Origin of the sequence: Sphaerisporangium aureirubrum (assembly GCF_042658925.1) — a bacterium.
Lineage (GTDB): Bacteria > Actinomycetota > Actinomycetes > Streptosporangiales > Streptosporangiaceae > Sphaerisporangium > Sphaerisporangium aureirubrum.
In genome coordinates this window covers 57,672-172,518 of sequence record NZ_JBHSRF010000008.1, presented here as the reverse complement: position 1 = coordinate 172,518, position 114,847 = coordinate 57,672, and the positions used below count along the sequence as shown (strand labels likewise).

The 114,847-nt window shown below is 71.8% G+C and carries 95 protein-coding genes and 1 pseudogene (2 of these 96 only partly in view); 30 read left to right on the top strand and 66 right to left on the bottom strand.

All coding sequences use genetic code 11. The features are described from left to right. Together ACFP1K_RS09070 and ACFP1K_RS09065 are read left to right on the top strand one after the other, a co-directional pair. Positions 1-41, top strand: partial view of a hypothetical protein gene (locus ACFP1K_RS09070; protein WP_380748996.1) — the 3' end only. The gene continues 1,312 nt to the left of window position 1, outside the view; the window shows 41 of its 1,353 coding nt (coding positions 1,313-1,353); its start codon lies off the left edge, out of view; it ends in the stop codon at positions 39-41. 34 nt (positions 42-75) lie between these two features. After that, complete coding sequence (locus ACFP1K_RS09065; RefSeq protein WP_380748994.1) at positions 76-1,083, top strand: LacI family DNA-binding transcriptional regulator; 1,008 nt, start codon at positions 76-78, stop codon at positions 1,081-1,083. 35 nt (positions 1,084-1,118) lie between these two features. Here the strand turns inward: ACFP1K_RS09065 and ACFP1K_RS09060 are convergent, their stop codons facing one another. Then, complete coding sequence (locus ACFP1K_RS09060; protein WP_380748992.1) at positions 1,119-2,975, bottom strand: P-loop ATPase, Sll1717 family; 1,857 nt, start codon at positions 2,973-2,975, stop codon at positions 1,119-1,121. Between the two features lie 478 nt (positions 2,976-3,453). Between ACFP1K_RS09060 and ACFP1K_RS09055 the strand changes: the two genes are divergently transcribed. Continuing rightward, positions 3,454-4,947, top strand: coding sequence for an SMP-30/gluconolactonase/LRE family protein (locus tag ACFP1K_RS09055; RefSeq protein WP_380748990.1), 1,494 nt, complete (start codon positions 3,454-3,456; stop codon positions 4,945-4,947). A gap of 67 nt (positions 4,948-5,014) precedes the next feature. Here ACFP1K_RS09055 and ACFP1K_RS09050 read toward each other — a convergent pair whose 3' ends face one another. The 6 genes from ACFP1K_RS09050 to ACFP1K_RS09025 all read right to left on the bottom strand — a co-directional run bounded on the left by ACFP1K_RS09050 (position 5,015) and on the right by ACFP1K_RS09025 (position 14,586). Further along, positions 5,015-6,085 carry a VWA domain-containing protein gene (locus tag ACFP1K_RS09050; protein ID WP_380748988.1) on the bottom strand — a complete coding sequence of 357 codons (1,071 nt, stop codon included), beginning with the start codon at positions 6,083-6,085 and terminating at the stop codon, positions 5,015-5,017. Next, a complete protein-coding gene (locus tag ACFP1K_RS09045) occupies positions 6,086-7,039 on the bottom strand; it encodes a VWA domain-containing protein (RefSeq protein ID WP_380748986.1) in 954 nt (317 codons plus the stop codon). 112 nt (positions 7,040-7,151) lie between these two features. Beyond that, positions 7,152-8,036, bottom strand: coding sequence for a DUF58 domain-containing protein (locus ACFP1K_RS09040; RefSeq protein ID WP_380748984.1), 885 nt, complete (start codon positions 8,034-8,036; stop codon positions 7,152-7,154). A 4-nt stretch (positions 8,037-8,040) separates the two neighbouring features. Then, entirely contained in the window at positions 8,041-9,030 is a 990-nt protein-coding gene (locus ACFP1K_RS09035; protein ID WP_380748982.1) for an AAA family ATPase, read from the bottom strand. A gap of 26 nt (positions 9,031-9,056) precedes the next feature. Continuing rightward, a complete protein-coding gene (locus ACFP1K_RS09030) occupies positions 9,057-9,839 on the bottom strand; it encodes a S1C family serine protease (RefSeq protein WP_380748980.1) in 783 nt (260 codons plus the stop codon). A 205-nt stretch (positions 9,840-10,044) separates the two neighbouring features. Continuing rightward, positions 10,045-14,586: a carboxypeptidase regulatory-like domain-containing protein gene (locus ACFP1K_RS09025; protein ID WP_380748978.1), complete on the bottom strand. Its 4,542-nt coding sequence runs from the start codon at positions 14,584-14,586 to the stop codon at positions 10,045-10,047. 346 nt (positions 14,587-14,932) lie between these two features. Here ACFP1K_RS09025 and ACFP1K_RS09020 point away from each other — a divergent pair, with 346 nt between their 5' ends. Next, positions 14,933-15,478: a winged helix-turn-helix domain-containing protein gene (locus ACFP1K_RS09020; protein ID WP_380748975.1), complete on the top strand. Its 546-nt coding sequence runs from the start codon at positions 14,933-14,935 to the stop codon at positions 15,476-15,478. A gap of 143 nt (positions 15,479-15,621) precedes the next feature. Here ACFP1K_RS09020 and ACFP1K_RS09015 read toward each other — a convergent pair whose 3' ends face one another. The 4 genes from ACFP1K_RS09015 to ACFP1K_RS09000 are packed head-to-tail and all read right to left on the bottom strand — an operon-like array spanning position 15,622 to position 19,091. Beyond that, positions 15,622-16,467: an ABC transporter permease gene (locus tag ACFP1K_RS09015; RefSeq protein ID WP_380748973.1), complete on the bottom strand. Its 846-nt coding sequence runs from the start codon at positions 16,465-16,467 to the stop codon at positions 15,622-15,624. Next, entirely contained in the window at positions 16,464-17,465 is a 1,002-nt protein-coding gene (locus ACFP1K_RS09010; protein WP_380748971.1) for an ABC transporter ATP-binding protein, read from the bottom strand. The genes ACFP1K_RS09015 and ACFP1K_RS09010 overlap by 4 nt, the downstream gene beginning before the upstream one ends. Continuing rightward, positions 17,462-18,550, bottom strand: coding sequence for a hypothetical protein (locus tag ACFP1K_RS09005; protein ID WP_380748969.1), 1,089 nt, complete (start codon positions 18,548-18,550; stop codon positions 17,462-17,464). The genes ACFP1K_RS09010 and ACFP1K_RS09005 overlap by 4 nt, the downstream gene beginning before the upstream one ends. After that, a complete protein-coding gene (locus tag ACFP1K_RS09000) occupies positions 18,534-19,091 on the bottom strand; it encodes a sigma-70 family RNA polymerase sigma factor (RefSeq protein WP_380748967.1) in 558 nt (185 codons plus the stop codon). Before ACFP1K_RS09000 ends, ACFP1K_RS09005 begins: the two co-directional genes overlap by 17 nt. Before the next feature lie 224 nt (positions 19,092-19,315). On the opposite strand from ACFP1K_RS09000, the gene ACFP1K_RS08995 reads away from it, so the two are divergent. Next, positions 19,316-19,888 (top strand): hypothetical protein, encoded by a 573-nt coding sequence (locus tag ACFP1K_RS08995; RefSeq protein WP_380748965.1) that lies wholly within the window; start codon positions 19,316-19,318, stop codon positions 19,886-19,888. 64 nt (positions 19,889-19,952) lie between these two features. Here the strand turns inward: ACFP1K_RS08995 and ACFP1K_RS08990 are convergent. From ACFP1K_RS08990 to ACFP1K_RS08925, 14 genes and pseudogenes are all read right to left on the bottom strand, one after another. Beyond that, a pseudogene (locus ACFP1K_RS08990) lies at positions 19,953-20,633 on the bottom strand (glycoside hydrolase family 11 protein); the annotation flags it as partial. A 326-nt stretch (positions 20,634-20,959) separates the two neighbouring features. Beyond that, a complete protein-coding gene (locus ACFP1K_RS08985; RefSeq protein WP_380748963.1) occupies positions 20,960-22,339 on the bottom strand; it encodes an alkaline phosphatase family protein in 1,380 nt (459 codons plus the stop codon). Further along, complete coding sequence (gene eboE, locus ACFP1K_RS08980) at positions 22,336-23,439, bottom strand: metabolite traffic protein EboE (RefSeq protein WP_380748961.1); 1,104 nt, start codon at positions 23,437-23,439, stop codon at positions 22,336-22,338. Before eboE ends, ACFP1K_RS08985 begins: the two co-directional genes overlap by 4 nt. Next, positions 23,436-24,287 (bottom strand): TatD family hydrolase, encoded by an 852-nt coding sequence (locus tag ACFP1K_RS08975; protein ID WP_380748959.1) that lies wholly within the window; start codon positions 24,285-24,287, stop codon positions 23,436-23,438. Before ACFP1K_RS08975 ends, eboE begins: the two co-directional genes overlap by 4 nt. Beyond that, entirely contained in the window at positions 24,287-24,895 is a 609-nt protein-coding gene (locus ACFP1K_RS08970; protein ID WP_380748957.1) for an EboA domain-containing protein, read from the bottom strand. The genes ACFP1K_RS08975 and ACFP1K_RS08970 overlap by 1 nt, the downstream gene beginning before the upstream one ends. Continuing rightward, positions 24,889-25,761 (bottom strand): sugar phosphate isomerase/epimerase family protein, encoded by an 873-nt coding sequence (locus tag ACFP1K_RS08965; protein WP_380748955.1) that lies wholly within the window; start codon positions 25,759-25,761, stop codon positions 24,889-24,891. Before ACFP1K_RS08965 ends, ACFP1K_RS08970 begins: the two co-directional genes overlap by 7 nt. Next, a complete protein-coding gene (locus ACFP1K_RS08960) occupies positions 25,758-26,621 on the bottom strand; it encodes an SCO3242 family prenyltransferase (RefSeq protein ID WP_380748953.1) in 864 nt (287 codons plus the stop codon). The genes ACFP1K_RS08965 and ACFP1K_RS08960 overlap by 4 nt, the downstream gene beginning before the upstream one ends. Continuing rightward, a complete protein-coding gene (locus ACFP1K_RS08955) occupies positions 26,614-27,753 on the bottom strand; it encodes an inositol-3-phosphate synthase (protein ID WP_380748951.1) in 1,140 nt (379 codons plus the stop codon). Before ACFP1K_RS08955 ends, ACFP1K_RS08960 begins: the two co-directional genes overlap by 8 nt. Before the next feature lie 90 nt (positions 27,754-27,843). Further along, on the bottom strand, positions 27,844-29,949 hold the full coding sequence (locus ACFP1K_RS08950; protein ID WP_380748949.1) for a ThuA domain-containing protein: 2,106 nt from the start codon (positions 29,947-29,949) through the stop codon (positions 27,844-27,846). A 65-nt stretch (positions 29,950-30,014) separates the two neighbouring features. Further along, positions 30,015-32,837 carry a PQQ-dependent sugar dehydrogenase gene (locus ACFP1K_RS08945; RefSeq protein WP_380748947.1) on the bottom strand — a complete coding sequence of 941 codons (2,823 nt, stop codon included), beginning with the start codon at positions 32,835-32,837 and terminating at the stop codon, positions 30,015-30,017. 511 nt (positions 32,838-33,348) lie between these two features. Then, a complete protein-coding gene (locus ACFP1K_RS08940) occupies positions 33,349-34,518 on the bottom strand; it encodes an ROK family transcriptional regulator (protein WP_380748945.1) in 1,170 nt (389 codons plus the stop codon). Positions 34,519-34,672: 154 nt separating this feature from the next. Next, positions 34,673-35,986, bottom strand: coding sequence for a hypothetical protein (locus ACFP1K_RS08935; protein WP_380748943.1), 1,314 nt, complete (start codon positions 35,984-35,986; stop codon positions 34,673-34,675). Between the two features lie 5 nt (positions 35,987-35,991). Beyond that, positions 35,992-36,366 (bottom strand): hypothetical protein, encoded by a 375-nt coding sequence (locus ACFP1K_RS08930; protein WP_380748941.1) that lies wholly within the window; start codon positions 36,364-36,366, stop codon positions 35,992-35,994. Between the two features lie 19 nt (positions 36,367-36,385). After that, on the bottom strand, positions 36,386-37,099 hold the full coding sequence (locus tag ACFP1K_RS08925; protein WP_380748939.1) for a copper resistance CopC family protein: 714 nt from the start codon (positions 37,097-37,099) through the stop codon (positions 36,386-36,388). 333 nt (positions 37,100-37,432) lie between these two features. Here ACFP1K_RS08925 and ACFP1K_RS08920 point away from each other — a divergent pair, with 333 nt between their 5' ends. Then, positions 37,433-38,692 (top strand): ROK family protein, encoded by a 1,260-nt coding sequence (locus ACFP1K_RS08920; protein WP_380748937.1) that lies wholly within the window; start codon positions 37,433-37,435, stop codon positions 38,690-38,692. A gap of 223 nt (positions 38,693-38,915) precedes the next feature. Next, positions 38,916-39,386, top strand: coding sequence for a hypothetical protein (locus tag ACFP1K_RS08915; protein ID WP_380748935.1), 471 nt, complete (start codon positions 38,916-38,918; stop codon positions 39,384-39,386). A 73-nt stretch (positions 39,387-39,459) separates the two neighbouring features. Here ACFP1K_RS08915 and ACFP1K_RS08910 read toward each other — a convergent pair whose 3' ends face one another. Next, positions 39,460-40,296, bottom strand: a complete 837-nt coding sequence (locus ACFP1K_RS08910; protein WP_380748933.1) for a hypothetical protein — start codon at positions 40,294-40,296, stop codon at positions 39,460-39,462. Positions 40,297-40,744: 448 nt separating this feature from the next. Here ACFP1K_RS08910 and ACFP1K_RS08905 point away from each other — a divergent pair, with 448 nt between their 5' ends. After that, a complete protein-coding gene (locus tag ACFP1K_RS08905; protein ID WP_380748931.1) occupies positions 40,745-41,605 on the top strand; it encodes a cellulose binding domain-containing protein in 861 nt (286 codons plus the stop codon). Between the two features lie 290 nt (positions 41,606-41,895). Here ACFP1K_RS08905 and ACFP1K_RS08900 read toward each other — a convergent pair whose 3' ends face one another. Then, complete coding sequence (locus ACFP1K_RS08900) at positions 41,896-43,362, bottom strand: Ig-like domain-containing protein (protein WP_380748929.1); 1,467 nt, start codon at positions 43,360-43,362, stop codon at positions 41,896-41,898. A 259-nt stretch (positions 43,363-43,621) separates the two neighbouring features. Between ACFP1K_RS08900 and ACFP1K_RS08895 the strand changes: the two genes are divergently transcribed. After that, positions 43,622-44,905 carry a ThuA domain-containing protein gene (locus ACFP1K_RS08895; RefSeq protein WP_380748927.1) on the top strand — a complete coding sequence of 428 codons (1,284 nt, stop codon included), beginning with the start codon at positions 43,622-43,624 and terminating at the stop codon, positions 44,903-44,905. Between the two features lie 78 nt (positions 44,906-44,983). Here ACFP1K_RS08895 and ACFP1K_RS08890 read toward each other — a convergent pair whose 3' ends face one another. After that, entirely contained in the window at positions 44,984-45,463 is a 480-nt protein-coding gene (locus tag ACFP1K_RS08890) for a DUF6194 family protein (protein WP_380748925.1), read from the bottom strand. A gap of 354 nt (positions 45,464-45,817) precedes the next feature. On the opposite strand from ACFP1K_RS08890, the gene ACFP1K_RS08885 reads away from it, so the two are divergent. Beyond that, a complete protein-coding gene (locus tag ACFP1K_RS08885; RefSeq protein ID WP_380748923.1) occupies positions 45,818-46,516 on the top strand; it encodes a DUF4386 domain-containing protein in 699 nt (232 codons plus the stop codon). A 58-nt stretch (positions 46,517-46,574) separates the two neighbouring features. Here the strand turns inward: ACFP1K_RS08885 and ACFP1K_RS08880 are convergent, their stop codons facing one another. The 8 genes from ACFP1K_RS08880 to ACFP1K_RS08845 form a co-directional block, all read right to left on the bottom strand. Then, positions 46,575-48,215 carry a hypothetical protein gene (locus ACFP1K_RS08880; protein WP_380748921.1) on the bottom strand — a complete coding sequence of 547 codons (1,641 nt, stop codon included), beginning with the start codon at positions 48,213-48,215 and terminating at the stop codon, positions 46,575-46,577. A 21-nt stretch (positions 48,216-48,236) separates the two neighbouring features. Beyond that, entirely contained in the window at positions 48,237-49,709 is a 1,473-nt protein-coding gene (locus ACFP1K_RS08875) for an FGGY-family carbohydrate kinase (protein WP_380748919.1), read from the bottom strand. Then, entirely contained in the window at positions 49,706-50,710 is a 1,005-nt protein-coding gene (locus ACFP1K_RS08870) for a LacI family DNA-binding transcriptional regulator (RefSeq protein WP_380748917.1), read from the bottom strand. Before ACFP1K_RS08870 ends, ACFP1K_RS08875 begins: the two co-directional genes overlap by 4 nt. Next, positions 50,707-51,357: a hypothetical protein gene (locus ACFP1K_RS08865; RefSeq protein WP_380748915.1), complete on the bottom strand. Its 651-nt coding sequence runs from the start codon at positions 51,355-51,357 to the stop codon at positions 50,707-50,709. The genes ACFP1K_RS08870 and ACFP1K_RS08865 overlap by 4 nt, the downstream gene beginning before the upstream one ends. Further along, positions 51,354-52,205, bottom strand: a complete 852-nt coding sequence (locus ACFP1K_RS08860; protein WP_380748913.1) for a carbohydrate ABC transporter permease — start codon at positions 52,203-52,205, stop codon at positions 51,354-51,356. The genes ACFP1K_RS08865 and ACFP1K_RS08860 overlap by 4 nt, the downstream gene beginning before the upstream one ends. Beyond that, the gene (locus tag ACFP1K_RS08855) at positions 52,202-53,149 is read right to left on the bottom strand and encodes a carbohydrate ABC transporter permease (RefSeq protein WP_380748911.1); all 948 of its coding nucleotides are present in this window, start codon (positions 53,147-53,149) and stop codon (positions 52,202-52,204) included. The genes ACFP1K_RS08860 and ACFP1K_RS08855 overlap by 4 nt, the downstream gene beginning before the upstream one ends. A gap of 8 nt (positions 53,150-53,157) precedes the next feature. Next, positions 53,158-54,477: an ABC transporter substrate-binding protein gene (locus tag ACFP1K_RS08850; RefSeq protein ID WP_380748909.1), complete on the bottom strand. Its 1,320-nt coding sequence runs from the start codon at positions 54,475-54,477 to the stop codon at positions 53,158-53,160. A gap of 129 nt (positions 54,478-54,606) precedes the next feature. Beyond that, positions 54,607-55,593 carry a LacI family DNA-binding transcriptional regulator gene (locus ACFP1K_RS08845; protein ID WP_380748907.1) on the bottom strand — a complete coding sequence of 329 codons (987 nt, stop codon included), beginning with the start codon at positions 55,591-55,593 and terminating at the stop codon, positions 54,607-54,609. 167 nt (positions 55,594-55,760) lie between these two features. Here ACFP1K_RS08845 and ACFP1K_RS08840 point away from each other — a divergent pair, with 167 nt between their 5' ends. Then, positions 55,761-58,238, top strand: a complete 2,478-nt coding sequence (locus tag ACFP1K_RS08840) for a GH116 family glycosyl hydrolase (protein ID WP_380748904.1) — start codon at positions 55,761-55,763, stop codon at positions 58,236-58,238. Positions 58,239-58,254: 16 nt separating this feature from the next. Here the strand turns inward: ACFP1K_RS08840 and ACFP1K_RS08835 are convergent, their stop codons facing one another. Together ACFP1K_RS08835 and ACFP1K_RS08830 are read right to left on the bottom strand one after the other, a co-directional pair. Continuing rightward, positions 58,255-58,608, bottom strand: a complete 354-nt coding sequence (locus ACFP1K_RS08835; RefSeq protein WP_380748899.1) for a DUF488 domain-containing protein — start codon at positions 58,606-58,608, stop codon at positions 58,255-58,257. Between the two features lie 4 nt (positions 58,609-58,612). Then, a complete protein-coding gene (locus ACFP1K_RS08830) occupies positions 58,613-59,341 on the bottom strand; it encodes a haloacid dehalogenase type II (RefSeq protein WP_380748896.1) in 729 nt (242 codons plus the stop codon). A 127-nt stretch (positions 59,342-59,468) separates the two neighbouring features. Here ACFP1K_RS08830 and ACFP1K_RS08825 point away from each other — a divergent pair, with 127 nt between their 5' ends. Continuing rightward, entirely contained in the window at positions 59,469-60,218 is a 750-nt protein-coding gene (locus ACFP1K_RS08825; protein WP_380748894.1) for an ArsR/SmtB family transcription factor, read from the top strand. A gap of 10 nt (positions 60,219-60,228) precedes the next feature. Here ACFP1K_RS08825 and ACFP1K_RS08820 read toward each other — a convergent pair whose 3' ends face one another. From ACFP1K_RS08820 to ACFP1K_RS08810, 3 genes are read right to left on the bottom strand one after another with little or no spacing between them, the layout of a single operon-like run. Next, positions 60,229-61,236, bottom strand: a complete 1,008-nt coding sequence (locus tag ACFP1K_RS08820) for an alcohol dehydrogenase catalytic domain-containing protein (RefSeq protein WP_380748892.1) — start codon at positions 61,234-61,236, stop codon at positions 60,229-60,231. Then, on the bottom strand, positions 61,236-62,141 hold the full coding sequence (locus ACFP1K_RS08815) for an SMP-30/gluconolactonase/LRE family protein (RefSeq protein WP_380748890.1): 906 nt from the start codon (positions 62,139-62,141) through the stop codon (positions 61,236-61,238). The genes ACFP1K_RS08820 and ACFP1K_RS08815 overlap by 1 nt, the downstream gene beginning before the upstream one ends. Before the next feature lie 49 nt (positions 62,142-62,190). Next, entirely contained in the window at positions 62,191-63,357 is a 1,167-nt protein-coding gene (locus ACFP1K_RS08810) for a WD40/YVTN/BNR-like repeat-containing protein (RefSeq protein ID WP_380748888.1), read from the bottom strand. A 337-nt stretch (positions 63,358-63,694) separates the two neighbouring features. On the opposite strand from ACFP1K_RS08810, the gene ACFP1K_RS08805 reads away from it, so the two are divergent. Next, positions 63,695-64,045 carry a peptidase inhibitor family I36 protein gene (locus ACFP1K_RS08805; protein WP_380748886.1) on the top strand — a complete coding sequence of 117 codons (351 nt, stop codon included), beginning with the start codon at positions 63,695-63,697 and terminating at the stop codon, positions 64,043-64,045. 88 nt (positions 64,046-64,133) lie between these two features. On the opposite strand, the gene ACFP1K_RS08800 is transcribed toward ACFP1K_RS08805, so the two are convergent. The 7 genes from ACFP1K_RS08800 to ACFP1K_RS08770 form a co-directional block, all read right to left on the bottom strand. Next, entirely contained in the window at positions 64,134-65,042 is a 909-nt protein-coding gene (locus tag ACFP1K_RS08800; RefSeq protein WP_380748884.1) for an alpha/beta hydrolase, read from the bottom strand. Between the two features lie 44 nt (positions 65,043-65,086). Further along, on the bottom strand, positions 65,087-65,680 hold the full coding sequence (locus ACFP1K_RS08795) for a response regulator (protein ID WP_380748882.1): 594 nt from the start codon (positions 65,678-65,680) through the stop codon (positions 65,087-65,089). Further along, positions 65,677-66,849, bottom strand: coding sequence for a sensor histidine kinase (locus tag ACFP1K_RS08790; protein ID WP_380748880.1), 1,173 nt, complete (start codon positions 66,847-66,849; stop codon positions 65,677-65,679). Before ACFP1K_RS08790 ends, ACFP1K_RS08795 begins: the two co-directional genes overlap by 4 nt. A 13-nt stretch (positions 66,850-66,862) precedes the next feature. Further along, complete coding sequence (locus tag ACFP1K_RS08785) at positions 66,863-67,753, bottom strand: ABC transporter permease (protein ID WP_380748878.1); 891 nt, start codon at positions 67,751-67,753, stop codon at positions 66,863-66,865. Beyond that, complete coding sequence (locus ACFP1K_RS08780; RefSeq protein ID WP_380748876.1) at positions 67,750-68,700, bottom strand: ABC transporter ATP-binding protein; 951 nt, start codon at positions 68,698-68,700, stop codon at positions 67,750-67,752. The genes ACFP1K_RS08785 and ACFP1K_RS08780 overlap by 4 nt, the downstream gene beginning before the upstream one ends. Before the next feature lie 153 nt (positions 68,701-68,853). Continuing rightward, positions 68,854-69,444, bottom strand: coding sequence for a lytic polysaccharide monooxygenase auxiliary activity family 9 protein (locus ACFP1K_RS08775; RefSeq protein WP_380748874.1), 591 nt, complete (start codon positions 69,442-69,444; stop codon positions 68,854-68,856). A gap of 438 nt (positions 69,445-69,882) precedes the next feature. Next, positions 69,883-71,739 carry an APC family permease gene (locus tag ACFP1K_RS08770; RefSeq protein ID WP_380748872.1) on the bottom strand — a complete coding sequence of 619 codons (1,857 nt, stop codon included), beginning with the start codon at positions 71,737-71,739 and terminating at the stop codon, positions 69,883-69,885. Between the two features lie 258 nt (positions 71,740-71,997). Between ACFP1K_RS08770 and ACFP1K_RS08765 the strand changes: the two genes are divergently transcribed. Next, positions 71,998-72,258 carry an SAV_915 family protein gene (locus ACFP1K_RS08765; RefSeq protein ID WP_380748870.1) on the top strand — a complete coding sequence of 87 codons (261 nt, stop codon included), beginning with the start codon at positions 71,998-72,000 and terminating at the stop codon, positions 72,256-72,258. Further along, complete coding sequence (gene lysA, locus ACFP1K_RS08760) at positions 72,258-73,610, top strand: diaminopimelate decarboxylase (RefSeq protein WP_380749026.1); 1,353 nt, start codon at positions 72,258-72,260, stop codon at positions 73,608-73,610. The genes ACFP1K_RS08765 and lysA overlap by 1 nt, the downstream gene beginning before the upstream one ends. A gap of 46 nt (positions 73,611-73,656) precedes the next feature. On the opposite strand, the gene ACFP1K_RS08755 is transcribed toward lysA, so the two are convergent. From ACFP1K_RS08755 to ACFP1K_RS08720, 8 genes are all read right to left on the bottom strand, one after another. Further along, positions 73,657-74,325 (bottom strand): response regulator, encoded by a 669-nt coding sequence (locus ACFP1K_RS08755; RefSeq protein ID WP_380748868.1) that lies wholly within the window; start codon positions 74,323-74,325, stop codon positions 73,657-73,659. Further along, positions 74,322-76,886 carry a DUF4118 domain-containing protein gene (locus tag ACFP1K_RS08750; RefSeq protein ID WP_380748866.1) on the bottom strand — a complete coding sequence of 855 codons (2,565 nt, stop codon included), beginning with the start codon at positions 76,884-76,886 and terminating at the stop codon, positions 74,322-74,324. Before ACFP1K_RS08750 ends, ACFP1K_RS08755 begins: the two co-directional genes overlap by 4 nt. 37 nt (positions 76,887-76,923) lie before the next feature. Next, complete coding sequence (locus tag ACFP1K_RS08745; RefSeq protein ID WP_380748864.1) at positions 76,924-77,799, bottom strand: potassium-transporting ATPase subunit C; 876 nt, start codon at positions 77,797-77,799, stop codon at positions 76,924-76,926. After that, entirely contained in the window at positions 77,799-79,946 is a 2,148-nt protein-coding gene (kdpB, locus tag ACFP1K_RS08740; protein ID WP_380748862.1) for a potassium-transporting ATPase subunit KdpB, read from the bottom strand. The genes ACFP1K_RS08745 and kdpB overlap by 1 nt, the downstream gene beginning before the upstream one ends. Continuing rightward, positions 79,946-81,607 carry a potassium-transporting ATPase subunit KdpA gene (kdpA, locus tag ACFP1K_RS08735; RefSeq protein WP_380748860.1) on the bottom strand — a complete coding sequence of 554 codons (1,662 nt, stop codon included), beginning with the start codon at positions 81,605-81,607 and terminating at the stop codon, positions 79,946-79,948. Before kdpA ends, kdpB begins: the two co-directional genes overlap by 1 nt. Beyond that, complete coding sequence (locus ACFP1K_RS08730) at positions 81,608-81,697, bottom strand: potassium-transporting ATPase subunit F (RefSeq protein WP_380748858.1); 90 nt, start codon at positions 81,695-81,697, stop codon at positions 81,608-81,610. 269 nt (positions 81,698-81,966) lie between these two features. Further along, complete coding sequence (locus ACFP1K_RS08725) at positions 81,967-83,949, bottom strand: amino acid transporter (RefSeq protein ID WP_380748856.1); 1,983 nt, start codon at positions 83,947-83,949, stop codon at positions 81,967-81,969. Positions 83,950-84,044: 95 nt separating this feature from the next. Beyond that, positions 84,045-85,319 (bottom strand): hypothetical protein, encoded by a 1,275-nt coding sequence (locus ACFP1K_RS08720; RefSeq protein ID WP_380748854.1) that lies wholly within the window; start codon positions 85,317-85,319, stop codon positions 84,045-84,047. A 153-nt stretch (positions 85,320-85,472) separates the two neighbouring features. Here ACFP1K_RS08720 and ACFP1K_RS08715 point away from each other — a divergent pair, with 153 nt between their 5' ends. Next, positions 85,473-87,596 (top strand): tetratricopeptide repeat protein, encoded by a 2,124-nt coding sequence (locus ACFP1K_RS08715; RefSeq protein WP_380748852.1) that lies wholly within the window; start codon positions 85,473-85,475, stop codon positions 87,594-87,596. On the opposite strand, the gene ACFP1K_RS08710 is transcribed toward ACFP1K_RS08715, so the two are convergent. The 6 genes from ACFP1K_RS08710 to ACFP1K_RS08685 form a co-directional block, all read right to left on the bottom strand. Next, positions 87,593-89,518, bottom strand: a complete 1,926-nt coding sequence (locus tag ACFP1K_RS08710; RefSeq protein ID WP_380748850.1) for an SPFH domain-containing protein — start codon at positions 89,516-89,518, stop codon at positions 87,593-87,595. The genes ACFP1K_RS08715 and ACFP1K_RS08710 overlap by 4 nt on opposite strands. Continuing rightward, positions 89,515-91,218 (bottom strand): serine/threonine-protein kinase, encoded by a 1,704-nt coding sequence (locus ACFP1K_RS08705; RefSeq protein ID WP_380748846.1) that lies wholly within the window; start codon positions 91,216-91,218, stop codon positions 89,515-89,517. The genes ACFP1K_RS08710 and ACFP1K_RS08705 overlap by 4 nt, the downstream gene beginning before the upstream one ends. A 162-nt stretch (positions 91,219-91,380) precedes the next feature. Next, a complete protein-coding gene (locus tag ACFP1K_RS08700) occupies positions 91,381-92,202 on the bottom strand; it encodes a hypothetical protein (RefSeq protein ID WP_380748843.1) in 822 nt (273 codons plus the stop codon). Positions 92,203-92,218: 16 nt separating this feature from the next. After that, positions 92,219-92,620, bottom strand: a complete 402-nt coding sequence (locus ACFP1K_RS08695; RefSeq protein ID WP_380748841.1) for a hypothetical protein — start codon at positions 92,618-92,620, stop codon at positions 92,219-92,221. 59 nt (positions 92,621-92,679) lie between these two features. Continuing rightward, positions 92,680-97,134 carry a CHAT domain-containing protein gene (locus ACFP1K_RS08690; protein ID WP_380748839.1) on the bottom strand — a complete coding sequence of 1,485 codons (4,455 nt, stop codon included), beginning with the start codon at positions 97,132-97,134 and terminating at the stop codon, positions 92,680-92,682. Between the two features lie 134 nt (positions 97,135-97,268). After that, positions 97,269-97,868, bottom strand: a complete 600-nt coding sequence (locus ACFP1K_RS08685; RefSeq protein ID WP_380748837.1) for a hypothetical protein — start codon at positions 97,866-97,868, stop codon at positions 97,269-97,271. Between the two features lie 274 nt (positions 97,869-98,142). On the opposite strand from ACFP1K_RS08685, the gene ACFP1K_RS08680 reads away from it, so the two are divergent. Beyond that, positions 98,143-99,423, top strand: a complete 1,281-nt coding sequence (locus ACFP1K_RS08680; protein WP_380748835.1) for a sensor histidine kinase — start codon at positions 98,143-98,145, stop codon at positions 99,421-99,423. 37 nt (positions 99,424-99,460) lie between these two features. Beyond that, a complete protein-coding gene (locus ACFP1K_RS08675; protein WP_380748833.1) occupies positions 99,461-100,096 on the top strand; it encodes a response regulator in 636 nt (211 codons plus the stop codon). Here ACFP1K_RS08675 and trxA read toward each other — a convergent pair. From trxA to ACFP1K_RS08660, 3 genes are all read right to left on the bottom strand, one after another. After that, the gene (gene trxA, locus ACFP1K_RS08670; protein ID WP_380748829.1) at positions 100,093-100,407 is read right to left on the bottom strand and encodes a thioredoxin; all 315 of its coding nucleotides are present in this window, start codon (positions 100,405-100,407) and stop codon (positions 100,093-100,095) included. The genes ACFP1K_RS08675 and trxA overlap by 4 nt on opposite strands. Next, the gene (locus ACFP1K_RS08665; RefSeq protein WP_380748827.1) at positions 100,289-100,783 is read right to left on the bottom strand and encodes a MerR family transcriptional regulator; all 495 of its coding nucleotides are present in this window, start codon (positions 100,781-100,783) and stop codon (positions 100,289-100,291) included. The genes trxA and ACFP1K_RS08665 overlap by 119 nt, the downstream gene beginning before the upstream one ends. A 151-nt stretch (positions 100,784-100,934) precedes the next feature. Continuing rightward, on the bottom strand, positions 100,935-101,612 hold the full coding sequence (locus ACFP1K_RS08660) for a FadR/GntR family transcriptional regulator (protein WP_380748825.1): 678 nt from the start codon (positions 101,610-101,612) through the stop codon (positions 100,935-100,937). Positions 101,613-101,988: 376 nt separating this feature from the next. Between ACFP1K_RS08660 and ACFP1K_RS08655 the strand changes: the two genes are divergently transcribed. The 12 genes from ACFP1K_RS08655 to ACFP1K_RS08600 all read left to right on the top strand — a co-directional run bounded on the left by ACFP1K_RS08655 (position 101,989) and on the right by ACFP1K_RS08600 (position 114,153). Beyond that, positions 101,989-102,738 (top strand): SDR family NAD(P)-dependent oxidoreductase, encoded by a 750-nt coding sequence (locus ACFP1K_RS08655; protein WP_380748823.1) that lies wholly within the window; start codon positions 101,989-101,991, stop codon positions 102,736-102,738. A 13-nt stretch (positions 102,739-102,751) separates the two neighbouring features. Beyond that, complete coding sequence (locus tag ACFP1K_RS08650; protein WP_380748821.1) at positions 102,752-103,201, top strand: GlcG/HbpS family heme-binding protein; 450 nt, start codon at positions 102,752-102,754, stop codon at positions 103,199-103,201. A gap of 4 nt (positions 103,202-103,205) precedes the next feature. Continuing rightward, on the top strand, positions 103,206-104,144 hold the full coding sequence (locus ACFP1K_RS08645) for an amidohydrolase family protein (RefSeq protein ID WP_380748819.1): 939 nt from the start codon (positions 103,206-103,208) through the stop codon (positions 104,142-104,144). A gap of 7 nt (positions 104,145-104,151) precedes the next feature. Further along, complete coding sequence (locus ACFP1K_RS08640) at positions 104,152-105,120, top strand: acetylxylan esterase (RefSeq protein WP_380748817.1); 969 nt, start codon at positions 104,152-104,154, stop codon at positions 105,118-105,120. A 141-nt stretch (positions 105,121-105,261) separates the two neighbouring features. Beyond that, positions 105,262-106,275, top strand: coding sequence for a zinc-binding dehydrogenase (locus ACFP1K_RS08635; RefSeq protein WP_380748815.1), 1,014 nt, complete (start codon positions 105,262-105,264; stop codon positions 106,273-106,275). Between the two features lie 29 nt (positions 106,276-106,304). Further along, complete coding sequence (locus tag ACFP1K_RS08630) at positions 106,305-107,114, top strand: class I fructose-bisphosphate aldolase (RefSeq protein ID WP_380748813.1); 810 nt, start codon at positions 106,305-106,307, stop codon at positions 107,112-107,114. A 28-nt stretch (positions 107,115-107,142) separates the two neighbouring features. Continuing rightward, positions 107,143-108,222 (top strand): zinc-dependent alcohol dehydrogenase, encoded by a 1,080-nt coding sequence (locus tag ACFP1K_RS08625; protein ID WP_380748811.1) that lies wholly within the window; start codon positions 107,143-107,145, stop codon positions 108,220-108,222. Between the two features lie 37 nt (positions 108,223-108,259). Then, complete coding sequence (locus ACFP1K_RS08620; RefSeq protein ID WP_380748809.1) at positions 108,260-109,801, top strand: xylulokinase; 1,542 nt, start codon at positions 108,260-108,262, stop codon at positions 109,799-109,801. Between the two features lie 73 nt (positions 109,802-109,874). Beyond that, a complete protein-coding gene (locus ACFP1K_RS08615; RefSeq protein ID WP_380748806.1) occupies positions 109,875-111,182 on the top strand; it encodes an extracellular solute-binding protein in 1,308 nt (435 codons plus the stop codon). Next, positions 111,179-112,156, top strand: coding sequence for a carbohydrate ABC transporter permease (locus tag ACFP1K_RS08610; RefSeq protein WP_380748804.1), 978 nt, complete (start codon positions 111,179-111,181; stop codon positions 112,154-112,156). Before ACFP1K_RS08615 ends, ACFP1K_RS08610 begins: the two co-directional genes overlap by 4 nt. Next, positions 112,153-113,004, top strand: a complete 852-nt coding sequence (locus tag ACFP1K_RS08605; RefSeq protein WP_380748802.1) for a carbohydrate ABC transporter permease — start codon at positions 112,153-112,155, stop codon at positions 113,002-113,004. Before ACFP1K_RS08610 ends, ACFP1K_RS08605 begins: the two co-directional genes overlap by 4 nt. A 36-nt stretch (positions 113,005-113,040) precedes the next feature. Further along, a complete protein-coding gene (locus ACFP1K_RS08600) occupies positions 113,041-114,153 on the top strand; it encodes a Gfo/Idh/MocA family protein (RefSeq protein WP_380748800.1) in 1,113 nt (370 codons plus the stop codon). On the opposite strand, the gene ACFP1K_RS08595 is transcribed toward ACFP1K_RS08600, so the two are convergent. Then, a protein-coding gene (locus ACFP1K_RS08595; RefSeq protein ID WP_380748798.1) for a glycosyltransferase crosses the window boundary here: on the bottom strand, positions 114,154-114,847 show its 3' portion. 302 nt of this gene lie beyond the right edge of the window; only the last 694 of its 996 coding nucleotides appear in the window; its start codon lies beyond the right edge, outside the window; its stop codon occupies positions 114,154-114,156. It lies immediately after the preceding gene.

The window sequence follows — 114,847 nt, the reverse complement described above, 5'->3', positions numbered from 1 at the left end:
GCGAAATCGTCGCGAGAGCCGGTCGGCGCGTCGCCGCCTGACCGGCGCCGGAACCGGTGGGGGGTCGGGAGAATCATGGTGAAGCGAGCGACCATCGGCGACGTCGCCGCGGACGCCGGCGTGTCCACGGCCACGGTCTCCCGCGTCATCAACGGCGGCGCCGTCACCGAGGCGACCGCCACCCGGGTGCGGGAAGCGGTCGCTCGTCTCGAGTACACCCCCAACGCGCTCACCAAGGGCGTTTTCGCCGGACGTTCCAGCACGATCGGAGTCGTCATCCGCGATCTGAGCAGCCCGTTCTACCTCGACCTGATTCGCGGCATCGACGAGGTGGCGACCGCCAACGACAGCCTCGTCATGCTGGCCAACACGTTCCGTCGCGTCGACCGCGAGGTGGCCCAGGTGCGGACCATGGACGAACAACGGGTGCGCGGGCTGATCGTGACGACCGGCGAAGAGACCGACGGCCGGACACGCCGGATGGCCGAGAACGACACCCCCTGCGTGATCATCGCGCGCTCCGTGCCGGACGCGCCACCCGGCATGCACTCGATCAGCCTGGACAACGTCGAGGCCGGGCGGCTGATGGCCGTCCATCTGGCCGGGTGCGGGCGGTCGTCCATAGGCGTCGTCGCCTCGGGACGCCGCCCCTCTCAGATCCAGCGCACGGCAGGGCTGCGGCAGGCCCTCGCGGACCTGGGGCTGCCCTTCCCCAAGGACGCGGTGGCGGTCGCGGAAACCGAAGACGAGGTGAGCGGTGCCGTCGGCGCGCTGCTCGACCGCGGCCGTGTCCGCGGCGAGCCGTTGGACGCGATCGTCTGCACCACCGGCCGGCTCACCGTCGCGGCTCACGCGGCCCTCACCGCCCGCGGCATCGCCATCCCCGGCGACATCGCGTTCCTGACGATGGACGATTTCCCCTGGGCCGCCGCGCTCGGAATCACCGTGATCGCCCAGCCCGCCTACCAGATGGGCCTGAGGGCGGCCGAACTCGTCGTCGACCGCCCCCGCGGACCGGTCGAGCTCGTCTTCGCGCCCACGCTGCTCGCCCGCACCTCGTGCGGTGAGCACCAGAAGACCTGATTCCAACCGGGGATCCCGGCCCGGACACCGGGGCGTCAGCTGTCGGAGCCACCCGAGCCGCTGCGGCCGATGCCGTAGACGGTGTCGCGGGCCTCGCGGCCGATGGTCCGGAGGTCGGTGGCGAGGAATTCGGTGGTGCTGGCGCGGATAAGGCCGTCGGCGACCAGGCGGTCAGCCATCTCGTTGAGGTGGGTACTGATCACGCTGACCTCCTCGTAGTAGGAACCTCCGGAGGACAGGAAGCGGTGGACATGGTCGAGGACCCTGCGTAGGTCGGCGTCGACCGAGAGTTCGGCCTCGCGGGGAAGGCCGGCCCGGCCGAGCCTGGCCAGCAGGCGCCTGATCCGATGGTCGAGCTGGGCGAGGGCCCGCTGGTCAAGCGAGCCACGCTGGCCGAAGAAGCCGTGAATGCCAACGGCGATCGCCCTGCTGGGGTCGAAAACCGCCGCACTGGTCGGGGCGGTGGCGCGGAGGGCCTCTCGGAAGCAGGGATGGAGGTGGAACTCCTCGTCGGTGAGGAGGACACCGTCGCCGTGTTCGTGGGCGTAGATCAGGTGGCTGTTGCGCCGGACGCCCAGGAGCCCAATCGAGTAGAAGATCTCAAGGAGGGCGGGCGCCGAAAGGATCTGGGCATGGTCGCGGAATCGGTCGCGAAGAACGTCCAGGTGCGGCGCAAGTCGTTCGCCGAAGGCGGTGCGCATGACGATATAGCCGTGGTCGCGGAAGACCGGGTACACGGCGTCCAGGAAGGGGTAGTTGACCTCGTACTCGTTCGCGAGGTCCTGGAGCTTCCAGCCCGAGTATTCGCGGATCGCCCCGTCGATCGCTGCGCCGTCGACGTAGGGGGCACCACGGAAGCCAGCCGTGTCGCGACAGAGGTTGTAGAGGTGGATCACGTCGCGGGGACGGCCCAGCGTGTGACCGTAGAGGTACCGGGCGGTGGGGACGTCGCGATGACGCGCGGGGAAGAGCTCGCCCCACAGGGCGGTGGGCGCGAGTGCGTGACCGACCGAGGCGACCGCGCGGGCCAGGGCGAGGTCGGACAGGCTCTGGGCGGTCCAGTCGATGCGTATCTCCATGCCGTGGAACTTGTCCTTGTCGGCGAACTGGAGGAGATCGTAGATGTCGCTGCGCAGGAAGGTGACGCAGGAGACGCGCGGATAACGGACGGACGCCTCGCGAGCAGCGGTCAGCAGGCCCCTGACCAGGGCGTCGGATTCGCCGTCGTTGCTCCAGACGTCCTCGATCTGGTCGACCAGGAGGAGCAGCCTCGGGTGGTCGGCCGGGCAGGCGAGCTCCTCGATGGCTTTGATCACCCGCTGCTCGACCAGATCGAGCCCGGCCGTAGCCTTGATGCCCTCGGGCGCGCCGCCTACGGTCAGCTCGACGTTCACTCCGAAGGCGCCCAACTTCAGGCTGGTCCTCAGCTTCTCGACGATCTGCCAGAAGCGCGGGCGGGTCTCGGCCAGCTCGCCGTTGGCGGTGAGAAACTCGCGCAGTGCTTTCACCGAGGGACGCTTCCCTTTGGGATGATCCCGCTCGGCGTGGGCGACGATGAACCGGGCCGTCTCCGTGGCCAGCGCGTAGCGCCAGATCAGCTTCTTGGCCATCGTTGAGGCGATTCCGGTCAGCTCGAAGTCGCGCAGCGCCCCCGCCGAGAGGGTGTCGGGCGTGATCAGCTTGGTGCTGAGCCCCGGCTCGTCCTCGGCGTACAGGGCACGGCAGATGGCGCTTTTCCCCGACCCCTTGCGCCCGATGACCAGCGTCTTGGCCCCCCGCCGGACGGCCTCATAGACATAAGTCCGCTGAAACCCCGCCAGCAGCAGCCCTCCCTCGGCGACATCGCTCTCGGCGTCATCCCGCCCGAAGAAGAGCCTCTCCAGATCGGTCACCGTGGTCTCCGTTTTCACTGGGCTACGCGAATAAGACGCGAACCCACTGCGCCCGGTTCACGTTCCGCTCATGGACGGTGACGCCGAAGATGTCGGTCGTCCTGAGATGACGCCCGCTCCGGGAACTGTGGCGGGCCGCTCGTGTTCCGCCGTCGGGGCTTGGCGTGAGCTGAACGTTTCAGGGTGGTGGCCTGGGGTTCTTTGGGATGCCGATCGGGTCGGCGGATGGGTGCGGAGGCATGTTCACCCAGGCTGAGGTGGACGTTGGCCGGGGTGCGGGCGGGGGCTGTGAGGGGAGGGGGTTACGGCGGGTTTCGTAGTGTGCGCGTTGGGGCGGGCGGGTGGTCGCTTACGCGGTTAATTTGGGGACGCACGGTCGGCGGTGTGCCGCGTGGCGTGCCGGTGGATTTTGCGGGTCCGACCGGCACCGTGGCGCGGGTGGTGGTTGCCCGTTGTCGTTTCGCGAAAGGACTTCCTGATGAGACGAAGCATCGCCGCTGTCGCGGTCACGGGGCTGGCCGTGGGGCTGGTCGTCGCCGGTGGGGTCGCGGCGGTGACGGTGCCGGCGGCGGCGGCTGCCGGGTGCAAGGTGACGTACAAGATCGTCAATCAGTGGGGGGGCGGCTTTCAGGGGGACGTGGCCATCACCAATCTCGGGGACCCGGTCAGCAGCTGGAAGCTGGAGTTCGACTTTCCCAACTCCGGCCAGAGGATCACGTCCGGGTGGAACGCCACGTGGACGCAGTCCGGCGCGCGCGTGACCGCTAGCAGCATGTCCTACAACGGGTCCATCGCCACCAACGCCACGGTCAGTGGCATGGGGTTCAGCGCGAGCCTCACCGGCGCGAACCCTCTGCCGAACACCTTCTGGCTCAACGGCTACATGTGCAGTGGGCCCGTGACCCTCAGCCCCACCCCGACGGTCACCCCCACGCCGACGCCGACCCTGACGCCCACGCCGACCCCTACCCCGACACCCACGCCCACGCCGACCCCCACCCCGACACCCACGCCCACGCCGACCCCCACGCCGGGTACGCCGCGGCCCGGTGTCGGGCCGTGCACGCCGGGTACCACGTACCCCAATCCGCTGCCGTCGGCGTCGGTGACCGCGACGAAGATCCGGGACGGGTTCAACTTCCTGGAGGGCCCGGCCTGGGACGCCACCACCCAGACCCTGCTGTTGTCGCACATGCGCGACGGCACCGGGTCGGAGGGTGTCCAGCCCTCGGACGTGCTGCGGTTCACCGAGCCGAACACCTTCGAGACCTTCATCGCCGGCGCCGGGAGCAACGGCCTGGCGATCAGCCGGGACGGGGGGACGCTGCTGGGCGCGACGCACGACCAGCGCAGTGTCTCCTCCTTCCGCCTGCCCGACCGGACGCGGGGCGTGGTGGCCTCCTCGTACCAGGGCCGCGTCTTCAACTCGCCGAACGACCTCACGGTCGGCGCCGACGGGACCGTCTACTTCACCGACCCCGACTTCCAGCGCGCGAACCGGCCGGACCAGATGTCCGGCCGCACCGGCGTGTACCGGGTCAAGGGCGGCGTCGTCTCGCTGATCGACGACACCATCCGGCAGCCGAACGGCATCGTGCTCTCCCCTGACGGCAGGACGCTGTACGTCGGCGGCAACGGTACGGGGCGGGTCTACAAGTGGCCGGTCAACGCCGACGGCAGCGTCGGCACGCGTGCCGACTTCGCGTCCCTGACGGGTTCGGACGGCGCGACCATCGACTGTGCCGGCAACCTCTACCAGGCGTCCTACAACGACGGAAAGGTCCACGTGTACGCGCCGTCCGGCGTGAAACTCGGCACCATCTCCGCCGGGCTGAACACCACCAACGTCGCCTTCGGCGGCCCCGACGGCCAGACGCTGTACATCACCTCGGGCACGCCGTCCCGGGGCGGGAACACCGGCAACTTCGGCCTCTACCGCCTCCGGCTGAACGTCCCCGGCTGGCCGTACTGACCTTGGGCCACCGGCAGCCCTTCCTCCACCCCGCTCGTCGACGACCTGCTCCGCCGGCGTTGACGGCTCATGACCTTGGCGGTCGCGGGGTGGGGGGGCGGGGGCGGTTCCACCAGAGGGAGAGGGAGAGGGCCGTGGTGATGAGGAGGGCGGCGCCGCCTGCGAAGGCGAAGGATGTGTCCACGCGGGTGTGGATCACGGTGAAGGTGGCGGGGAGGGCTGCCAGGGCGGTTTGGAGTTCCTTGGCGTTTTCGGCGCGGTGGTAGGTGCCGCCGGTGGTCTTGGCTATTTGCTTGAGGGCCGGCTCGTCGATGGTGCGGGGGTTGCGGCCTCGGTCGAAGCCGCCGCGGCCACGGCCGTAGCCGCCGAAGCCGCCGTAGCCTTCGAACTGGGTGTTGTCGCAGACCATGGGCGACGGGTTCGTGGTGCCGAAGCCGATGGGGAAGACGCGGACGCGGCGGAGGGCCGCTTCCTGGGCGGCGGTCTGCGGTTCCACTCCCTGGGTGTTGGCGCCGTCGGTCAGGACGATGATGGCGGCGCTGGCGTAGCCTTCTCCGCTGCCGTTGCCGGGGATCGCGCCGGTGGGGGGGACCGTCGGGTCGACCTCGGCGATGGCGTCGATCGAGGTGAGCATCGCCTGACCGATCGCGGTGCCGCGGGAGACGGTGAGGTTCTCCAGTGCCTCGATCAGCGAGTCGGTGTCGTCGGTGGGAGGGACGAGCAGGCCCGCGGTGCCGGCGAAGGTCACCAGGCCGATGCGGGGGCCGCCTCGCTGGGACTCGATGAAGTCCGCGGCGGCCTTCTTCGCGGCGGTGATGCGGTTGGGGTCGACGTCCGTGGAGCACATGGAGCCGGAGGTGTCGAGGGCGAGGAGGATCGTGGCCGACGTGCGGGGCACCGGCACCGACGCCTGTGGCCGGGCGGCGCCGACGGCGAGCAGTGCCAGGCCGGCGACGAACAGCGCGGCGGGGATCTTCCGCGTCCAGCGGGTACCGCCGGGCACTGCGATCCGTACGAGCGCGATCGAGGTGACACGTACGGCGGCCCGCCGGCGGCGGCGTCGTGCCCACTCGCGGATGGCGAAGATCAGTGGGATGGCCAGGATCGACAGCAGCGCCCACGGCCATGAGAACGACATTCAGATCACCCGTCCAGACCGGAGCACGGTGAGCGCCGCTCCCGCGGTGAGCAGCGCGAGGGCGAGCCCGATCAGCCCGCCGGCGAGGGGCAGCGGCTCGTCGGAGACGGTGAGCCGTAGATCGATGGTGTCGGCGATCCCGTCGAGGCGCGCGGCGTCCGAGGCGGGATGGTAGGCGCCGCCGGTGGTCCGCGCGATCAAGGTGAGCATGTCCTTGTCGAGTGACGTCTGCAGGTTGTAGCCGTCGACCTTCACCGTCGCCCCGGCCTCGGTGCCGACCCCGACGGTGTGGATGTGGACGCCCGCCCGCTGGGCCACGGTGGCGGCCCGTTCGACGTCCGCGCCCTGGTTCTGGCCATCGGAGATCATCACGATCGTCGCCGACGGCCAGTAGCCGATGTCGGGCGCCTCGGCGTCGTCGCGGCCGAGGGCCACCGGCTTACCGGTGATCGCCGACAGCGAGGCCGTGATGGCCGTCCCCAGCGAGGTGCCGCCGGTGAGCTTCAGCCGGCCGATGGCCGCGAGCGCGATGGAGTGGTCGGCGTCGGGCCGTGCGGTGGTGAGCGCGCCTTGCTCGAACGCGACGACGCCGATGTCGACGCTGCCGGGCTGCGCCGCCACGAACGCGCGGGCCGCCCGCTGCGCTGCCGCCAGCCGGGTGGGCGCGACGTCGTCGGCACCCATGCTGTTGGAGACGTCCATGGCGAGGATGACGGTGCCCGCGGTGCGCGGGACCGGGACCATGGCCGCCGGTCCCGCGGTGGCGACCGCGAGTACCGCGACGCCGGAGATCGTCAGGCCGAGACCGAGGTACGCCCGCCGGCCGCCCGGCACGGCGACGCCGGCCGCGGTGAGCGCGGCCGTCCGGCGGCGTGCCGACACGACGGCCACCCAGGCGAGCGCCGCCGTGACGAGCAGTCCGACGACCAGCAGCAGCGGGGAGGAGAGAGTCACGAGGCCTCCTTCGCCGGCCTTGTGACCAGGGTGATGTGGCTGTCGACGAGCTCGGTCGTGCCCCGCGCCTGGGCCGGATCGCGGAAGGTGCCGTCTCCGTCGATGGGCTCGGTCATGCCGACCGGTCCTGTGTCCGGGCGACGACCTCGACGAGCGCCTCGGCCAGGTCGCGGTCGGTGTCGATGCGGTGGACGGGGACCCCGGCCCGGCGCATGCCCGCCGAGAGGCGGGCGTCGCGGGCGTCGACGGCGGCGCGGAAGCGGACCTGGAGCAGCGGGTCGGTGGAGTCGACGACGAGTTGCTCGCCGGTCTCGGCGTCCTCGACCACGATCAGGCCGGCCTCGGGCAGTACGTCGTCGGCGGTGTCCACGATCCGCAGGGCGACGACCTCGTGCCGCCGGGCCAGGCGCTGGAGCGAGCGTTCCCAGTCGCCGTCGCCGATGAAGTCCGACAGTACGACGACGAGCGCGCGGCGGCGCGCCAGCCGTCCGGCCGCGTCGAGCATCTCCGCCAGGTCGGTGGTGGCGCCGCCGCGGGCCGCGGCGGTGCGTTCCAGCTCGGCGGCGATCCGCAGGGCGTGCCGGCGGGTGGTGCCGGGCGGGACGACGCGCGGCGCCCCGGTGTCGTACAGCAGGGCGCCGACGCGGTTGCCGCCGCGGCCGAACATCCGGGCGAGGACGAGCGCGAGCTCGGCGAGCACCTCGTGCTTGCCGCGTCCCGGCCGGCCCGCCGTCATCGACGCCGACCGGTCGAGCACGAGCCACACCGTCAGCTCGCGGTCCTCGGTGAACAGCCGCAGGTGCGGCTCGTCCAGCCGTGCGGTGACGTTCCAGTCGATGTGCCGGGCGTCGTCGCCGTCGCTGTAGGTGCGCAACCCGGTGAAGTCGATGCCGGAGCCGCGGTGCGCGGTGCGGTGAGCGCCCTGGAGCCTGCCGTCGAGCCTGCGGACGACCTTCCACTCCAGGCGGAGCAGCAGCTTTTCCGAGGTGGTGGCCATGGGCTCAGCGGTTCTGCAGGACGACGTCGGGTGCCCGGACGGCCCGGAGCACCCGGGTGACGATCGTGTCGGCGTCGACGTCGTCCGCGAGGGCCTCGTAGGACAGGACGAGGCGGTGGCGCAGCACGTCGAGTGTGAGCTCGGCCAGGTCGTGCGGCAGGACGTAGTCGCGGCCGCGCAGGAACGCCAGCGCCCTGGCGCCCGTGACGAGCGCGATGGACGCCCGCGGGCTCGCCCCGTAGGTGACGTACCGTTCCAGCTCGCCGAGGCCGGCCATCGCCGGGGAGCGCGTCACGGCGACCAGCCGTACCGCGTAGTCGACGATCGACGGATCGACGTACACCTGTTGAGCGCGGGCCCGCATCGCCATCAGCTCGTCGGCCGTCACCATCGGCTGTGGCGACTCCGGTGGACGCAGCGCGCGGGCGACGATCGCCTGCTCCTCGATCGGCGTCGGGTAGTCGACGACCACCTTCATCATGAAACGGTCGACCTGCGCCTCCGGCAGCGGGTACGTGCCCTCGGACTCGATCGGGTTCTCCGTCGCCATGACCAGGAACGGCTCGGGCACCCGGAACGTCTCGCGGCCGATCGTCACCTGATGCTCCTGCATCACCTCCAGCAGGGCGCTCTGCACCTTGGCGGGGGCGCGGTTGATCTCGTCGGCCAGCAGCAGGTTCGCGAACACCGGGCCGAGCTCGGTGCGGAACTCCCCGGAGTGCTGGTGGTAGACCCTGGTGCCCACGAGGTCGGCGGGCACCAGGTCGGGGGTGAACTGGACGCGCTGGAAGCTCCCGTTGATCGCGGCGGCCAGGGACTTCACCGCGAGCGTCTTGGCCAGGCCGGGCACGCCCTCGACGAGAAGGTGGCCGTCGGCGATCAGCGCGACGGCCATGCGCTCCAGCAGGGTGTCCTGGCCGACGATCGTGCGTTTGACCTCGAACAGCACATGTTCGAGCGGGTGGGCCGACTCGGGGGAATTGGTCGAGGTCATAGGTGTTCCTTCTCGTGCCGCTTCGGTCAGATCCGGCCCGGTGGGCCGTCGCCATCGCCACCCAGGGCCTCGACGACCGGCACCGCGAAAGCGATGCCGGCGAACGCTTCGTCGCCTCCCGGGTCGGCCATCGAGACGACGATCCCGACAAGCAGGCCGCGAGCGTCCAGCAGAGGACCGCCGGAGCTGCCCGGGTTGACGGAGGCGTCGAACTGGATGAGCCCGCTCAGGTCGCCGTCTTCGTCCTCGGCGACCCGGTCCAGCCCCGACACCACGCCGGTGGAGACGCTGTAGGTCAGGCCCAGCGGATTGCCGATCGCCACGACGGGCGTGCCCACGGCCACGGCGCCGCCGATCGTCGCCGGGACGACGATCTCCGGCAGCTTCGCGGGCTTGAGCGCCGCGACGTCGCGGCCGGGGTCCGACGCCACGACGACGGCCTTCGCCTTGGTGCCGTCGGCGAACGTCACGGTGACGTCCTCGGCGTCTTTGACGACGTGGTTCGCCGTCACGATCGTCCCGTCGTCGGCCGTGATCACCCCGGTGCCGAGCGACCGCCCGGCCCGGATGACCACCACCGACGGCCCGACCCTCTGGAAGACCTGGGCCACGGTGAGCGCCGCGGTGGGCGTCGGTGTCGGGCTCGGCCGGGGCGCGGCCTTCTCTCCGTTTCCACCGCCGCCTCCCAGCCAGTACGCCAGCACCGCCACGACGACAAGCGCGGCGCCCGCGGCGACGAACCACCGAGCCCTCCCGGCCACGGCTGCCTGAGCCTCGGCCGGACCGGTCTCCTGCGGCACGCGCTCCATTACCCCAATCTATAAAAATTAGCGAAAAGTGCCATAAAAGTCCGCCTACGAACTCCATGAGAACCAGTCCCCGCAGCCGCCGGTGGGCAGCGGGACCGGAAACGTTGCCATGGTCGAGGATCTGTTCTTCCGCCGGCTGCTGGGCCACGCGACCGAGTGGGCCCGCGCCGCCGTGCGGCGCGGGCCCTGCGGGGCGGGTATCGGATCAGCAGGCCTCGGGGCGGAGGGCGAAGTTGGTGGTCACCGTCTTGCCGTCCCTGATCGTGACGCGCTTGGTCTGAGGTATCCAGCCGTCACGAGCCACGATGATCTGGACCGGATTGGCACGTTTCGGCCCCCAGATCGCGTACCGGCCAGTCGTGTCGGCCTTGAGGGTGTAGGTCCACCCCTTGGTGCCGTCGATCTGGACGGTCGCCCCCCGCAAGGGAGAGCTGACGTTCTGGCAGTCCACCCCGGTGACGATCCCGGTCAGTTTGCCCCAGTCACTGGGGGGTTTGACCGTCATCGTCACACCGATCGGCGGCACCGGGTACGGCGTGTTGGACTTGATGCCGAACTGGGCGGTGTAGGTACCCGGCTGGGCGACGCCGGCCGCCGAAGTGGCGGCGAGCGTGACGGTCACCGTGGCGCTCTGCCCGGGGTTAAGGCTCAGCGTGGCCGGCGAGGCCGACAGCCACGGTACGTCGATGGCGGTGGTGCACTGCTCGAAACCGGGCAGCAGTTCGCTCTCCGCCGTTGGGGTGAACCCGCCGCTCGATCCACCGACCTTCATGAATCCGCAGGCCGCCGCGGCGCGGTAGCGGGCGAAGTTGGCGTTCGGCAGCGCCGTCCAGGTGTTGGCCGCCGGGTCGTACGCCCAGCCCTGGTTGGTCACCGTGGTCGAGTTGTTGATGACGCCGGTGGAGAGCAGCAGCAGCCCGTTGGCGGTGTCGGCGCCGGTGCCCCAGAAGTCGACCGGGAGATCGGCCAGCTGGGTCCAGGAGTTGCTGCTCGGGGTGTAGGCGTAGGTGCTCTTCAGCGTCGTGGCCCCGTTGCCGCCGGCGCAGTACACCTTGCCGTTGATCCCGCCGCAGCCCTGCCAGGCCACGGGCACCGGGTACGGCGCGGTCGTGATGAACGTGTCGGTGCCCGGGTTGTACCGGACGACCAGGTCGGATCTGGTGCAGGTGCTGGTGGTGCAGCCACCGACCAGATAGATCTGGCCGCCGAGCACCGCCACGCCGGCCGCCGCGCGGGGCTGGGGGTTGACCGCGGTCCGCGTCTGCCAGACGTTGGTCGCCGGGTTGTAGGCGTAGACCTTGTTCGACGGGGTGCCGGCCGTGTCCCAGCCGCCGAACACGTACAGCGTGCCTTCGACGAAGGCCGCCTGCGGTTTCTCCAGGGCCGCGGGCACGTCGGCGATCCGCGTCCAGGTGTCCGTCGGCGGGTCGTACGCGTAGGCGTTGGCGAGGTTCGCGGTGGCGGAGGAACCACCGACGGAGTACACCTTCCCCTCGAACGCCGCCGCGGCGTTGTCCATCACCGCCACCGGATAGTTCGCCGTCGTCACCCACGGCGGCGCGTACGGCGACGGCTCGAACGGGACGCCCGGTTTGCTGTCACCGCGCCACGCGGGCGACACGCCGCCCCCTTTCACCATGTTGAGTTGCAGGGGCGCGCCTCGCGGTCCGAGGATCTCGAATCCGCCGCGCCGTTCCGACAGTTCGACGGTGGCAGGCGCGTTGCCGGTGTTGCGGATCGTCGTCTTCACCGTCTTGGTCTGGCCCATCGTCTGGGTGCCGGTGACCGACGACGGGGTGATGGTCAGCCGGCCCGCGTTGAGACGGAAGTCCGCCTTGGTCGCCGCGTCGGCCGCCACGTTGACCGTGGAGGTGACCGGGCCGTAGCCACCCTTCGCCGCGCTGAACGGATGGCCGCCGGTCAGGGTGGAGAACATCCAGTAGAAACCGTCGCCGAGCCCGCCGTCGTCGGGTGTCGCCGCGGTGGTCGCCTTCTCGTCCGGCTTGTCGACGCTGGTCACGGTCGAGCCGTTGAGACCGGTGCCGGTGTTGCCGTCGAGCACCTGGCCGACGACCAGGCCGCCCGGGATCGGGGCGCAGGACCGGTTGACCAGGGAGACGTTGTCCAGTTCCCACCACCACGCGAAAGCGCCCTTGTAGTGGAAGCGGATCCGCACGTCGGCCTTGCCGCCGGCCGCGGGAAGGGCCAGCTCCTCCACGACCGGCCCGCGGCGGCTCGCGGTCGTCCAGTTCGACACGATGCTCCACGTGGTGCCGCCGTCGACGCTCAGCTCGACGTTGGCGAACCCGTTGAGGGCGCGGTAGTCGCTGTTGAATCGCAACACGGGCGACGGCACGGCCGACAGGTCCAGGACCGGCGTCGCCAGATCGGTGTCCATGGTCGTGCCCGATCCGGGCGCGTCGCTGTCGGCGATCGCGTAATTGCCGCTGCCGCCGGTGAGGTTGCCCCGGTTCTTCGGGTCGGTGAACGCCCAGCCGCCGCTCGGGGTGCGGTTCACCACGCTCCAGCCCTCGGGCGCCGCGCCGGACTCGAACGCCTCGGTGAACAGCGGAGCGCCGTAGGCGTACTTGTATCCGGCGGCGGTACAGGCACTCTCCACGGCCAGGCCGATGTCCTTGACCTGGTCGACGGCACCTACCTCGACCCGCACGGTGGTCTGCTGGTAGGAGGGATACATCGCCTTCACGCTGAGGTCGTACTGGCCGGCTGGCAGCTCGACGCTGTAGGCGCCGGTGGCGGGTGCGGTGAACACCGAGCCGCCGGGCATGCCCGGCACGTCGATCCGGGCGTACAGCGGCCAGCCGTGCCCGGAGACGTCCTTCACCACACCGGAGACCTTGTGTCTGGCGACGGCGGCCAAGGTGAAGTCGGCCGTCACCGAGCCGCCGTCCGGCACGGTCACGGTCGCGCTGCTCGGCGCGTAGCCGAAGGCCGTGACGGCGATCTCCTGCTCACCTGCCGGCAGGGTCAGCTTGTAGGTGCCGTCGGTGCCCGTGGTTGTGCCGCTGCCGCCGGCTCGCACCGTCGCGCCCGCGATCGGCCCACCCGAGTTCGAGGTCACCTTGCCCTTCACGTCGCCGTGCGGGCCGGCCGCGCAGGTGGGGAACTTCAGCGCGCCCACCCGGGTCTGCCATCCGGCGGTGCTGGTCGTGGCCAGGTACTCGGAGGTGAACCAGAAAGTGCAGCCGTCGGACGGGTCCACCGACATGGAGCTGTAGTCGCCCCATCGGGACGCGGTGTGGGTCTGCGCCCCGGTGCCGGCGACCAGTGTGCGCTCGGCCTGCCCGAGCTGGCCGAGCGTGTCCCCGGAGAGCCGTCCGGCCAGGCGGATCGAGGGAAAGGTCGTGGTCCCCGAGACGGAGAACCCGAACGCGATGTTGCCGGAGACGTCCATCGCCCCGCTGCCCATCCAGCGATGGTCGGCGTCCGGGGCATAGGTGCCCTGCTGGTGAAGGCTCCAGTTCGCGGGGTCGGTGCTGCGCAACTCGTACCAGCGCATGCCGGCGTGGTCGGTGGCGCCCGCGTCCACCGTGTGGTTGAGGACGATCGATGCGTGATCGCCGAAGTTGCGGTACGCGGCCCGGTACATCAGCCGGTCGGCGATGGCGTCGAGCTTGGCTGCGGATCCCTGCTGCGGGATGCAGGAGCGGGCGTAGTTACACATGTTGGAGTCGAAGGGGGCCGTTTCGAGGAACCGGCTCGGCGCCAGATTGTCGCCGAACGTGGAATTCTCCGGGGTCGTCCAGTCGACCTTGAAGTCCCACATCAGCAACCGGTCGGTGGGCGAGATGCCCCACGCGTCGTCGTCGGCCATCACGAACGGGTTGGGCGCACCGGGCGGGGGCGCCATGCCCTCCGCGTCGGAGGGCAGGAGGCCGCCGAAGTCGGGTCCGAGGTGGAAGTACACCATGCGGGCAGGTAGGCCGGCGAGCATCTTCTCCCGTTCGAACGCCACCGCGCCGGCGCCCGCGAACGACGGTGAGAACTCGTTGGCCGTCATGTAGTAGGCGTCGGGCCAGATCCCGTATTTGGGATAGTCGTTCATCCGGCTCTGGTGGTAGAAGAAGTCGTACCGGTAGAAGGCACCGGTCGGGTCGGAGGTCTGGGAGATCGCCATGCACTGGTGGAAGCCGGCGGTCCCGCCGGGCACGGCGAACTGCGTGACCATCCAGCGGTCGGCCTCCTCGTCGTACAGCACCACCGGATCGCCGTCGTTGCTGGTCTCGCACGGCCCGCCGAGGCCGTCGAACAGCGCGTTGCCCGGCAGCGGGCCGAGCAGCAGGTGGCCGGTCTTGTCGTAGACCGCGTAGGAGAGGTTCACCATCTGCACGTAGTGGTTAGGGCCCACGTCGCCGTTGGTGTCCGGCGGCAGCACCGCGTCGACGTTGCCGACTCCTTCGAAGTCGGCGGTGAACTCGGGCACCTGCGTCGCGGTGACCGCCTGTTGCAGCACCTCGCCGCCGGTCTTGCCGGTCGGTTTCACCGCCTCGCGCGGCAACGGACGGGACGGTTGCTCGTCGGCCTTGGCCTTCAGGGCGCGGGTGCTCTTGGGAGTGACGTCGCGCAGCATGCCGGACAGGTCATGCCTGACGGCTTCGCGCACCTCGGGTCTCACGGCGGCGGCCCCGGGTTCCTGGCCGGTGGACCGCGCCGCCGATCGGGCGGTCGTCTGCGCGGCTGCCGGAAGGCCACCTAAGAGCATGAGCAGGGTGGCGAAGATGGCCACCAGGGGCGCTGCTCGTCGTTTTCGTCCTCGTGATGCAGTCAACGGGAGAGCCTCCTTGCTGACGGCCGGCATGGGTGCGCCAGGCCGCGGGATCATGCAGGGTGGGGACGCCTTGCCGGTGGGCGGTAAGGGTTTCTCGGCCAATGGGTGATCGGGACGTGGCGGGCCGCCGGGGTCGTGCGGCCCGCGATCATCGTCGGCTCCGGTCTATCTCCACTCAAGATCAGGGGATGGGCAATGGCGGGGCGAAATCGGCTCGACGCGTGTCGTGACGCCCTGACCGGCGTGACGTAACGGTTGAAAATTCCATATTGACTGCGGTGGAGGCCGTTGCTTTCCTTAGCGCATGAGCGATAGCCCGGTGGACGGTCTCGATGAGCAGCCGGTCATCTTGTGCGTGACATCCAGTCGCCACAAGCGGGCACAACTGGCTCAAATGATGAGCGGTTGCGGAACTCTGCTGATGTTTCCCGACATGAAGTCCGTCCGCAGCGTGTTGTTCGGCGAGGCGCAGGTGAGCGCGCCCGCACCGGTGCGCGAGATGGTCACCCTGGGCCCGCTGGTCATCGATCGCGACCGGCAACAGGTCAGCTGGGCGGGAAGAGTACTTCCACTGACCCGCATCGAACGGGAGGTGCTCGCCGCCCTCGCCAGCCCGGGACTCCGGGTCTGGACCTACCAGCAGCTCTACGAGCAGGTCTGGGGCGCGGAATATCTCGATGACGTGTCCGCGGTCCGGTCGACGGTCAAGCGGCTGCGCTTCAAACTCCGCGAGGCCGACGCGTCGATCATCCTGGAGTCGATGCGGGGCGTCGGATTCTTCCTGGTCGAGGCCGTGGACGATGAGAATTCCGCGAATACCGCCGAAGCCAACCAAGAATCACACCTATAGCACAGGGAGAAATACACCCCGGTCACGAGCTCGAAATCGCTCCGGCACGAGTGCGTCATCGCACGAGGGGTTTCCCGGGGGTTATTTCGCTCGACCGGGTTCCATTCGTGGCCGGTGGAAGCTCCCGCCTCCAGAGGCATGGCTCACAGGTCTCGGCGCCGGAAGATCACTGCGGCGAGGGCGAGCAGGAGGAGGACCCAGGTGGCGGTCCAGGCGAGGTAGGGGGTTGTGAGGGGGGTTTGACTGAGGAAGGGAAAGTCGGCGAAGGAGGGGAATTGGGTGAGGATGGTGGGGTCCTGGAAGCCGTGCATAGCGCCGCGCCATAGGCCGTCGGTGGGGAGGAGCATGCGGGAGACGGTGCCTACTCGGGCTACGCCTTCGTTGTCGAGGGCCAGGCCTACGCCGCCTACGACGCCGGCTATCCAGGCGGCGCCGAAGAGGCCGACCGACACGATGCCTGAGGCCATGGGGGAGATCACGGTGGACAGCATCAGGCCCAGGGTCAGCAGGACGGCTGTCTGGGCGGACAGTAGGGCCAGGCCGGTTACCGGTTGGGGGGGCCAGTAGCCCACGGTGGTCCAGACGATGAGTAGTTGGGCCAGGCCGACCAGGGCTATGAAGCCGCCGCCGAAGGCGACCAGGCCCAGCCACTTGCCGAGGAGGACGGACGAGCGGCGGATGGGGCGGGCCAGCATCGACAGTGCGGATCCGGACTCGATCTCGCCGGCCAGGGTGGGGCCGGCGAGGAACGCCGTGCCCAGGGCGGCGATGAGGCTCAGGCCGAACATCACCAGGTTCTGCACCTGGGCGGCCGCCAGGCGGGCCTCTCCGGTGGTGAGGGTGCCGAAGTTCGCGTTGAGCCGGGAGAATCCCCAGGCGCTGAGCGCGAGCAGGACGACCGTCATCACGGCGAGCGCGTGCAGCACGCGGCGGCGGCCTGCCTCCTGGAGGGTGAGGGCGGCGAAGGTGAGCACGATGCGGCCGTTCATGGGCGGTCCTCTCCGGGGTCGGCGCGGAGGATGCTCAGCAGGCGTTCCTCAAGGCTGATCCGCACGGGCTCGACGGCGTGCACGCGCACCCCGAGGCCGACCAGATCGGCCACGAGGTCCGGCACGACGGTGTTGGCCTGCTCGGCGGGCAGCGCGACGGTGAACGAGTCTTCGTCGCGGGTGAGCCGGCCGGCGGCGGCCAGCCGTGCCTCCGCGTCCGCGTTCACCCCGTCGAGGCGCAGCCGCAGCTCCCGGCGGCCGAGCAGCTCGGCCAGGGTGCCGGACGCGGCGACCTGGCCCTTGTCGAGGATGACGACCCGGTCGCACACCCGCTCCACCTCGCCGATGAGGTGCGAGTTGATCAGGACGGCGACCTGGCGGGCTTTCAGGGCCAGCAGCAGGTCGCGGACGTCGGCCCGGCCGAGCGGGTCGAGGGCGCTCGTCGGCTCGTCGAGGACGACGAGCTCCGGGCGGGCCACCAGCGCGACGGCCAGGCCGAGGCGCTGCTGCATGCCCTTGGAGAAGCCGCCCACCCGGTCGCCGGCGCGGTCGGCGAGGCCGACGGCGGCCAGGCATTCGCGCTGTTCCCCGTCCGGCACGGTGACGCCGGCGAGACGGACGTGCAGGCCCAGTACCTCGGTGGCGGTGAGCCACGGCTGGTACCGGAAGAGCTCCGGCAGGTAGCCGACGCGGGCGCGGGCCCGCGGGTCCCGTGCGGGCCGTCCGAGCAGCAGCACGTCGCCCGCGTCGGGGCGGACCAGGCCGAGCAGGATCTTGATGATGGTGGTCTTGCCCGCTCCGTTCGGCCCGAGCAGGCCCATCACCTCGCCGCGGCCGACGCTGAAGGAGACGTCGTCGACCGCGGTCTGCCGCCGGTACCGCTTGCGCAGGCCCGAGCACCACACCGCCTGCGCGGGAGGCAGGTCGGCGAGCAGCCGCGCCGCGGCCTCGGTGCCGGAGGCGGGGCCGGCCTCCCTGGCGGCGGGGCCGGGGGTCATCGGTCCCACCGCAGGCCCCGGGCCACCGACAGCGCCTCGTCGGCGCTCAGCGAGCCGGCCACACCGGTGATGACACCGCCGTCCACCCAGACGACGCCCGCCAGCGTGCCGTCCCGCGAGGCGAGAACCGAGGCCGGCACCCCGCCGACGTCGGCGGTGGAGGTCTTCATCCTCTCGGTCGCCACGATCAGGGGCAGCGTCGTCGCGGTGCCGGTGAAGCCGCGCAGCTGTGACGCGATGTTCTCCGGCAGGTTGGGCAGCGACAACAGGTAGTCGCGGGCCGTCTCGAACGGGACGCCCGAGGAGTCGACGGTGGGGGCGACCGCGCGGGCCACGATCATGGCCGGGGCGGGGCGGCCCGCCGACCAGACCGCGACGAGTCCCGGGCCGGCGCTCAGCCGGAACCGGCTGCCGTCCAGGCCGGGGGGCGGTGGCGGGAGCGTCCCGCCGGATGCCTCGACGCTCCGCGTGGTCTTCGCGACCGAGAAGGTGAACACCGCGCCCACCTTGCCGGCGACCCGGTACGTGGGCCGGCCCGTCACGCCGCGGGGCAGCCTGCCCACCCGCGGGACGGAGAGGCCCGTGGCCTCGCGCGCGGCGTCGGCGCCGGCGACCGGGCGTATGTCGACCTTCCCGGTCATCTCGATCTCGCCGAAGGCGGACAGGTCGGGCAGTTTCACCAGGTCGGCCCGGGGGACGGCGACCGGGGCGATCTGCTCGGCGTGGAAGATCCGCAGCCAGTCCGCGGCGGCGGCGACACCGGCGCCGCTCAGGATGACGACGACGCCGATCACGGCGACCACCGGGTTGCGCAGCCTCCTGTGCCACCGGCCGGGACGGGCGGCCGTGACCACGCGCGGCCGTTCCTCGGCGGCGACCGCGTTCGCGAGGCGCCGCCAGCCCGCGTCCACGTCCACGGGGAACTCGGCGCTCAGCGCCGCGCCGGTGAACGCCGCGTCCCGCTGGGCGGCGGCCAGCCCGGACAGGCACGCCGGGCAACCGGCGATGTGCGCGCGGTCGGGCTCGGCGACGCCGTCCGGCTCGTCAAGGAGCCGGCGCAGCGTGCCGTCAGTCGGATGACGCATGACGGTTCAACTCCTTGCGCAGGGCGGACTCGGCGCGTCGCACGGTGGTGCCCACGCTGCCGGGGGAAAGGTCGAGTGCGGCGGCGACCTCGGCGTAGCTGAGACCGCTGTGCCGGAGGACGAGGGCGACGGCCTGTCTGCGGGGCAGCCGCGCCAGCGCCGCCCGTACGCGGCGGCGCTCGTCGCGGGTCACGACGGCGTCGGCGACATCCGGGCAGACGGCGTCGCCGTCGTCGGCGGCCTCCTCACGGGAGGCGCGGCGGCGGCCGGAGCGCAGGTGGTTCAGCGCGGTGTGCGCCGCGGCGACGGACAACCACCGCGTCGCCTCGCCGGCCGGCACCGAGGAGCGCCCGAACGTCAGGAACACCTCCTGGGCCACGTCCTCGGCCTCGTCCCGGGAGCCGAGCACCCGGGCGGCGACCGCGGCGACCCGCGGATAGGCCGTGCGGAAGACCTGTTCGAGGTCGGGCCGGACAGCCTCTCGTCCCGGAGGATCCGACACCACCACGCCGTCCTTCCGCTCGGCTCGCCCGGCCGGCACGCCGCGTCCCTTCCCGGACGGGGCGACCGGCGGCGCGGCGGCCGATGGGCTCCAAGCACGTCCAGCAACGTCCACATGTATAGAGCACCGCCGGCGGCCCGCATGTGACACCGTCCGTCGAATGACGCCTGCCGGGAGCTCCCGGCGGGATGAGTAGGGGGATACTCTGTCGCCGCCCCACCCGCGCGTTAGATCTTCGTGGCCGAAGGGTGGTGGAAGGTGTCATGAACAAACCAAAGGTCGACGTCTATAAGGTTCTGGCCAAGTACGGGGACGCGCTCTCGGCGGAGAGCATCGCCGCGTCGGAGTATCCGGACGACGTCAAGCGAACGTTGTCGTGGGCCGCCGACAGCGGGGACGTCAGCACCCAGCTGTGGGCGATCGTGCTGCGCGCCGCCGTGCCCGCCGGGTTCCTGAACTCGGTGGCCGCCGACGACTCCCCGCTCGCGGCCCGGATGGCCGAGACGCTCGGGATCGAGCCGGCCGACCTGCTGGCCTCCGAGGAGGAGGCCCGGCTTCTCCGGGCGGGCGAGGACCCGCTCCCCGTGCTGATCTACAGGTCGCGCCTGCGGGACGACGAGTCCGGCCTGCTGCCCGCCATGCGGGCCGCTTTCGCCGCCGATGACGGGTTCCTGGGAGAGGGCGGCCTCACGACGGAACTGGTCCCGGGGATCGGCGCGACGCAGTGGCGGTGCTACTTCGCCTGCTCTCTGTGCGCGGTCCTCATCGTCGATCCCGTACCCGCCGACGAGATCCCCGCCTGCGCGGCGTGCCTGAAGTTCTGCACCTTGGGGTGAGGCCGGACGGCCAGGAGGGTGATCGAGAGACCTCGATCACCCTCGGAGGCTCAGGCGGTCAGCGGACGGTGATGTTGGAGTTGCCGCTGCTCTGGTAGCCCTCGGTGGCCATGATCTGGTAGTCGTGCCTGCCGAGGTTCATCCCGGCGCGGGCCCAGGCGTCGAAGTGGTTGCCGGCGGTGATGGTGCCGCCGGTCTTCTTCTGCTGGCGGACGCTCCAGTACTGGTTGAAGGTCCTGGTGCCCTCGATGGAGGGGGCGTTGTAGCGCGTGGTCATGTAGATGTCGTACGTGCCGCCGTCGCTGGTGACCGTGCCCTTGTACGACCCCGTGGGCCGGTAGGTGCCCCAGTTGTCGACGATGTAGTACTCGACCAGCGGGCCTCGCGTCCAGCCGTAGAGGGTCAGGTAGGAGTTGCCGGAGGGGTTGAAGCTGCCCGAGTAGGTCACGGTCCTGCGGGAGCCGGGGTTCCAGCCCTTGCCGGCGACGAAGTTGCCGGTGTTGCGCCACGACGTGCTGTACTGCCCGCTGTTCAGCAGCTCCATGGAGACCGTGCCCTGGGAGTCTGTCCAGAAGGAGTAGAAGTATCCGCCGTGGTTGCCGGTCTGGTTGGTGGTCACGGCCGCGTTGGCGACACCGGGCACCATCATGAGGACCGCGGCCAGTGCCACGGCGGCGGTACGGCCGATGAGCAGCCCGGCGCGGCCGGTTGTGCGGCTCTTCGGGCGGGCGGGGACGTGGTTCATGTGCGTGCTTCCTCCTCGTGATCGCTGGCGAGGCTGGTGGAGCGACATGCGACCCGGGCCCGGGGGATGGCGAAACTATCGGAGTGGTGTCGAAAGTATTGACCTCTTTGCTGGCTGTCAACCTCCGGTGTAAAGTTTCTCAAATCTCGGGTCTGGTGACTGTTAGATCCACTCGGCGCCTTTACCTGGCAATAGATATGCACAGCGAGCGTCAGGAGGCACCGGCCAGGTCGGTGAGGTGGGATCCGACGGGCTCGAAATATTTCGACGCACGCAAAAGGGCCTGATCACCGATCAGGCCCTTGGACGTCTTCCACGGGAAGGATCTACGCCGGCCCGGTGAGGGAGAGGAGGAAGTCTTTCACGTCGGTGGCGGCGAGACCGTCGCGGGCGGCGGACGGGTCCGAGCACAGCAGGACGGGGGCGTCGGCCGGGTCGGCGGGGAGGCGGCCGTGGGAGCCGCGGATCGCCCTCGCGCCGGCGTCCAGGCCGATCGCGTTCATCAGGTAGCGCATGCCGAGCTTCTTGCGGGCCAGGGCCGTGGCGGCCCGGCGTTTGGCCGCCAGGGGGGCGGCGGGGTCGAAGAAGAGCTCGGCGGGGTCGTAGCCGGGCTTCTTGTGGATGTCCACGGTGCGGGCGAAGTCCGGGGCCGCGGCGTCGTCCAGCCAGTAGTAATAGGTGAACCACGCGTCGGGGTCGGCGACCAGGACCAGCTCGCCGGAGCGGGGGTGGTCCAGGCCGTGCGCCGCCTTGCCCGCCTCGTCCAGCACCTCGGCCACGCCGGGGTGGGCGGCGCACAGTTTGGCCACCGCGGGGACGTCGCCGGGGTCGCGCACGTACACGTGGGCCACCTGGTGGTCGGCGACGGCGAAGGCGCGGGACGTCCAGGGGTCCAGGTACTCCATGCCGTCCTGGCGGTACACCTGGAGCAGGCCTTCCGCGCGCAGGGCGCGGTTGATGTCCACCGGGCGGCTGACGTCGGTGATGCCGTACTCCGACAGGGCCACCACCGTGGCGCCGCGGGCGGCGGCGGCGTCGAGGAGCGGGGCCAGGACCTCGTCCAGGGCGGACGCCGCGGCGGCGGCCTCCGGGCCGGAGGAGCCGAAGCGCTGGAGGTCGTAGTCGAGGTGGGGGACGTAGACCAGCGTCAGGTCCGGATTGTGAGTCTTCATCACGTGCGTCGCGGCCTGGCAGATCCACCGGGAGGACGGCATGGCGGCCGTGGGGCCCCAGTACGTGAACAGCGGGAAGGGGCCGAGCGCGCCGGTCAGCTCGTCGTGCAGGCCGGGCGGGTAGGTGTAGCAGTCCGGCTCCTTGCGGCCGTCGGCGTAGTAGATGGGCCTCGGCGTGACGGTCCAGTCGACGTCCGCGCCCATGGCGTACCACCAGCAGATGTTGGCCACGGTGTACCCGGGGTGGCGGCGGCGGGCGGCGTCCCACAGTTTCTCGCCGCCCACCAGCGCGTTGTGCTGGCGCCACAGCAGGACCTCGCCCAGTTCCCTGAAGTACCAGCCGTTGCCGACGACGCCGTGCCCGGCCGGGGTCTCCCCGGTGAGGAACGTCGACTGCACCGAGCAGGTGACCGCGGGCAGCACGGTGCCGAGGGGGGCCTGGAAGCCGCGTCCGGCCACCGCCCGCAGGCTGGGCATGTGGGCGAGCAGGCGCGGGGTCAGGCCCACGACGTCGATGACCACGAGGGGTGTCACAGGGGTACCTCCGCGGCGAGCAGGGAACGGGCGAAGGACAGCTCGGCGGCGATGCCGGCGGCCAGGCCGGCCTCGTCGCGGGGGCGCTGCTCCGGCGGGAGCACGCCCCAGGTGTACGTCTCCACGTCGAAGTGGTCGCAGTCCGACGTCGCGAGCAGCTCGCGTACGGCGGCCCGCAGGACCGGCGCGGTCGAGGTGAGCGGCGCGACCGGCTCGGCGTGCAGCGGGACGTGGTAGTGGATGCGCCAGGGGCCGGGCAGCCTGCGCGCCAGGGCCTCGTCGAGGTCGTCCGCGGCCACGTCCCACGCCGACCGGGTCTGGTGCAGGAAGCGCGGCTCGGCGTACGGCGCGAGCACGCCGGCGGCGGCGACCGGGTCGGCGGCCTCCAGGGCGGCGGACAGCTGCACCTTGACGACCGGCAGCCCGGCGTCCTGGAGCCTGCCCAGCGCGGCGGACGGATCCTCCCACGCGCAGGCCAGGTGGGCGAGGTCGAGGCAGATGCCGAGCCACCGGGTGTCGACGCCGGACAGCAGCTCCGCGGCCTGGGTGGTGTTCTCGATGACGCAGCCGGGCTCGGGCTCGAAGCCGACGCGGATCGTGCGGCCCGTGGCGGAGGCGATGCCCTCCAGCCCGCGCGCCAGCTCGTCCAGGTGCCGCGCGGCGGCGGCGGCGCGGGTGGTGTCCCACGGCACGCGCCAGGCGAGCGGCAACGTGGAGATCGATCCGCGGGCCGCGTCGTCGGGCATGAGGTCGGCGAGCACGCGGGCCAGGTCGAGCGTGTACGCCAGCCGCTGCCGGGTGGTCCAGTCGGGGTGGTAGACGGCGTGTTTGACCACGGGTGCCTGGAACGCGCTGTACGGGAACCCGTTGAGCGTCACCACCTCCAGGCCGCGCACGTCCAGCTCGCGCCGGAACCGGTTGCGCAGGTACGGGTCGGCGGCCAGTTGGCCGGCCACGGGGGCGGCCAGCCACAGCCCGAGGCCGAGCACGCCGGCGTCCAGCCGCTCCCGCACGGGGACGGCGTAGGTGTCGAGCTGCGCGACGATGCCGAGCAGGTCCTCGGCGGGGTGCACGTTGGTGCAGTAGCTCAGGTGCGTCAACTGCCACCCCGCAGGATCGAGTTGCCGGCGAACGTGGCGTCCGCGCTGCCGGTCTCCGACAGGTCGAGCCGCCCGGACTGGCCGTAGAACTCGACGGGGTTGCGCCACATGACGCGGTCCACGTCGTCGGCGGTGAAGCCGTCGGTGAGCATCGCCTCGGCCGTCCACCGGGTCAGCAACGGATCCGACCGGCCCCAGTCGGCGGCCGAGTTGACCAGGACCCGTTCCAGGCCGAACCGGCGCAGGATCGCCACCATGCGGTCCGGCGACATCTTGGTGTCGGGGTAGATGGAGAAGCCGAGCCAGACGCCCGCCTCCCGGGCGCCGGCCACGGTGACCTCGTTGAGGTGGTCGAGCGCCACGCGGCCCGGGTCGATTCCCGACTCGGCGACGACGGCGAGGCTGCGCTCGGCACCTCGTTCTTTGTCGCGGTGCGGGGTGTGCACCAGCGCGGGCAGCCCGTGCTCGATCGCGAGCGCGAGCTGTGCGGCGAAGACCTCGTCCTCCTCGGGCGTCATCGCGTCGTACCCGACCTCGCCGACCGCCACCACGCCGTCCTTCTCCAGGTAGCGCGGCAGGAGGTCGAGCACCGGGCGGCAGCGCGGGTCGTTGGCCTCCTTGGGGTTGAGCGCGATCGTGGCGTGGTGCCGGATGCCGAACTGGGCGGCGCGGAAGGGCTCCCAGCCGACCAGGGAGTCGAAGTAGTCGGTGAAGGAGCCGGGGCCGGTGCGCGGCTGCCCGAGCCAGAAGGCGGGCTCGACCACCGCCCGCACCCCGGCCGCGGCCATCCGCTCGTAGTCGTCGGTGGTGCGTGAGCTCATGTGGATGTGCGGATCGAAGATGCGCATCAGCCCTCCTTCACTTGTTCGAGAACGGCCAGCGCGTCGGCCGGCACCTCCCGGCCTGCGGCGCGCCGCTCCCGCGCGAAGGCGTCGAGCATCGCGGCCAGCCGGGCATCCGCCCGTTCGGGCACGCCGTGCACGTTCTTCAGCGGCACGCCCATGAACACGCACTTGAGCACGCCCTGCCGCCAGGCCGCGTCGTCCAGCCGGGTGGCGTACGGGCCTAGCGCGGCGGCCACGAGCCGGGTGTCGTTGGTGCGCAGGGCGTCGTGCAGCAGCACCACGGCCGCGTCGCCGAGGGGCAGCAGCGGCAGCGCCTTGAGCACGGCCAGCTTCTCCGCCGCGTCCCCGTACCGGTAGACGGCCTCCACCTCGTCGGCGAGCAGTTCGGACGGCAGCGCGGCGAGCAGCAGGGCCCGCGCCGCCTGGTCAACCGTCCAGCCGGGTAAGGCGGGCAGCGGTCCGCGGCCGCAGCGCCGGCCCGCGGCGGGGAACAGCCCCCCGATCGCGCCGGGGTCGGCCGCCACGAGGGCGACGGCCCCGGCGAGCCATCCGTGCTCGGTGAGGGAGCCGTTCTCGGCGAGTGCGGCGCGCAGGTCGTCCAGGGTCACCATCGGTCCTCGTCTCGGTCGCCGGGAGCGCCGGCCGCCGCCTTGGCCGCCCGGCGCAGGAAGTCGATCGATCGCGCCGCGGTCCCCGGCGCGTCGTGCGAGTGGCGGGGCAGTTCCACGGCCACCAGGCCGCGGTAGCCGGCGGCCGTGAGCGCGGCCAGCACCGGCGGGAACGAGATCTCGCCCGCGCCGAACTCCAGGTGCTCGTGCACGCCCCGCCGCATGTCGTCGATCTGCACGTTGACCAGGTGCTCCGCCACGTCGGCGACGCAGTCGGGCACCGGGATCGGTTCGAGGCAGCGGCAGTGCCCGATGTCGAGGGTGATGCCGAAGTGCGGCGGGCCGCCGAGGTCGTCGCGCAACCGGCGCCAGCCGGCGATGTCGGCGACCAGCATGCCGGGCTCGGGCTCGAACCCGAGGGGCACACCCGCCGCCGCGGCGGCCTCGACGACCTCGGCGCACCCGCGCACCAGGCGGTCCCAGGCGCCGGGCACCCCGGGCGGGGCCACGCCGGACCAGAACGAGACCGCCTCGGCGCCGAGGTCGGCGCCGACCCGCACCGCGAGGCGCAGGTATTCGAGGCGGCGCGCCGGGGCGTCGTCCAGCAGCGTCGGCGCGTGCTTGCGCCACGGGTCCATCAGGTACCGGGCGCCGGTCTCTATCACCACGGCCAGCCCGAGGCGGTCGAGCAGGGCGGCGATCTCGGCGGTGCGCCCGGCGAGGTCCGGCTCGAACGGGTCGAGGTGGCCGGTGTCCAGGGTCAGCGCGACGCCTTCGTAGCCGAGGTCCGCGAGGACGGCGAGCGCCTCGGGCAGCCGGTGGTTGGTGAATCCGTTGGTGCCGTACCCGAACCGCGGTCCCGCCGTCATGTGGGCGACACCACCCGGGCCAGGCGGCGGCCGAGCGGCGCCGCCGCGGCGACGGCCAGCCCGGCGGCGGGGGCGCCGGCGCGGGCGGCCAGCGCGCCCTGGAGCAGGGGCAACCCGGTGATGCCGGCGCCGACGGCCGCCCGGAGGCGCTCCGGTGAGGGTTCGGCGACGGCGTGCGCCTGGGCGGCGCCGTACCGGGCGGCGTACCCGGTGGCCAGCGCGCCGGCCAGGCCGGGACGGCGGCCGGAGGCCGCGGCGGCGATGGCGGCCGTGCCCGCGAGGGTGGCCGCGGGCAGCTCGGGGCCGGTGCCGGTGACCTCGTACCGGGACAGGGCCGTGACCGTGTAGGTGTGCGCGGCGACGGTCAGGGCCGCCGGCACCGCCTCGGCCGTCCGCGCGCCGCAGGCGCCGAGCAGCACGTCGAGTCCCCGGCAGGCCGCCATCACGGCGGGGCCGGCGCGGGTGTTCTTGGCCCGCAGGTCGTAGGCCCACACCGCGCCCGCCAGCGGCAGCGCGACGGCGAGGGCGCGGCGGCCGCCGGCCAGCGCGGCGAGCCCGATCCCGGCCGCGGTCAGGCCCGCCGCCACGCCGAGGGCCCGCCGCGGGCTGATCCTCCCGGACGGGATCGGCCGCTCCGGGCGCTCACGGGCGTCGAGTTCACGGTCGGCCCAGTCGTTCGCGGCCATCCCGCCCCAGTACAGGCACACCGAGGCCGCGGCCAGGCCAGCCGTGGCGCGGCCCAGCGTGCCGGACGCGGCGGCGCCCGCGACCGTGTCGCCGGGCACCGACAACGCGGCCGGGGCGCGGACCAGCTCGGCGAGGGCGCGCCAGTTCAGGCGGCCGGGCGCGCGGTCAGACATACGCCAGTCCCCGCACGAAACGGACCAGTACCGCCCATTGCTCGGGCAGCGCGTGGGACACCTCCCCCAAGGGGTCCTTGAAGAAGAAGGCCAGCTCGCCGAGGGGCCCGGAGCGGCCGGCGGCGTGCGCGGCGGCGGTGAGCCGGGCCAGGTCGAGCACGAGGGGGGCGGCCAGCGCCGAGTCGCATCCGTGCCAGGTGAAGTCCATCCGCATCGTGGTGCCGAGGAAGCCGCTGAAGGTGATGAGGTCCCACGCCGTCTTGAAGTCGCCGATGTCGTCCACGTACTCGATGTGGCTGCTGCCCTGGGGCTGGTAGCCGAGGGTCTCGGCCAGCACCCGCTGCTTGCTGCCGGCCTTCGCGGCGTTCGCGGCCGGGTCGGCGAGGTTGGCGCCGTCGCCGCCGCCCAGCAGGTTGGTGCCGGACCAGGTGCGCACCCGCAGGTGGCGCATGGCGAACATCGGCGCCAGCACCGACTTGACGAGAGTCTCGCCGGTCTTGCCGTCGTTGCCGGCGTACGGGACGTCCGCCCGCGCGGCCAGCTCGGCCAGCGCCGGCAGGCGGGCGCCGGTCGACGGCGTGAAGTCGACGAAGGGGCAGCCCGCGGTGAACGCGGCGTACGCGTTGAGCGAGCTCGCCGGCAGGACGGGGTCGGTGGAGGCGAGGGACTCCTCCAGCGCGGCCAGGTCGGCGTGGCCCGGGTGCGGTGGCGCGGCGGGCTCGGTGGACGAGACGTTGACCACCACCACCCGTTCGAGCCGGTGCCGCCGCTGGAAGTCCTCGATGTCGGCGGCGATCCGGCGGGCCGCGTCGATCTGACGCTCGGCGGACGGCACGGGGCGCAGTTCCCGCTCCGCGGCGGCGATCTCCGTCCCGAGCGCCGCGGTGATCCCGGCGGGCAGGACCCCGGCCGTGACGAGGGCCTCCGCCTTCTTGGCCAGCGGGATTCCCGCGATGTCGTGGCCGCCGAAGACGAGGTCGGCGAGGCCGGGCAGGGCCGGGCTGCGCAGTTCGGGCAGCTCGGTGACGCATCCGAGCGGCTCGGCCAGCCCCGCCTTCAGCGCCGCCGCCCCGACGACGGCGGTCGTCGCGACCGACCCTCGTGCCCCGATCAACCAGATGCCGGTCGCCATGAGCTCTCCCTTGCGATGTGCCGTGCCTTGCGTGGAACGGCTGAGTGGACGCGGCCGGCCGGGAGGGGGGCTCCCGGCCGGCCGCGGGATTCAGCTGCCGTACACCTCGAAGGTGAACAGCGAGTACCCGTACGGTGTGGCCCGGGTCGTGCCGTTGACGCGCACGTACCGGGTCGACGCGCTCAGGCCTGTGTTGTCGTCCTCACCGCCGTTGCCGCCGGTGACGGACCTGACCGTCGTCCACGTGGAGCCGTTGGGCGACGTCTGGATCTGGTAGGCCGAGCCGTACGCGGCCTCCCACACCAGGCGCACCCGGTTCACGGTGTACGTCGCGCCGAGGTCCACCTGGATCCATTGCGGGTCCGAGAACGCGCTCGACCAGCGGGTCGTCGTCGAGGCGTCCACCGCGTTGGAGGCGGGGTAGGACGCGTTCTCCGTGCTGGACGCCGTCGCCGGCTTGTTCAGCGCCAGGTTCGCCGACGGCTGCTGGCCCTTGACGAACTCGAACTCATCGACGTCGAACAAGCCGGTGCCCGTACCGGTGAAGGTGAGGAACACGGTGGCGTTGCCGGTCGGGACGTTGCTGAGCGTCCCGGTCACGTTGGCGAACGTCTCCCAGCCACCGGTGTTCAGCACGTTGACGGTGCCGAGGATCGGGCCGGTCTGCGAACCCGTGCGTACCTGGATCTGGCCGCCCGAGCCGCCGGAGACGACGCGCGCCCGCAGCGACGTGGCGCCGCCGACGTTGACGTTGGTGTAGCCGGCCCAGTCGCCCGGGTCGATGTAGCCGAGCGTCTGGCCGCCGTTGGCGCCGGCCTTGGTGAACACCTGCGCGCCGTTGACGGAGCTGAACGCCTCGGCCTGGACGAGCGCGCTGGCCGGCGGCTGGCCGTTGAGCTCCTTGATTCGGACGTTGCGGAACGAGGCCTGGTCGGCGGCGCCGTGGTTCTGCAGGCCGATGTACCCGTCCAGGTTGCGGTTCGGGTCGGTGTTGGTGAAGTCGTTGATCAGCGAGCCGTTGAGGTAGACGCGGATCCGCTGGCCCTCGACGAGGATCTCGTAGGTGTTCCACTCCCCCGGCGGGTTGAGCGCGGCGTCGCGCGCGGCGATGTCCGCGGACTTGAACGAGTAGATCGAGCCCGTGGTGCGGTCCGTCGTGTCGGTGGCGTCGATCTGGATCTCGTAGCCCTGGTTGACCGCGACGTTCGGGTCACCTCCGGGGTTGGGGAAGCCGACGAAGATGCCGGAGTTGCTGTCCCCGGTGAGCCGCCAGTCGGCCTTCAGCGAGTACCCGTTGGTGTACTGCTTGGCGTTGTACCAGAACAGGCCCATGCCGCCGCTGGAGCTCAGCGTGGCGTCGGAGTTGGTGAAGGAGCCAGGCCCGGACTGCGACCAGCCGGTCGTGGCGCCGTTGTAGAGCGCGGTGTACCCGGTCTCCGGCCGGCAGTCGGCGTGGGCGCGCTTGGCCGCGTACCTGATGCCGCCGAGGAGCTGGCTGCGGAAGGGGGTCTCGGCGTAGGACGCCTGGGTGTGGCCGAAGCCCGTGTAGAACGAGCGCCCGCTGTCGATGGTCTTGCACCAGGTGATCGGGTGGTCGGCGCCCATCGAGCCGCCGGAGTAGGTGGACTCGTCGAGCGTCGCGAGGACGCGGGCCGTGGAGCGCGGGTTGGACTGGTAGTTGTACAGCTCGTCGGTGCGGGTCCAGGCCTGCGGCAGGTGCGCCGTACCCGGGTGCGCGCGGTTCTCGGTCCTGGAGGTGACCTGCTGGATCGCCGGGTGGCTGACGAACCAGGCCCCGACGAGCTGACCGTAGAACGGCCAGGCGTACTCGGTGTCGGCGGCGGCGTGGACGCCCACGTAGCCGCCGCCCCCGCGGATGTAGGACTCGAACGCGGTCTGCTGGGCCGCGTTGAGCACGTCGCCCGTGGTGCTGAGGAAGACCACGGCCTCGTACTGCGCGAGGTTGCCCGTGGTGAAAGCGTTGGCGTCCTCGGTCGCGGTGACCGTGAAGCTGTTGGCCGCGCCGAGTTGCTGGATGGTCTGGATGCCCACCGGGATCGCGTCGTGCCGGAAACCCGCGGTCTTGGAGAACACGAGGACGTCGTAGGGCGCGTCGGCGGCCTGCGCGGGCGACGCGTGGAGCATCGGTACGGCGAGGACGATGGCGGCGCTCACGCCTGCCAGGAGTCTGCGCATGGGACCTCTTCGGTTGGGGGACGGTGGGCACCCGCGCTCGCACGGGTGCCCACGGCGCCTGACGGTCAGGAAACGGTCCACTTCTGGTTGGTGCCCGCGGTGCAGGTCAGCTGCTGCACGGGCGTACTGTCCGCGGTGTTCCCACCGGTCACGTCGAGACACTTTGCCGAGTTCACGCTGCGGATCGTGCCGTCGGCGTTGACCGTCCAGTTCTGCGCGGCCGTGCCGTTGCACGTGTAAAGCTGGATCTTGGCGCCGTCGGCGGTGCTGCCGCCGGAGACGTCGAGGCACTTGCCGAGGGCGCGGAAGGTCTGCCCGGTACGGGCCCACGTCTGCGCGGCCGTGCCGTTGCAGGTGTAGATCTGGATCTGGGTGCCGTCGGCGGCGGACGCGCCCCGCACGTCCAGGCACTTGCCGCCCAGGCCCTTGATCGTGCCGGGGGTCGGGTTCGTCGTGGTGCCGGTGGTGAACGTGAAGCTGTCCAGGTCGAACAGCGCGCCCGTCGCCGCGCCGGCGAAGGTCAGGTAGAGCGAGGTGCCGGTGGCCCCCGCGCCGTTGACCGTGCCGGTGACGTTGGCGAACGTCTCCCACGAGCCGGTCGGCGTCACCGTCGCGGACCCGAGGACGGTGCCCGTCGGCGAACCGGTGCGGATCTGCACCGTGCCGCCCGCGCCCGCCGAGGAGACCCGCGCGGTGAACGACGTCACGTTGTTGATGCGGTACGGGTCGAACTGGATCCAGTCGCCGTTGTTGATGTCGCCGACGGTCCTGCCGCCCTCGGCCGTGGTCTTGGTGAAGAGGCCGACGCCGGAGGAGGTCTTGTAGTGCTCGGCCTGACGCCTCTTCAGCTGCAGGATGCTCTGCGCCCGGCCGACCAGGCCGCCGTTGTCGGTGTAGGACGCGTCGAAGACCGGGAAGATGTTCGCCGCGTCGTCGTGCTCACCGTCGGGCGGGATCGTGATCGTGCCCGAGCAGCCGTTCTGCGACGTGATGTGGTGCGCGTGCTGGTCGTGGCCGATCACGTACGACATCGTGACGCGCGAGCAGGCGATCTGGCCGTCCTCGGGATCGGTGACGGTCACGCTCCACGGCACGCTGTCGCCGAACGCGGCGAGCTGACCCGCCAGGGGCGAGGTGATCGTCACGACCGGCACCGTGTTGCCGACCGTGATGGTGACGTTGGCGGTGCCGGCCCCGCCTCTGTTGTCGCGCACCGTCAGCGTGGCGGTGTAGGTGCCGTTGGCGGTGTACGTCTTCGTCGGGTTCGCCGCGGTGGACGTGGTCTGGTCGCCGAAGTCCCACGCGTAGGTGATCGGGTCGCCGTCGGGGTCGGTGGAGCCCGCGGAGGAGAAGGTCACCGCGAGCGGCGCCGCGCCCGACGTCCTGTTGGCGGCCGCGACGGCGGTCGGGGCGCGGTTGCCGCCGCCGCCGACGTAGTCGTACCGGTACAGCGCCGAGTTGGCGTCGCCGTTGAAGTAGCCGGTGCCGTAGTCGAGCACGTAGAGCGCGCCGTCGGGGCCGAAGGCCATGTCCATGACCTGCTTGCCGTTCCACGGGAACGTGTCGATGGTGCCCGGGGTGCCGTCCGAGTTGAGGTGGATGGGCTTGATCCATCCGCGGCCGAACTCACCGGCGAAGTACAGGCCGTCGAAAGACTGCGGCCACTTGGTGGTGGAGGGGTTCGCGGCGTCGTAGCGGTACACCGGGCCGCCCATGGGGGACTCGCTGCCGCCGCCGAACGCCGACGGGGTACCGGCGTCGCCGGCGTAGCGGATCCAGGCCGCGCGGGCCGCGGGCAGCGTGGACTGGCCGGTGTTGCGGAACGAGTTGTTGGTGGGGCCGCCACCGCAGTTGAACTTCGCGCCGGTGGCGTTGGTCGCGAAGTTCCACTCGTTGTAGGTCTCGCTGGTGCTGTTCGAACCCGTGCAGTACGGCCAGCCGTAGTTGCCGGGGCTGGTGATGCGGTTGAACTCCACCTGCCCGGAGGGGCCGCGGTTCGCGTCGGTCGTGCCCGCGTCGGGACCGTAGTCGCCGACGTAGACGATGCCGGTGGCCTTGTCGACGCTCAGCCGGAACGGGTTGCGGAAGCCCATCGCGTAGATCTCGGGCCGGGTGTTGGCGGTGCCCGGCGCGAAGAGGTTGCCCGTGGGGATCGAGTAGGTCCCGTTGGCGTTCACCTTGATCCGCAGGATCTTGCCGCGCAGGTCGTTGGTGTTGCCCGCGCTCCGTTGCGCGTCGTAGGCGGGGTTGCGCTCGGTGCGCTCGTCGAGCGGCGAGTACCCGGAGGACTCGAACGGGTTGGTGTCGTCGCCGGTCGACAGGTAGAGGTTGCCGGCCGCGTCGAAGTCGATGTCACCGCCGACGTGGCAGCACATGCCGCGGTTGGCGGGCACGTCCAGGACGTTGACCTGGCTGGCCATGTTCACCGAGTAGTCGGCGTTGAGGGTGAAGCGCGAGAGGCGGTTGACTCCGGTCCAGGTGGTCCAGTTGGCGGCGGTGCCACTCGCCGGCGCGTCCCCGGCGGGGGTGCTCAGCGGCGGCGCGTAGTACAGGTAGATGTACCGGTTGGTGGCGAAGGCGGGGTCCACCCCGACGCCCTGCAAACCTTCCTCGTCGTGGTTGTAGACGGTGAGCTTCGCGACCTGCGCGGTGTCACCGGCCGCGTTGGTGCGCCGCAGGGTGCCGTCGCGGGAGGTGTGCAGGACCGAGCGGTCCGGCAGGACCGCCATCGACATCGGCTCGCCCGTGTCGGCGACCCCCTTGGCGAGGGTCACCTGCTGGAACTCGTTGGCGTTGATGGGATGCGCCGACGCGGGCGCGGCCGTCACGATCGAGGTCGCGACACCGGTGATGCTCGCCGCGACGAGCAACAGGGCCGCACCGATCATCCGCCATGGACGTTTGGGGGGTGTGGGATACATCGTGTCCCTTCCTGACTGTTATGCCAGGCAGGGCGCGCGCCGCCGCGCCGGAGCCGTTCTTTGGGTGCTTCGTGTCGATCACCGCCGCCATCCCCGTATCCACGCCGATTGGAAACGTAGATGAAACACATTCTGCGATGAGCGACACAGTAGGAGCTTTAGATCGGACTGTCCATACTTTTGGTTTGATCGCCAATACTTCTGCATCTATAGATAGAAGCGGCCTGGATGGCCGCCACGGCTCGTCGTGAGTGACCATGGTGATGAGGGCACCAGGAGGCGCCCCGCTCACCGATCAACGGAGTCGGTACCCCTTTGGGCGCAGGTACCGTCAGCGCCCAACGGCCTCCGCCGACACGGTGAGCGGGGCCGGGTCGGCAGGGTGGTCGGCGCCCTCCCTGCCGCCCCCGCTTTCCCCCGGCCGCGGACCCGCTCGGGTCCGCACGCAGGGGTGGTCTGAGGGAATTCGCACCGGTCGTCATACCGCCGCCTCGGCGAAGGCCAGATCGCTGGCCAGGAAGCTCGCGCCGGCGACACCGGCCCGGGCGCCGAGCTCGGAGAGCACGACCGGCAGATTGCCGGTGGCCAGTGGCAGCGAGCGCCGGTAGACCGCGCTGCGGACCTCGCCCAGCAGCACGTGCCCGAGGCCGGCGAGGCCGCCGCCGATCACGATCATCGACGGGTTGATGAAGCTGACCAGGCCGGCCAGCACGCTGCCGAGACGGCCGCCGCCGTCCCGGATGAGACGGGTGGCGACGGTGTCGCCGTCGGCCGCGCACTCGGCCACGTCCTTGGCGGTCACCGAGCCCCGGGTGGCCAGCCGCTCGGCCAGGGCGGTGGACGTGCCGGAGCGGCCGGCCACGGTGGCGTCCCGCTCCAGGGCGATGCCGCTGAACAGCGCCTCCAGGCAGCCGGTGTGGCCGCAGGTGCACATCGGGTCGTCGAGCTCGACCTGGATGTGCCCGATGTCGCCGGCGCAGCCGTCCGGGCCCCGGTAGAGCTCCCCGCCGATGAAGATGCCGCAGCCGACACCGCTGCCGATCTTGACGAAGAGCACGTTCTCGGCCGAGCGCGCGATACCCGCACAGCGCTCCCCCATCGCCATGATGTTGACGTCGTTGTCGACGACCACCGGGCAGTTGTGCTCGCGGGCCAGCAGTTCGCGGACCGGATAGCGGTCCCAGCCCGGCATGATCGGGGGCGACACCGGCACGCCGTCGCGGAAGCTCACCGGGCCGGGCACGCCGATGCCGATGCCGTTCAGGCGCTCGTACGCCCCCTCGGCCCGGAGCTTGGCCATGATCGCGTTCACCCGGCTGAGCACGTTCTTCGGCCCCGACCTGACGTCGGCCGCCTCGCCGAAGGCCGCGATCGGCTTGAGCCGGCCGTCGGTGATCTCGATGTCGATCGAGGTGACCCCGAGGTCGATGCCGGCGAAGCGGATGTCCGGGTGCACTTCGACGAGAGTGGAGCGCCGCCCGCCGCGGGAGGCGGCGGAACCGGCCGCCTGGACGAGCCCGCCGGCGGTCAGCCGCTCCAGGTCGGCGACGACGCGCGTGCGGGGGAGTCCGAGACGGTCGCCTATCTCCGCCCTGGACAGAGGGCCTTCGTCACACAGGAGTCGGAGAATGCGGTGCTTGGGTCTCAAATCGCTGCACCTCTTGCACACTTTTGTTCGATGTGCGGCTTGTTACGATCGAACAGTAGAATGTTACGCCTGTGTCGTCTAGATGTTTCGGCGGAGAACTCTTAACTTTTGTCTTGTCCAGGCGAAAGTTGAAATTTGTCCGATTCCTCCCGAATTAGGCGGCAAAGAGCAGTAACAGTCCTCCGGCCGTGTACGCCAGCATCAGCGCCATCAGTGGCAGCTGGCCGATGACCGCCGTCCGGCGGTCGAAGAGCCGCAACGCCCGGTCGTGGGCGAGCACGGTCCCCACCACGTGGCCGATGACGATCACCGTCACCTGGAGCAGCGCCGTCCCCGCCGGGGAGGTGCCGAACGCCTGGACCGTCCACGCGCGGGTGCCCAGCCAGTTCGCCCCCGTCCCGAGCGGGTCGGAGAGCAGGGCGAGGGTGTTCTGCCCCTCCAGCACGAAGAGCGTGAAGTAGTGCGCGACCAGATAGCCGACGGCGATCGGCACGACCGAGTGGGCCAGCTCGCCGGCGAACTCCGCCGCGGACCGGCCGCCGAGCCGCGCCGCCATGCCGGTCGCGCCGAGGTAGGCGCCGAGCACCAGGACGGTCACCAGCACGAGCCCCGCCGTGCCGGCCACCGGGGCCGGCACCCACCCTCCCTGCAGCACGCGCACCCAGACCGGGGCGTTGGAGAGGCTGTCGTACATCGTGGACCCGAGCAGCACCACCACGAACGGGACCAGCCCGGGGGCCGGGCGCAGACCGGCGACGCCGTCGAGCGGATGACGCCAGACGAGCGTCCCGTCGGCGTCCCGGGCCACCACGGCCAGCCGCCCGGCGACGGCGCTGTAGACCTCGAACGCGTCCCCGCGGTCGAACCACCGGGCCCCGTAAACGGCCGCGCCCGCCAGCATGGCGACGGCGTACGCGCCGAGCCACGCGCCGAGCACGGGAAGGGTCGCCCGGTGCGGCGCCACCAGCTCCAGCCAGACGAAGGCGAACAGCCCGCCGGCCGCCGGCCAGTACCCGAGTCCCGGCGGGAGTTCCCGGAGCCCGCGCCGCGGGTCTCGCCGCAGCGCCAGGCAGGCCAGCAGGTGCACGGTCCGCAGCGGGTTGAGGCCGCGCCAGACCGGGCCGAACGCCAGCGACAGCGGCAGCAGGCCGACCCAGAACAGGACGTACACCACCCCGGCCGTGGGATTCTCCGCCGTGTCCGGACCGGCGAAACCCAGCACGAAGTAGACCGTGGCGGCCAGCCCTGCCAGCCGCCAGGCCCACGGCCAGGGCCGGGCGGCCACCAGCCGCCGCACCCACGACGGCAGCGGCCGCGTGCCGTAGAAGCCGCCGCCGAGGCGCGGCTCACGCCACAACGCCCCGAGCGCCGCGAACGACACCACGAGGGCCAGCAGGGCTCCGGCCAGCGCGAGCCCGAACGGGATGGGAAGGTCCTGACGGTCTCCGACGCCGTGCGCGAGCAGCACCCGGGTTACCTGACGAGGAGCTGGAACAGTTGCAGCTCCTGCTCGTGGGTCTCCACTTCGAAGATCCCGCTGGTGTCCGCCACGAACTCGACCGTGCCGGCGACGCCCGGCCGCAGGCTCACCGACTTGTCGTATCCGTGCACATGCAGCACGTCGGCGACGTCGCTGGTCACGGTGATCCGGACGGTCTGGCCGCGGGCGACGTCCACCCGGCCCGGGGCGGGGGACACGGTGCCGCCGGCGATGGAGGCGACGAGCGTCTTGACGGTGCCGGCCGCGGCCGGCGGCGGCGCGGCGCCGCCGCACGCGGTCGTCCCGGCCAGCAGCAGAGCGAGCAACAACAGGAGTAGCGCGGACACCGGGAGGCGGGGAGGCTGCATGGGGGGTCTCCAGGATCGGTCAGGGACGCTTCCGGCGTCTCGCGGGCCAGGCGATCAGGACGACGGCCCCGGCGGCCAGCAGGGCGGGCAGGAGCCAGACCGGCATGCCGCCGCCATCCGCGGGCGCCGCGCTCCCACCATCCGCGGGCGTCGCGCTTCCTCCGGCGGACGTGGGCGTCGGTCCCGGCGGCCCGGCGGCGGGCGGCGACTGCCGGGCCGCGTCGAGCAGTTCCTGGGCGGGCCCATCGGTGGGGGCCAGCCAGCCTGCCGGTGCGGGCATGACGGGACCGGTGTAGGTGAGCCGGACCTCCCCTTTCACCACCTCGCCGTCGGAGGCGACGGTCTGGTAGCGGGCCACGTACGCCCCCTTCTCCGGCCAGTGGGTCACCGGGACCTTCACCGGGAACCCGGTGTGGTACAGCTGCGGCTCCCACACCCCGTCCACGAGCTGGTACTCGCGCACCGGCTCGTCGAGGCGGAACGGCTCGGCGTGCCACCAGCGCCCGTCGACCCGGAGGCCGCTCGGCGTGGTCACGGTGAAGTACGCGAAGGAGGCGGGCTTCTCGGTGAAGGCCAGCGACAAGGATTCGACCGGCTCGGCCAGCACGCTCCCGTCCAGCGGGGTGGAGACGACGAGCCGCCCGTGGGCGGACGCCGGGACGGCGCCGCCCAAGGAGAGGGCGGCCAGACTCAAGGCGACGACGGCGAGCAGGCGGGGTACGACGCGCCTCATGAGTACCTCCGCTCCGGCGAACTTTTCCCGCGAGGGTAACGTCCCATCGTCGATCTGAACAGAACTTTTGACTGGTTCGACGAAACTTGAGTGGAACATGTCATGCGAGCCACTTGCCCGGCTTCTCGTAGAATGTCCGACACAATGGCCTTTCACCTGGTGTTATACGCCGATCCCGGCGAGGATCGCGGACGCGCCCGGCGCTTTCCCCTTTTAGTGATTCCAACGAAATCAGCGTGGGAAGAGAAAGAAGCCCTTCCCAGAGCGTCGAGGAGCACGGTACGTTCCCACGGAACGACTTAACCGATCAAGTGCTACGCCGAGGAGTGGTGGGTGAAGACGAACCGGCCGGAGACGCCGCATCAGGCGGCGCTGCTGCGCCTGTTGCGGGAAGGGACATGCTCACGAGCCGAGCTGGCGGGCATCACCGCCGAGCCCGCCACCCCCACGGACTCCCCGGTGCTCACGCCCGGCGCCACCTACCCGTATCCATGGCGGTCGTCTCCCTGGCGGATGTCGCGGTCGAAGCTCAACTCCGAACTCGACCGGCTGATGGACCTCGGGCTGGTCGAGGCCGACGGGCTCGCGGCCTCGCGCGGCGGGCGCCGCTCCGGACGGGTGCGCCTGTCGCGCGGCATCCGCTTCGCCGGGATCGACGTCGGGGCGACCTCGGTCGACGTCGCGGTGACGGACGGCGAGCTCGCGGTGCTCGGGCACATCAGCGAGCCGTGCGACATCAAACGCGGCCCGGCCCACGTGCTGGACCGCGTGCTCACCCTCACTGGGAAGCTGCGCGAGCAAGGGCTGTTCACCCAGCTCCACGGTGCCGGGATCGGTGTTCCCGGCCCGGTCAGCTTCACCGAAGGCGTCCCGGTCGTGCCGCCGATCATGCCGGGCTGGGACCGGTACCCGATGCGCGAGATGATCAGCCAGGAGCTGGGCTGTCCGGCGATGCTCGACAACGACGTCAACATCATGGCGCTCGGGGAGCTCCACGCCGGGCTCGCGCGGCAGGTCGACGACTTCCTGCTCGTCAAGATCGGCACCGGCATCGGGTGCGGCATCGTCGTCGACGGCAAGATCTACCGCGGGGTGTCGGGCAGCGCGGGCGACATCGGGCACATCCGGGTCGACGAACTCGGCCCGGTGTGCGCGTGCGGCAACACCGGCTGCCTGGAGGCCTACTTCGGCGGCGCCGCCCTGGCCGCGCAGGCGCACACGGCGGCGCGCTCGGGGGCCTCGCCCTATCTGGCCGAGCGGCTGATCGCCACCGGGACGCTGACCGCCGAGGACGTCGCCACCGCCGCCGCCCAGGGCGACGCGGCCGCGGTCCAGCTCATCCGGGACGGCGGCCGTCGCGTCGGACAGGTCCTGGCCGGCCTGGTCAGCTTCTTCAACCCGGGCCTCGTGATCATCGCGGGCGGGGTGGCCCGCCTGGGGCACGTGCTGCTAGCGGAGATCCGCAGCGTGGTCTACCGCCGCTCACTCCCTCTGGCGACCGGCAACCTCCCCATCGTCCTCTCCGAACTGGAGGACACCGCGGGGGTCGTGGGCGCGGCCCGCCTCATCAGCGACCACGTCTACGCCGCCTGACCCCGGCTCACGCCACGGATTCGTAGCGCTCCGGCAAGCAGCGCACACTGTCCTGCTTTGTGCCGTATTGCACGCTCGGTGGGGAGTGTGCATTCGTACGCAGAGCACCCCCTTGCCCCGCTCCTAATGTGAGCGTCGTCCGGAACGAGCAACACCAAAACGCTCCCCCGGCGACAACGAACTCACGTCCCACCCGGGACCCGCATATCCAGGAGCACCCACCATGAGCAAGACCCGCACCCTGCTCGCCGCCGCCGCCCTCACCGCCGGCCTCGCCACCGCCATGGCCGCCACCCCCGCCCAGGCCGCCACCCCCACCACCACGGCCACCACCGCCTCCGCCACCCAGGCCCAGGCCGACCGGCACGGCTTCAGCCGCATCTACTCCGGCTTCGACCACGACGAGAACCGCGGCGACCGCTCCTACTTCACCGGCTACTGGTACTCCCAGAACGGCTACTACCACTTCAACGGCAACCTGTTCGACCGCGACCGCGACAACCAGTACTCCTACATCGACTTCCAGTGGCACGACGACAACGGCTGGCACCACAAGATCTACCGCGGCCACCGCTTCGGCCCCTCCCACTTCACCGGCAAATTCCGCAAGGGCACCTTCGACAACTTCCGCATCCGCGTCGGCGAAGGCACCCGCGACGACTACGACTGGGGCAGCTACCGCTACTTCTTCTAAAGACCACCGGGCGCCCTGTCACCCCGGACACTCGTCCGGGGGACAGGGCGCCGTCATGCGCGCGCGGGCCGGTTCAGCAGTTGGGCAGGTCGCGGCCCGCGTTGTCCTTGGCCTCGTCGTTGCCCCATTTGCCGAGGTAGTACGCCGAGACGTAGGCGCCGCGGCCGTTCTTGCCGGGGTTGGTGTGGTCCAGGTCGGTGCGCAGCCACCAGTGGTTGAACTCGCCGCCGTGCCGGACCTCGGCGCCCCAGACCCGGCAGTACACGTAGTTGGTGCCCTTGTCGAGGGTGCCCTGCGGGTCGCCCGAGTTCGGTTCCCGGTAGCCGGTCGCGTTGGCGAACGTGTCGACCCAGAACTTCCCGCCGGTTCCGGGATCGCCGCCGCCGCCGAGCACCCGGGGGCGGTAGGCGCGGAACTGGCTGCCGGCGTTCAGGCCGTAGGTGAGGACACGGTGGTCGGTGCCGTAGCCGCCGCGCTGCTCGTAGGCCCAGTAGGACGAGCGCGCGGCGTTCGCCCACCCCTCGAAGATCACGACGTGCCGGGAGTTGCTGTCGCCGATGGCGTCGATGACGAGGTCACCGGGGAGCAGGTCCCCCATCGCCATCGGGGTGCTCACACCCGGCGAGGCGAGCGTCACGGTGTTCGGCCCCGGCGCGTTCAGCCCGAGCGCCATCGACGCGTAGCCGGAACAGTCGGTGCGGTAGCCGTTGTGGTACTTGCTCTGGCTGTACGGCACGCGTTGCGCGGTGCCGGGATTCCAGGTCTTCGCCCGGTCGATGACGCTCTGCCGGGTCACGTCCGCCGCGGCGGCACGGCTGGAGTGCGGGACGGCGGCGACCTGGGCGAAGGCCTCGACCGTGGTGAGCGCCATCGGCGTGGCGACGGCGACCCCCAGAATCGCGAATTTCATTAACAGCGGCCTTTTGGACATGATACTCCCCTGGTGAATTCGTTTATGACCCGGCGAATACTATCGCCGTGACCATCGATTCACCTGGGGCGATATACGAGGTATCAGAAGGCCGGGGAGGAAATCCTCATCCCACGGCACAATGAGCACCGCCGAAGACCGAAGAAACCATGCCGCACCGTTTTACCGATTTCCCGCCATCTATCGTGATGAGGCCTATTCGGGGCATCGGAAGTCCCCGCCTTCTCCCAGTCGAGCCGGATGCGCTCGGGTGGCGGAGCGTGAAAGCTTCATCGCGCCACGGGACCAGACGATCTCGTCGAACGCCGCCACCTGCTCACGCTTCTCCGGGCACGCTCACCCGGTCCACTCCGCCGTTGACCAGGCCCCGTCCCGCCTCGCATGCTCGTGCTGGGTGGGCACTCCGGCAGCGTGGAAAGGCGAATTCGTGAAAGGTCGACTGACTGTCTCCTGGGCGGCCTCGATGCTGATCGCCGCGGGGTTTCTGATCCCGGCGGTCGCGAGCGCCTCCTCGCGTGAGGCTCCGACCGGCAGGACGGTGGCCGCCGCGGCTTCGCCGTCGCTGCTGTGGCCGTGCTACGACCCGAAGACCTACCCGCCCAGCAGTCCGCCGCTGACGCCGCCCACCGCGCCGGGCACGCCGCAGCCGGTGTCGGTCGTCAACATCTACGTGCACCTGCGCTGGACCGCGGCCACCGATCCGGACGGGCTCGCCTGCTACCAGGTGTTCGAGGAGCGCAGCAACGGCACCAAGATCAAGGTCGCCACGTTCGGGCCCGACGCCCTGGAAGGCAGGTTCACGGTGGACTGGCCTTCGGGCACCACGCCATCGCGCGTGGCCACCCTGTACATCGTGGCCGTCGACCGCTGGGGCGCGGAAAGCCCGCCGTCGGGAAAGATCAACGTCACCATCTACAACGACATCGTCCCACCGCCGTCCCCCTCCCCCACCCCCTCGCCCACGCCCACACCGAGCAACTGCCGGGTGGCGTACAGCTCCCAGGGCTGGTACGGCGGCATGACGGCGTCGGTGTCGATCACCAACACCGGCACGACCACGATCGCCGGATGGCAGCTCAACTTCAACTACCCCGACGCGGGGCAGCGCGTGGGCTCCGGGTGGGGCGCGGTGTGGTCGCAGACCGGTACGGCGGTGACGGCCACGGCCCTCTCGTGGAACCGGAACATCTCCCCGGGCGGCACCGTCACCATCGGCTACAACGGCACGAACCAGGGCGCCAACCCCGCCCCGTCGAACTTCCAGCTCAACGGCATCCCCTGCCGATGACCGCGGGCCCCCGGGCGGTGTCCCGCCCGGGGGCCGATCCCTGCCCGCGCACCGTGGCATCCTCTCCGGCGAGGTAGCGCTTTCGCGCCGCACGAATGTCGTCTCGCGGCAGGAAAAGGCACCTAGGACAGCGACGATTTCGGGGTGTCCGCCGGCGCCGATATGGTTTTATGGTCCACATTCAGCGGTGACTCCGGCAAAAACCCCGAAGGGTGTAATCCCCGCCCTAGGCCCGAGGTGACCGTTGTCTATCATTCTTTCCGCGTGCCATTCCCTGGGGAAATGGCCGGTCAGCGGGTGCTGAGGCGCGCCGGTTTGGGTGCGGTTCCGGATGGGGCCGGGCAGGGTGGGGTGGTGAACGTCACGCCGTCCAGGAAGTTGCCGGCTGTGGGGGTGCCTCCGGCGGCCGACACCGATTCGAAGGCGAATCGGGTGGTGGTCTGGCCCGGGGGCACGATGTACGTGCCGGTGTAGTAGCCCCACGCGGTGTCGCCGTCGGAGAGGTCTGGGGAAGCGGCTCCGGTGGGAGTCTGGGGAACGGTCGCGTTCGGGGCGCCGATCAGGACGCGCATCACGTCGGTGCCGAGGCGGCCCCGGTGGTACAGGGACCAGGTCATCGGTGTGCCGGGGACGGTGGGCAGGTCCTGGTAGAGGGTGGAGACCTGGTTGGCGTTGAGCTCGGCGAACTGCGCGCCGTCGGCGGACGGGACGGGCATTCCGCCGGCGCCCTGGCCGCGCCAGATCTCCAGCTTCTTGTCGGTGGCGGTGGTGTGCCAGCCGACGCTCGGGTTGGTCGAGGCGTCGGGGATGTTGTAGTCGACCGTGGCGACGGGCGGGGCCTCGAAGCTGCCGTTGACCAGGCTGACCGGCTTGTAGGCGCAGGTGACGGTGACGGTCACCGTGGCGGTGCTGGTTCCGCAGTCGGTGATGATCGTGTAGGTGAAGGTGTCGGTGCCGGCGAAGCCCGGGGAGGGTGTGTAGTTCACGGTGCCGCCGGAGACGGTCGCGGTGCCGTTGCCGGGTGCGGTGACGCCGCTGATCACCGGGGAGGCCGCGGTGTCGTTGGACAGGACGGGCACGGAGACGGCCTTGCCCTGCGTGGTGGTGGCGGTGTCGTTCGCGGCGCTGGTGGGCGAGATGGACTGCCCGCCGACGATCTGGATCGGGGGGGCGGGGGTGTTGTTCCCGAGTTCACCCGGAGCGGCGACGACGCTGCTGATCCCGGTCGGGCGGATGGTCATGCTGCCGCCGACGGTGCCCTGCCGCACCTTGAAGGTGATGACCTTCGGGGCCGGGTCGGTCTTGGTGCCCTGCGAGGTGATCGACAGGCTGTTGCCGCTGATGGTGCCGGCGCCCGACTGGCCGACGACGTCGGCGTTGGCCAGCAGCGACGACAGGTCCCACGTGGTGGTGTAGCGGGAGACCAGCAGCGGCCACTGGGCCGTGCGGTGCGTCAGCGTAAGGGTGAACGTGCCGCCCGGCGTGATCTGGCCGCCCCACAGGGACGGGGAGGTGTCGACCGAGACCGCCCCGCTGCCCAGCCTCATGCCGAAGATGTTCTTCCAGTAGTAGCTGACGGGGTAGGTCGCCTGCCCCGGCCGCACGCAGGGCGCGGCGGCGGCCCGCGTGACGCTCTGCCGCGCGGTGGGGGCGGCGTGCGCGTCGGCGCCGGCCGCCACCTGCGTCCCCCATGCGGCCACCAGCGCCACAAGTGCGCAGGCCAGGGCGGGGAGTGTGGATCTGGATCGTCGTGACATCAAACTGAACTCCGGCTCTGTAGTGAGGGTTACTCGCGGTTCGACCGCACGGAGACGTTACTCTCTGTAATCGGACGACCACGACAGGCGCCGAACACGTGATCTTCGTGTCGCGCCCCGGGCCCGGTCCGGCGCCGCCCTCTGACCCCGCCATTGACAGCGGGAGGCGGCCGATCGTAACGTCAGCGCAGGCTAATTATTAGGAAACTTTCTTAAGGAAGGCCGCGCACCAGCCACCCCCCACCGCTGAAGGATCCCTGTGCCCAGAAAATTCGGGAAACGCTTCCTCGCCGCGCTCTTCGGCATCACCGTCGCGGCCTCCGCCGGTCTCGCCGTCAGCCCCGCCACCAGCCAGGCCGCCGCGCCGTTCAAGGTGCTCGCCTTCTACAACGGCACCTGGGACGCCGCCCACATCGACTTCGACAAAGAGGCCAGGGAATGGTTCCCCGCGGCCGGCGCCCAGTACGGCTTCACCTGGGAGGCGACCACCGACTGGAGCCGCCTGAGCTCCTCGGGGCTGTCGCAGTACAAGGTCATCATGTTCCTGGACGACGCCCCGCCCGCGAGCCAGCGGGCGGCGTTCCAGACCTACATGCAGAACGGCGGGGCGTGGATGGGCTTCCACGTCAGCGCGTTCACCACCGACCCCAACTCGTGGAGCTGGTACTACAACACCCTGCTCGGGTCGGGCGCGTTCCAGACGAACACCTGGGCACCCACCGCCGAGACCCTGAAGATCGAGGACCGTGGCCACCCGTCCACGGCCGGGCTGCCCGCGACCATCCAGTCCTCGGTCAGCGAGTGGTACTCATGGAGCCGTGACCTGCGGCAGAACCCCGACATCGACATCCTCGCGTCGATCGACGCCTCCAGCTTCCCGGTCGGCAGCGACCCGAACCAGCAGTGGCGCAGCGGCTTCTACCCGATCATGTGGACCAACACGCGGTACAAGATGCTGTACGCCAACTTCGGCCACAACGGCATGAACTACTCCACGAACACGCGCACGTCGTCGACCTTCGCGAGCCCCCAGCAGAACCAGTGGCTGATCAACGGCCTGCTCTGGCTGGGCGGCGGCACCACGCCTCCTCCCCCCACCGACACCATCTCCCCCACCACGTGGTACTCGGTCGTCAACAAGGGCAACGCCAAGTGCGTCGACGCCCGCGCGGCCGGCACGGCCAACGGAACCGCGATCCAGCAGTACACCTGCAACGCGACCAACGCCCAGCAGTATCAATTCGCCCCCACGAGCAGTGGTTACGTCCGCGTCAGCAACCGCGGCAACAGCGCCCAGGCCCTGGACGTGACCAACGTGTCGACCGCCGACAACGCCCCCATCCAGACCTGGACGTACGGCGGCGGCAACAACCAGCAGTGGCAACCGGTCTCCGAGGGCGGCGGCTACTTCCACTTCGTCAACCGCAACAGCGGCAAGTGCCTCGACGTCCCCGCCGCCTCCACCGCCGACGGCGTGCAACTCGTCCAGTACACCTGCAACGGCACGGCCGCCCAGTCCTACCGGCTGGTCGCCCAGAGCTGAGGCGGCACGCTCACCAGCCGGATCGCCGGCGGGACGGCCGATCATGACCGTCCCGCCGGCCCTTCGCCTCGGGCCGGGTCACGAGCCGGCGGGGCGGCGGTGGTGGCGCTTCGCCGCCTGGGTGTGGGCCTGCTGGAGGAGGGCGCGGGCCTGGGGGGTGGTCACGGCCGCGGGGTTGAGGATGGCGATCCAGGACTGGGGTGCGTAGACGGGGTGGGGGAGGATGCGGTCGGTGGCGGTGTAGTCGATGGTGTCGTGGTGCTCGGGGTGGGCGGCCGGGGGGTAGCCGGTCAGTTCGGTGAAGGTCGTGCGGCCCACGGCGATGTTGAGGCGGAAGATTCCTGGGCGGTCGAGGTCGGAGGCGGTGTCGAAGCCGGCGTAGTCCTTCGTGACGATCGTGGCGAAGGGGAGGCGGCGGGCGGCGGGGTCGTCGTCCGGGTCGTAGAAGAAGAAGGTGTCTCCCCAGGCGACCTCGGGGGCTCCGCCGGCCTCGTCGGCGGTCATGGCCGCGGTGCCGGGGAGGGCGGAGACGAAGTCGATGATGTCGTTCTCGGTCACGCGGATCCCTTCGAAGACGGGCTTGACCTGGTGTTCTCCCTTCAAGCATCTCATTCAACTGCTTTGTGAGACTTTTACGCGAGGGAAGGGGCCGCTTCCAGGGGGGCCGTATCGAGAACTCTCAAATAGGGCTTGATCCGAGGGCGGGTGGGGCGGCGGGACTGGGAGCGCCGGAGGCGGGGATTGTCATCGGCCGATCGGCTGACTCCATGCGGGCCGTTGTGGCGATGAGGCGGGGCGGGGCTGGTTGTCAGGATCGGGGCGTGACCACAGAGAGCGCTTCGGTGCCGGAACGGGACGGCTCGTCCGGCGGGCTCTCGGCGGGTCGGACCTCGTCCAATGAAGGGAGTCCCGGTGACGTCGACCAGGAAGACCGCGGTGATCGCGGGTGTGTTCTATTTCATCACCCATGTCGCCTCGATCGCGGCGCTCGTGTTGTACGACCCCGTGCTGAAGGACGCCGGATACGTTCTCGGCGCCGGTGCCGACACGCGGGTGCTCTTGGGGGCGATCCTCGAGGGGATCGTCGTCCTCGCCATCGTCGGTACCGCGGTGACGCTGTTCCCCGTCGTCAAGAAGTACCGCGAGGGGGCGGCACTCGGGTACGCCGGGCTTCGCGTGCTGGAGGCGGCCGTCATCGTGGTCGGGATCGTCAGCCTGCTCGCGGTGGTGACGCTACGGCGGGACCCGGAGGGCGCGGACGCGTCGGCGCTCGTCGTCGCCGGCAAGGCGCTGGTGGCGGTGCACGACTGGACGTTCCTGATGGGGCCGAACTTCGTGCTGGGGACCAGCACCACGTTGCTGGCGTACGTGATGTACGCGTCGGGGCTCGTGCCGCGGTTCATCGGCGTGCTGGGGCTCGTCGGGGGCCCGCTGGTGTTCGGGTCGGCGATCGCGGTGATGTTCGACATGTACGAGCAGGTCTCGGTGCTGGGCGCGGCCACCGCGGTCCCGGTGTTCGCGTGGGAACTGAGCCTGGCGGGGTGGCTCGTCGTCAAGGGGTTCAAGCCGGTGAGGACGGTCGCGGCCGGCAGGGTACGGCTGGGGGTCTGAGCGGGCCGGCGGTGAACGGACCGTGCGGGGGGCTCGCCGCCCCCCGACGACCGTGCCGTCAGGCGATGCCCGCCGTGCCGCACAGGTGCACTTCGACGCCCAGCTCGGCGAAGAGCGCCGCCTTCGCGACGAGTGCCCTGTCCGCCGTCTCCGCGTCGGGGGCGTAGGCGACGTTGAGGTGGTTGGCCTTGTGGCGGGCCATGAACTGGTCGCGGGTCACGCCGTGCAGGACGGCGTGCATGATCGGCCAGGCGGGGGTGGTGGCGTTGGAACGACGGTCGGTCTCCTCGGCGGGGAGGGACACGGCCGAGGCGCGGCCGAGGTCGGCGTGCAGGGCGCCGTCCTGGACGAAGACGCGGCTCCAGACGATCTCGCCGGGCTTGCAGACGCCCTTGATGGTGGAGCCGCCGAGGGGGAAGTAGACCGGGTCCTGGCGCCAGCCGACGGCGTCGGCGTAGCCGCGCGCGAAGTGGGACGGCGGGACGGAGCCGGAGATCTCGAAGACCCAGACGAAGCTGCCGTCGTACTCCTCGCCCCAGCGGACGTCGTGCAGGGTGGTGGCCGGGTCCAGGCCCATGGCCGTCCACAGGCGGTTGGTCACCAGGGCGTCGACGGCGACACCCTCGTCGGCCTCGTTGAAGTGCGGCAGGGGCCGCCCCTCCCACAGCACCCGGGACCCGTCGCGGGAGGTGACCGGGGGGCGGTCGGCGTTGTTGAGGATGCCCTCGGCGAGGTCGGAGGCCGGGGACAGGTCCTTCAGGCCCTGCTGGTACTGGATGCCGACGGCGTCCAGGCCGAAGTCGTCGCTGATGCGCAGGGCCGCGACGTACATCTTGTACTGCCAGCGCAGCTGCGCCGCGGTGAGCTCGGTGGCCTCGTCGACGCCGAGGCGGAACGTCATGCCCCTGGCGACCAGCCAGTCGCCGACGGCGTCCGCCTCCTCGTCGGAGACGGTCAGCATCTCGGCCCACAGGGCGCTCTGCGAGAGCCGCTCCTTGTAGATGCCGATGGGGTTGAGCAGCTCGTCGTCGATGATCGCGTTGTACATGCCCATGCAGCCCTCGTCGAAGACCCCGATGATGGCCTTGTCGGCGAGGAGCTGCCGGGCCAGCGCGTGGCCGAGCTCGCGTTCGGAGCTTTCGGGCAGCTCGGGCAGGTCCCGCACGTGCGACTGGTCGTGGACGATGGTGCCGGTGTCCACCCAGCTCTTGATGCCCGCCTTGAACCAGTCGTCGGTGAAGTCGACGCTCCAGATGGTCGAGTACGCGACCCCCATCTTGGCCATCCCCGCGTTGAGGCCGAGCAGGCCGACCAGCCCCGGCCAGTCCCCCGCGAAGTTCGCCACGGTGAGGATGGGGCCGCGGTGGGTGCGCAGCCCGGCGAGGACATGGTGGCTGTACTGCCAGACGGCCTCGGCGACGATCAGCGGCGCGTCGGCGGGGATGCCCTTGAAGACCTCCAGGCCCATGCGCTGGCTGGAGATGAACCCGTGGCCGGTGGCGGGGTCCAGCGGGTGGGCCCGCACCACCGTCCAGCCGAGCTCGGCGAAGGCGGCGGTGACGTCGGCCTCCATCTTCACCTGGGTGGGCCAGCCGGCGAGGTTGGCCGCGGGCCGCAGGTCTCCGCTCGCGATGAGGTAGGCGGTCCGGGGCGGGGCGGCCGGGCGGCTCGGCGGGGCGGGGAACGCGTAGCCGGTCATGAGTGAGTCCTTTCGCGAAGGTCAGGCGAGGGCCCGTTGCCGGGCGGCGAGGGTGTGGGAGATGGTCCGGGTGGCCGGGTAGAGCTCGCGGTACAGCGCGTAGAGCTCGTCGTAGGCCGGTCGCGGCGCGGCGTCGGGGGTGACGGTCCGCGCCGGGGGGTTCCAGGCGGTGATGTCGGCCGCGACGGTCGTGCGCGCCGCGAGGAACGCGGCGCCGTACGACGCCCCGATCGTCGTGGCCGGGACGACCTGGGGCAGGCCGGTGACGTCGCTGACGACGCGTGTCCACAGCCCGCCGCGGGTGCCGCCGCCGACCGCCACGACGCGCCGGACGTCCGCGCCGGCGGCGCGCAGCGCCTCGATGTTGTGCCGCACGCCGAGGGCGGTCGCCTCCAGCGCGGCGCGGTAGAGGTCGCCCCGGGTGTGGCTGAGCGTCAGCCCGGCGATGACGCCCCGGGCGTCGGGGTCCTGGATCGGCGTGCGCTCGCCCGCGAAGTACGGCAGGACGAGCAGGCCGTTCGCCCCCGGCCCGGACGCCTCGGCCTCGGCGAGCAGGGTGGAGTAGTCCGGCGCGCCGGAGAGGTCGCGCAGCCAGCCCGTGAGGGCACCCGACGTCGCCATGCCGCCCGCGAGGTTGTGCGAGCCGCGGTACGTGCCGACCGTGCCCCACATCGACGGCGTGCGCAGCGGCCGTTCGACGGTGGCGACGAGGAACATGGTCGTGCCGTACATCAGCATGAGGTCGCCCGGGTTCTGCGCGTCGACGCTCACGGCCTCGGTCCACGCGTCGATCGAGCCGGTGACGACGGGGGTGCCCGCGGGGATGCCCGCGAGCGGCTCCCGGGTCGTGCCGGCGATCTCGTCGGACCAGGCCGGCTGCGGGAGCTCCAGCCCTGGCGCGACGTGGTCCGCCCAGGGCCGGTACCAGCCGAGTGCCTCGATGTCGTACATAGGCGTGCACTGGCTCGCCGAGTGGTGGTCGAGGGTGTAGGCGCCGGTGAGGCGGTGGACGAGCCACGACGCGGGCATGAACAGGCGGCGAGCGCGGTGCCAGACGTCCGGTTCGTTCTCGGCGACCCACCTGAGCTTCGGCCCGGCGGCCTGCGAGGACAGGACCGAGCCGCAGCGGGCGAGGATCGCCTCGTCGCCGCCCAGTTCGGCGGTGAGGTCGGTGATCTGCTTCGCCGCGCGGGTGTCGACGCCGTAGAGGATCGCGGGGCGCAGGGGTGTGCCGTCCTCGTCGGTCAGCAGGACGCAGGGGCCCATGCCGCTCACGCCCACCGCCGCGACGTCGGCGCCCGTGGTCAGCTCGGCGGCGAGGTCGCGGAACTCGGCCCACCACAGCTCGCCGTCCATCTCGACGTGGCCGGGACGCGGGCGGGCGGCCTCGTGCTCGCGCACGGCGGACGCCAGCACGCGGCCCGCGGCGTCGACCAGCACGCCTTTGCTGCTGGAGGTGCCGATGTCGACGCCGAGGAAAACCTTTCCGGTCACTGCCTCTCCCTGGAGATCCGTTCGGTGCGCAGCACCACCGTGCGCGCCGGGCCGTCGTCGCCGGCGATGCGGTCGAGCAGCAGGGCCGCGGCGGCCTCGCCGAGCCCCCGCGCGGGGAGGTCGACGACGCGGATGCCCTGCCGCTCGAAGGCGGCGAACGGCAGGTCGCCGAAGACCGCGAGGCCGAACTCCGGCGGGGTGAGCCCGGCGTCGTGCAGCGCGTCGAGCGCTCCGGCGGCCATCAGGTTGTTGGCGACGAACGCGGCGTCCGGCGGCTCGGGCAGCGCGAGCAGCTCCGCCATCGAGGCGCGGCCGCCGTCGACGCGGTAGTCGGCGTAGCGCAGCAGCTCGTCGCCGCCCGCGCCGTGGCGGTCACGGCTGGCCTGCCGCCATCCCTCCATGCGCAGCTGGGCGGTCTCGACCGAGCTGGGGCCGGTGATGCACGCCACCCGGGTGAAGCCCGCGGCGAACAGCGACTCGGCCGCCGACAGTCCTCCGGTGCGGTTGTCGACGGTGACGGCGTCCACGCCGGGCCGGTTCAGGCTCCGGTCGACGGCGACGACGGGGCGTTTGTGCGCGACGAGACGGCTCACGTCGCTGGCGTCGCCCGCCGGGGCCAGGATGACGCCGGCCATGTGCTCGGCGAGCGCGATGCCGATGTACCGCGACTCGCGGGCGGGGTCGTCGTCGGTGTTGCACAGCACGACCGAGTAGCCGCCGGCCCGGGCCCTGTTCTCCACGCCGCGGGCGAGCGCGGTGAAGAACGGGTTCTCGATGTCCGGGATGATCAGCGCGATCACCTCCGAGTACTGGCGGCGCAGCCGCCGGGCGGTCCGGTTGGGGGTGAAGGCCAGCTCCTCGGCCGCGGCGCGCACGAGACGTTCGGACTCCGCCGAGACCCGGGCGCCGTTCAGCACACGGCTCACGGTCGCCGGAGAGACTCCGGCCCGGGCGGCCACCTGGTAGATCGTCACGTTCGCGCCGGTGGCGCCGTCGCTCATGCGCGGCCTTGCAGTGCGTCGATCTCGTCGAGCAGCCCGAGCGTCTGCGACGCCGTGACGGCGAGCAGCAGGGGGACCGCCACGGCCGCCAGGACCCCGGTGGACGCCGCGACCGCGAAACCGCCGAGGCAGCCCAGGGCGACGAGCGTGAGTGCCCAGCTCGGGCGGAACGCGACGAGGATCGCCCCGCCCCGCAAGGCCGCCAGGCCCCGCCGGTCGCGCAGCGCGCCGTAGGCGAGGGCGTACGGGAAGACGAGCAGCAGCCCGGCGCACCCGGCGGCGCCTCCCACCTCGGCGGCGCCGCCCGCGGCCAGGGCGAGCGCGGCGAGCGACACGCCGCCCGCGAGCAGCGCGGCGAGCACCGGGTCGATCCGGCGCAGCGCCGCGAGCCGCGGGCCGTCGCCGCGGGCCGTCGCGGCGGCGAACCGGGCGAGGCCGGTCAGCGCGAGCGATGGGGGCACGGTCGCGGCGGCGATGATCGCGACCGGGGCCGCGACGACGATCGCCACCGTGAGCGGGACCGCCGTGGCCAGGAAGAACGCCCCCGCTGCGGCGCTGCGGGGCAGTTCGCGCCAGCACACGCGCACGCCGCGCCAGACCAGCCACGGCAGCGTCGCGGCGGCGGTGCGCGTACCGGACCGCGTCAAAGCTTCAGCCCGCTGGAGGCGATGGACTGCACGATGTAGCGCTGCGCCGCGACGAACACGATCAGGACCGGGACGATGGCCATCGCGATGCCCGCCGCGATGGTGCCGAGCGACCCGGTGGAGAAGCGGCCCGCCAGCAGCACCAGGCCGACCGGGAGCGTCTGGCGTTCGGTGTCGCTGATCATCACCAGGGGAAGCAGCAGGTCGTTCCACCAGTAGGTGAAGCACAGGATGCCGAGCGTCGCGAGCGACGGCCCCGACAGCGGCAGGATGATGCGGGCGAACGTGTGCAATTGACCGGCGCCGTCGATCCTGGCGGCCTCCTCCAGCTCGCGCGGCAGCGTCATGAAGTGCTGCCGCAGCAGGAAGATGCCGAACGCGCTGAAGATCCCGGGGAGGATGAGCGCCCACAGCGTGTTGGTGAGGCCGATCTTCGACATGACCAGGAAGAGCGGGACGATCGTCACCTGGATCGGGATCATGAGTGACCCGATGACCACGGCGAACAGCGCGTCCTTGCCCCGGAACCGCAGCCGCGCGAAGGCGTAACCGGCCGTCGAGCAGGTGATGAGCTGGGCGACGGTGATGACGGTCGACACGATGATCGAGTTGAGGAAGAACCGGTAGTAGGGCACCTGCTCGGTGACGAGGCCGAAGTTGCGCACCGTGAGGTTCCCGAGGTCCAGGGACGGCGGCAGCCGGTACAGCTCGGCGTCCGAGCCGGAGAAGGCGCCCCGGAAGATCCACAGGAACGGCGCGGTGATGGCGAGGGCCGCGACGGCGAGGATCAGGAAGGTCAGGGCACGGGTCAGCAGGTGCCCCGGGCGGGAGGTCGTCGTGGTGGTCATGTGTAGAACGTCCATCTGCGGGAGAACCAGAACTGGATGGCGGTCAGCACGACGAGGACGAGCGCGAAGGTGATGCCGATCGCGGAGGCGTATCCGAGGTCGAAGTCCCCGAACGCGCGGTCGTAGAGGTACTCCACGATCGTGCGGCTGGAGTCCCCCGGGCCGCCCTGGGTGAGCACGCGCGGCTCGGCGAAGATCTGGAAGGAGTTGATGGTGTTGATCACGACGAGGAAGAAGATGGTCGGGGAGAGCAGCGGGAAGGTGATCCGCCAGAACCTCGTCCAGGCGTTCGCGCCGTCCACGATGGCCGCCTCGCGCAGCTGGTCCGGGATGGACTGCAGGCCGGCGATGTAGACGAGGATCGAGAACCCGATCGTCTTCCAGGAGTTGACGATGATCACGGACACCGGGGCGAAGGCCGAGGAGCCGAGCCAGTCGATCCGGTCGACGTGGACCAGACCGAGCAGGTAGTTGACCAGGCCGAGGTCCTTGTTGAGCAGGAAGCGCCAGATCAGGGCGACCGCGGAGGCCGACACCACGAACGGGAAGAGGAACGACAGCCGGAAGAACCCGCGCAGCCAGCGGGGCATCCGCGCCTCCAGGAGCACCGCGAGCAGGAGTCCCGCGACGACGTTGACGGCGAGGATCGCGAGCGCCATGTAGGTCGTCGAGCCGTACACGCCGAGCAGCCGCCCGTCGTGCAGGAGCCGGTCGAAGTTGTCGAGGCCGACGAACTCGCCGTCGCTGAGCAGGTTCCAGTCGTAGAAGCTCAGCACGAGCACGCCGACCGTCGGGGCGAGGACGAAGACGAGGAACGTGATGATCGCCGGGGTGAGGAACGCGAGCGCGGCCGCCCCGTCGCCCCGGCGGCGCGGGGCCGGTGGCCCGGGGTCGGCGACCGCGTGGTCGCCGGCCCCGGGCAGCGGCGTGCTACTGGTGGTCATGGTCCGCCTTAGCAGGTGACGATGCCGCTCAGCTCACTCTGCAGGCTCTTGAGGCCGTCGGGGACGGACGTCTCCGACGCGAAGATCTGCTGCAGGTGGCGGAGGACGGTCGACTCGAACGTGCTGTACTTCGCCGGTGCGGGGTACGGCACGAGGGTCGGGTACTTGTCGATGCTGTTGTAGAACAGGTCGGAGTTGGCGGGGGGTACACCGACCTTGGAGATCGTCTCTGCCACCGAGCGGCGGGACGGGATGGAGTCGCCGGGCTTGTCGGGCGTGCCGACGTACTGCTTCTCGATCTCGTCGCTCACGGTGAACTTCTGGTATTCCCAGGCGAGGTCCGGGTTCTGCGAAGACTTGAGGATCGGGTACCCGGCGCCGCCGAACACCGTCTTGTAGGTGTCGCCCTTAGGGTAGAGCTGGATGTCGAACGCCGTGAATCCGGCCGGGACGAAGGTGCCGATCGGCCACCGGCCGGCGCCGAACATCGCGACCTGCCCGTTCTGGAACCTCGTGAAGACGTCGCTCATCGGCATGGGCGCCGGGGCGGTCCCCTCGTCGATCATGTCCTTGAGGAACGTGACGGCCTTGGTGACCTGGGGTGTGTCGGCCGTGGCCGCGCACACGTCGTCGCTGGTGAGGTTGCCGCCGGCGTTGGCGACCCAGGGCATGATCCCGGGGAAGATCTCGTTGCTGGCCCAGGTGAAGCCGTACTGGTCGGGCTTGCCGTCGCCGTCGGTGTCCTTGGTGAGCTTCTTGGCGATGGCCTTGAAGTCGTCCCAGGTCCAGTCGGCGGCCGGCGGGTCGATGCCGGCCTTCTTGAAGACGTCGGTGTTGTAGTAGACGACCATGTCGTTCCAGCCGTACGTCAGCGTGACGATGTCGCCCTTGACGGTGAAGCCGTCGATGAGGCCCTGGGCGATGTCGCCGGTGATCGCCTTCGCCGCGGGGTCCTTGTCGAGGTACGCGTTGATCGGCTGGACGAGCTTGTTGGCGTGGACGAACTGGGCGCCCTCCCCGGAGATGACCATGAGGTCGGGGTGCTTGCCGGAGGCGATGAGGGTCGCGACGTTCGCGTAGTAGGTGCCCCAGTTCTCCCCGGTGACCGGGGTCAGGGTGACCTTCACGTCGGAGTGCGCCTTCATGAAGGCGTCGGCCGTGGCCTTGTTGCCGCTCTCGGCGGCGGGGCCGTAGTTCCAGTAGACGATGTCGAGAGACTTGCCGCCGGAGGACGACGGAGCCGAGCTGCCAGAGCAACCCGCAAGGGCGGTCACCGCCAGCACGGCGGTCGCGCAGGCCAGCGCGACCTTGCGGTTGGGGACGTTCATAGGCCTGCATCCCTCTCAATAGGGCTGTGGGGTGCGCCACAGTGAAGTCCAAGAAATCGATTTCGTCAATAGTCGCAACCCGGCCGTTACGTTCCGCCTCTGATCAGGGAAGCGCCGTGATGGCATCGATTACAGAGATAAGTCCTCGTCAGGCCTGCTGACCTCGGCGCGCAGCACGACGGTGCGCAGCGGCTGGGTGTCGCCCGCGATGCGTTCGAGCAGCATGGACGCGGCGGTCCTGCCGAGATGCCGCGCCGGGAGGCGCACCTGGACCACGGTCGCGGGGGCCAGCGCCATGAAGGGCAGCTCGCCGACGGCGGCCACGCCGAACGTCTCCGGCGCGATGCCGGCCTCCACCAGGGCGCGCAGCGCGCCGATGGCCATGAGGTTGTTGGTGGTCACGACGGCGTCCGGCGGGGTGTCGAGCGCGAGCAGGGCCCGCATCGCCGCGTGCCCGCCGTCCACCCGGAAGTTCGCGTGCCGAAGGTAGCCCTCGTGCACGCCGGCGCCGCGCGCGGCGACGACCTGGCGCCAGCCGAGGAAGCGGTCCTCGGTGGTCTCGATCCCGGCGGGACCGGCGATGCAGGCGATCCTGCGGTACCCGGCGTCGAGCAGGGCGGTGGTCGCGGCGATGCCCGCGGCGCGGTTGTCGATCTTGACGGCGTCCACCGGGTACGGCGTGGTGCGGTCGACCGCCACCACCGGGCGGCCGAGCGACACGATCGCGCCGAGGTCCACCTCGTCCGAGGCCGGGGACAGGATGACGCCCGCCATCTGCTCGGACGCGGCGATCTCCAGGTAGCGCAGCTCCTTGCCGGGGTCGTCGTCGGTGTTGCAGAGCACCACCGAGAAGCCCGACTCCTGGGCGCGGTCCTCGACCCCGCGGGCGAGCGCGGTGTAGAAGGGGTTCTCGATGTCGGGGATGAGCAGGGCGATGACCTCCGAGCTCTGCTTGCGCAGGCGGCGGGCCGTCTTGTTCGGGGTGAAGGCCAGCCGCGCGGCGGCGTCGCGGACGAGGCGCTGCTTCTCCTCCGAGACCGTTTGCCCGTTGAAGACGCGCGAGACGGTCGCGGGCGACACCCCGGCGAGCGCCGCTACCTCGTAGATCGTGGCCATGACGCCTGACTTTACCGGGCCCCGGTGAACGGGCCCCGGGGTCGCGTCCGCGCTTGACACCTCCCGTGACCTCGGTCTAGCTTGTGTGAAATCGATTTCATGATCAAGATCCGCCGGGGCGGCACACGACCCGGGCCCGGGTATCACTCCACGAAGGGAAGGCGCCGGTGAGGCGGTACACCGGAGAGGCGCGACGCGCGGTCGCGTTTCCGCTCGGCGGTTTCGGCACCGGACACGTGGCTCTCGGCGGCGACGGCGCGCTGCGCCAGTGGCAGCTGTCCGGGGTGGCCAACCACCGCGGCTTCCTGCCCGACAGCTTCTTCGCGCTGCGGGTCTCCTCGACCGAGCCGCCCGGCGACGTCGTCCGGCTGCTGCGCTCGGCGCCGCTTCCGCCACACGAACGTCCCGCGCCGAACGTCTCCGACGCCGAGGTGCCCGACGCCGGCAGGCTGCCGTCCTGGCCCACGGTGACCGGCACCGAGTTCCGCGCCGCCTACCCCTTCGCCGAGGTGACCTACACCGACGACGAGCTCCCGGTCGCCGTGTCGCTCTCGGCGTTCACCCCGTTCGTCCCCCTCGACCCGGACGCCAGCGCGCTGCCCCTGGTGCGGTACCGCTTCACCCTGACCAACACCAGCCCCGAGCTGCGGCACGGCTGGCTGCTCGGCACCCTGCAGAACGCGGTCGGCTGGGACGGCGTCACGCCGATCGACGGCACCCGCGGCGCGGGCTACGGCGGCAACGTCAACCGCCTGCTGCGCCGCCCCGGCCAGACCGGCGTCCTCATGGACCACCCGGGCCTCGCCGAGGACGACCCCGCGTACGGCGAGATGCTGCTGTGGACCGACGGCCCGGCGGCGGCGCTCCCTCGCGCGGTGAGCGCCGAGGCGATGCTGCGCTTCGTCGAGACCGCGAAGCTCGTGACCCCGGTCCAGCTGGGCGACTACAGCGAGGCCGCCCTGCGCGCCGCCGTCGCGGACGGGGTGTCGCCGTTGCGCGCACCGTCCGGTCCGAGCCAGCCCGGCCACACCTGGGACGCCGCCGTCGCGGTCGCGTTCGCGCTGCGCCCCGGCGAGACGACCACCGTCGACGTCGTCCACGCGTGGTGGTTCCCCAACCGGTACGCGGACTTCGACCGGTTCGGCCCGCCGCACCCGTACGGCCCCAGCCGGTTCTGGGTCGGCAACCACTACGCCCGCCGCTTCGGCGGCGCCCTGGACGTCCTCGACGCCTACCTCGCCGGCCGCGAGCACCTCGACACCGCCTCCCGGGCGTGGGCCGACGCGGTCGCGGGCAGCGACCTGCCCGAGCCGCTGCGCGAGGTGATCTCCGCCCAGGGCACCCTGGTGCGCTCGCCGACCCTGTTCCGCACCGCCGACGGGCGCGCCTACGGTTTCGAGGGCGCGCTCGGCGCCTCCACCCGCAACTGGAACGGCGACGTCGGCGGCTCCTGCCCGCTCAACTGCAACCACGTCTTCAACTACGAGCAGGCCCTGGCCCGGCTGTTCCCCGCCCTCGGCCGCGACATGCGCGAGACGGAACTGTCCGTGCAGGCACCCGACGGTTCGGTCCCGCACCGGGTGGTCCTGCCGCTCTACCTGCCGCAACTGCACGACGTGGCGATCGGCGGCCCCGAACGGCCCGCGCTCGACGGCATGCTCGGCGCGGTCCTCAAGACCTACCGCTCGGTCCTCGACGGCGCCGGCCTCGACTGGCTGCGCGAGCACTGGCCCGCGCTGCGCCGCCTCATGGACCACGTCACCACGACCTGGGACACCGGCGGCGACGGAGTGCTCCGGGGCGACCAGCCGGTCACGTACGACATCAGCCTGCACGGCCCGAACATGTTCGTCGGCGGTCTCTGGCTGGCCGCCCTGCGGGCGATGCGCGCGATGGCCGACCTGGTCGAGCCGCCCGCCGCCGAGGCCTACACCAAGCGGTTCGAGATCGCCCGCGACAACTACGACAAGCTCCTGTGGAACGGCGAGTACTACGCCCAGCCCGTGACCGACGAGGCCCACGACTTCGGCCGGGGTTGCCTCTCCGACCAGCTCCTCGGCCAGTGGTGGGCCCACCAGCTGGGCCTCGGCCACATCCTCCCCCCCGACCGCGTCCGCACCGCCCTCACCTCGATCGTCCGCCACAACCTCCGCACCGGCTTCACCCCCCACGACTACCGCGAATTCGCCGACGGCGACGAGACCGGCCTCGTCGTCTGCACCTGGCCCCACGGCGGCCGTCCCGAGATCCCCCTCCGCTACTGCGACGAGGTCTGGACCGGCGTCGAGTACCAGGTAGCGGCCCACTGCCTCCACGAAGGCCTCACCGACGAGGCCATGCGCATCGTCGAGGCCGTCCAGTCCCGCTACGACGGCACCCGCCGCAACCCCTTCAACGAGATCGAGTGCGGCGACCACTACGTGCGAGCCATGTCCGGCTGGTCCCTCCTCACCGCCTACACCGGCTTCACCTACGACGCCCCCACCCACCACCTACGCCTGACCGACCGCCCCGGCCGCTACCCCTTCGTCGCCGGCACCGCCTGGGGCACCGTCACGATCACCCCCGGCACCACACCGACCCTCGCCATCCTCGGCGGCGAACTCCCGCCCGACCTGACCATCGAGCTGACCGAGGTGCCCTGACGAGAGCGGCCCGCGTTCATCGCGAGGCCGAGGTCAGGTACTCGGCCAGTACGGCGGCGTGGTTGACGGTGGTGCTCTTGGCGGCGTAGAGGAGGGTGATCGCCGGGTGGTCCTGGGCGAGTTGGAGGAGTTGGCCGAGGGCGGGGTTGGTGGTGAGTTCGGCGGTGTATCTCTTGGTGAATTCTTCGAAGCGGTCGGGGCGGTGGGCGAACCAGGTGCGGAGGGTGGGGGTGGGGGCGATCTCTTTCAGCCAGAGGTCCAGGGCGGCTTCCTCCTTTGTCATTCCTCGGGGCCATAGGCGGTCTACCAGGACCCGGTAGCCGTCGGCGGGGGACGGGGAGTCGTAGACGCGTTTGATCTGCCAGGGCATGGGGCTAGCGCCAGATTCGGGTGAGGTGGGTGGCGAGGGTGGGGAGGTCGGGGGTGGTGAGGGTGGGCTGGGGGAGGCTGTCGATCTGGAGGGGGGCGTTGCCGGGGCGGGTGATCAGGGTGGCGGTGTAGCCGGCGCTCTGGGCGCCTATGGTGTCCCAGGTGTGGGCGGCGACCATGTGGCAGTTCGTGGTGGGGACGTCCAGTTCCTGGGAGACCATGTGGTAGACCTGCGGGGCGGGTTTGTAGGCGCGGGTGGTCTCGACGGTGAACTGGCGCTCGAAGAAGCGGGACAGGCCGGCGTGTTCGAGAGGGGTCTCGCCTCGGGGGTTGGGGGGTGAGTTGGTGAGGGTGACCATGCGGAAGCCGGCGGACTCCAGGCGGGTCAGGCCCTCCTCCACGTCGGGGTGGGGGGGCATGGTGAGCATGGCCTCCCTGAGCTGCTCCAGGTCGGCGCCGGTCACGCGGACGCCGTGGATGTCGCCGACCATCTTGAGCAGGCCCTGGCCGAGGGTGAAGTAGTTCTCGTAGAGGCCGGACAGGGTGATGGTCATGGAGTACATGATCAGGTGGCCGAGCCACTCGCGCATGACCCGCCCGTCGCCGAAGATCCTCTCGAAGAGGGGGTTCGTCGACTCGAAGTCGATCAGGGTCTCGTTGACGTCGAAGACCAGGACCAGCGGTTCGCCCCCGGCCCACCGGTCGCCGTCCGAGCGCATCCGGGCCCTGGGCATGCCTCTGAGTGCTTCTCTGGCGCGTGTCATCAGTCCCCCTGAGGCGGGCCTACCCGGGGTCCGAGACCGCCACACCAGCAGGGATGCGTCGACGGCGGTCGAAGCGTGGGCGAAATAGCCTGGGCATATGGATACGGTCCGGTTGGGTGGAGACACCGACATAGCGGCGGTGGGGGCGCTGGTCGCCGATCCCGGGCGGTGCCGGATGCTGCTCGCGCTGGCGGACGGGCGGGCGTTGCCCGCGGGGCGGCTGGCGGACGAGGCCGGGGTGAGCGCGGCCACGGGCAGCAGCCATCTGGGGAAGCTGACGGCGGCGGGGCTGCTCGCGGTGGAGGCCAGGGGGCGGCACCGGTACTTCCGGCTGGCGGGGCCCGAGGTGGCGCGACTGATCGAGGCGTTGCAGCAGGTGGCGCCGGTCGCGCCGGTGCGGTCCCTGCGGCAGGGGACGCGGGCGCGGGCGCTGCGGGTGGCGCGGAGCTGTTACGACCATCTCGCGGGGCGGCTCGGGGTGGAGCTCATGGCGTCGATGATCGAACGGGGGCAGCTGAGCGGCGGGGACGGGGGCTTCGATCCGGCGGGACGGGATCTGCCGGTGGGGTACGGGCACGACGTGGGGTACGAGCTCACCGCGGCCGGGCACGAGTTCGTCGCCGGGTTCGGGGTGCGCTTCCCGGCGCGGCGGCCGTTGATCAGGTACTGCGTCGACTGGAGCGAGCAGCGTCATCATCTGGCGGGGGGCCTCGGGCGGGGGCTGCTCGACCGGCTCGTCGAGACGGGGTGGATCCGGCGTGCCGACGCCACCCGCGCCGTCCACGTCACCGAGGCCGGTGAGCGGGGGCTGCGGGACGTGTTCGGCATCCGCCTCGAAGCGCCCTGACCGTACTCACTCAGCGGTGCGGGTCCACGTGGATCTTGGGGCCGCCGCCGGACGGGCGGTGGCCGGACAGGACGGCCGCGGTCTCGGCGAGCGGCACCGTGCCGGCGACGAGGGGACGCGGGTCGACGGTGCCCGCGGCGTACAGGGCGATGGTCTCGGCGAGGGCCCCGGAGCCGCTGAGGACACCGACGGCGGTGACGTCCTTCAGGACGAGGGCACGGGTGTCGGCGAGGCTGGGGCCGCTGGAGAGACCGATGTACACCACCCGGCGGCCGGGCTCGACGAGGTCGGCGGCCAGGGCGGGCAGGCCGGGGGCGTTGGACGCGTCCACCACGGCGTCCCAGCGCAGGGACGGCAGGGTCTCCCGGGTCCACACGTGCGGGAAGCCGGCGGAGCGGGCGAACGCCAGGGACGGCTCGGTGTTCCCGAGGAGGTGCACCTCGGCGCCCTGGGCGGCGGCGATCTGGGCGGCCAGCAGCCCGATGGTGCCGGGGCCGAGGACCAGCAGGCGCTCCCCCTTCTCCAGGGCGGCGCCGCGGACGGCCCGCAGGGCGTTGGCGCCGGGCTCCACCAGGGCGCCGAGCACCGGGTCCACGGAGTCCGGCAGCGAGTGCAGGGCCGTCACGGGGACGGGCAGCCGTTCGGCGAGGGCGCCGGGACGGCCGCCCCGGATGCCGATCTCGTGCCGTTCGGCGCAGACGTGGTGGCGCCCGGCGGCGCACCGGTCGCAGTGCCCGCAGCCGAGCATGGTGTCGCCGGTGACGCGGCGGCCGAGCCACGACGGGTCCACACCCTCGCCGACCGCGCCGACCACCCCGCACCACTCGTGGCCGATCCGCAGGGGGTACAGGGCCTGACCGGTGTGCTGGTACGACATCTCGCCGCCGAACAGCTCGACGTCGGTGCCGCACACCCCCACCCGCTCCACGTCCACGACCACCTCGCCGGGGCGTGCCTCGGGCGGCGGGACGTCCTGGACGCCGCCCCGCGCGGGGCCGGTGATGACGAAGGCACGCACTACGAGGCGCCGGACCAGTAGGCGGGCGGCAGGCCGGTGGTGCCGGTCCCGGCCAGGAAGAGACGGCCGGAGTCGGGGTATTCCGCCAGCTGCTCGGGCGTGAGGCCGAAGGTCGCGGTGGTGATGAGCAGCCGGTCGCCGAGGAAGGCCATGCTGGTGGTGTGCGGCGCGGGCACGTCGACGACGGCGGCCAGGGTGGCGTCCGGGGCGTACCTGCGGACCTGCCCGGCGCCCCAGACGGCGACCCACACGTGGTCCTCGGCGTCCACGCACATGCCGTCGGGCAGCCCGTCGGTGAAGCGGAGCCATTCGCGGCGGGGGCCGGCGGTGCCGGTGGCGGCGTCGTAGGGGCGGGCCCAGATCACGCCGGGAATGCTGTCGATGCTGTACAGGACGGTGCCGTCGGCGCTCCAGGCGAGGCCGTTGGACAGGGTGAGGTCGTCGTCCAGGACGGTGAGCCCTCCGTCCCGCTCGACCCGGACCAGGACCTCGGTGCCGGGGGTGTCCTCCTCGCTCAGGGTCATGCTGCCGACGAGGAAGGCGCCCGCGGGGTCGCACGCGCCGTCGTTGAGGCGCCGGCCGCCGGGCGGGAGGATCACCGGGCCGGAGAGCCGGGCACCCTCGGTGGTCACGGTGAGCAGGGCTTGCGTGCCGGCCACGAGCAGGTCCCCCGCCGGGGAGACGGCGACGGCGCCGGCCGTCTGGTCGACCTTGTGGGAACGGGTGCAGTGGACCTGGTCGCCGTCCAGGCGGCCCTCGTGGACGGTGCCGGCGTCGACGTCGACCCACACGACGCGATCCCGGGTGGGGTCCCAGACCGGGCACTCTCCGAGCGCGAAGACCTCGGTCGACGCGACCACGGCAGGCCATCGGGGGACGGTGTCCATCGCGGTATGAGGGGACATTTTTCACATACTAGGCACCGGATGATCGTCGGGAGAAGCCGGGCCGCCGTCAGCCGCGGCCGCCGAGGGTGAACTCGTGCCAGTTCAGGCCGTCCAGGGAGATTTTGTAGGTGCCCTGCCCCTGGCCGTCGGACCAGAGGTAGCCGACGGGAGGTGTCCAGGTCGCCGTGCCCGAGGGCACGCCGCCGAGGGGGCCCTGGAAGGTCCGGCCGCCGTCGGTGCTGCGGTAGACGCCCAGCTCGGCGTTGATCGTCAGGGTGCCGTCGGCCGTGGCGATGGGGTCGGCGAGGATGGAGAGCGGGTTCCGCCCGGAGCGGTAGGACCAGACGCGCTCCCAGGTGCGGCCCTTGTCGGTGCTGCGGTGGATGGCGCGCAGGCCGTTCTTGACGACCTCCTCCGGCGGGAGCTGGCCGCGTTCCGTCGCGTACAGCGCGGTGCCGGCGTCGACGACGCGCAGGCCCCAGGTGTCCTTGGCGCCGGGACCGGGCACGGGCCGGGTCTGCCAGGTGCGGCCGTCGTCGTAGGTGACGGCCAGGGCGGGGAGCTCGGTGGCGGGATCCAGGCCGGACGCCCAGCGGGCGCCGTCGCGGGTGGTGCCCGCGGTGGAGAGCAGGCCGGTCAGTCCGGGCTGGGTGGCCAGGGCCCTGTACTCGCCGGTGCCGGGCATGACCAGGACGAGGCGGTTACGGCCGCAGGATCCGCTCCGGACGGCGAGGCACTCCGTGGTGAGCATGGCGCCGGGCGGGATGGCCTCGGCGGTGCCGGTCACCTCCGTGGTGCCGCGGGTCCACGTCCTGGCGCCGTCGGCCGTGAACCACGTGCGATCCGGTTCCCGGCCGGTGCCGGCGACGATCAGCGCCTGGCCCGGCGCGAGGGCGTGGATGCCCGCGGTGATGCCGTCGCCGCCGGCGACGTCGGGCAGCGGTGAGCGGCGCAGCCGCCACCTGCCGTCCTCCAGCGCGGCTATGTGCTGGCGGCACCGCAGGTCGTCCCCCTCGCCGTCGCACTCGGCGAGCAGGGCGAACGCGCTCCGCTCACCGGCGAAGGCGACGTACACGGGCCGGCCCGGCAGCTCCGGGGCGGAGGGGACACGCGGCGGGGCCGGCGCCGCCGGGGACGGGACGGCGGGGGGACGCGCGGCTGGCGCCGGGGAGCACGCGGTGAGGACGGCGGCGACGGTGAGTGCGACGGCGGCCGACCTGGTGGTGTCGCGCATGAGACCCCCTGCCCGCGGCGCCGGCGCGGCCCGCTCACCCTCCCTTACAGTTCCCGGCGCCCCGAGGTTCCCGCGTCCGGGTTTAGCGCAAATGATCAGGGGTATCCGCTGACGGTCGCCATGATTTCCCGGTACCACCCGTCAGTGCGTGAGTGCGTCCCCAGCGGCAAGTCCCAGCAGTTCAGCATGGTTCTGCACTTCTTTTCTCCAGCCGGTTCCCCGTGCCATGTCGCGTGGGCCGGTCCCCCGTCACGCCGCGAACAGCGGTGTTTCGTCACGAAGAAAGGAAAGGACATTGCTCGGAATCAGCGTCAACCGCGGTAGTACCATCCGGATCTTGGTATCGCTGTCCACGGCCGCGGTGCTCGGCGGCGCCGTCGCCACCCCCGCCATGGCCGCGAGTGCTCAATCGTTGGCCGGATGCGAGTTCACCCGTACGTTATGCCTGTTCGACCAGGTCTCGTACAACGGCGAGAGGTTCACCGCTCAGTCCCTCAGCCCCACCACCGGCGCCTGCGTCGACCTCGTCTGGCACGGCTGGGGCGGCACGCGCGCCAAGTCCAGCATCAACACCAACAGCCGCGCGGCCACCCTCTACTCCAACACCAACTGCACCGGCGCCTCCAAGGCGCTGACCGGCAGCAACCCCGGCTTCACGTTCTCCGCCGGAAGCGTTTTCGTCTACTGATGACCGTTTGACGCCCTCTCCACCGGCAGGAACCAGATGGCGACGACGTTCCGGCGGCCCGGCCCCGAGGCAGGGCCGCCGGTTTCGTTCAGGGCAGCAGGAGGGGAAGGGCGCGCTCCAGGGACCTGATCCAGTAGGGCCAGGTGTGGGTTCCCGGGCCGTAGAAGTCCTTGGTGAAGGGCACGCCGGCCTTGGCCGCGGCCTCGGCGAAGCTCGTGTTCTGGCGGAGGATGCTCGCCTCCACCCCGTCGTAGGTGGTGGAGGGCTCGTCCAGCGGGCCGGGACTGCCGTCGCCGGTGGAGGCGTACAGGCGGACGCCCTTGAGGTGGGCGACCTGGTCGGCGGGGTTGTGGGCGGACCATTCGGACGGCGGGCCCCATACGTTGCCGGTGTCCTCGCCGTTGCTCCGGAAGAAGGACCGGTAGCCGTTCACGTCCTCGCGGATGTCGAGGACACCGGAGAGGGAGGCGGCGGCCTCGAAGACGCCGGGGTGGCGGGCGGCGTACATGAAGGCGCCGTAGCCGCCCATGGAGTAGCCGACGACGGCGCGGCGGGTGCCCACGCCGTAGCGGGGCTCGACCAGGCCGCGGACCTCGGTCATGTGGAAGGTCTCCCAGCCGGGGCCGTCGAGCCAGTCGGTGTACCAGCCCATCGGGCCGCCCTCGGGGACGATCACGACGGCGTCGAGGCCCGCGGTGAGCTTCGCGACCTCGCCGGTCCTGAGCCAGTCCCAGCCGCCGCCGGCGCAGCAGCTGTGCAGCATGTACAGCGCGCGCCAGCCGGTGGAGCCCTCGGTCCAGCGCGTGGGCTTCATCACCCAGACCGAGCGCCGCTCGCCGGTCGCGGGGGACTCGATGGTGAGCTTGTCGGTCCGCTCGTCCACGGCCTCCTGCGCCACCACCGTGGCCCGTGGCGTGGCCGCCGGGGTGGGAGGACGGGCCGACTGGCAGCCGCACAGCACGACGGTGAGGACGGCCAGGCGTAAGAGGTGCTTCACAGGGAGCTTCCTTCCACACCCCCCGCTCCGGTGTCAACGGCGTCTCAGAGCCAGCCCTTCTCCTGCGCGGCCCGGATGGCGGTGATGCGGTTGGCGGCGCCCAGCTTGGTGATGGCGCTGGAGAGGTAGTTGCGCACGGTGCCCTCGGTGAGGTGGAGGGAGGCGGCGATCTCGGCGACCGAGGCGCCGTCGGCGGCGGAGCGTAACGCGTCGCGCTCGCGGTCGGTCAGCGGGTTGTCGCCCGCCATCATCGCCGAGGCGGTCAGCTCGGGGTCCAGGTACCGGCCCCCGGCGTGCACCTTGCGGATGGCCGTGGCGAGCTCGTCGGCGGGAGCGTCCTTGGGGAGGAAGCCGCGCACGCCCGCCGCCAGGGCGCGGCGCAGGTAGCCGGGACGGCCGAAGCTGGTCAGGATGACGACGGCGCGGCCGGGCAGGGCGTCGGCGGCGGCCAGGCCGTCCATGCCGGGCATCTCGATGTCGAGCACCACCACGTCGGGGTCGTGCACTTCGACCGCGGCGGCCACCGCGTCGCCCCGGGCCACCTGGGCCACCACCTCCAGGTCCGGTTCCAGGCCGAGGAGCGTGGCGATCGCCGCCCGCACCAGGTGCTCGTCGTCGGCCAGCAGGACCCGGATCACGGCGCGTCCCGCAGCGGGACGGCGGCGGACAGCGTGAAGCGGTGGCCGTCCGGGCGGGCCGTCAGCGCGCCGCCGAGGGACGCGACCCGCTCGGCCAGCCCGGCCAGCCCGCTGCCGTCCGCGCCGGACGGCCCGCCGGCCCCGTCGTTGGTCATCTCCAGCACCGCTCTCCCGTCCCGCACGGCGAGGCCGATCCGGCACTCGCCCGCCTTGCTGTGCCGCAGCACGTTGGTCGTCCCCTCCCGCACCACCCAGGCGAGCACGGTGGTGACGTCCTGCGGCAGGCCGTCCGGCACCGGGTCCAGCGCGCAGCGGATCCCGCTCGCCTCCAGGACGGCCCGCACGCTGTGCAGCTCGGCGGCGAGGTCGACCGTGCGGTAGCCGCGGACGGCGCCGCGCATCTCGTGCAGCGACTTGCGGGCCAGGGCGCGCACCTCGGCCATCTCGGCGGCGGCCCGCTCGCCGTCGGTGGTGGCGAGCTTGGTGGCCACCTCGCTCTTGACGGCGATGGCGGAGAGGCTGTGGCCCACCAGGTCGTGCAGGTCGCGGGCGAAACGAAGGCGTTCCTCGGTGACGGCCAGCCTGGCGCGGGCCTGTTCGCCCTCTTCGGCCTCCCGGACGATCTCCCACAGCCACAGCTGGAACCGGTTGGCCCAGGGGATCACCGCGCAGATGGAGCCCAGCGAGATGAGCTCCGGAAGTCCGGGGAGGCCGCCCACGGCCAGCGCCGCGGACGCGACGGTCGCGACCACGCAGATGAGGACGCCGGCGGAGGCGCTGACCCCGAGCACGGCCATGGCCGCCCACACGGGGCCGAGCAGCCCCCAGGTCCACGCCTCGCCGCCCTGGGTCAGCAGCAGCACGACGGTGATCAGCGCGGCGGCGGCGACCTCCACGTGGGCCCGGCGCCCGGCCACGGCGGCCAGCATGGCACGGACGTACAGGACGCTGAAGACGACCAGGCCGGCGACGCCGCCCAGCAGGACCGGGGTGGGCGTCGGGTCTTCCCCCACCGATCCCAGGATGTCCGCGGCGGGCCCGATCCAGGCCATCACCACGCTCCCGGTCAGCGTCCAGAGGGTGACCCGCCGCACCCGCTCGGACCGGGACCGCTTGTGCCGGCGGAACGGCCACAGCCCCATCGCCCGTAACCGCTGATCCATGTTCATCGTGCCCGCCACGCTAGCCGCGCCGGGGATCCCAGCGGAACAGCCACCGGGCCGCGAACGCGGCGACCAGCAACCACGCGGCGAGGACGCCGAGGGACGGCAGCGCGGCGAGCCACTGCCCGGCGACGGTCAGCCGCTCCCCCGCGCCGCCGGCGAAGTCCGCGCCGAGCATCGCGGTGCGGCTGAGCTCCACGATCGGCGTGGCGGGGATGAACTCGGCGAGGATCCGCAGCTGCGAGGGCATCCCGGACAGCGGGGTGAACAGCGGCGCGCCGATCATCACGACGAGGAGCACGGGCAGCACGGTGATCTGCGCGAGTTCGGTGGTCCGGGTGAGCCCGGAGCACGCGGCGGCGAGCAGCGCGAAGACGGCCGCGCCGAGCACGGCGGTGACCAGCAGCAGCGGGACGTTGGCCGGCTCCGGGCCTTCCACGATCGTGAGCCAGACCACCACCAGCCCGAGCTGGATCAGCTGGACCACCAGGGCGCCGAGGGCCGCGCCGCCGAGGATGCCGACGGGCGAGGCCTGGCCGCCTCGCAGCCGCCTGAGCACCAGTTCCTCGCGGCGCGCGGTGAAGGTGTTGACCAGGTTGATGAAGACGGCGAACACCGGCAGCAGGCCGGGCAGCCCGGTCAGGACGAAGATCTCGGCGGGCAGCCCGGCGATCGTCGCGTCCCCGGCGACCGCGGTGAACATCCCGCCGAGCAGCAGCGGCAGGAGCAGCACGGTGAACAGGGCCGTCTGGTTGCGGCCGAGCACCGTGAGGTCGAGCCGCGCGAGGCGGACGGCGTGCAGCAGGTCGGTGCGGGCGGCGGCGATGCTCATCAGGTGTCCCCCGGATCGGCGCGGGTCGTGGTCGTCGGGCGTCCCGGACCGGCGGGACGCGGTCGTGGCGGTGCTCATCGGGCGTCTCCCACCACGCTCAGGAACACGTCCTCCAGCGTCCCCTTGCGCACTTCGAGGCGTTGCAGGGTGAGCTCGTGCTCGTCGGCCCAGCTCAGCAGGGACCGCAGGGCGGTGTGCGCACGGTCGGCGGGGGAGGCGCCGTCGATCGTGTACGTGACGGCGGCGCCGTCGCCGGCCCGGGTGACCTCGGGCGGGGTGTCCAGCAGGGACGGGACGCCGCCGCGCGGCAGGCGGGGCAGCCGGAAGACGATGCGGTCGCCTGCCTTCGCCACCACCTCCTCGACGGTGCCGTGTGCGTGCACGGTGCCCTCGTGCATGATCGCGAGATGGTCGGCGAGGCGCTCCGCCTCCTCCAGGTAGTGCGTGGTGAGCAGCACCGTGGTGCCCTGGGCGCGCAGGTTCCCGATGACGTCCCAGGTGTCGCGGCGCGCCTCGGGGTCCATGCCGGTGGTGGGTTCGTCGAGGAACAGCACCTCGGGGCCGGACAGCACGGCGAGCGCGAGGTCCAGGCGGCGCTTCTGGCCGCCCGACAGCTGCCGCACCCGGGTCCGCGCCTTGCGCTCCAGGCCGACCGTCTCCAGCACTGCCCCGGCGGGCGGCCGTCCCACGTCGGCGGACAGCCCGCCCCAGACCCGCACGGTCTCCGCAACCGTCAGGTCGCCGACGAACCCGCCCTCCTGCAGCATGATCCCGACGCTGGGCCGCAGGCGCCGCCGCTGCCGGTGCGGGTCGAGGCCGAGCACCCGGACGTGGCCGTGCCGGGCCGGGCGCATACCCTCCAGCACCTCCATCGTGGTGGTCTTGCCGGCCCCGTTCGTGCCGAGAAGGGCGAACAGCTCACCCCTGCGCACCGTGAACGAGATGCCGCGCACCGCCTCGAAGTCCCCGTACGACTGCCGCAGCGCGTCCACTTCGACGGCGGGCTGGTCATTTGGTGTTCGCATGCGACGATCGTCGCCGCGTGGGCCCCGCCGGGGGCAGTCGCGGTTATCACCGGCCCCATGTGGATGTCACGCCGCGACGGCATGACATCCGTCATACGAGGACAGGCCCCGCCGGGGTACGGGCGGGGCCTGTCGTGTCACCGTTCGACGGGATCAGACGAAGACCACATCGCTGCAGATGTAGTACGCCTGGTCCATGTGCGAGGCCTGCCAGATCGTGTAGACGACGGCGCGGCCGGTGCGGCTGCCGGCGTTGACGTTGATCGAGTAGTTCTGGCTCTGGCCGTAGCGGCCGGTGGTGGTCACGAGCTGCAGGTTGCTCCAGCTCAGCGCCGTGGTGACGGGGTTGAAGCCCGGACGGGTGATGTAGACGCGGAAGTAGTCCGCCCCGTGGCTGGCCTGGTCGTACAGCTGGATGGTGAAGTTGCTGCTGATGTTGGTGGTCTTCCAGTTGCCGACGGCGTCAAGGGCGTTGTAGCGCCCGCCCTCGGTGCGGCCACCGCTGCAGAGCTGGCCGTTGGGGATCGCACCCTGGTGGTTGCCGCCGACGCCGTTCCGGTAGAGCCCGTTCCAGTTCCACATGGCGTTGGCGTCGGCCCGCCACGCCTGCCAGCACATCGGGTCCTGCTGCTGCATCGCGGGGTTCAGGTGGTCGTTCCCCCAGCGCTGGTGGCAGCCGTAGTTGCGGGAGGCGGGGTTGATGACCGACCCGTGCGCGGAGGCGCTGTCCACCCACGGAACCATGAACAGCACCATTGTGGTCAGCAGAGCGAGGGCGCGAAACGCCCGGCGGGGGGAGTGCGCTTGGTCGCGACGATGCATTGTGCGGTCCTCGTCTTCCGTCGGGGGGTTTCGGAGCATGGGAGCGCTCCCATAGAAGTTAAGGCGATATTACCTGACGACAACTAGTTGCAGAATATGACTGAGAAAAGTTGAAACTTTCAGCAGCCCCGAAGCTGATCGCGAACGCCGTCCGCGAAGATCGTCAGGTGCGCGTTCCCCATGGTCATGACCATGGTCGGCGACGGGATCAGACGGCGCCCAGACCCCTCGCCACCAGCTCATACCAACGGGATTTACACATAACAATGACAGCCCTGACACCCGGCGGAATCCCACTTTGTAAACATGCGCTGACCGAAAATCGACCGGTTCACCGGAACCGCGCCGCCGTTGAATTTTTCATCGGCGGACCGGCGGGAGAGGCGCGGCCGTCGCGTGGGAGCCGACGCGGAAGCGCATGCGGCAGACGACGGCGTCGGTGCGGTGGCGCAGGGCGCGGGCGAGGACGACGCCGCGCTGGTTCTGCAGCAGGCGCTGCCAGGCGTGCTCGGGCTCGATCTCGGCGATGAGGACGAAGACGTGGGGCTCGGGGACGCTCCGGAGGTAGGTGACCAGGGGGGTGTCCAGGCGGCGGTGGGCGTCGAAGATCTGGACCAACTCCACGTCGGGCTGCCAGCGTTCCCAGTCCTCGACGAAGAGGCGGGCCGTCTTCTCGTCCTCGGGGTGGGTGATGTTGACGGCGACGACGCGGTCGCCGAGGGACAGGGCGGCGGACAGGGCGTCGCGGGTGAGGCGGTTGACGGCGTGGATCGGGACGACCACCAGGGAGCGGCGCGGGCGGGGCGGCGGCGGGGTGCGGCCGATCTCCAGGCGCTCGCCGATGCGGGCGTAGGAGCGGTTGACCCACAGCATGCCGACCACCAGCAGCGGCAGGGTGATCGCGATCAGCCAGCCGCCCTCGGTGAACTTCGAGACGGTGACCACGACGGCGGCCACGAAGGTCAGCAGCGCGCCGAAGCCGTTCAGCGCGGCCCGCCACCGCCACCCGGACGGCCGCTCGGTGAGCCAGTGCCGCACCATGCCCGCCTGCGACAGCGTGAAGCCGACGAACACGCCGATCGCGAACAGCGGCACCAGCAGGTTCATCTCGCCGCGCGCGGCGACCAGCAGGATGGCGCCGGTGACGGCGAGGAAGGCGATGCCGTAGCGGTGCACCTGCCGGTCGGCCCGCAGCGCGAACAGGTGCGGCAGGTTGTTGTCCCTGGCCAGCAGGTCGGCCAACACCGGCAGCCCGCCGAAGGAGGTGTTGGCGGCCAGGGCCAGCAGCACCACCGTGGAGAACTGCACCAGGTAGAACAGCGCGCCGTGCCCGAGCGAGGCCTGCGTGACCTGGGCGAGCACGGTCATGCCGCCGGACGGGGCGATGGAGAACTTCTCGATCAGCACGGCGATGCCGATCAGCATGACGGCGAGCAGCCCGCCGAGCGCGATCTCCGCGCGCTGCGCCCGCCGGACCCGCGGCCTGCGGAACGACGGGACGGCGTTGGCGATGGCCTCGACGCCGGTCAGCGAGGCGCAGCCGTTGGCGAACGCCTTGAGCAGGAGCAGGACGCCGACCGTCTGGAGGCTCTGCGCCTGCGCGTGCGGCGCGACGGCCACCGCGGGCGCGCCGCGCAGCAGACCGGCCACGACGACCAGCAGGATCGCCCCGACGTAGATCACGGTGGGGATCATGAAGGCCCTGGCGCCCGACGCGACGCCGCGCAGGTTGATCCCGGTGACCAGGGCCAGCACGGCGAGGCAGAGCCACACGGTGTACGGCAGCAGGCCGGGGAACGCGGAGGTGAGCGCCGCGACGCCCGCGGCCACCGAGACCGCGACGTTGAGCACGTAGTCGATGATGAGCGACGCGCCCGCGACCAGCCCGGCCCTGGGGCCGAGGTGGGTCCTCGCCACGCCGTACGCGCCGCCGCCCTGCGGGAAGGCCGCGATGACCTGCCGGTAGGAGAAGGTCAGCACGGCCAGCAGCCCGGCGATGGTCAGCGTGACCGGCAGGGTGAAGCCGAGGCCCGCGCCGCCGCCGGCCGCCAGGACCAGGACGATGGCCTCGGGCCCGTACGCCACGGACGCCATCGCGTCCAGGGACAGCGCGGCGAGGCCGCCGGGCACGGTCAGCCGGTGCCGGTCACCGGCGGGCAGGGTGTCCCTGAGTGGTTCGGGCCGGTCGGCCCGGGCGGGAGCGAGAGTCGCGGACATGATGTCCTCCCATAGACGGACAGCGTGTCCATCGTCGCCGCGAAACGGCCCGCGACCGCGTTTCCCTACGCGCTCTTGACGCCCAGACCTCACATAACTACGCGTACCGTACGGCGGGCCCCGGACCCGTCCCGGAGGAGGCCGTCAACGTCGCGTCATCATTGACGGACCGGGCGTCGGAATGGCGTAGCGATCCGGCATATGGCCCTCCACCTGGCCTAGCGTGTCGAACGTACGACTTCTCCAAGGAGGAGAAAGATGTCGAGCGTTCCCCTATTCGTCCCGGTCCGTGGGACGGGATGCAGCGATACCTTGTGCCTGTTCCGCACCGCCGCAGGCAAGCGGACGGCGGTGGCGTTCTCCTCGCCGATCCGGCTCGCCAAGGTGCTCGGCCCGGACCAGCGCTGGATCCGGCTCAGCGAACCCGCCGTCCGGCGCATGATCGCCGGACTCGACGTGATCGGCATCGTCATCGACCCCGCGGGGACGATGCGACGGCCGGCGGGAAAGGCCGCGTGATGCGCCTCATCGGGCGGGAGTCCGCCACACCCACCGAGCAGGACCAGCCGGGATGGCTCAGCCCGGGACCGTGGACGTCCACCTTCCGGCGCACCGCCGAGGGCGACGCCACCGTCGGCGGCGTGTCGCTGCGCAACATCGCCGGGCGGTTCGGCACGCCCTCCTACGTCGTGGACGAGACCGACGTCCGGCGGCGGTGCCGCGCGTACCGGGCGGCCCTGCCGGACGCGACCGTCGCCTACGCCGCCAAGGCGTTCCTGTGCCGCGCGATGGCCGACTGGGTCCGCACCGAGGGCCTCAGCCTGGACGTGTGCTCCGGCGGCGAGCTGGCGCTGGCCCGCTCGGTCGGGTTCCCCGCCGAGCGGATCATCTTCCACGGCAACGCCAAGACTCCGCACGAACTGCACGACGCGGTGGACTACGGCGTCGGGCGCATCGTGCTGGACAACGTCACCGAGATCGCCCGGCTCGCCGTCCTGGTCCCGCTCGGCCGCAGGCAGAAGGTGCTGCTGCGCATCACCCCCGACGTCGAGGCGGGCGCGCACGCCGCGATCCGCACGGGCGGCGAGGGGCAGAAGTTCGGGTTGTCGCTGGTCACCGGGGACGCCGCCATGGCGGTGAACCAGGTGCTCGGCCAGCCCGGTCTGGAGCTGGCGGGGCTGCACTGCCACATCGGCTCGCAGATCGCCACGGTGGAGCCGTTCCAGGAGGCGGCCCGGGTCATGGTGCGGCAGATGGCCCGCATCAGGGACACCTACGGCCTGGTGCTGCCCGAGCTGGACCTCGGCGGCGGCCACGGCATCGCGTACCTGCCCGGCGAGCGCGGGCTCGACCCGCGCCACTTCGCCGCCGCCGTCACCGCCGCCGTGCGGGAACGCTGCGCCGGTCTCGGCCTGCCCGTGCCGCGCCTGACCGTCGAGCCGGGCCGGGCCGTCAGCGGCCCCGCCGGCATCACCCTCTACCGGGTGATCGTGGTCAAGCGCCAGGGCTCCACCACGTTCGTCGCCGTGGACGGCGGCATGAGCGACAACCCCCGCCCCTCCCTCTACGGCGCCCAGTACACGATGGCCTTGATCGGCCGCCGTTCCGCCGCCGTCAACCGCCGCGTCACCGTGGTCGGCCACCACTGCGAGTCGGGCGACGTGATCGCCGAGGACGTCTCGATGCCCGCCGACGTGCACCCCGGCGACCTGATCGCCGTGGCCGCCACCGGCGCCTACAACCACTCGATGGCCTCCACCTACAACCTCACCGCACGGCCCCCGGTCGTCGCCGTCTCCGAGGGCACGGCCCGCCTGGTGGTCCGCCGCGAGGAGCCCGCGGACCTGCTGGTCCGCGACGTGGGACTGTGACGGCCGTCCGCGCCCGCCGTGTGATCCGGCGGGCGCGGCGGCGTTTCTACGGAGTGAAGCGGTACCCCATGCCCGGCTCGGTGATCAGGTGTTCCGGGCGGGCGGGGTCGCGTTCCAGTTTGCGGCGCAGCTGGGCCATGTACTGGCGCAGGTAGTGGGTCTCCTTGACGTACTGCGCGCCCCACACCTCGGTCAGCAGCAGCCGCTGGGTGATGAGCTTGCCGGGGTCGCGCAGGAGGATCCGGAGGATGTGCCACTCGGTGGGCGTCAGGCGCAGATCCCCGGAGACCGTCTGAGCCGCCAGGTCCACCTCGTGGTCGCCGATGCGGACGCGGGCGTGCTCCGGCTCGTGCGGCCCGGAACGGCGGGTGACGGCCCGGACCCGGGCGAGCAGCTCCTCGATGTCGAACGGCTTGGTGACGTAATCGTCGGCGCCCGCGTCCAGCGCCTCCACCTTGTCGTCGTTGCCGGCCCGGCCGGACAGCACGAGGATCGGCACCGTGGTCCAGCCGCGCAGCCCGTGGATCACGTCCACGCCGTCGATGTCGGGCAGGCCGAGGTCCAGCAGGACCAGGTCGGGACGGAACTCGGCGGCCTCCCGGAGCGCCGAGCCGCCGTCCGGCGCCACCGCGACCTCGTAATGGCGGGCCACCAGGTTGATGCGCAGCGCCCGCAGGATCTGCGGTTCGTCGTCGACGACCAGGACGCGGGTCATGCCGGTTCCTCGACGGGCACGGCGCCGGCGCGCGAGGAGATGGGCATGGTGAGGATCATCGTGAGGCCTCCCCCTGGGGTCTCGTCCGGGAGGAGCGTGCCTCCCATGGCGTCGGCGAGGCCACGCGAGAGGGCGAGGCCGAGACCGACGCCGGTCTCGTTGTCACGGTCGCCGAGCCGCTGGAACGGCAGGAAGACGCGTTCGTAGGCGTCCGGCGGGATGCCGGGACCGCGGTCGACGATCCGGATCTCGATGTGGTCGGCCAGGCGGCTGGCGGTGACCAGCACCCGCTGGCCCGGCGGGCTGTACCGGACGGCGTTGGACATCAGGTTGACCAGGATGCGTTCCAGCAGCGCGGGGTCGGCCACGATCTCGGGCAGCTCGGGAGAGATGTCCCCCTCGATCATGCCGCTGAGCGGCCCGAGGTCGTCGATGGACCGCGGCACGACCTCCTCCAGCGGCACCGGCCGCAGCGTGAGGCCGAGCACGCCCGCCTGGAGGCGGCTCATGTCCAGCAGGTTCTCCACCAGGCGGATCAGCTTGACCAGGGACTCGTCGGCGGTGGCGAGCAGCTCGCGGCGGTCGGTGTCGCTCCACTCGACGTCGGTGGCGCGCAGGCTGTCCACGGCGGCCTTCGCGGACGCCAGCGGGGTGCGCAGGTCGTGGCTGACCGCGGCGAGCAGGGCGGTGCGCATGCGGTCGGCCTCGGCGAGCGGCTTGGCCTGCTCGGCCTGCTCGCTCAGCCGTTCCTGGCGCAGCGCGACGGCAGCCTCGGCGGCGAACGCCTCCAGCACCCGCCGGTCGGAGGCGTCGAGCAGCCGACCGCACACGGCCAGCATCAGTTCCTCGTCGATGACCACATCGGTGTCGGCGGACGACGGGCTGGTGCAGGGCACGCCCCCGGCGCTGGCCACGATGCGCCACGCCGCGGAATCGACCCGGTCGTCCGGGCTGGGCTTGTTCGTGCGTTCCAGCAGGGTGACCGAGGTCAGGCCGTAGATCTCGCGCAGCCGGGCCAGCAGGGACGGCAGCGCCGCGTCGCCGCGCAGCACGTGCCCGGCCAGGGTGGACAGCACCTCGGCGTCGGCGCCGGCCCGCGCCGCCTCCCGGGTGCGGCGGGCCGCGAGGTCCACGACGGCGGCCACCGCGGCGGCGACCACGACGAACACGGCGAGCGCCAGCAGGTTCTCCGGCTGGGAGATGGTGAAGTTCCCGATGGGCGGCGTGAAGAAGTAGTTGAGCAGCAGGGATCCGCCGACCGCCGCCGTGATCGCCGGCCACATGCCGCCGACCAGTGCCACACCCACCACCATGCTGAGGAACAGCAGGATCTCGCTCGGCAGGGACACGAGGTCGCGGAACGGGACCAGCACGGCGGCCAGCACGGGCATGCCGAGCAGCGCCATCCCCCACCCGGTCAGCCGCCTCTTGCGGGTCAGCGCGGCGCGCGACCACGCCGTGCGGCGGCGCCCGCGCGCGGCCTCCGCGTGCGTGATCATGTGGACGTCGATGCTGCCGGACTGCGCGGTGGCCTCCGTCCCGACGCCGCGGGTGAAGATCTGCGCCAGCCGTCCCCGGCGGGACGCGCCGAGCACGAGCTGGGTGGCGTTGACGCCGCGGGCGAACTCCAGCAGCGCGCGGGGCACGTCGTCGCCGACCACCTGGTGGTAGCTGCCGCCCATGCTCTCCACCAGCGCCCGCTGGCGGGACAGGTCGGCCGGGTCGGTGCCGGTGAGGCCGTCGGCCCTGGTCACGTGCACGGCCAGCAGGTCGGCGCCCTTGCTGCGGTCGGCGATGCGGGCGGCCCGCCGGACCAGGGTGTCGCCCTCGGGGCCGCCGGTCAGGGCCACCACGACCCGCTCACGCGTCTCCCAGGTCCCGGCGATGCCGTGCGCGGCGCGGTAGCGGTCCAGCTGGTCGTCGACCTTCCCGGCGACCCACAGCAGCGCCAGCTCCCGCAGCGCGGTGAGGTTGCCGACCCGGAAGTAGTTGGACAGCGCCGCGTCGATCTTCTCCGGCGGGTAGACGTTCCCGTGCGCCATCCGGCGGCGCAGCGCGTCGGGGGACATGTCGACCAGCTCGACCTGGTCGGCGCGGCGCACCACCTCGTCGGGGACGGTCTCGCGCTGCGGCACGCCGGTGATCTCGCGCACGACGTCGTTGACGGACTCCAGGTGCTGGATGTTGACGGTCGAGATGACGTCGATGCCGGCGTCGAGGATGTCCTCGATGTCCTCCCAGCGCTTGACGTTCGCCGAGCCCGGCACGTTGGTGTGAGCCAGCTCGTCGATGAGGACGGCCCGCGGGCGGCGGGCCAGGACCGCCTCGACGTCCAGCTCGGTGAAGCTCGTGCCCCGGTAGAGCACGGTCTTGCGGGGGACGACCTCCATGTCCGCCAGCAGGGCGGCGGTGCGGGCGCGGCCGTGGGTCTCGATGAGGCCCACCACCACGTCCCGGCCGCGTTCCCGCGCGCGGCGGCCCTCGCAGAGCATGGCGTAGGTCTTGCCGACGCCGGGGGCGGCGCCGAGGTACACCCGGAGCCGCCCGCGCGCTGTGCTCATCCGCTTCCCGCCCCCATCGCCTGTATCGGCTGTCCGTCTATCCCTGGTCGAGGGCCAGGTTGAGTTCCAGGACGTCGACCGCCGGCTCGCCCATGAAGCCGAGGCCGCGCCCGTCGGTGTGCTCGGCGATCAGGGTGCGCACCCTGTCCTCGCCGATGCCCCGCGCCTTGGCCACCCGGGGCGCCTGCAGCTCGGCGTAGGCCACCGAGATGTGCGGGTCGAGGCCGGAGCCGCTGGCGGTGACCGCGTCGGCGGGCACCCTGATGTGGGTGACGCCGCCGCGCACCGGGACGGTGCGGCCCGCGGAGTAGTCCTCGCCGGGCTTGCCGCACTCCACTTTAATCCCCTGGTATTCGGTGACGAACGGCGTGGCGGGGCAGGCCTCGTTGACGCTGACCGCGCGGGCGGGCAGGCCGACGGCCGGGAAGACCTTCAGCACCGCGCCCACGCCGCCCGGCGTGCAGAACGGCCGGGCGCCGGACACGCCCTCACGCTCGCCGATCTCCTTGGAGCGGGCGCAGACCTGGGTCAGGAGGCTCTGCCTCCCCTCGTCGGGGTTGCCCTCGTCGTCCTTGGCCCCGGGGACCGGCAGGACGTCCAGGACGTCCTCCGGGCCGAGGTTGCTCGCCGCGGTGGAGAGCATGTCGTAACCGTCGCCGGCGGCCGACGGGCGGCTCTGGAAGTACTTGCCGACCGCGTTGCCGTCGGCGTCGGTGAAGTTCTGGCCGATGATCGCGCTGCCGACGGGCTTGCCGCCGCGCTCGATCATCGAGCCGTTGGCCTGGCCGTTGAACAGGGCCTGGGCGATCCCGGTCACCGCCAGCGGGTAGACCGCGCCGAGGATCAGGGTCAGGACGACCACCGCGCGGACCGCGGCGAGGTGCTGGCGGAGCCAGCCAGGTAGACGTTCCATTACGACATCCCCGGGAGGAACTGGATGAGCAGATCGATGAGTTTGATGCCGACGAAGGGGGTGACGACGCCGCCGAGGCCGTAGATGTAGAGGTTGCGCGACAGCAGCTTGGACGCCGCCGACGGGCGGTAGCGGACGCCGCGCAGGGCCAGGGGGATCAGCGCGACGATGACGATCGCGTTGAAGATCACCGCCGACAGGATCGCCGACTGCGGGCTGGACAGGCGCATGACGTTCAGCGCGTCGAGCCCCGGGTACACCGCGGCGAACATCGCGGGAATGATCGCGAAGTACTTGGCGATGTCGTTGGCGATGGAGAACGTGGTCAGCGCGCCCCGGGTGATGAGGAGCTGCTTGCCGATCTCCACGATCTCGATGAGCTTGGTGGGGTTGGAGTCGAGGTCGACCATGTTGCCGGCCTCCTTGGCGGCCGACGTGCCGGTGTTCATCGCCACGCCGACGTCCGCCTGGGCGAGCGCGGGCGCGTCGTTGGTGCCGTCACCGGTCATGGCGACCAGGCGGCCGCCCTCCTGCTCCTTCCTGATCAGCGCGAGCTTGTCCTCGGGGGTGGCCTCGGCCAGGAAGTCGTCCACGCCGGCCTCGTCCGCGATGGCCTTGGCGGTCAGCGGGTTGTCACCGGTGATCATGACGGTCCTGATGCCCATGCGGCGCATCTCGTCGAACCGCTCGCGCATGCCCTGCTTGACGACGTCCTTGAGGTGGATGACGCCGAGCACGCGGGCCCGCCCGCCTGCGTTCTCCCCCACCACCAGGGGCGTGCCGCCGCTTGAGGAGATGCCGTCCACCAGGTGGCCGACGTCGTCGGTGGGGTGCCCGCCGTTGTCGCGCACCCACTTCATGACAGCGGTCGCCGCGCCCTTGCGGACCTGGCGGCCGTCGAGGTCGACGCCGCTCATCCGGGTCTGCGCGGTGAACGCCACCCAGTGGGCGTGCGCCAGCTCGCCGGGGCCGCGCTCGCGCAGGCCGTACGCCTGCTTGGCGTACACCACGACCGACCGGCCCTCGGGGGTCTCGTCGGCGAGGCTGGACAGCTGGGCCGCCGCGGCGAGGTCCGCGGGGGACACGCCCGCGACCGGCAGGAACTCCGACGCCTGCCGGTTGCCGAGGGTGATGGTGCCGGTCTTGTCCAGCAGCAGGGTGCCGACGTCGCCCGCCGCCTCGACGGCGCGGCCGGACATGGCGAGCACGTTGCGCTGGACCAGGCGGTCCATGCCGGCGATGCCGATGGCCGACAGCAGGGCGCCGATGGTGGTCGGGATGAGGCAGACCAGCAGCGAGATCAGCACGACGCCGCTCACGCCGTCGGCGTTCAGCGCGAGCGAGTCCGGCACGCCGGGGTTGACGTTCTTGGCGTATATGGCCATCGGCTGCATGGTCACGGTGGCGACCAGGAAGATGATCGTCAGCGCGGCGAGCAGGATGTTCAGCGCGATCTCGTTCGGCGTCTTCTGCCGGTCGGCACCCTCGACCAGGGCGATCATGCGGTCGATGAAGCTCTCGCCGGGCTTCTGGGTGATCTGGACGACGATGCGGTCCGAGAGCACCTTCGTGCCGCCGGTCACCGCGGACCGGTCGCCGCCGGACTCGCGGATCACCGGGGCCGACTCGCCGGTGATGGCCGACTCGTCGACGCTGGCGATGCCCTCCACGACGTCGCCGTCACCGGGGATGATCTCCCCGGCCTCCACGACGACGAAGTCGCCCTGCCGCAGCTCGGGCGCGCCGACGGTGTCCCAGCCGGACACCTGCGCGCCCGGCCGCCAGCCGGTCAGCCGGCGGGCGCTGGTGTCGCGCTTGGCGGCGCGCAGCGTGGCGGCCTGGGCCTTGCCGCGGCCCTCGGCCACCGCCTCGGCGAGGTTGGCGAAGAGCACGGTGAGCCACAGCCACAGGGCGATGGCCCAGGCGAAGAACGAGGCCTCGCCGGTGGCCGCGAGGACGGTGGTGGCGAGCGCGCCGGCCTCGACGATCAGCATGACGGGGTTGCGCCACAGCGTGAAGGGGTTCAGCTTGCGGAACGCGTCCGGCAGCGACGTGACCAACTGCCTGGGATCGAGCAGGCCGCCGCCGACCCTGCCGTTCTTGGGCGCCTCGGGGGTACGGTCCGGCGCGAGGACTGGGGTGGACATCAGTGGATTCCTTCTGCGAGCGGTCCGAGCGCCAGGGCGGGGAGGAAGGTGAGGGCGACCAGCACGATCGTCACGCCGACGACCAGGCCGACGAACTGCGGCCGGTGGGTCGGCAGCGTGCCCGCCGACTCCGGCACGGGGGACTGCTTGGCCAGCGAGCCCGCCAGCGCGAGCACGAAGATGATCGGCAGGAACCGGCCGAGCACCATGCACAGGCCGAGCGCCACGTCGTAGAACGGCGTGTTGACCGTCACGCCGCCGAACGCCGAGCCGTTGTTGTTGGAGGCGCTGGTGAAGGCGTAGAGGATCTCGGAGAAGCCGTGCGGCCCGCCGTTCAGCATGGCCGCCAGCCCCGCCTGGTTGGCCATCGCGACCGCGGTGCCGGTCAGCACCAGGACCGGGGTGACCAGGAAGTACATCGAGGCCAGCTTGATCTCCCGCGCGCCGATCCTCTTGCCGAGGTACTCGGGCGTGCGGCCGACCATCAGGCCCGCCACGAAGACCGTGATCACGGCGAGCACCAGCATGCCGTACAGGCCGGCGCCGACACCGCCGGGCGCGACCTCGCCGAGCATCATGTTGAACAGCGTCATCATGCCGCCGAGCGGGGTGAACGAGTCGTGGAACGAGTTGACGGCCCCGGTGGAGGTCAGCGTGGTGGCCGCGGCGAACGTCGCGGAGTTGGAGACGCCGAACCTGACGTCCTTGCCCTCCATCGCCGCGCCGATCGCCTGGGGGACGGTGGCGTCGCCACTCAGCTCGAAGACGTTGGTCAGCACGACGCCGGCCAGCGCGATGATCCCCATCACGGCGAGGATGGCGTAGCCCTGGCGGACCTGGCCGACCATCTTGCCGAACGTGCGGGGCAGGCTGAACGGGATGACCAGGATCAGGAAGATCTCGAACCAGTCGGTCCAGCTTGTCGCGTTCTCGAACGGGTGGGCGGAGTTGGTGTTGTAGAAGCCGCCGCCGTTGGTGCCGAGCTCCTTGATGACCTCCTGGCTCGCCACCGGGCCGCCGGTCATGTGCTGCACGCCGCCGGTGAGGGTGGTCACGTCGTGCGGGCCGGTGAAGTTCTGCACCAGGCCGCCGGCGACCAGGATCAGCGCGCCGACGAAGGCCATGGGCAGCAGGATGCGGATGGTGCCGCGCACCAGGTCCACCCAGAAGTTGCCGATGGTGTCGCTGCGCCTGCGGGCGAAGCCGCGGACCAGGGCGATCGCGACGGCCATGCCGACCGCCGCGGACACGAAGTTCTGCACGGCGAGCGCGGCCATCTGCGTCAGGTGGCCCATGGTGCTCTCGCCGGAGTACGCCTGCCAGTTCGTGTTGGTCACGAAGCTGATCGCCGTGTTCCACGCGATGTGGTCGGGCACGGCGGGGAATCCAAGGCTGAGGAACAGCTTGTCCTGCACGCGCTGCATCAGGTAGACGAACCCGATGGAGACGATGGAGAAGGCGAGCAGGCTGCGGGCGTAGACGCCCCACCGCTGCTCGGCCTCGGGGTGCACGCCGAGCAGGCGGTAGATCACGCGCTCCACGGCGAGGTGCCGCACGCCGGTGTACACCCGGTACATGTAGTCGCCGAGCGGCTTGTGCAGCAGCGCCAGCACCACGACGAGGGACGCGACGAAGATGATCCCGGCGGTGGTCGTACTCATCTAGAAACGCTCCGGGAACAGCAGGGCCGCGACCATGAAGATCACGAGCAGGACGGCACCGGCCAGGCCGATGGCGTTGACGGCGCTCACAGCCGCTCCACCGCCTTGACGACATACCCGAAGATCACGAATATCGCGATCGTCAGGACAACGAAGATGACGTCGGCCATCCCCACTCCTCAGATTCCGGACAACATGCCTCAGGCCGCCCAGCGGGGCGGCCCAAGTCCAGGAAATCGCGGTATTTGGGGGTTTTGACGGGCCTTGACGGCTTCCATACGCCCGTCAGCCGTTTATTGACGACTTACCGACGGAGTCCCCTCGTACAGTGAGGAACACGCCGGTGGCGGGGAGAACCGTCAGCCGCCCACATGGATGCCCGGGCGGCGGGACGGGTCGGGCTCGCTCTGCCGGATGATCTCGCGGACGACCGGAGGAGTGTCGCCGCGGCCGAGGATGAGGTAGCGGAACAGATGGGTGAGCGGATCGCCTTCCGACCACTCGAAGTAGCAGTGCGGCCGGACACCCGTCGCGTCGCGCAGCGCCAGCAGGATCGCCGCGAGGGCGTTGGGGGCGGCGGGGCTCTGCGCGCGCAGCACGCGGTAGCCGCCGATCTCGACGCCGCGCACGCGCAGCACGTCGCTGAACTCCGAGGGGTCAACCACGTCGATCTCAAGGAACAGCACGTCGGCCGGGTGGGGCACCGGGTTCATGCTGCGCTGCTCGGTCTCCTTGGCGGCGTACTCGGCCACGTCACCGGCCTGCCGGCGGTTGGCGATGATGTTCAGCGCGCCGTCGTGGGCCAGGGAGTCGGTGACGAACCGGCGGGCCGCGTCGTCGAACTCGATGCGGTCGGCGCGCAGCTCGGTGGTGCGCGACACCCGGGAGATCAGGGAGACCACCACGATGCCGAGGATGAACATCGCGGAGATCGCGATGCCGTCCGGCTTCTCCCGGATGTTCTCCACCAGCGCGTACACCAGGACCAGGGTGAGGACGCCGAAGCCCACGGTGGCGGCGCGCCGTCCGCGGCGCAGGGCGGAGATGGTCACCGCGACCGCGCCGGACACCATCATCGCGAGGATGCCGGTGGCGTACGCGCCGGCCTGAGCGTTGACGTCGGCGCCGAAGGTAATCGTGATGACGACGCAGATGAGCGTGTAGACCAGCACCACCGGCCGCACGGCGCGGCCCCACTCGGGCGCCATGCCGTACGAGGGCAGGTACCGCGGCACGATGTTGATCAGGCCCGCCATCGCCGAGGCGCCCGCGAACCACAGGATGAGGATGGTGCTGACGTCGTACGCGGTGCCGAACACCTCGCCGAGGCGCTCGTGCGCCAGGTACGCCAGCGCGCGGCCGTTGGCCTCGCCGCCGGGCTGGAACTGCTCGGCGGGGATCAGCAGGGTGGTGACGAAGCTGGTCGCGATCAGATAAACGCTCATGACGAGCGCGGCGACGGTCAGCAGCTTGCGGGTGTTGCGGATCCGCGAGGCCTTGCGCTCCTCGGCGTCCTTGCCTTCGGCCGCGACCAGCGGCATCATGCTGACGCCGGTCTCGAAGCCGGACAGGCCGAGCACCAGCAGCGGGAACGCCAGCACCGCGGGCCCGAGCACGCCGCCGAGGCCGCCCCCGCTGTGGGTGAGCGCGTCGGTCCAGCCTGACAGGACGTCCGGGTTGGTCAGCACGTCGCCGAGGCCCACCACGACGACCACGGCGTTCAGCACGAGGAACAGGCCCACCAGCGGGATCGCGACGCCGACCGCCTCGCTGAAGCCGAGCAGGAACACCCCGCCGAGGATCAGCAGCAGCACGATCGTCAGCACGACCGCGTGGCCCTCCAAGAAGCCTGGGACGTAGGGGTTCTCCAGGACGTGCACCGAGGCGTCCGCGGCGGACAGCGTGATCGTGATGATCCACGAGGTGACGACGAAGCCCAGCAGGACCAGGACGAACAGCTTGCCCCACCAGAACGGCAGCAGGTCCTCCAGCATCGCCACCGAGCCCTGCCCGTGCGGGCTCTCCTTGGCCACCCGCCGGTACATCGGCAGCATGCCGAGCAGGGTGAGCGCCACGATGAGCAGCGTGGCCAGCGGCGACAGCGCCCCCGCGGCGAGCGCCGCGATGGCGGGGAGGTAGGCCAGCGTGGAGAAGTAGTCCACCCCGGTCAGGCACATGATCTTCCACCAGGCCTGCGGCTTGGCGTGACTCTCGTCCGCCTCCGGCCCCACCGGCTGCACCCGGTGCTCCAGCAGCCACCGCCCGAGCCGGCTGCCCGGCGGCACCTGCCCCGCCGGACTGTCGACCACCTCGGGAATCGCCAGCTCACCCGTGCCGCTCATCCGCCACTCCTCGTCCCCGTTCGTACCATCCGCGCACACCGAGCACACGAATGATGGCGTCACCCTACGGCAGCCGACAATGCCCCGTGCGCCGGTCACCACCCGGCGTCGACCGGTAACCACCCCGGCAGCGGCAACAGGCCGATGAGCGGCGGCAGCACCTCGGTGAGCACGATCTTGGCGGGCCACACCAGCACCGCCGCCGCCACGCTCACCGCCAGGCAGATCCCCCAGCGCGGCGTCCCCGCCCGCTGCTCCCGCAGGTGGATGCCGAGGATCAGCGCGGCCACCACCAGCGACGGCCCCATCGCGACCACCCACGGCGGCACCGGACCGAGCGTCACCGCCGAGTCCGGCAGCCCCGCCACCGCCACGGCGCAGGCGGACAACGCGAGGCTCAGGTCCACGAAGTGGAACAGGGCGGGCGGCGGGTCCAGCTCCATGAGTGTGACGGTGCGGAAGTAGAAGCACGACAGCAGGAAGAGCAACGACGTCACGACCAGCTCGGCGTGCACGACCTCCGCGACCGTCGGCGGACGTGGCTCGCCGAACGCCTTGAGCGCGTAGATCACCCCCGTCAGGAGCGCGAACATCACGAACACGGCGAGCACCCCGCCCAGCATCGGCCCCGGCGGCGGCAGCCAGCGCGACCCCGGCCTGTCGGCGCTCCCCCATATCAGCCGGTGCGCCGCCCCCCGCCGCACCTCGGGGAGCCCCGCCTCCGCACGCATCTCCTCGCGCATCCGGGCGTGCCTCGCCCGTCGTTCCGGTCCGTCCAGGACGTTGCCGAGGTACATCAACGGCACGGCCAGCGCGAACACACCCGCCTCGGCCACCTGGACGCCGTCCGCGAACACGCCCATCAGCGCCGTGGTGAACAGGATCATGTATCCCGTCAGCACCGCCAGGAAGAGCATCGACGACAGCGGGTACATCAGCCGCTCACGAGTCACGCCGAGGAGCAGCCCGAACACCAGCCAGAACGCGCACAGCAGCACCCACTGCGTCACGATCGCCAGCGGCAGCACCGACGCCAGCTGCTCCTTCCCGAGGTCGAGGAGGGCCTCCGGGAGCGTGCGCGTCTGTTCCCGGCCGTAGAAGGCGTAGGCGATCACCAGGAGCAGGAGGCTGATGAGCGGCGCCATCTTGTCGGTCTCGCGCCAGAATCTCTCCTGGACGCGCCGCCTGGCGAAACCGAAGACGCTTCCGGCGGCCGACAGGAACGAATGGATCAGTTTGGCGGCCCCGTACAGCAGCAGGACGCCGGCGAGGATCCAGAAGATCCTTCGCAGCACGACCAGGCTGACGTCGAGCCCGAAGCTCCCGAGCAGGTCCTGGATTGCGCCCAGGAAATCGTCGGCGTACCGCACGCTGGGCAGCATATTCCGGATCTATCGTGCGGCCTATATATGGTGCACGATATCGGCAGGAATTTGTCTTTGTGAAATCATGAAATATCACCATATTGCTGAACTTCGATGGCTGTTCCGGTGGCGCTTACGGCCGGGGTGCGCTAAATCGAGATGGTGAGCGAGTTCGAGGAGATCGCCGGGCACGCGCTGGCCTATCTGGTGTGGGGGTCACAGGCCGCCCGGGGCGATCCGGTGGTGGGGCGGCTGCGTGCTCTGGTGACGGGAGTGATGGGTGGGAGCCCGGCGTTCGCCCGGCTGGAACAGGAGGCCGCCGAGGGGGCGGCCGGCCTGGAGACCATGCGGCGGGCCCGGGAGGCGATGGAGGCCGTCGCGGGGATCGACCGGGATTTCGCCCGCGAACTGCGCCGCATCGTCCGCGAACTCCAGGGCCTCCCCGCCCACGAACCTCCGGGGGGTCTCACCGATGAACCTCCTGGCCCCTTCACAGAGGAGGTGCCACCGGCCGCGGTGTCTCCCCTCGCCGCACCGGTCACCGAGGACACGGTCCCCGCCGCGTTGCCGCGGGTCGCCGCGCCGCCGTGGGCCGAGACCGGGGACGCGGTTCCCGTCGCGCCGCCGCGGGCCGAGGACGCGGTTCCTTTCGCGCCGCCACTGGCCGAGGACGCGGTTCCCGTCGCGCCGCCGCTGCCCGAGGACGCGGTTCCCGTCGCGCCGCCGCTGCCCGAGGACGCGGTTCCCGTCGCGCCGCCGCTGCCCGAGGACGCGGTTCCCGTCGCGCCGCCGCTGCTGCCCGAGGACGCGGTTCCCGTCGCGGCGGCGCGGGAGGATGCCGAGGACGCGGTCACCATGCGGAACCGGGCCTGGCTGGCGCACTGGAGTGGGGAGACGGGGGACGTGGCGGGGGCGCGGGAGCAGTACGCGGTGCTGCTGGAGGTGAGCGAGAGGACGCTCGGGGGGGAGCATCCGGAGACGCTGACCACGCGGGCCAACCTCGCGTACTGGACGGGGCGGGCGGGGGACACCACCGAGGCGCGGGAGTTGTACGCCACGCTGCTGCCCTCGTGCGGGCGGGTTCTCGGCGAGGAGCATCCCGAGACGCTGACCGTGCGGGCCAACCACGCCAGGTGGACGGGGGAGGCGGGCGATCCGGAGCGGGCGCGTGAGCTGTACGCGGAGCTGCTGCCCGTGCGGGAGGTGGTCCTCGGGGAGGAACATCCCGACACGCTCACCACGCGCGCCAACCTCGCGTACTGGACCGGGCGGTGCGGGCGGGCGGCGGACGCCTGCGACATGTACGAGGAGCTGCTGCCGGTCCGCGAGCGGGTCTCGGGCCACGAGGACCCCGAGACGCTGGTCACCCGCGCCAACCTCGCGCACTGGAGGGGCGAGATCGGGGACGCGGCGGGCGCGCGCGACCTGTACACCGTGCTCGCCTGGATCCGGGAACGGGACGCCGGGCGCGACGACCCCGAGACCCTCGCCGTGCGGGCCCGGCTGGCGCACTGGACGGGGGAGGCCGGAGACGCGCGCCGGGCCCGGGACATGTTCGCCGAGCTGGTGACCGTACAGGAACGAACCGGTGGGGCCCGGCGGCCGGAGACCCTCGCCGCGCGGATCGACCTCGCCCGGTGGACCGGCGAGGCGGGCGACGCCGCCGGCGCCAGGGACCACTACCGGCGGCTCTTGGCCGAGGGCGGGAACGGCACTCCCGGGGCGCCGGCCGTGCGGGCGCGGCTGGCGTACTGGACCGGCGAGGCGGGGGATCCGGCCCTGGCACGCGATCTGTGCCTGGAACTCCTGGTACTGCAGCCCCGCACGCCGGACGTGTACGGCCCGGAGACGATCGCGGTCGCGGTGCAGCTCATCCGGTGGACCGGGGAGGCGGGCTCGCCGAGCGGCGCCTGCGACCTCGCCCGCGACTTCCTGTCCCTGCGGGTGGACCTCGGACCCGACGAGCCGGGCAACCTGGCCGCGCTGGCGCAGTTGGCCCGATGGGCGGGCGAGGCCGGAGAGACCGCCGAATCCCTGGGGCTGTCGCAGGTGCTGTTCAAACGGCTCCAGGAGAGTCGCGGCGCCGGGCACCACGACACGACGACCGCCCGCGCGTGGCTGGCGTACTGGACATCCCGGACGGGACAGCCGGAGGAGGCCGTGAAGCTGTACGCGCAGTGCGTCTGGGGGCGCGAACGCGAACGCCCCCGGTCGTGGGTCTTCGACGCCGACGCCACCAGGTGGAAGGTCACCCCCGGCGGCGATGTGGAGCCGGTCGGCTAGCGGCGGTCGTCGGGCCTGGCCGTGACCTCGGCCTGGGTGCCGTCGGGGTGCGCGGGCGGGGGGGCGATCGACGTGCCGGAGCCAGGTTCGTCGCGGGTTTCGCTCATCGCGCGGTTGATCGCGTCGACCAGCGCGGTCGGGGTGATGTACTGCGCGATGGAGCTCGCGTCGCCGCCGGTGGCGATCACCGAGGGCACGCCCATCTTGGTGAGCAGGCCGATGAAGCGCTCCTTGACGACCTGTTCGCGGCCGAGCAGGCGGATCATCACCTGCACCTCGGTGCCGACCTCCACCTCGCGGCGGACCCGCTCGACCTCCAGGTCCCGTAGCGACCTGCGGTGACGGACCTCGTCGTTGCGCTCCTGCTGCTCCAGCAGCGGGTACTCCTCGCGGACGGCGACCCGGGTCTGGCGCATCTCGTTGAACTTCGAGTCCTCGAAGGCGATCTGCACGAGGGTGGTGTTGGTGGCGATGACCTGCCACTCCTCCAGCTTGCGGCGGATGCTGTCATGCAGATCCGCCTGCACCCGCTGCTGGCTGTCCACGAAGGTGGTGATGCGGTACTGGGCGGCGACGGCGGAGAAGTACCCGAGCACCACCGAGCCGAGGATCCGCTCCACGAACCGCTTGACCGGCGCGGGCCGTGCCACGAAGCCGAACTGGTCGGCGTCCGCGGTCTCCTGCTCGCCGAACTGCCTGACCAGGCGCGGCGCCGCCTCCGCGGGGATGCGCAGGCTCTGGGTGAGGTGGACCCGCAGGGTGTGGCCCTCGATGGTCACCGGGATCGGCTGCAGCGCCGAGTCGTACCGGTCGTCGGGGCCGTCCTTGTCGGCCCACTCCAGGATCAGCTCCCTGGTCGGGATGCGCACCACGCGGGCGAACCAGGGGTTGATGGCGTAGTCGGCGCCGCCGGGCAGGGTCTCGGTCTGGGTGCCCTGCTGGCCGCCGTTCATGAGGAACACCCACGGGAGCTGGAACCGGTTGTGCCCCGGGATGCGGGGCGCCAGGTCGTCCCCCTCGGGGGACGGCGCGCCCTCGCGGACCACGACGACCCCGGTGTTGCCGTCCAGCAACGAGATCAGCTTCAGGTCGTCCTTGGTGAGGCCGGACCTGCTCTCCTCCACGTTGTCCTGCGTGATCACGTCGAACAGCTCGGGGTTGATGTTGTAACGGTTGCCGCCCTGGAGCACCGCGAGCTGGGGACCCTGCTGCCCGCCGTTGCCCAGGAAGGCGGGGGCGTCCTGGAAGTAGTCGCACTCGACGTGACGGCCGAAAGGCTGGCCGTGCGGGAGGTTCTGTCCGGCCCGCGCGACGACCACGCCGATGGTGCCGGGCCGGATGTAGGTGACCGGCACCACGGCCACGTCGAACATGTAGGGATTGATGCTGTAGCGGCTTCCGCCGCGGAGCACCGCCAGCTGGGGACCCTGCTCACCGCCCCCGGCGAGAAAGGAATGGCCCTTCTGGAAGTAGTCGCACTCGACGTGGCGGCCGAACACCCGGCCACTCGGCAGCAGGCCGCCCACCTTGGCGCTGACCACGCCGATCGAGTCGATCGGGATGTGGACCTGGGGGATGAACTCGACCGAGTAGATCAACGGGGGGAGCCACGCGACCGCGTTCGGGCCGAGCACCGTCGCCTGGGGGCCGGGCGAGCCGTAGAGGCTCACCCCGTAGACGTCCCCGGTGTGCCGGCGCCCGATCACCCGGTGGACGACGCAGATGTGGTCCACCGGGACGTGAACCATCCAGCGGTGGTACTGCCGCCACGCGAGCACCAGGAGTCCCACGAGGGCGCCGACGACCAGGAGCAGGATCAGCCACCCGGGCATGCCCAGCCACCCCAGGAAGATCGATATCGCGGTGAGCAGAACGAGACCGCCGAGCCCGAAGATCAGCCCCAGGCCGTTGGATGATTTCATAGACGTCTCCGGAGCTGGTGATGAACGGCCATGACCGTCAGCGTCCACCGGTCGTACCACCCATTTTGCAACTCGCGTGACGGGTTGCGGAGTGTCGGAAAGAAACCCGTAAGATAATCCGCCCGGGTGGCCCATTGGGAATATGTCCCGACTTTGGCGCTCAGCTTCTTGTCCCAGCCCAGCGTCCGTGCCAGTTCCCGGAAATCCTCCCTCGACCCGGCGCGCTGGTGGCCCCAATACCGGTCGAGCTGGACACCGAAACCGTGAAAGTCGTCCGTGCCCTCCGCCCAGGCGGTCTCGACGTCCCGGAGGAGCTCCGTCGTCAGCCGCGCCGCGTCCGAGTCCGACAGCCAGCCCTCCTCGGCCCGCTCGGCGGCGTCCAGCAGGAGCGACGTGGTCAGCGTGTCGGCGCCCACCAGGTCCCCCGCCGCGACGAGCCGGCGCAGCCGCTCCAGGCCGTCGCCGGGGGCCTCGGGGGCCTTCGCGGGGCGCACCGGCGCCTCGTTCAGCCGCCGCAGCCACGCGATCTCGGCCTCGCCGGGCAATGAGCCGTCCCTGGCGTCGTAGAACCGGGCGCGGCCGGGCCCGATGCCGCCGAGCAGGACACGGAAGACCCGCACGCCGAGCCGCCGGGCCTCGCTCAGGGCGCGCGAGACCACCTCGGACTCGTCCGGCGACATCAGCAGGACGAGGGCGGGCGCACCGTCCAGGCGGTCGACGGCGCCCGGCGCGTCGTAGGCCGAGACGACGGGCAGGCCGCGTTCCCGCAGCAGGCCGGTCAGCCGCTCGGCGTACCCCGCGCACGCCTCGGGGCCGCAGACGACGAGCCGTGGCCGGTCCAGGTCCATCCGGACGATCTCGGCGGTGCGCTCGGGGCCGGCGCCCGCGCCGACGAGCGTGGTGAGCACGTCCCAGGCGGCGGGCCGCTCGGCGGGGTCCTTGGCCAGCGCGGCGGCCACGACCTTCGCGAGTTCCTTGGGCAGGCCGTCCAGCACGGGCTGGTCGTGCGTGATGCGATGCAGGAGCTCCAGCAGGGAGTCGCCGTCGAACGGCGGGCGCCCGGTCGCCGCGAACACCATGACCCCGCCCCAGGCGAACACGTCGTACGCCGCCGTCACCTGCTCGGGTGTCAGCACCTCCGGCGCCATGTACCGCGGCGTGCCGACCAGGTTCCCCGGGGTGGTGAGATGGGTGGACAGGTCGAGTGGCCGCGCCAGCCCGAAGTCGATGACCCGGGGCGCCACCGGGGACAGCAGCACGTTGTCCGGTTTGAAGTCCCGGTGCACCAGCCCCGCCTGGTGGATTGCGCTCAGCGCGGTGGCCGTCCCCACCGCGAGCGCCTCCAGGTTGGATCCCGAGAACGGTCCCCGCTCATCGACCGCGCGCCGCAGATCGGGCCCCTCCACGTACTCGGTGACCAGGTAGACCTGCCCCTCGTCCACCCGCCAGCCGAGCACCGGCGCCGTGCAGAACGACCGCACCCGGCGCGCCGCCGCCACTTCCCCCTTGAACCTGGCCAGGAAGTCCGGCGACCGCGCGTACTGCCCTCGCATCACCTTCACCGCGACCCGCCGCCCGAGCGTGTCCTCCGCGACGTAGACGATCCCCATCCCGCCCTCGCCGAGCCGCCCGACCAGCCGATAATCCCCGAGCCGCTCAGGGTCCCCGTCCTGTAATCGCTCCCACGCCCTAGGCTCCACGCCGCGCGACCTCCGCCACTCTCCCACCGGCCGACGTACGTTTCCCCGAGCCGGTTCCCGGGCCTCGGGCCCTGAACTGGCGAACTGATATCCTACGTCGCGCTTTATGAGGTAATACGAGAAACGACGGCACCGGTAAAACGTCCGGCCATGATCTATTACTCAAGGGCGAGAATGGCCTTTGTAGAGCTGGTCGTTGATCAATGCGCTTTCCGCGGCGGTCAGTCTTCCGTGTGGTAACTGGATGCCCAGGGAGTCGGCCAGGGCGCGGTGGTGGGTGTCGACGGTGGCCTCGACGACGTCGGCCAAGGTGGCGGCGGTGGCGCGGCCCCGGCGCCATGCGGTGGTCAGGGTGACGGCGCCGATGAGGAGGGCGGGCCACCACAGCACGGCCAGGGCGATGTGGAGGACACCCCAGGCGGCGAGGCGGAGGGACTGGTCGAAGCGGTCGCGCGCGTCCTGGACGGGGGTGCGGGCCGGGTCGTCGAGGAGCTGCCAGAGAGCCGTCCAGATGATGGGGAGGTGCAGGCCGTACTGGGCGTTGACGCGTTCACCCGCCAGGCGGAGGCGGTCGCCGATCCAGGTGGGGCGGGCCGGGAGGTAGCGGTCCGGGACGGGCCCGCGGTCGCGGGCCTTCTTCGTGCGGCGGGAGGTGAGGCGCCCGGCCAGGGAGCCGGCGGGGGGTTTCCACTGGCCGGCCCAGACGGCCTGGAGGGCGCGGGCGATCAGCTGGGCGGCGAGGCCCGCCAGGGCGGCCAGGGCCAGGGCGGCGGCGATCGTCAGGGTGATCGGGGCGGGCCGGGCGGGGACGGCCCGCGCGGCGAGGTCGGCGTGCCGTACCAGCCGGTCGAAGTCCAGGGCGCGGGCGTGCCCGAGGGTCAGGGCGGTGGCCGCGGCGGCCAGCCACAGCAGGCCGGGCAGGACGAGCTGGACGAGCCAGCGGTCGGCGATCCTGCGGCCGAGCTCGCCCAGTAATGCCTCCATCAGCGGCGTTTCCGATCTACGGTGCGGGGACGAAGCGCATCGGGGCGCCGTCCAGGGCGCAGGCAGGGGGTTCGCCGCGAGCGTTGCGGGTGGCGCGGCGGGGGCAGCGGCGGTGGGGGCAGGCGTAGTCGCCGGTGAGGTGGACCGGGTCCTGGCCGGGGACCACGACCAGGGCTCCCCTGGTGCGGGTCCCGGCGCCCGGCACGATGTGGCCGGCGGCCAGGGAGACGCCGAGTTCGTCCCACGCGGCGACCGCCGATCCGCCGTCCGCCACCGCGGCGGCCTGGCGTTCCAGCGGGACCGTCCAGCCGCCCGCGTCCGCGTCGGCGCGCAGCCGGGGGAGTTCCTCGCACCACAACGCGAGCGCCCACCCTTCGGTCAGCGGCTCGCCTCGATGGCTTCGTTCCTCGTGCGTCATCGGCCTCTTTCGTGTCGTTCGACTCGGTCGTGTCATGCGTGTCATGCGATTCATGAGTGTCAGGGACCTATGTGCAGGTAAGGGGCCCACAGGTCCGGGCGGTTGCGGTGGGCCGCGCGCAGCTCGCGGGTGGCGTGGTGCAGGGCCGTGGCGGCGCGGGCCGCGTCGGGGCGGCCGTCCGCGGTGAGGGTCGCGTAGAGGTGGGACGCCATCCGGGGGGCGTCGTCGTCGGCGATGGACCACTGGGTGGCGATGACGTGACGGTATCCGGCGACGTGCAGGGCGGCGGCCAGGTGGACGGCCTCGTCCAGCAGGGCGACGCCGCCGACGGCGGCCTGGCAGGCGGACAGGCAGACCAGCTCGGCGTGCGCCAGGGTGCGCGCCGCGATGTCCGCCACGGTGAGCGGGCCGTCGTGCAGGTGGACGGCGGCGGACGCGGGGTCCAGAAGGTTCTGGGTGCCGTGGCAGGCCAGGTGCGCCCACTCGTGCGCGGCGAGCGCGGAAAGGACCCGGGGGCGGGTGGCGTCGCCGTCGGCCAGGCGCGTGGTGATGGGGTGGTGCCGGGCTATCTCGGCGAGCTCGTCCGGCACGGCGGGCAGCGGCGGCTGCCCCGGGGTGCGGGACAGGCCGACGGCCAGCAGGCGCGGGGTACGGCCGTCCGCGGACGGGGTCCCGCGGCGGGCGCGGATGAGGGCGTCCAGGGTGGGGGTGTAGGAGGAGACGACCTGGTCGGGGACCGAGGCGCCGTCGGTGTCGCGGGTGCCGGCGGCGTGCAGCGGGAGCAGCACCAACGGGCCGGTGGGGCACCACCACAGCCGCGGCGCGGCGCGGGACGGTTCTCCGAGCGCGGTGAGCACCGGGGAGGCGATCGTGTCCCAGAGCCACGCGAGGACGGCGGTGAGGGTCTGGCGCAGGTTGACCACGGCGGCTTGGGAGCGGTCGCCGGACTCCACGCGGTGGAGCGCCCGCAGCCAGGTGAAGGTCCGGTGGTCGGCGTCCCGGGCGTGCAGGCCGGGTAACGGCACCAGGAGGGGAAGCTCGGCGCCGGAGGTGACGATCAGGGCGTCGCAGCGGGTCGTCCCCACGTTGACGATCACGACGGGGCCGCCTTCCGCGGCGCGGCGCAGCTCGGCGTACGGGACGGCCCGCAGGAAGTGGGCGAATCCGTCCAGCCGCCGGACCCGGTCCACCACGTCGTCCCATTCGCGGGCCAGCCGCATCCTCTGCTCGGCGACCACCCGGGGCACACCCTCGTCCTCGGCGGGGGCGTCGAGCACGCGGCGGATCTCCACCAGGCGGGCGGCGAGCTCCGGCGCGGCCCGCTCCAGGGCGGTGAGGTCGGTGCGCAGCCGCAGGGTCTGGGACCACAGGATCGAGCGGCCCAGCTCCAGCAGCTCCACCGCCTCGGCGGTACGCCCCGCCGCGATCGCGGCCTCGGCGGCGGCCCTCGCGATGCCGGGCCACTGCGTCAGGTGCTCCCGCCGGGTCGCGGGGGTGAGGCCGTGCCAGGCCAGGCGGGGCAGCAGCCGCACGGCGGCGGCGAGGCCGTCCGCGGCCGACTCCGGCGTGCGGGCCCGGCGGCCCCACGCGAGGGCGGCCCGCATCCGCTGGCCGGTGACGCCGGACGGCAGCTCGGCGGCGGCCCGCCACGCGTCGACCGCCCGGTCCAGGTGGGACTCGTCGCCGACCTCGTCGGACAGGGCGGACAGCGCGCTGCCGAGGTTGACGAGATAGGCCGCGCGGTTCGGGTGGTCCGGTGGCGTGGTCTCCACGATGCCGTCGAAGTGGCGTATCGCCTCCTCCAGGTCGGCCAGGTCTCCCGCGTGCTCGAACCGGGCCTGGAGCGCGTTGCCGAGGTTGGACAGGTAGTTCCACCGGCCCACCGACCCCGGCGGGCTGACCCGTACGGCCTCCTCCAGGCGTGCCAGCGCCTCGTCCAGGTCGACGGGGTCCCGGCCGCGCTCGAACCGCATCTCCAGGGTCAGCGCCAGGTTGGACAGGCACTTGGCGAGGAAGGGATGGCCCGCGGGGAGGCCGCGCACCGCCGCGTACAGGTGGCCGATCGCCTCGTCGAGGTCACCGCCGTCCCGGCGCCCCGGCGCCTCCTCCGGCCCTCCGGCGTCCCCGGGACCGGCCGCCTCGTCCGGCCCGCCGGCGTCGGCCGCCTCGTCGTGATCGGGGCCGGGCGTCCCGTCCGTGTCGACGGCGTGGCGGAGGTGGCGGTGCTGGAGGGCGTTCGCCAGGTTGGACAGGGCCATCGCGCGGTCGGTGTGGATGCGGGGGGCGGTCCGGACGGCGCGGCGGCCCGCCTCGACGGCCCGGTCCAGGTCCGCGGCGTCTCCGGTGCGCTCGTACCGGATGCGCAGGGCGTTGCCCAGGTTGGACCAGATGCCCACCTCGCCGACGTGGCCGTCCGGGACGGCCCGCGCGGCCTGGTCCAGGTACGTGATCGCCTCGTCCAGGTCGGCGCCGCCGCCCGTCCGCTCGGCCCGCAGCTGGTGGGCGGAGCCGAGGTTGGCGAGGTGCGTCGCCTTCTGCGCGCGCCCGCCGGACCCGGTCCGCACCGCCCTGCCGGCCATGTCGACCGCGCGGTCCAGGTCGGCGACCTCTCCGGTGTGCTCGGCCCGCGTCCGCAGTGCCTCGCTCAGGTTGGACAGGTACGACGCCTCGCCGGGGGAGAGCCGTACGGCCTCCTCCAGGTGCTCGATCGCCTGGTCCAGGTCGGCCACGTCCCCGGTGCGCAGGTGGCGGCTCAGCAGGGAGACGCCCAGGTTGGACAGGCACGACGCCTCACCGGGGGCGAGGCGCGCGGCCCGCTCCAGGGAGGTGATCGCCCGCTCCAGGTCGGCGGGGTCGCCCGAGCGCCCGAAACGGTCGAACAGCGACGCGCCGAGGCTGTTCAGGAAGCCCGTGTGCTCCGGCTGGTCGGCCGGGACGGTCCGTACGGCCCGCTCCAGGTGCGCGATCATACGGTCCAGGTCGGCCGGGTCGCCGAGGTGGCCGTACCGCAGCACCAGGGAGTTCACCTGGTCGCGCAGGTCGTCGTACCGGCCCGGCGGCCTGGGGCTGAGGCCGCTCAGGCTCTCCCGCAGCGGGCGCGGCTCGGCTCCGGCGGCGACGGCCGCGAGGTCGGCGTCGACCAGCTCCAGGACCAGGGTGTGCCGCGCGGTGCCCGGCCCCTGCGGGACCCGTTCCAGCGCCTCCGCCGCGAGGGCCCTGGCCCGGCGCAACGAGGCCATGTCGCGGTCCTGGTGGAACCGTGCGCGCAGCACCTCGGCCGCGTGCGCCAGGTGGTAGTGCCGTTGCGGCGAGTCGGCCTCCAGCACGAGCGCGCTTTCCGCCGACTCCTGCGCGAGGCGCAGGTCGTTCGCCACCCCGTCGCGCAGGTACCTGTGCAGGACGCCGCGGCTGAGGTTGTTCAGGTAGATGGGGTACCCCTCGTCCTCGCGGGCGCGGGTGGCCAGGGTGAACGCCGCGACCGCCCGGTCCAGGTCGGCGCCGTCGCCGCGGATCAGGTACCGGTCGAGCAGGGCGTTGCCCAGGTTGTTCAGCGACAGCGCGCCGTACGGGGCGTCCCGGCCGAGGCTGACGGTCGCGTCCTCCAGTTCCCGCACCGCGGCGTCGAGGTCGGCGCGGTCGGCGGACTCACGGAAGCGCAGCCGCAGCGCGTTACCGAGGTTGCCGACGGCGCCGGCCCGGTCGGTGTGGTCCAGGGGGATCTGGGTGGCGTAGATCCGGCGCAGGTAAACGGCCGTCTCGATGTCGGCCGGGTCGCCGTGTGCCTCGTACCGGTCCTGCAGGGCGGTCGCGACAGCGTGCAGCAGGGAGCCGCGTATCTCGCGGTCGAGCGGGTGCCACATCCGGTGCTCGGTCATCCGCCGCACGAGCCCTGCCACGTGGTCCAGCACGGCGTCCTCGCCGGTCCCCCAGAACCGTGCGATCGACTCCCGCGCGCCGAGCAGCAGGCCGATCATCTCCTGCTGCGACTCGTCGTCGGTGACGAACTCGCCGTCCGGCGGCTCGCCCGCCTGCCGCAGCGCCGCGAGCATCCGGCGGCGCCGGGCCACGCGGTGCGCGGACTCGTGCTGGAAGATCGCCTCCAGCTCCTGCTGCACCCCGGCCAGCAGGGCGTCCGTCTCCGGCTCCAGCAGCTCGGGACGCTCGGCGACGGCCCGCAGCACCTCGTCCCGGTCCGCCGAGTTGACCAAGGTTTCCAGCGGCCCGCTCAGATGGTCGGCGCCACGGTACCGCTCGTCGAACGGCCATCCCGTGGTCACCCGCCCCGTGCGGTACGCGTTCAGGATCCAGGTGACCTGCTCCAGATTGCGGACTTCCTCCGAGTCGTCCCCCCCGGTCTCCCGGTAGTGCCGCAACCACCCGACCAGCACGTCCTCCACCGGCCGCGACAACTCCGGCGGGCACTCCCGGATCACGGCGGCGTACCCCTCCCAGCTCTCCGCCGCCGTGAGCCTGCGCACGAACTCGGCGACCCGCCGCCCACGCCGCTGGAACACCACCACAGAACCCTTCGAGCGCCGGAAATGCCGTCACGACCCAGACTCCACCCCGCCCGCGACGCTTCCGCCTCTCCCCCGAGTGACGTGATCCGATTCTGTCCCCGCACCCGAACCCACCGCAATGCCCCTGGCTACACGGTGGCGCGGCCGCGGTACGCGTGCGTCCGGGTGGAGGGGTCGCGGGGCCAGGCGGTCAGGGAGAGCCAGATCAGGGTGGTCGCGGCGATGACGTGCAGGGCACTGGTCAGGGGGGTGTCGGGGAGGCGGGCCAGGAAGGCCAGGAGGGGGAGGGAGAGGGCGTAAGCGTAGACGGGGACGCGGGGGAACCGGCGGGAGCGGAGCATCGAGGCGGCGAACAGAAGGGTGCCGGCGACGAAGACCACGGCGCAGGCGAGCAGGGCGAACCTCGTGGGGCCGGCGAGCAGGCGGGCGGCGGTGGCCTCGTCCAGGAAAAAGAGCACGATGTTCAGGCTGAAGGCGACGGCGCCGAACAGGGTCAGGCCGAGGACGTTCACCGCGTAGGCGGCGACGCCGAACCGGCCCGCGGCGGTGGCGTGGTGGAGGTACAGGGCGGTGAGGGCCGGGGGCCCGAAGGCCGTGCCGAGACCGATGACGAAGCTGGTGGCGGCGGTCTCGCCGGTGAAGGCCTCGACCAGCGCGGGCGGGCCGAGCGAGAGGCCCATCAGCACGCCGCAGATCACGCCGAAACGCGGTAACCAGGTGGAAGGCATGGACGGCTCCTCGTCATTCGGTGGTGTGCGGGAACGTCCTCGAACGTAGGGAGCGCCGCGGGCGTGCGGTAAGTGCCGGGTGGCCCGATGCCGGGACGGTCCGGGCCGGCCGTCCGGCACGTGCCGGACGGCCAGAGTTGTCCACAGGGGCTCCTTCGGGCTGTGGGGCGAGGCGTAGCCTGCACACGACGCGGTGGCACGGAGGCCGCTCGGGCACGGGCCGCCGGCACGTCAGGTGCGGCGGATCACGGCGCCGTCAGGGGAGGTGTGGCGGGTGGTCACCGAGGCGGAGCCGGTGCCGGGGCCGGTCGTGGGGCGGGCTCCGGAGAGCGGGCCGCCGGTGCCGTGGGTGGCGCCGGTGCTGTACGCGGCGGTGCTGGCGGGAGGGGTCTACTACGAGCTGCTGGGGGTGGACGGGCCGCGGGCGGGGCGGCTGGCCGGGTTCGTGGGCGGGCTGGTCGCGTTGTTCGCCGTGGACGTGTGGGAGCGGCGGCGGTATCCCACGCGGACGCCTGCCGGGGTGGCGGTGGGGCTGCTCTGCGTGCGGCTGGCGTTGTTCGTCGTGGTGACGGCGTTCGACACGGCGGGGGTGTCCCGGGTGTTGTTCGTGCTGGTGCCGTTCACCGCGTACTTCGCGTTCGGGCGGGTCGCCGGGGTGTCGCTCGGCGCGGTGTCCGCCGTTCTGCTGGCCGCGTGGTTCACGGTCTCGGCGCCGGGGTGGTGGCTGGACCCGGCGTACCTCTCCGACCTGCTGATGTTCGGGCTCGGGCTGATCCTCGCGCTGTCCATGGCCGCCGTCGCGGTGAGCGCGCGGCAGGCCCGCGCGCGGCTGGAGGAGTCCCACGTGCGACTGACGGCGTACGCGGGCCGGGTGGCCGAGCTGACCACGGCGATGGAGCGCCACCGGCTCGCCCGGGAGATCCACGACAGCCTCGGGCACCATCTCACGGCCATCGGCATCCAGCTGGAGAAGACCTCGGCGTTCCTCGACCGGGACCGCGCGGCTGCCGAGCAGGCGCTGGCCGACGCCCGGTGGTCGGCCGCCCAGGCGCTGGCCGAGGTCCGCCAGTCCGTCCGGGCCCTGCGCGCCGAGGGCGAGCCGTTCTCCCTTTCCACGGCCCTCACCGACCTGGTCCGGCACATGGACTCCAGCCCGAGCGTCACCGTGCGCATCACCGGCGAGGAGTCCCGCTACGACCCCGCCTCCCTCACGGCCCTGTACCGCGCCGCCCAGGAGTCCCTGACCAACGCCCGCAGGCACGCCGCCGCGACACACGTCACCGTCTCACTCTCCTGCGGCGAGTCCGAGGCCCGCCTGACCGTCGCCGACGACGGCCGCGGCCTGCCCGCCTCCCCCCCGGACGGCTACGGCCTACGCGGCATGCGCGAACGCGTCCGCCCCCTGGGCGGCACCGTCACCCTGACCGGCCCCCCCGGCACAGGCACCACGGTCACCGTCACGATCCCCCGCCCCGGAGCACCCACCGATCCCCCGCCCCGAGGCGAGGTCATGACCGGCCCTCGCGGCGCTCCCCGCCCCGAGGCGAGGAGATGACCGGCCGTCGCGGCGCTCCCCGGCCCGGAACCGAGCCATGACCGGCGTCCGGGTGCTGGTGGTGGACGACCAGGAGCTCGTCCGGGAGGGCATCGCGTCGTTGCTCGGCATCCAGGCCGGCATCACCGTGGTCGGCACGGCGGCCGACGGCGGCGGGGCCGTCGAGGCCGTGCTGACCCTGAATCCCGACGTGGTGCTGATGGACGTCCGCATGCCCGGGATGGACGGCGTGGAAGCGGCCGCCGTGCTGCGCCGGCAGGCCCCCGGCTGCCGGGTGATCATGCTGACGACCTTCGACGACGAGGAGTACGTCGTCCAGGCGCTCCAGGCCGGAGCCTGCGGCTACCTGTTGAAGGACCTCCCCGCCGCCCGGCTCGCCGAGGCCGTGCGGCTGGCCCACGCCGGAGTGACCCAGATCGACTCCTCCGTAGCAGACCGCCTCGCCACCACCCTCCGCTCCCCCGGATCACCCGCCCCCGCCGCCACCCTCACCCCCCGCGAGACCGAGGTCCTCCGCCTGATCGCCACCGGCTCCACCAACCGCGAGATCGCCTCCCGCCTCTACCTCAGCGAAGGCACCGTCAAGAACCACATCTCCCGCATCCTCACCCGCCTGGGCCTACGTGACCGCACCCAGGCGGCCGTCTACGCCCGCGACCAGGGCCTTATCTAGAAATGCCCGTCCAGGTCGGCCAGCAGGAGGCGCTTGGGCTTGGCGCCGACGATCTGCTGGACCACCTGGCCGTCGCGGTAGAGGTTCAGGGTGGGGAAGCCCATGACGCCGTATCTCGCGACGATGTCCGGGTGGTCGTCGCCGTTCAGCTTGGCGATGGTGAGACGGTCGCCGTACTCCTTCTCGATCTCCTCAAGGACGGGGGCGATCATCCGGCAGGGCGGGCACCATTCCGCCCAGAAGTCGACCAGTACCGGCTTCTCTGCGGCCAGCACCTGCTCGTCGAAGTTCTCGCTGGTCAGCGTGATCATTGTTTTCCTCCGGGGACAGGGCGCAGCCCGGACAGGCCCGCGCCAGCTGATCGGCCACCTCGGTTCTCCGCCTGACCAGGGATCGGATCTCCGCGTCGAGTTGCGCGAGCTTGCGCCGGTAGACCGCGACCGACTCCGGGCACGCGTCCCCCGTCTCGTGCCCGCCGCGCAGGCACTCCACGAACGGCCGCACGTCCTCAAGCGAGAACCCCGCGGCCACCAGCGCCCGGATCTCCCGCACCACCCGAAGGTCGCCCTCGTCGTACTCCCGGTACCCGTTGCCCGCGCGCCGCGCCGAGATCAGCCCCTGCTGCTCGTAATAGCGCAACGCCCGCGCACTGGTCCCGGCCCGTGCCGCGAGCTCCCCGATCCGCATCGGCCCTCCCTGATCCGTGGCCGTCCACGAAGCTAACCCCTGACACCGGCGTCAAGGTCAAGCCCCCATTCCCCGGAACACCGGCCCCCGCCCGAACCTTCCGTGACGACGACGACGCGCGCCCACGGTGGTGGACGGGCGCGCGGGGGCGTCAGGAGTCGGAGCCCAGGGATTCGGAGGTGGTGACGACGGCGGTGAGGTGGCGGCGCATGGCGAGGTCGGCTAGTTCTGGGTCGCCGTCCTTGATGGCGGTGAAGATGGCGCGGTGTTCGGCTCTGGCCTGGGTGGCGCGGCCGGGGGAGGCGGAGACGGCCAGGGCCTGGTCCTGGAGGACGGCGCGGAGGTCTTCCACCAGGCGGGTGAACAGCGGGTTGCCGGTCGCTTCGGCTATTCCTATGTGGAAGCGTGCGTCGATCTTGATGCGTTCGGTGGGGTCGTCGATGCGGTCGAATTCCTCCACCAGCGCGGCCAGGCTGTCGATGTCCTGCTGGGTGCGGCGTTCGGCGGCCAGGCGGGCGGCGGGGACCTCCAGGTAGCGGCGGACCTCGTTGAGCTGGGTGGGGAGGTAGCGGCCGATCAGCAGGTGGGAGCGGACCCGGGTGGCGGCCACGAAGGTGCCTTTGCCGGCGTAGGACTTGGTGAGGCCGAGGGCGTTGAGGCTGTGGAGGGCCTCGCGGATCACCGAGCGGCTCACGCCGAAGGATTGGGCCAGATCCGCTTCGGAGGGCAGCCGGTCGTCGACGGCGAAGTGGCCGGACTCGATGAGCTCGATGAGTTGGGAGCGGACGTGCTCCGCCGCGCTTCGGTGCTCGACCGGGACAACCTTCATTGCGGACGTTTCCTTTCCAGGCTCCCAGACATCGGCTGGACGGCCGACGAGTGAACGTGCTCGGCCTCGGCGCCGGTGTCTCGTCTCCCACCGTCCGGCGTGAGGCCACCCCCGGTCAGTCGCACGGTGCGGTGGGTCACACCCAATGATGCCTGCGATCGTGGCGGGTCGCTCACACGGTGCATGGAAGAGATCGCTTCTTCAGGAGATTCTACGACAGGACTGGAAGCCAGGATGCCTGGCTGTCAGACATGTTGAAGTGTGAGCCGTCCGTCGAAAGGTGTCAATTCCTGCTTTTTATGGACATCATGTCTTGTCATGGCTCGTGATACGAGGCCATGATGTCAGGCAGTCCGACAGGCTAGGAGGTCTGACCGTGACATCCGTGCTGATCGCCGGGGGTGCCAGCGGCATCGGGGCCGCCACCGCGGCCCGGCTGCGCGCCGCGGGGGCCGACGTCCACGTCGCGGACATCGACGCCGCGGGCGCCACCGAGGTCGTGAAGGCGCTGGACCACCATCCGGGAGCGGGCACGGCGGGCCACTGCGACCTGTCCACCGAGGACGGCCCGGCCCTGGCGGTCGCCGACGCCCTCGCGGCGCACGGCCGGCTGGACGCCGTGGTGTTCTGCGCGGGACTGCTGGTCGAGACCGAGCTCGACGCGTTCGAGGTGGCCGACTGGGACCGCACGATGGCGCTCAACCTGCGCGCCCCGTTCCTGATCACCCAGGCCGCCGCCCCGGCGCTGCGGGCGTCGGGAAACGGCCGGGTGGTGCTGACCGGCTCGACGGCCGCGTTCCGCGGCGGCGGCGGCTCGTTCGCGTACGCCGCCTCCAAAGGCGGCCTGGTGGCGCTCACCCGCTCGCTGGCCGTGGCGCTCGGCCCGGACGGCGTCTGCGTCACGTGCGTCTGCCCGGGCTGGATCGACACCCCGTTCAACGATCCCTACTGGCGCAGGGTCGGCGGCCGCGAGACCGCGCTCACCGCCCTCACGTCCCGCATCCCCCTCGGCGCCCAGGGCCGCCCGGACGACGTCGCCGGAGTGATCGAGTTCCTGGTCTCCCCGGACTCCCGCTACCTCACCGGGCAGGCGGTCGTCGTCGACGGCGGCCTGCTCGCCTCATAGACGGAGCACATCGATGACCGACGACCTGCGTACCGAGCTCACCCCCTCGCTCGACCTGTGCCGCCGCCTGGTCGCCGGGGCCGAGCAGGAGGCGCTGCGGCAGGGCAGGCCGATGGGCATCGCCGTGGTCGACCGCGCCGGGCAGCTGCTGATGGCCGTGCGGATGGACGGCGCCACACCGGCCGCGCTGACCCTGGCCGTCGACAAGGCGTTCACCGCGGCGGCCTTCGACGCCCCGACGGACGCGTGGAGCGAGGTCACCCGGCCAGGTGGCGCCGACTGGGGGCTGACCTCGGCCCTCGGCGGGCGCGTGGTGATCCTGCCGGGCGGACTGCCCCTGCGCGCGGGAGGCCGGCTGGTCGGCGGCATCGGCGTGAGCGGCGCGGCGCCCCCGATCGACCTGATCTGCGCCGCCGCCGGGCTGCGGGCGGGCGCCGGTCCGCTCGACGAGCCGAAGAGCTGAGACGATGCGCGTCGACGTCCACCACCACGCCATCTTCCCCGGCTACGCGCGCCGGCTGGCCGAGCTGGGCATCGGCGCACAGCCCGGCATCCCCCTACCGGCGTGGTCGGCGGCCGGCTCGCTGGCCATGATGGACCGGACCGGCATCGACCTCGCGATCCTGTCCGTCGGCTCCCCCGGCTTCCACTTCGGCGACCCGCAGCTGACCCGCGAGCTGTGCCGGGAGGTCAACGACGACCTCGTGGCCACGGTCGCGGAACATCCGCGCAGGTTCCGGGCCTTCGCCGCCCTGCCGCTCCCCTCCTGCGACGACGCCCTGGCCGAGCTGGACCGGGTGACCGGTGACGACGCCTTCGCCGGCGTCGGCCTGCTGACCAACTACGCCGCCCGCTACCTCGGCGACCCGGCCTTCGATCCCCTGCTGGCCGAGCTGGACCGCCGCGGCGCGGTGGCGCACGTCCACCCGACGCTGCCGCTGCACTACCCGGCCGCCGAGATCGACCTGCGGCCGTCCCTCATCGAGTACGTCTTCGACACCACGCGGGCCGTCGTCAACCTGATGCTGAACGGCGTCCACCACAGGTTCCCCGGCATCACCTGGATCTTCTCGCACTGCGGCGGCACCGCGCCGTACCTGGCGGGACGTCTCGCCATCGCCGAGCCGCTGCCGGAACTGGCCCAGGCAGGAAGCGTGTACGAGGCCCTGCGGTCGTTCCACTACGACATCGCGCTCGCCACCACGCCGTACGCCCTCGGCGCCGCGGCGGCACTCGTGGGCCCGGGGCACCTGCTCGTCGGCTCGGACTTCCCGTTCGTCGACGAGCCGACCGTGCGCGGCTGCCTCTCCGAGGCGGCAGAGGTGCTCGGCCCGGACGCGATGGACACCGTCGCGCGGGACACCCCGGCCCGGCTGTTCCCCACCCTCACCACCGAGACGAGGTGACCCCACGATGCACTCCGACCTCCCTTTGGAGCAGCTCAGGACGTACCGCTACACCGAGCCCGAGCCCGCGGACTTCGACGAGTTCTGGTCGGCGACGCTGAAGGAGGCCGCCGGCGTCCCGGTGAGCCCCGTCTTCACGCCGCACGACGGCGAGCTGCGCACGGTCGAGGTGTTCGACGTGACGTTCGCCGGGTACGGCGGCGACCCCATCAAGGCGTGGCTGCTGCTCCCGGCGCGGCGCTCCGGCCCGCTGCCGACCGTGGTCGAGTACCTCGGGTACGGCAGCGGGCGCGGCATCCCGCTGGAGTCCCTGGCCTACGCGTCGGCCGGTTTCGGGCACTTCGTGATGGACACCCGGGGCCAGGGCAGCAGCTGGCGCGCGGGCGACACCGGCGACCCGTCGGCGACCGGCCCGGCGGCGCCCGGCTACATGACCCGGGGCATCACCGACCCGCGCGACTACTACTACCGGCGGCTGTACGTGGACGCGGTCCGCGCGGTGGACGCCGCCGCGGCGCACCCCGCCGTGGACGCCGGACGCATTGCGGTCACCGGCCGCAGCCAGGGCGGTGCCCTGTCGCTGGTGGCGGCGGGCCTGCGTGACGACGTCGCGGGGGCGATCCCGCACGTGCCGTTCCTCAGCGCGTTCAGGCGCGGCACCGCGATCACCGACAGGGAGCCGTACGCGGAGATCGTCCGATGGTGCTCCATCCACCGCACGCGTCACGAGACGGCGTTCGCCACCCTGGCGTACTTCGACGCCACGTCCTTCGCCGCGCGGGCGACCTGCCGAGGCTCGTTCTCGGTGGCCCTGATGGACGGCGTGTGCCCGCCGTCCACGGTGTTCGCGGCCTACAACGTGTACGGCGGCGCGAAGGACATCGCGGTGTGGCCGTACAACAACCACGAGGGCGGCGGCCCGCAGGACCAGCTCAGGACCATCAGAGTGCTGCGCGAGCTGTTCCCCGAGCTATAAAACCTCACAAAAGCGCTTTACCGCCTATTTTGTGACAAATCAGAAACATCCAGGGGCTTGTCGGCCCCCGTCATCGAGGGACAGGATCGAAGCCTGTCAGACAAGCGGACAGCCTGACTGGTAGGGGAAAGAGAGGGCGATGTGAAGGCGGCCCGGCTGCACGGCGAGAACGACCTGCGCGTCGAGGACGTGCCGGACCCCGAGGCGGGCCCGGGAGAGGCGGTCGTCGCCGTCCACGCCTCCGGCGTCTGCCCGAGCGACATCCGCAGCTACACCGGCTCCGGCGCCGCCAAGCGCGCCCCGTGGACCCCCGGCCACGAGGTCGCCGGCGTGATCACCGAACTCGGCGACGGCCCCACCGGCGGCTTCTCCGTCGGCGACCGCGTGGTGCTGGACTGGCGCCAGGTGTGCGGCCGCTGCCACGAGTGCACGCGAGGCGCCGCCAACTTCTGCGAGAACCTCGTCAAGCTCCCCATCGCCGGTTTCGCCGAGTCCACCGTCATCCCGGTCGGCCAGCTGCACGCCGTCCCGGACGGCCTCAGCCTTTCGGCCGCGTCGTTCTGCGAGCCCCTCGCCTGCGTGGTCAACGCGCACCGCGGCATGGCGATGCCGCCCGCCTGCGACGTCCTGGTGGTCGGCGCGGGCCCGATCGGCCTGCTGCACACCCAGATGGCCCGCGCCCGCGGCGCCCGGGTGATCGTCACCGACATGAAGACCGACCGCCTCGCCATCGCCACCCGGCTCGGCGCGCACGACGTCGTGGACGCCGGGGGCGACACCCGGGCGGAAGTCCGGGCGCTCACCGGGGGCCGCGGCGCGGACGTCGTCATCGTCACCGTCGGCGCACCGGCCGTCATCGCGTCCGCCTTCGGGCTGGCCGCCCGCAACGGCACCGTCAACCTGTTCGCCGGCACCCACCCCAAGGGCGTCGTCGAGCTCAACCCGGACGTCCCCCACTACGACCAGATCGCCATCACCGGCAGCCACGACTTCATCCCCCACGACTTCGCCACCGCGCTGCGCCTGCTGCGGTTCGGCATGGTCGACGCCGCCCCGCTGATCAGCCACCGCTTCTCCCTGGACTCGGTGGCCGACGCCTTCGAGACGACGCGGCGGCAGAAGGGGCTCAAGTCGCTGATCGTCACCGGGTCCTGACCGCACTCCGAACCGCCTTCGAGGAAGCCATGACCACGTCGCTCACCGAAACCCGTCAGACCACCGACGAACTCGTCTCCTGGCCACGCCGCCGCATGCACCACGTCTTCGCCCGGGACGGCCGCGCCGTCATCGCCGCGATGGACGCCGGCATCAAGGGCGTGGCCCCCGGACTCGCCGACGGCCGCGCGGCCGTGCGCCGGATCGTGGACGGCGGCGTGGACGCCGTCCTCGCCACCATCGGCCTGGCCAGGGCGGCGGCCGGCGAACTCGGCGGCACCGGCCTGATCCTGGCGCTGGACAGCGAGATCCCCTCGGCGGGCTACGGCGTCGAGCAGGCCGTCCGCTTCGGCGCGGACGCGCTTGAGCTCAAGGTGTTCCCCGGGAACCCGCAGGTCACCAAGCTCGGCGAGCTGCGCGAGCTGTGCGCCGAGGCGGACCGCTGGGGCATGCCGGTGATGGCCGAGCCGATCCCGGTGTCGTTCAAGGACCTCCAGGCGCACACCGTCGTCAACGTCGCCAACGCGGCGCGCCTGTCCGCCGAGGCGGGCGCCGACTTCGTCAAGGCGCAGTTCGTCGGCACCGTCGAGGAGTTCGCCGGCGTCGTCGAGTCCTGCCTGGTGCCGGTGCTGGCCCTCGGCGGGCCGATGAAGCCGACCCCGAGGGACGCGCTCCAGCTGGCCGCCGACGCGATCGAGGCCGGGGCCCGCGGCGTGGTGTACGGCCGCAACATCGTGGAGAACCCGCGGCCGGACCGGATGGTCGCCGCGCTCGTGGAGATCGTGCACGGCGGCGCCAGCGTGAGCGCCGCCGCCAAGCTGCTCAACCCGCCGCTGTGACGCCCCGCTGAGACAGGAAGGAAGGCCGATGACCGAGATCCCGGGCACGATGAGCGCCGCCGTCTTCCACGGCGGCCGGGACATCCGCGTCGAGACCGTGCCCGTCCCCCGTCCCGGGCCGGGCGAGGTGCTGGTCCGGGTGCGCGCCGCCGGGATCTGCGGCAGCGACGTGCTGGCCTTCCGCGGCCTCGGCCCCTGGCAGCACAGCGCCGAGGCGCCCGGCCGGGACGGCCACGAGCTGGCCGGCGAGGTCGCGGCGCTCGGCGACGGCGTCACCGGGCTCGCCGTCGGGCAGCGGGTGGCCGTCGAGCCCAAGCACCTGATCTCCTGCGGCACGTGCCCGCGGTGCGTGGCGGGGCGCACCCATCTGTGCGCCCGGCGCGGCTACGTGGGCGACCGGCACGTGACGAGCCAGGGTTTCGCCGAGTACGACGTGTGCCCGGCCGAGCGCGCCCACCCGCTGCCGGACCACGTCTCGGCGGAGGCCGGGGCGATCCTCGACTGCTACGCCTGCGGCGTGCACACGCTGCACCTGGTGGACGTGCCGACCGGCGGGGTCGCGGTGGTGCTCGGCGCCGGGACGATGGGGCTGACCATGGGCCAGGTGGCGAGGGCCGGCGGGCTGCGCGTGGTGCTCACCGGCACCACCCGCGAGTCGCTGGACCTCGCGCTGAAGGCCGGGGCCGCCGACGAGGTGGCGCTGGTCGGCGCGGACGACCCCGCCGCGATCGTGGACCGGCTCACCGGGGGACGCGGCGCGGACCTCGTGGTCGACGCGGTCGCGATCCCCCAGGTCACCCTCCAGCAGTCGGTGGAGCTGATCGCCCCCGGCGGGACGGTCTGCGTGCTCGGCGTGCACCCCACGCCGCCCCGGCTGGACCCGCACCTGGCCTACGTCAAGGAGGTCGCGGTGCGCTGGTCCAACAGCTACGGCAGCCATCAGGGGCGGTCCGAGTACGCCATGGCGCTGGAGCTGGTCGCCGGCGGACGGGTCGCCGCCGACCCGCTGATCACCCACCGCCATCCGCTGGACCGGATCCTCGACGCGTTCGCCGCCGCCGACGAGAAGGACGCCTCGCTCGCCATGAAGGTCATGGTCCAGCCCTGACCCCGACGCCGTCCCCCTTGGAGAGGAGTTGATCCCGTTGCCGAAGCCCCGCCGCCTGCTCGCCGTCGACCAGGGCTCCAGCGGGACCAAGGCCGCGGTCTTCGACGACTCCGGCCGCCTGCTCCGCATGGCCGCGCGCCGCACCCCCGTGTCCCACCCCGACGTGGTGGCGGCCGAGGCCGACCCCGAGGGCTGGTGGCGCGCCCTGGCCGAGTGCGTGCGCGAGGCGGCGCAGGGCCACCACGTGGACGCCGTGGCCCTGTGCGGCTTCATGCACACCCTGGTCCCGGTCGCCGAGGACGGCACGGTCACCGGCCCGGCCCTGCTGTGGCCGGACCAGCGCCCGGCGAGCGCCCCGGCGGACGGGCTCGCGGCGAGCGCCCTGGACGGGCTCGCGGCGAGCGTCCCCGCGCCGGCCGGCCGTACAGCGGTGGCCGCCCCCGCGTACGGCTCGTGTGTGGAGCGGATCCGCTGGTGGGCTGCCCGCTCGCCGGAGGCCGTCGCGCGGACGCGGTGGTTCCTGCCGGTGAAGGACTTCCTGCGGCTGCGGCTGACCGGCACGGCCGCCACCGACCGGTACGAGGCGGCGGGCACCGGCTTCGCCGACCCCGCCACCGGGACCTGGTCGCCGCGGGTGGCCGCGTACGCGGGCATCGAACCGGACCGGCTCCCCCCGATCCGCGAGCCCCTGGACATCGCCGGCGAGGTGACCCCGCGCGCCGCCGCGCTGACCGGCCTCACCCCCGGCACGCCGGTCGCCGCGGGCACCGGCGACTGGATGGCCACCCTGCTCGGCTCGGGCGCCGTGCTTCCGGGCCGGGCCTGCCTCTACCTCGGCACCGCCGGGGCGGTCGGCGGGTTCGCCTCGCCGGACGCCGCCGCACGCCTGACCGAGCCTCTCTGCTTCGCCGCCGCCACGTCCACCGGTTCCGCCCTGGACTGGGCCGCGGGCCTGCTCGGCGGGCTCGGCGGCGCCGCGGGCGCGCTCGCCGAGGCGGCCGGGGACGCCCCTCCCGGCGCGCGCGGCGTGGTGTTCCTCCCCCATCTGATGGGCGAGCGCGGCGACGCCCCCCGCCCGTCCGCGCGCGGCTCGGTCTTCGGGCTCACCCTGGCTCACACCCGCGCCGACCTGGCCCGCGCCGTGCTGGAGGGCACCGCGATGTGGCTGCGGGCCATCGCGGGCGCCGAACTGGCCCGCCGCGCACCGGCCGAGCTGGTCGCCGCCGGCGGCGGGGCCCGCAGCGAGGTGTGGCTGCGCGTGCTGGCCGCCGTGCTGGAGCGCGACCTGCTCGTCCCGGAGACGACCGAGGCCGGGCTGCTCGGCGGCGCACTGATCGCCGCCACCGCCACCGGATCGGAAGGCCGGGACACCCTGGCCGCCCGCCGCGACCGGTGGGTGCGCACCGCGCGCACGGTGCCCGCCGCGCCGGACCTGGTGAAGACCTACCGACCGCTCTACGACGAGTTCCTGCGCGTCGAGGCACTGGCCGCCGAGGCCGACGCCGCCCGCCGGGAACCCCACCAGTCTCCACGGCCGACCCCGGACGTGGACGTCACCGGTGGCCCGGCCCCCGGCTGAGCGCACCGACGGACACCCAAGCGCGCGGGGGCGCTCCTACACCGCTACCGAGACAGCCAGGCCAGGAGTGAACATGCAACGACCGTGGAGAAGCCTACTAAAGATCGCCTCCGCCGCCACGGCGGCGGCGCTGACGCTGACGATGACGGCCTGCGGGAACGACGACCCCGGCACCGCCGGGGGTTCCGGCGAGGTGACCGGCCCGATCGACGTGTGGATGGGCGACCCCATCGGCGCCGTCCAGCAGCCGACCATCATTCAGCTCGGCAAGGACTACGAGGCCGCCCACCCCGGCACCAAGGTCAACCTGAGGTTCCTCGGCGCCGACGCGCACAAGACGTACCTCACCAGCATCGCGGGCGGCACGGTGCCGTGCGTGGCGCTGATCGGCAACACCTGGAGCCCCGAGTTCGCCGGGCTGCAGGCGCTGGAGCCGATCGCGCAGGACCCCAAGTCCATGCAGGGCACGTACGTGCAGAGCATGATCGACTCGACGGTGCTGGACGGCGTCTCGTACGCCGTGCCGTACGACACCGGCGTGCGCGCGCTCATCTACCGCAAGGACCTGCTGGACAAGGCCGGTCTCGCGGCGCCCAAGACCTGGGACGAGCTGCTCGCGGCGGCGACCGCGGTGCAGAAGGCCAACGAGGGCGTCAGCGGGTTCGGCATCGTCGGCGGCAACCAGTGGTACTACCTGCCGATGGTCTGGCAGTGGGGCGGTGAGATCGCCACGCAGGAGAACGGCGCCTGGAAGGCCAAGGTCGACTCCCCCGAGGCCGTCGCGGCGTTCACCTTCTACGCCGACCTGCTGACCAAGCACAACCTGTCGCCCAAGGGGTCGGTCACCTGGCAGGGCGCCGACGCGTCCAAGGCGTTCGCGCTCGGGCAGGTCGCCATGATGGTGGGCGGCAGCTGGGACCTGAAGGCGATCCTGGCGCAGGCCCCGGACATGGAGCAGAAGCTCGCCACCGTGCCGATCCCGAACGGCCCCGGCGGCAACAACGACACCTTCGCGGGCGGCAGCAACCTCGCCATCTTCAAGGGCTGCACCAACAAGGCGACCGCGAAGAGCTTCGTCGACTTCCTGATGAAGACCGAGAACCTCGTCCCGGTCACCACCAAGATCGGCCTGCTGCCCGCCACCACCGACGCGCTGGAGCGCGAGCGCACCTCCGGGTCGTTCTCCACGCCGCTGCTCAAGGCGTACGCCGACCAGGTGCCGAACACCCGGTCCATCCCGGCGGTCGCGTCCTGGGGCAAGGTCGAGGGCACCGGCGCCATCGTCAACGCCATGCAGGCGATCATGAACGGCCAGAAGGCGCCCGACGCCGCGATGAAGGAACTCGCCGGTCAGATCGACGCGGCGATCGGCAAGCAATGACGTTCACCCCCACCAGGCTGGGCAGGCGGGCGCGCGGCGGCGTGCCCGCCTCCCCGGGCGCCGCGGCGCCGCCCCCGGCCGGCCCGCGCCGCCGCCGGTTCCGGTTCGAGCGGCACGGCCTGCCCGGCCTGCTGCTCGCGCCGCTGCTGGCGGTGGTGCTCGGTGTGGTCGGCTACCCCATCGTCCGCACGTTCTGGCTGTCCTTCCACGACGGCGAGTACCTGCGCACCGGCCCGTGGATCGGGGTGGACAACTACGCGGACCTGTTCACCGACCCGTACTTCCTGGCCGCGCTGCTGCGCACGACGGTGTTCGCCGTCGTCTGCGTGGGTGCCACGATGCTGATCAGCCTGGTGGTCGCGCTGGTGCTGGACGCCGGGCCGTGGATGGCGCGCGTGGTCACGGTGATCGTGCTGCTGCCGTGGGCGATGCCCCGGGTCGCGTCCGGCATCGTCTGGAAGTGGATCTTCAACGACCAGTACGGCATCGCGAACTGGCTGCTCACCGGGCTCGGGTTCTCGCAGTTCCAGGGGTACGCCTGGTTCAACAGCGGGTTCACCTCGCTGGTGGCCATCACCATCGCGGTCGTCTGGCACTCGGTGCCGTTCATCGCGATCTCGATGCTCGCCGGGCTGCGGGCCACCAAGGGCGAGGTGCTGGAGGCCGCCAGGGTCGACGGGGCCGGGTTCCTGCAGTGCCTGCTGCGGGTGCGGCTGCCGATGATGAAACCGCTGCTGACCATCCTCGGCGTGATGTCCACGATCTTCGCGTACCAGTCGTTCGACCACTTCCTGGTGATGACCACCCCGCCCGGCGGGCCGAGCCACAGCACCGAGGTGTTGTCGCTGCTCACCTGGCTGCAGGCGTTCACCGTGCTCGACCAGGGCACCGCGGCCGCGATGGCCGTCGTCACGTTCCTGCTGCTCGCGGGCATCACCGCGCTGTACGTACGGCTGACCAAGGAGGACAGGTGACCACTCTGGCGGCCCCCCGGGGCCGGCGCTTCCGTCCCGCGCGAGCGCTGCTCTACCTCGTGATGCTCTTCGTCTGCGCGGTGAGCCTGTTCCCGTTCTTCTGGATGGTCGTCACGTCCCTGAAGCCGGACGCGGACATCTTCACCCGCACCCCGCGGTTCCTGCCGGTCGAGCCGATCGTGTCCCGGTACACGGCGCTGTTCGACGGCAGCGTGCCCCGGCAGTTCCTCAACTCGCTGATCGTCGCCGGGGCCACCACCGTCATCACCGGCGTCATCGCGCTGCTGGCCGGGTACGCGCTGGCGCGGTTCCACATCCCGCTGCGCCGCCACCTGCTCATCGTGATCCTGTCCATCCAGATGCTGCCGCAGACCGTGCTGGTCATCCCCCTGTTCGTGGCGCTGCGCACCACCGGCCTGCTCGGCACCTACCAGGGGCTGGTGCTGTCGCACCTGGCGCTGACCGTCGGGCTGGCGACGTACATGCTGCGCAGCTTCTACCTGGACATCCCCGAGGAGCTGGAGGAGGCCGCCATGGTGGACGGCGCCAGCCGTTTCACCGCCGCCCGGCTGGTGGTGTTCCCGCTGGTGTGGCCGGGGCTGGCGGCCAGCTCCATCTACGGGTTCATCACCTCGTGGAACGAGCTGATGTTCTCGGCCACGTACATGCAGCAGTCGGAGCGGGAGACGCTGCCGGTCGCGTTGCAGCAGTACTTCTCCAGCTACTACTCCGACTGGGGCGGGGTGATGGCGGCCAGCGTCATCTTCACCGTCCCCGTGGTGATCTTCTTCCTGCTGGTCCAGAAGCGCCTGATGCGGGGCATGGTCGCGGGCGCCGTGAAGGGCTGAGACCTGCCGCCCCGTTCCCTTTCGAAAGGATCCTCAGTGCTGAAACTCGGAGTGCTCGGCGTGGGCGCCATCGCCACCGTGGACTACGGCGTCCTGCCCAACCTGCACCACATCAAGGACAAGGTCCAGCTGGTGGCCCTGTGCGACCCGATCCGCGACCGCGCCGCCGAGGCCGCCAAGCGCTTCGGCGCCCCCGAGGTGTACGACTCGCTGGACGCGATGCTGGCCGAGGCCGACATCGACGCCGTCGTCAACCTCACCCCCATCCCGGCGCACGGCGAGACGTCCCTCGCCATCCTGCGCGCCGGCAAGCACCTCGCCACCGAGAAGCCGCTGGCCGCCACCATGGCCGAGGCGGACGCCATCATCGAGGCGGCGAGGGCCGGCGACCTGCGCGTCGTGTGCTCTCCCCCGAACATGCTGTACCCCACCCGCATCGAGGCCGCCCGGCTGATCCGTGAGGGCGTCATCGGCAAGGTGGCCTTCGCGAAGATCCGCGCCTCGCACGGCGGCCCCGCCTCGATGATGAACTGGCCCACCGACCCCACCTGGTTCTACCAGGAGGGCTCCGGCCCGCTGCTGGACGTCGGCGTGTACGGCATCCACGAGGCCCTCGGCCTGCTCGGGCCCGCCAAGCGGGTGAGCGCCTTCTCCGGCATCACCGAGCCGACCCGGGTGGTCCGCTCCGGCCCGTACGCGGGCAAGGAGATCACCGTCACCACCGACGACAACACGCTCATCATGCTCGACTTCGGCGGCGGCACCTTCGCCGTCGTGGACGGCACCTTCAACGTCAACGCCGCCAAGGGCCCCCGCCTGGAGGTCTTCGGCCGCGCGGGCACCCTCAACCTGCCGAACAACATCAACCAGAACGGCGGCCGGGGCATCGACCTGTTCCTGCTGGAGGCCGCCGGCGGCCTGAGCGGCTGGATCGACCTGGACCTGGCCCACCTGGAGCCCGCCCAGCGTCGCGTGGACGGCCTGCGCCGCGCCCTGCTGGCCGACCACCTCGCCGACCTGGTCGCCGGGACCGCCCCCGAGGTCATGGGCGCCGACGTCGCCCGGCACGCCCTGGAGATCATGCTCAAGGCCCACGAGTCCGCCCGCACCGGCCAGGCCCTCGAACTGGAGACGACCTTCCCCTGGTGACTACGCGGCGTACACCGGCAGCCGCCGGGCGACCTCGTCCGGCGAGGGCATGCGGGCGATCTCCTCGGCGATCGCCCGTGCCGCGTCCCGGTGCTGCCCGCGCGGCGCCAGCAGGGCGCGGGCGTGATCGGCGACGGCGTCCGGGGTCACGTCCCCGGGCGGCAGGCTCACTCCGGCGCCCGCCGCGCCGAGCGCCTCGGCGTTGGCGAACTGGTCGGCGCCCTGCGGGAGGACCAGCTGCGGGACGCCGGCGGCGAGCGCGCCGAGGGTGGTGCCGCTGCCGCCGTGGTGCACGACCAGATCGGCCAGCGGCAGCAGCTCGGCCTGGGACACCCAGCTCCGTACGGTGACGTTCCCCGGCACGTCGCCGAGCTGCTCCACCGGCACCCGCCCGGTGGCCACCACCACGTGGGCGTCCAGCGTCACCAGGCCTTTGAGGACCGTGGTGAACAGCTCGGGGGTGCCGAACACGGTGCCGAGCGTCAGATAGACCAGCGGGCGGGAGTTCCGCCGGCCGAGCGGCTCGCCCGGCGCGGAGAACGGGACGGGACGCAGCTCGATGCGCTCGTGGCCCGCGACGAAGCCTTCGTCCTGCAACGAGGGCGGGCAGATGTCGACGTGCGGCAGCCCTGGCGCCTCGGCGTTGGCCGTCGGAAGGTCGAACCCGATCCCTTCGGGGATCAGGCGCCCGAAC

Excerpts from the sequence above, each read along its gene's own strand:
- ACFP1K_RS09065 (WP_380748994.1), top strand. The coding sequence starts at position 76 with ATGGTGAAGCGAGCGACCATCGGCGACGTCGCCGCGGACGCCGGCGTG.
- ACFP1K_RS09055 (WP_380748990.1), top strand. The coding sequence starts at position 3,454 with ATGAGACGAAGCATCGCCGCTGTCGCGGTCACGGGGCTGGCCGTGGGG.
- ACFP1K_RS09050 (WP_380748988.1), bottom strand. The coding sequence starts at position 6,085 with ATGTCGTTCTCATGGCCGTGGGCGCTGCTGTCGATCCTGGCCATCCCA.
- ACFP1K_RS09040 (WP_380748984.1), bottom strand. The coding sequence starts at position 8,036 with ATGGCCACCACCTCGGAAAAGCTGCTGCTCCGCCTGGAGTGGAAGGTC.
- ACFP1K_RS09035 (WP_380748982.1), bottom strand. The coding sequence starts at position 9,030 with ATGACCTCGACCAATTCCCCCGAGTCGGCCCACCCGCTCGAACATGTG.
- ACFP1K_RS09030 (WP_380748980.1), bottom strand. The coding sequence starts at position 9,839 with ATGGAGCGCGTGCCGCAGGAGACCGGTCCGGCCGAGGCTCAGGCAGCC.
- ACFP1K_RS09020 (WP_380748975.1), top strand. The coding sequence starts at position 14,933 with ATGAGCGATAGCCCGGTGGACGGTCTCGATGAGCAGCCGGTCATCTTG.
- ACFP1K_RS09015 (WP_380748973.1), bottom strand. The coding sequence starts at position 16,467 with ATGAACGGCCGCATCGTGCTCACCTTCGCCGCCCTCACCCTCCAGGAG.
- ACFP1K_RS09010 (WP_380748971.1), bottom strand. The coding sequence starts at position 17,465 with ATGACCCCCGGCCCCGCCGCCAGGGAGGCCGGCCCCGCCTCCGGCACC.
- ACFP1K_RS09005 (WP_380748969.1), bottom strand. The coding sequence starts at position 18,550 with ATGCGTCATCCGACTGACGGCACGCTGCGCCGGCTCCTTGACGAGCCG.
- ACFP1K_RS08995 (WP_380748965.1), top strand. The coding sequence starts at position 19,316 with ATGAACAAACCAAAGGTCGACGTCTATAAGGTTCTGGCCAAGTACGGG.
- ACFP1K_RS08975 (WP_380748959.1), bottom strand. The coding sequence starts at position 24,287 with ATGCGCATCTTCGATCCGCACATCCACATGAGCTCACGCACCACCGAC.
- ACFP1K_RS08970 (WP_380748957.1), bottom strand. The coding sequence starts at position 24,895 with ATGGTGACCCTGGACGACCTGCGCGCCGCACTCGCCGAGAACGGCTCC.
- ACFP1K_RS08965 (WP_380748955.1), bottom strand. The coding sequence starts at position 25,761 with ATGACGGCGGGACCGCGGTTCGGGTACGGCACCAACGGATTCACCAAC.
- ACFP1K_RS08960 (WP_380748953.1), bottom strand. The coding sequence starts at position 26,621 with ATGTCTGACCGCGCGCCCGGCCGCCTGAACTGGCGCGCCCTCGCCGAG.
- ACFP1K_RS08955 (WP_380748951.1), bottom strand. The coding sequence starts at position 27,753 with ATGGCGACCGGCATCTGGTTGATCGGGGCACGAGGGTCGGTCGCGACG.
- ACFP1K_RS08950 (WP_380748949.1), bottom strand. The coding sequence starts at position 29,949 with ATGCGCAGACTCCTGGCAGGCGTGAGCGCCGCCATCGTCCTCGCCGTA.
- ACFP1K_RS08945 (WP_380748947.1), bottom strand. The coding sequence starts at position 32,837 with ATGATCGGTGCGGCCCTGTTGCTCGTCGCGGCGAGCATCACCGGTGTC.
- ACFP1K_RS08930 (WP_380748941.1), bottom strand. The coding sequence starts at position 36,366 with ATGCAGCCTCCCCGCCTCCCGGTGTCCGCGCTACTCCTGTTGTTGCTC.
- ACFP1K_RS08925 (WP_380748939.1), bottom strand. The coding sequence starts at position 37,099 with ATGAGGCGCGTCGTACCCCGCCTGCTCGCCGTCGTCGCCTTGAGTCTG.
- ACFP1K_RS08915 (WP_380748935.1), top strand. The coding sequence starts at position 38,916 with ATGAGCAAGACCCGCACCCTGCTCGCCGCCGCCGCCCTCACCGCCGGC.
- ACFP1K_RS08910 (WP_380748933.1), bottom strand. The coding sequence starts at position 40,296 with ATGAAATTCGCGATTCTGGGGGTCGCCGTCGCCACGCCGATGGCGCTC.
- ACFP1K_RS08900 (WP_380748929.1), bottom strand. The coding sequence starts at position 43,362 with ATGTCACGACGATCCAGATCCACACTCCCCGCCCTGGCCTGCGCACTT.
- ACFP1K_RS08880 (WP_380748921.1), bottom strand. The coding sequence starts at position 48,215 with ATGACCGGCTACGCGTTCCCCGCCCCGCCGAGCCGCCCGGCCGCCCCG.
- ACFP1K_RS08870 (WP_380748917.1), bottom strand. The coding sequence starts at position 50,710 with ATGAGCGACGGCGCCACCGGCGCGAACGTGACGATCTACCAGGTGGCC.
- ACFP1K_RS08860 (WP_380748913.1), bottom strand. The coding sequence starts at position 52,205 with ATGACCACCACGACGACCTCCCGCCCGGGGCACCTGCTGACCCGTGCC.
- ACFP1K_RS08855 (WP_380748911.1), bottom strand. The coding sequence starts at position 53,149 with ATGACCACCAGTAGCACGCCGCTGCCCGGGGCCGGCGACCACGCGGTC.
- ACFP1K_RS08850 (WP_380748909.1), bottom strand. The coding sequence starts at position 54,477 with ATGAACGTCCCCAACCGCAAGGTCGCGCTGGCCTGCGCGACCGCCGTG.
- ACFP1K_RS08845 (WP_380748907.1), bottom strand. The coding sequence starts at position 55,593 with ATGGCCACGATCTACGAGGTAGCGGCGCTCGCCGGGGTGTCGCCCGCG.
- ACFP1K_RS08835 (WP_380748899.1), bottom strand. The coding sequence starts at position 58,608 with ATGCCCTGGCAGATCAAACGCGTCTACGACTCCCCGTCCCCCGCCGAC.
- ACFP1K_RS08830 (WP_380748896.1), bottom strand. The coding sequence starts at position 59,341 with ATGCCCAGGGCCCGGATGCGCTCGGACGGCGACCGGTGGGCCGGGGGC.
- ACFP1K_RS08825 (WP_380748894.1), top strand. The coding sequence starts at position 59,469 with ATGGATACGGTCCGGTTGGGTGGAGACACCGACATAGCGGCGGTGGGG.
- ACFP1K_RS08815 (WP_380748890.1), bottom strand. The coding sequence starts at position 62,141 with ATGTCCCCTCATACCGCGATGGACACCGTCCCCCGATGGCCTGCCGTG.
- ACFP1K_RS08810 (WP_380748888.1), bottom strand. The coding sequence starts at position 63,357 with ATGCGCGACACCACCAGGTCGGCCGCCGTCGCACTCACCGTCGCCGCC.
- ACFP1K_RS08790 (WP_380748880.1), bottom strand. The coding sequence starts at position 66,849 with ATGAACATGGATCAGCGGTTACGGGCGATGGGGCTGTGGCCGTTCCGC.
- ACFP1K_RS08785 (WP_380748878.1), bottom strand. The coding sequence starts at position 67,753 with ATGAGCACCGCCACGACCGCGTCCCGCCGGTCCGGGACGCCCGACGAC.
- ACFP1K_RS08780 (WP_380748876.1), bottom strand. The coding sequence starts at position 68,700 with ATGCGAACACCAAATGACCAGCCCGCCGTCGAAGTGGACGCGCTGCGG.
- ACFP1K_RS08775 (WP_380748874.1), bottom strand. The coding sequence starts at position 69,444 with ATGGTTCCGTGGGTGGACAGCGCCTCCGCGCACGGGTCGGTCATCAAC.
- ACFP1K_RS08770 (WP_380748872.1), bottom strand. The coding sequence starts at position 71,739 with ATGTCCGCGACTCTCGCTCCCGCCCGGGCCGACCGGCCCGAACCACTC.
- ACFP1K_RS08765 (WP_380748870.1), top strand. The coding sequence starts at position 71,998 with ATGTCGAGCGTTCCCCTATTCGTCCCGGTCCGTGGGACGGGATGCAGC.
- lysA (WP_380749026.1), top strand. The coding sequence starts at position 72,258 with ATGCGCCTCATCGGGCGGGAGTCCGCCACACCCACCGAGCAGGACCAG.
- ACFP1K_RS08755 (WP_380748868.1), bottom strand. The coding sequence starts at position 74,325 with ATGACCCGCGTCCTGGTCGTCGACGACGAACCGCAGATCCTGCGGGCG.
- ACFP1K_RS08750 (WP_380748866.1), bottom strand. The coding sequence starts at position 76,886 with ATGAGCACAGCGCGCGGGCGGCTCCGGGTGTACCTCGGCGCCGCCCCC.
- ACFP1K_RS08745 (WP_380748864.1), bottom strand. The coding sequence starts at position 77,799 with ATGGAACGTCTACCTGGCTGGCTCCGCCAGCACCTCGCCGCGGTCCGC.
- kdpB (WP_380748862.1), bottom strand. The coding sequence starts at position 79,946 with ATGTCCACCCCAGTCCTCGCGCCGGACCGTACCCCCGAGGCGCCCAAG.
- kdpA (WP_380748860.1), bottom strand. The coding sequence starts at position 81,607 with ATGAGTACGACCACCGCCGGGATCATCTTCGTCGCGTCCCTCGTCGTG.
- ACFP1K_RS08725 (WP_380748856.1), bottom strand. The coding sequence starts at position 83,949 with ATGAGCGGCACGGGTGAGCTGGCGATTCCCGAGGTGGTCGACAGTCCG.
- ACFP1K_RS08715 (WP_380748852.1), top strand. The coding sequence starts at position 85,473 with ATGGTGAGCGAGTTCGAGGAGATCGCCGGGCACGCGCTGGCCTATCTG.
- ACFP1K_RS08710 (WP_380748850.1), bottom strand. The coding sequence starts at position 89,518 with ATGAAATCATCCAACGGCCTGGGGCTGATCTTCGGGCTCGGCGGTCTC.
- ACFP1K_RS08700 (WP_380748843.1), bottom strand. The coding sequence starts at position 92,202 with ATGGAGGCATTACTGGGCGAGCTCGGCCGCAGGATCGCCGACCGCTGG.
- ACFP1K_RS08695 (WP_380748841.1), bottom strand. The coding sequence starts at position 92,620 with ATGACGCACGAGGAACGAAGCCATCGAGGCGAGCCGCTGACCGAAGGG.
- ACFP1K_RS08685 (WP_380748837.1), bottom strand. The coding sequence starts at position 97,868 with ATGCCTTCCACCTGGTTACCGCGTTTCGGCGTGATCTGCGGCGTGCTG.
- ACFP1K_RS08675 (WP_380748833.1), top strand. The coding sequence starts at position 99,461 with ATGACCGGCGTCCGGGTGCTGGTGGTGGACGACCAGGAGCTCGTCCGG.
- trxA (WP_380748829.1), bottom strand. The coding sequence starts at position 100,407 with ATGATCACGCTGACCAGCGAGAACTTCGACGAGCAGGTGCTGGCCGCA.
- ACFP1K_RS08665 (WP_380748827.1), bottom strand. The coding sequence starts at position 100,783 with ATGCGGATCGGGGAGCTCGCGGCACGGGCCGGGACCAGTGCGCGGGCG.
- ACFP1K_RS08660 (WP_380748825.1), bottom strand. The coding sequence starts at position 101,612 with ATGAAGGTTGTCCCGGTCGAGCACCGAAGCGCGGCGGAGCACGTCCGC.
- ACFP1K_RS08650 (WP_380748821.1), top strand. The coding sequence starts at position 102,752 with ATGACCGACGACCTGCGTACCGAGCTCACCCCCTCGCTCGACCTGTGC.
- ACFP1K_RS08645 (WP_380748819.1), top strand. The coding sequence starts at position 103,206 with ATGCGCGTCGACGTCCACCACCACGCCATCTTCCCCGGCTACGCGCGC.
- ACFP1K_RS08640 (WP_380748817.1), top strand. The coding sequence starts at position 104,152 with ATGCACTCCGACCTCCCTTTGGAGCAGCTCAGGACGTACCGCTACACC.
- ACFP1K_RS08630 (WP_380748813.1), top strand. The coding sequence starts at position 106,305 with ATGACCACGTCGCTCACCGAAACCCGTCAGACCACCGACGAACTCGTC.
- ACFP1K_RS08625 (WP_380748811.1), top strand. The coding sequence starts at position 107,143 with ATGACCGAGATCCCGGGCACGATGAGCGCCGCCGTCTTCCACGGCGGC.
- ACFP1K_RS08615 (WP_380748806.1), top strand. The coding sequence starts at position 109,875 with ATGCAACGACCGTGGAGAAGCCTACTAAAGATCGCCTCCGCCGCCACG.
- ACFP1K_RS08610 (WP_380748804.1), top strand. The coding sequence starts at position 111,179 with ATGACGTTCACCCCCACCAGGCTGGGCAGGCGGGCGCGCGGCGGCGTG.